This is a genomic window from Agrobacterium tumefaciens (assembly GCA_025559845.1).
Taxonomy (GTDB): domain Bacteria; phylum Pseudomonadota; class Alphaproteobacteria; order Rhizobiales; family Rhizobiaceae; genus Agrobacterium.
Window position 1 is genome coordinate 2088833 of the sequence record CP048470.1, and the last position, 115343, is coordinate 2204175.

A 115343-nucleotide genomic window follows, 5' to 3' on the forward strand; every position below is an offset into this window, starting at 1 on the left:
GAATGGCCGCTGTCGCGCAAGTTCGGCTGCGTGCCTCAGATGGCCGTTGACGTACTGGTTTATGCTCACCAGCTTGGGCTTGAATCCTACGGCGTTTCCTTCCACGTCGGTTCGCAGATGATGAACCTCGACGCGTGGGATGCTGCACTGGCCGATGCAAAGCGCGTATTCGCATCGCTTTCCAAGCAGGGTATTCACCTGCAGATGGTCAACATGGGTGGTGGTTTCCCAACCAAGTACCTTCGCGACGTTCCGGCGGCAGAGGAATACGGTCAGGCAATCGACACCGCGTTGCGCAAGCACTTCGGTAACCAGATCCCGAAGACGATCATCGAGCCGGGCCGCGGCATGGTGGGCAATGCGGGTGTGATCAAGGCAGAAGTTGTTCTTGTGTCGCGTAAATCCGACAATGACAACCATCGCTGGGTGTTCCTGGACATCGGTAAGTTCGGTGGTCTGGCTGAAACCATGGACGAAGCTATTCGCTACCCGATCCGCACCGAGCGCGATCAGGACGCGATGGAGCCTTGCGTTCTTGCCGGTCCGACCTGCGACAGCGCCGACGTGCTCTATGAGAAGAACATGTATCCGCTGCCGGTGTCTCTGAGCATCGGTGACGAGGTTCTGATCGAAGGTACGGGCGCTTATACGACCACCTACTCGGCGGTCGCATTCAACGGCTTCGAGCCGCTGAAAGCCTACGTCATCTAACCCGGGCGCCGCCTGCTGAAGGGCGGCGTTTCGACCAAGCTTCCGTTCCGGCCTTGCCGATTGTGCTGTTGCGCAAATCCCTGCTTGCTGCGCCTCTTCCAGCCGAGGAAAGCGCGTTGGCGGGCCGGAACGGCTCCACCTTTTGTTCCAGGGCCGCGTGTGGGCGGTTTTGTCTTGGGAGGGCCGGGCATGGCCGCTCTTTTGAATTCTGTACGCGCATTTTTCACGCCGCAGACGTTCCACGTCGAAGCAGAGAATCCGGGCGATGTTGTTGCTCGCGAAAGCCTGCTTGATCGCGCAATGGGTGCCGGCCGGCGTCGCAAGTCGTCCGAAAAACTTCGCGTAGGTCGTGTACCTGCCGAGGGGCTCGCCCTTGTTGCCCGCGATCAGGACGGTCACGTCATCGGAACCGTTCGTCTCTGGAATGTCGAGGCCGGCATTTCTCGTGAGGGCCGTCCTGTTGATGCGCTCCTCCTTGGTCCGCTCGCTGTCGATTCTGCCTATGAGGGCAAGGGCATCGGTTCTGCACTGATGCGCGCTGTAGTCGCCGAGGCTGCGAGACGTGGTCATGGCGCAATCCTGCTGGTCGGCGACGCCCCTTATTATGAGCGTTTCGGTTTCTTTGCCGAGAAGACGCAGCACCTTATCATGCCAGGTCCATTCGAGCGTCATCGTTTTCTGGCGCTGGAACTGAAGGCCGGTTGGCTGGACGGTGCGGCGGGTATGCTGGTTGCAAGCGGTCGCAAGCTTTCTGCCTGAAAGCCGTCTGGTCGGCGACACTCTATATTTTGCTATGATCCTCCGGTCTGGCCGGAGGATTTTTTGTTTCTCCACCACGGTTTGTCAGTTGGGCTGAAATCCGGATTTTGTTCGGTACGGCTCCCCGTGTGGCCGCCAGATCAGCTTCGGCATTATGGTACCGACGCAGAAACGAGGCTTTCTATCGGGGCCCCTTGTTTTTCACGATTTGCAGGCATATACCCGCAATATGCCAAGCGATACCTGTCACTGCATATTGTTGCGCAAAGCCTCCCGTCGCATATCGTCCTATTATGACGAGGCGCTGGCGCCTCTGGGTGTCAACATCGGTCAGTTCAGCCTGTTGCGAAACATAAACCGTTTGGCGCCGGTTTCATTGACGGATCTTGCCGCGCGTGTCGAACTGGATCGATCTACGGTCGGACGCAATGCGAAAGTTCTGGAGCGTATGGGACTGGTGGCGATTGGGCATGGTGAGGATCAGCGTGAAGCAATGCTGACGATCACCGAGAAAGGGCATGCCGTTCTCACGGATGGTGGGCCGCTTTGGGATGGCGTGCAGGACGATATTGAAGCCCGGCTCGGACCGGAAAAGACACGGCAATTGCAAGAGCTGCTCGCGGCACTCTAATTCTTTAATTTAACGTGGGTATATGCCCGCAAATCCGCCTCGAAGGCGACAGGGAAAGGGACGAAGACCATGCTCTCCACGCGCCTTGCAGGCTGGATGGCCGCAAGAAATCTTCATTACGGATGGCTGGTCGCTGCGACCACGTTCCTGACTATGCTCGCTACCGCCGGAGCAATGGGGTCGGCCGGTGTCATGATCCAGCCGCTCCATCAGGAGTTTGGTTGGGACATTGCCGATATCTCTTCCGCGATGGCTGTAAGATTGGTGCTTTTCGGACTACTTGGGCCTTTCGCGGCTGCGTTCATGAACCACTTTGGCATCCGCCAGGTCGTCATGACGGCGCTTGCCCTGATTATGGGCGGGATTGTCCTGTCATTGCTCATGACTGAAGTCTGGCAGCTTCTTCTGCTTTGGGGCGTTGTGATTGGCGTTGGTACCGGGATGACGGCGCTGGTGCTGGGGGCAACTGTTGCAAGTCGCTGGTTTTCCAAGCGCCGGGGTCTCATTATTGGCCTCATGACGGCGAGCAATGCGACCGGGCAGCTTGTATTTCTGCCAATACTCGCAGCGCTGACGGAAGCCTATGGATGGCGAACAGCTTTGACGCTGACAGTGGCGGTTATTGCCGTGGCAATGCTTCTCGTGCTTCTGTTGATGAGCGATCACCCTGCCGATGTCGGGCTTCCGGCCTATGGTGAGACGACGGTGACGCAACCACCCAAGCAGGACCATAAGCTGCTCGAAACATTGATCTCACCCATTCTGACATTGAAGAGCGTTTCCGGGAATCCGGTCTTCTGGGTCCTGTTCGGCACCTTCTTTGTCTGCGGGCTCTCGACCAATGGTCTGATCCAGACCCACTGGATTTCAATCTGCGGCGACTTCGGGATGGCAGCAGTAACAGCGGCAGGCACGCTGGCAGTGATTGGCATCTTCGATTTCATCGGCACCGTATTTGCCGGTTGGCTATCCGACCGTTTCGACAATCGATACCTCCTCTTCTGGTTTTACGGTCTGCGGGGCCTGTCGCTGATCTATCTCTCATTTTCGGGTTTCAGCTTTGTGGAACTGTCAGTCTTTGCCGTCTTCTATGGTCTCGACTGGGTGGCGACTGTTCCACCGACCGTGAAGCTCGCCGCCGAAAATTTCGGACGCGAAAAGGCCGGTCTGGTTTTCGGTTGGGTATTTACCGGTCATCAGCTTGGCGCAGCAACGGCCGCTTTCGGTGCCGGCTTCTTCCGCAGCGATTTCGGCACCTACATGCCGGCGCTCCAGATTGCCGGGTTGATGTGCATCATCGCAGCAATTTCTGTCTTGCTTCTCAGAAAGCCCGGGCAAGCGACGCTTAGACCGCAGACGGCATAATCGATCGACAATTCTGGGCCCGCCTTGGGCGGGCCCTTGTTGTGGCGCCGAGAGACGAAACGTCAGAAGTCTTCCCACTCTTCGGTCCTGAGTGCGAGTGCAGAAGAATGCCGTGAAAACCCGGATTGTTGAGCACCCAATCGGGCCTTTGGGGCCGAGCGCACTTTGGGTGGCGCGGATGGATGTACAATGGGTTTGGAACCGGAGTTGGCCACGCCAAGCGTGAACTGCTGCAGAAGTCTGAACAGGGCGGAGGCTTCAGCGGCCAGACTGTGACCCGCTGCAGTTTGCTCTTCGACCATTGCAGCATTTTTCTGCGTGTTCTGGTCCACCGTGTTCACGGCTGTATTGATCTCGACCAGTGCGGTGGATTGTTCGCGGGATGCTTCGACGATAGCGCGCACATCACTGTCTATATCGTTGACCTGGTCGGTGATGAGGCCTAGCGCAGCGCCCGTTCTGGTAACGAGCGATACGCCATTTTCCACATGCTGACCGGATGTCTGAATAAGGGCCTTGATTTCCTTTGCTGCTTTAGCGGACCGCTGCGCCAGTTCGCGGACTTCTTGAGCCACCACAGCAAAGCCCTTGCCAGCCTCACCTGCACGGGCCGCTTCAACACCAGCGTTCAGAGCGAGAAGGTTGGTCTGGAAGGCGATTTCATCGATGACGCCGATGATGTTGGTGATTTCACGCGAAGAGGATTCGATTTGTGACATGGCGGCGATGGCGTCGCGAACGATGTTTCCGGAGCTTTCTGCGTCGTCTCGCGTGCGGGTAACGAGGTTACCTGCGCGTTCGGCACGAATGCTTGCCGATTTGACTGTTGTGGTGACCTCCTCGAGGGCAGCCGCCGTTTGCTCAATCGATGCCGCCTGCTGTTCAGTGCGCTTTGCAAGATCATCCGCGGCAAGCTGAACTTCGCTGGCACTGGCTGCAATGGCCTGCGCATTTGATGCGACTGTTTGCATCGCTCCCCGCAGCTTGGCGCTTGCACTGTTGAAGTCGCTGCGCAACCGCTCAAGCGAGGGAATGAAGGGCTTTTCAATCCTGCCGGAGAGATCACCATCCGCCAGACGAGTGAGGCATCCAGCCAGAGCCTCCACGTTTTCGACGCGTCCAGTGACATCAGTCGCGAACTTGACGATCTTGAAGACCGTGCCGTTCATGTCAAAGATGGGATTGTAAGATGCCTGAATATGGACCTCGCGGCCGCCTTTGCCGATGCGCATGAATTCGTCTGCCACAAACTCTCCAGCTGCCAGGCGTTTCCAGAAGCTATTGTAGGCATCAGATGCCACGTAGCTCTCATCACAGAACATCGAATGATGCCGTCCCTGAATCTCTGCGAGCGTGTATCCGAGTGCGGACAGGAAGTTTTCGTTGGCGACCAGTATTTCGCCTGTCGGCGAGAATTCAATGATTGCCTGCGCGCGCGAAAGCGCAAGCAGCTTTCCGGCATCCTCAGCCGCCTTGAGTTTCTGTGCGGTGATATCGGTTGCGATTTTCACAATCTTGACCGGTTTACCGCGGCGAAAAACCGGATTGTAAGATGCCTCGATCCAGACCTCTCTGCCACCTTTCCGATGCGCTTGTATTGACCCTGGTCGAACTTGCCTGCGGCCAGTTTATGCCAGAAAGAACTGTAAACGGCGGATTTTCCATAGGCGGGTTCAAGGAACATGCTGTGGTGGCGACCAACGATCTCGGAAAGCTGATATCCCAGTGTGCGACAGAAATTTTCGTTTGCTGTCATGATTTTGCCGGACAGATCGAATTCGATCGTGGCCTGCGATGCAGAGAGGGATTCCAGTATCGCTATTGCATTCGCGCCTCGACCGAGCATGCTCATTGCTTTCTCCTCCGAAGATAAAGTATCTTTGAAGGTAAGCTGAAATATTTATCAAATTGTTTATGCTTAATTCCAAGTTTATGTGTCGTTTGTGCGTTCTTTTGTTGCCTGCTGGTGCCTTGAGCGGTCATTAAGCTAAGTATATTAGAATATTATAATTCAATTTATATTATAAAAGCATTGGCCAATTTGGCTGTCTCTACTGTGGTCCGTGTTGCATGATTGCTACGTCTTTCAATGGTGCACGCCCCATGCGTGCGTTGTCGCCTTCGGTTTGATCCATCTCAAATATCCAGCGCTCATCCTGATCATAGTGGAGGCAACGGCTGCCGGGTCGAGATTCGTTGCCGGCAGTTCGGTCCGGGCTATCGCTCGGTGACGGATCAAGGAGATAAGAGATGTTTTATAATAATCGAAAAGCTGCCGCTCTATTGGCCGGTGTTGCCACCGTGCTTGTTTCCAGCACTGTAATGGCTGCAGACCTCGCCATACCGGGCGTCGCGCCGACGGCGGAGGAAGCTATTGAGTCAGCAAAGAGCCCCTGGATGTTGCGTGTGCGCGGACTGGGCGTCATTACCCATGACAGCGGCAGCGTCGATGGTGTTCCAGGGGCTGGGCTGTCCTATTCGGATACGGTCATTCCGGAGCTTGATGTAAGCTATTTCTTCACCGACAATATTGCAGCCGAACTCATTCTTGGGACCACCTACGCCAAAATAAACGGGGAGGGAGTGCTAGCAGGTACACCCGTCGGAAAGACGTGGCTCCTGCCGCCAACGGTCACACTACAATATCATTTCACCAATTTCGGCGCGTTCAAACCTTACGTCGGTGCCGGGATCAATTACTCTCTGTTCTATAACCAGTCCGAACAGCCCGGGTTCAGCAACCTCGATGTCAAAAACAAGTTCGCACCAGCTTTACAGGTCGGTTTCGACTACATGCTCGATGAGCATTGGGGCGTGAACTTCGATGTGAAGAAGCTGTTCCTCAAGACAGATTGGACGGCGGAGCTGAACGGCACACCCGTCAGCGGCAAGGCAAAACTGGACCCGTGGCTGATTGGCGCGGGTATTACCTACCGCTTCTGACGGATAAAGCGTCTTTGACGCCGATCATGTCATGTTGTATACGGACGGCCACGGGTGAGAGCCCCGGCCGTCCGCAGGCGTCCTCGCCATGGTGAAGCTCTTCATTCAAACTCGGTCATCCCATGTTTTGCATGTCACCGGTGGCAACGCGGGCCCCCTTCGAAAATCTGGCATGCAGTTGATGGAGAACCGTAATGAACGTTTCCAAACCACTTCCTGCGCTTGAAGGCCTGAAAGAACAAGCAAGGAGGCTGCGCGCGGCGCTTGAAGGGCAGGGTCAGACAATTTCCCACTCGAAGGCGCTGGAACTGATTGCCGCTCAATATGGCTTTCGCGACTGGAACACCCTTCACGCGACAGCCGGCAATCGCCCTGCCTTCAATCCCTACATTTTGGGATCGCGCGTGGAAGGACACTATCTAGGCAGGCCGTTCGTGGCGTCGGTACTGGGAGTGCAGTCGCTCGGTGGCGATCCCGAACGTTATCGACTAACGTTACATTTCGACGATCCGGTCGATGTGGTGAGTTTCGAAAGCTTCTCTGCTTATCGCCAGCGCGTGCATTGTAATGTCGATGCCTCTGGTAGAACCCTTGAAAAAACTTCCAATGGCCGTCCACAGCTTGAACTGGTCTGGTAACAGGCGTTCGTACTCTTATGCTCGGCTTTTGAGCCGAGCATATGTTCCTAGGCTTGCTCTTGTGGTTAGGAGAAGGGAGAGTTTGCCCTTCAGAAAGTACCAGTAAAGCGAGAGGTCACGGCAGAGCCTCTATAGGAAAGTTCTTCATCTTCCTCGCCGTGCAGCAAACGGTCGAATTCAAACTCCAGCTTGCTGCTTTTTCCGGTTTCGAGCGACAGAGTCGCCACAAGGCGCCGTTCGTTGACGTCGTAATCGTAATAGATCCAGTCTTTGTGGACCTGGCGCAAGGCAAGATCGAAGCCGACTTTTTCTGTGAGCTTGCTTTTCATCACGAACTGCCAGCGACGATGGAATTCGCCAATCGGATCGTCCGGGTCGAACAAAGCATAATCTTGCGAAAAGCCAACGCCAAAAGCCAGGCGGTCATTTGCTTTCCATTCCGCTTCTGCTCGCAGATATGGGCGCGTATGTTTGATCGCGTCGCTGATCTCATCTCCTTCAATTGTCGTCAGTCCGCCTTCTGCAAGGATCGCAAGACGATCTGCAAGTTTATAGCCATAGGCTAGTGAGCCACGCAGAGTGCTGGCCTCGAACCGTTCATATTTTTCCTGCTGACCTTGCGGCACGATGATACGATCGTAGGCAACGGTCACGCCTCCTTCGCCTCCTGCCAGCGGGCGGATATGTTCCGCCTTCAAGGACAGAAGCGCTTCGTTCGCCTCCAGGCGAGTGGGCATGAAATAGGCCGGTCTGAAACGCGCAGTGCCTTTCATCAGGCTGGTGATCCCGGCTGTCAGCGTATTTTTTCCGCCAAAAACCAGTAATCCGACGCTCGACGTGGCTTCCAGCTTGTGATCCAGTTGTCGATAGCCGATATCCTGCTCTGGCAGATGCAGAAAGATGTCGCCCGCATCACTGCGCGTGCCGCGAAGCTCCAGGGCCCATTCCAGTTTTTCCGTCAACCGCTTGGTAAGTCCCAACGTTACAGTGCTGTTGTGTTCATTGGCAAAGCTGTAGCGGGGGACGCGGACCTCTTCATGATCAAGCGAATATTTTAGTTCTGCGCCTTCCAGGTCGATCTTACCATTCATGCCCAAGCCCGCCCGCAGAGAAATTGCCTTCAGGCCGTTGGTGTCGCCAAAATAGTTCGTATCGTAGGTGGCGCCGCTCGCATAGGTAAACTCCGGGCCTTCACCGTGCGCAGCAGATGCGACGGCAAGGCCGAGAGCAAATGTTACATATCCCCCCAGTCGCATCTGTATCTCCGGTCGCTAATTGAGAAATATCTTATATTTAGATGGTTAATAAAGTGCTCGACGTTGCATTGGTCTTGTATTGCGCCCGCAATGCGTCATTGGGCGTAAGGAAATAGTCTTATGTTTTGTGGAGCTGAGTAAAAAACTATTAAAATTGCAAGTATTAGTGTTAATCGTTTATTGTAATATTAGGCGTTGCTTGAATTAGCGCTCTCTAAATATACAGTCAAATCACGCCAGACGGCGTTGATCAAACTCAAGAGGAGAGAGAAATGATTGTTAAGTTTGCTTGTGTTGCTGCCGCTCTTACTGTCGCTTCCGTTGGCCAGGCCCAGGCCGGCGGCCTTCTGGGTGTTCTGTCCGGAAACAGCAACAAGAACAGTGCGCTCATCGTTGTGTCGCCGAGCATCGATCTCGGTGTGAACGGTATCCTGTCCAACAACGGGATTTTGAACGGCAACAAGACCGGCATCCTCAATGGTGTCCTGAACGGCAACAAGACCTCCGTCGATGTCATTGACAACAAGGACAACGGCCGGAAGAAGAACCGCCACTAAGAAGCGGTAAAACAACGAAAACTGAGGGAAGGCTGACGCCCCCTTGAGGGTGGTGACAAATTCCGGGTCGCTCCATAGGCCGCAGGAATGAACCCGCGCCCGTTCCCCCCCGTATTCTGCCGAGGGGCCAGCACGATCATGTCCCTGATCGCAATAACATTTTGGCCCGCGCAACCGCGCGGTTGCTGGATGCCGGATCAACCATGGGCCTGACCCGCGGACCGGTGTAAAGGGCAGGGCCTGTCCTGTCATCACTCTCAAGGGGGCTTCGGCCCCCTTCTTTCTTTGGGGGAGGCCTGCTCTTGCTGATTGTCGAACGATGCCCGCAGGCTTGAATAATACATGATTATGATGTGAAGGTGCGTCATCACGCTGCAACCTTCAGTCGATTCCCATGAATGAGAGAAAGGTTATGCCTGACGGCTTTGATCGTCAGGCCTACATGATTGCGTTGCTGGTCTTTGTTGCTGGCGGCACAAACGCGACTATCGTTCCTCTCATCGGTTTCTATATTATTCAGGTGCTCGGGCATCCTCCCGCGACAGTTGGTCTCTACAGCGTTGTGGCAATGATCGCGTCGATCGCCGCCAGCCGTTTTTACGGTGAGCGGGTGGATGCCGGTATCAGAATACGCCCGCTTCTACTTGTCTCCATTACCGGCGCGATGCTTGCGGCTGTTGCTGCGATCTTCGGGCACCTTTTGCTTCTTGTCGCTGTCACGGCGCCTTCTATGGGACTTGCCAATGCCGCGACGACGCTCGTGTTTAGCTATGGTCGCTATCACGGCCGGCTCAAAGCTCTTGATGCAGGCGCTTACAACGCCTTCTTGCGGATGATGGTGTCGCTGGCCTGGATGCTGTTTCCGGCCATCGCTTATCTGATCGTCGACGTTGCAGGTGCGAAAGCCGTGTTCATCAATGCCATCGTCATGGCGACGATCTGGGGCGGACTGGCGCTGGCGTTCATTCCACACGATCAGACCTGTCCAATGGACCGGCAAAACGATGCCGATGACGGCGGTGGCCGAAACATGCCGTTGCTTCTGGCTGCGGCGGCGAACTTGTGCATGTCCTTTGCCCATTCTCTTTGCGCTTCTGCCTTGCCAATCTTCCTGGTGCGCGAGGTCGGGCTCCCGGACTACGCGCCTGGCTTGTCTCTCAGTGTGAAGTGCGCGATGGAGGTTTTGCTTATTCTGCTGGCGCCAAGGATCATGCGCTTGGTAAGCGTTCGCGTCATACTCGCTGGTGCCGGTGTCGTGGCAATCATTGCATTTAACGTCATTGCCTCAGTACAGACATTGCCGGCAATGATATTTGGCGCGGCCATGGAGGGTGCCTATTACGGTCTTTTCGCAGGTACGTCTCTGACGTTCATTCAGGGATTTGCGCGTGGTCGAATGGCGCGGGCAACGGCGCTCTATATGAACTCGATTTTTTTGGCAAGCCTTTTCGCAGTGCCCCTGATGGGGATCATTGCACAATATGCAAGCTTCGGCGTCGCAATCCGACTTGCTTCTTTGGGCGCTGCTTCGGCTCTGCTCATGCTTTTCCTGACCAGACGTCAGACGAGCACCTAGCAGCCCGCTTGATAAAAACGTCTCAGGCGGAAAAGATATTTTTTCCAGAAGGTTGTGGAAACGTTTTGATGTGCGGCCGGGCTTTTTTAGCCCGGCAGTTTACGCCGAAATATCGATGACACCGCAGTCACCAGCTTCAGAGGCGAAGGAAAGAAGCTTGCCTGTGGCGCTCCAGTCCATCGAGGTGATCGCCCCCTTGCCTGGGCGACGAAGCAGCGCTTCCTTGCCGTCAGCAACACGTACGCCAAGGATCATGCCATCGATAAACCCGATGGCGAGCACTTCTTCCGCCGGGTGAAAGGCGACCGTGGTGACCATGATGTTGGCGCGCGTGCCGAGTTCCAGAGGTGCTTTGCCCATCGGACCGTCTTTGCCGGAAAAGGGCCAGACGATTGCGGCTGGCGCACCTGATGAGGCAAGCCACTTACCCTTTGGCGACCAGGACACCGATTTGACCTTTGAAGGGTAACCGGTCATGCGCATGTGGCGAGCTTCCATGCCGCCCTTGGTGGCTTCCATCTTCCAGCCATGCAGGGCATTTTCCTGCATAGTGGTGACGAGAAATTTTCCATCCGGAGAGAAAGTCACGCCGGTATGCGCACCCTTCCACTCGAGATCAACGGGGTCTCCTGCCGTTGCCACCCAGTGTAGTGTCACGCCATTATACCGAGCAACGGCAATGCGCATCCCCTTCGGGGCGAAGGCTATGGCTTCGACAGTGCGCTCTTCCTTGAATTCTTTGACCGTACCATCCGACAGACGTACGAAACTCGACTTTCCGACACCATATGCGACCGCTTTCTGGGGACCGCCAGCGATCACGCTGATCCACTTGCGCGGAACATTTGCCAATTCACTGAGGGAACCGTCGTGGCCGATACGCAGAACGCGTCCATCTTCACCGCCTGAAAGCAGGGTGGCACTGTAGGGATCGCGAATGCATGTCAGAAGACCCTGATGTGCCTCCGTAACCTTTTCGCCGCCATCCAACCGGTGGATGGTCCCTGCAGCGGTGGCGAAGAGAGGAATGTCGCCGAGAAAATGGGTCGAGACCACATGGCCTTCGATATCAAGCGGGGCAACAGTCGGCATCGATGATCGGTCTTTCATGTGTTAAGTGGAGGCCTCCGCGGCCCCGGGATTGCTGGCACAGTTCTATGTCGGTTAGCGCTTGCAGTCGACCCGTTTAATGTCTTCGATCATTTCTGTGTTGAGTTTGGACCCAATGAAATCAAATAAATGACTGAAAACATTTTTGGATAAAAGCAGGCGTTGACGATGCCGCCCCAGGCACAAGCGAGGGGCAGCAAAGGTAGAATTAGGCCGTCACTTCGCAGGCGCGGAAGCTCTTTTCCAGCTTTTCGCGATCGAGATTACGTCCAATGAAGACAAGCCGCGTCTCACGCTTTTCGCTTTCCTTCCATGGGCGCTGATGGTCACCTTCGATGATCATATGAACACCCTGCACGACGTAGCGTTCGGCATCACCCTTGAAAGCAATAATGCCCTTCAGGCGCAGGATGTTCGGACCATCGGTTTGGGTCACTTTTTGAATCCAGGGGAAAAAGCGTTCTGGATTCATCTCGCCGCCTCGCAGCGAGATGGACTGCACCGTGACGTCATGGATTGGCGAGACCGCACCATGGTGATGATGGTGGTGATCATGCCCATGATCGTGACCGTGGTCATGATGGTGATGATCATGGTCGTGATCGTGATGATGGTCGCAGTCCGGACCGCAGACATGATCGTCATGGCCATGTTCGAGGAAATGCGGGTCGTTTTCGAGCGCACGTTCCAGATTAAAGGCGCCCTGGTTCAGAACGCGGGCAAGATCAACGCCGGAGCGCGTGGTCTTGTAAATGCGGGCTGACGGATTGATGGCGCGCACGATATCCTCGATGCGAGCAATCTCTTCTGGCGTCACGAGGTCGGTCTTGTTGATGACAACCACGTCGGCAAAGGCAATCTGATCCTCTGCTTCGCGACTATCCTTCAGACGCAGTGGCAAGTGCTTTGCGTCCACCAGCGCGACAACAGCGTCCAGTTCTGTCTTGGCCCGCACATCGTCATCCATGAAGAAGGTCTGCGCAACGGGAACCGGATCGGCAAGCCCGGTTGTTTCCACGATGATGCCGTCAAAACGGCCGGGACGGCGCATCAGGCCCTCTACAACACGGATCAAGTCGCCACGAACCGTGCAGCAGACGCAACCGTTGTTCATTTCATAAATTTCTTCATCGGACTCAACGATCAGGTCGTTGTCGATGCCGATCTCGCCGAACTCATTGACGATAACAGCATATTTCTTTCCGTGGTTTTCGGAGAGGATGCGGTTGAGAAGTGTCGTCTTGCCTGCGCCGAGATATCCCGTCAGCACTGTAACTGGAATGGGCTTGGCTGTTGCTGTTTCGGTCATGGAAACCTCGCGTCAAAACAGGCCCGGAGATGCCGGGCGGAAAGTGTTGCCGTCCATATAGGCGCGTCATCGGAGCAGTTCAAAGAGATTCTGATGAAGTTTTTCAAATCCTGTTATGAAATAACGTTATATCAAAAGCGTGGACGTCTTCGAGGAGCGCGGTAAGTCCTCCGACAGCATGGGAAATCAGGCTTTCCCCTTTTTGTGCGGTGGCTGCTGCGGCGTTTCCCGCAACGCCGTCGTCGTTCAGGTCCCGCATCATCCAGCCAAACGCGTGCGGCCCGTAGGCGCGAAGATGCTTGAAATCTCTCGAAAAGTCAGCCTGGCGAGATGCGAAGGCGCGGGCCTTCGACATGTCCACTTTGTCGGGGTGGAGCGCCAGCATTACGGAGGTTTCGATGTCGCCACCATGAATGTCGAACGCCTTGTCTTCAGGTGTGATGGTATCTGGCGGCACACCGAAGCGCGTCCAGCTTGTTGCCACGGCCAACATGCCGAAACGCACACGAGCTTCTGTCGCCACGATGGTCATGAGCGGCGAGTTACCACCATGGGCATTCAGCATGACGAACTTGCGAACACCCTTGTCGTATTCCGATTTGACAATCGTGAGCCAGCGCTCGACTGCCTCGTCATAACGCAGTGTTTTTGTACCCGGAACGTCCATGTGTTCCACGGAATAGCCCACCGGTTCCACCGGCAGAAACGAGGCCGGGAAATTTAGGGGCAAGTTTGCTTTCAGGCGCGCAACAATACCTTCTGCAATCAGGGTGTCTGTTTCAAACGGCAGATGCGGACCGTGCTGCTCGTGCGCGCCGAGTGGAAGAACTGATATCGCTGATGTTGCGGGAAGATGCCGGTCTGTTACGTTTTCGTCGTGATATTGCGTGTATGAGTTTGGCATCTGGCGATCCGCGCGTGCATTCGTTAAGGATTTCCAGCAACATATATCGGTTCCGCCATTCGACAAAAGGCATCTCCGGCATGAGCAAGGACAAAAGCGGCCAGAAAGACAAGAGCGCCAAGAAGGACAAGGGCAGCAAAAAGTCTCGTGATGGCAAAAAGAAAGACGAACACTTCAATCCGGAAGAACTCGCGCAATCCATTACGCAAGCGGCGCGCTCCATGCGCACGGCATTGAGCCATAGCCTTTCCGAAAGCGGGCTCTATGCGGGACAGGACGGCGTGATTCTCGCGCTTGCTCAGGAAGGGAGCCTAACTCCGGGACAGATTGCGCAGAAGCTTGGCGTGAAGGCTCCGACCATGACACGTACGATTGGCCGCATGGAGGCGCAGGGCTTTGTCGAGCGCAGTGGCGACGACGGTGACGGCCGCGTAACTTTGGTGAAGCTGACGGAAAACGGCCTGAAAAGCGTGGAGCATATCAACGCGTCCATTGCGTTGTGTGGTGCAAAGGCAGTCGAGGGGCTTTCTGGCAAGGAAATTAAAGCCATCGTCAAGCTCATGCGGACAATCGATGCCAATCTCCAGACCGCTGACGAAGCAAAGTCTCGCGATTGAAATTTTAAATTACAATTATTTGCTGGCGGCTTTTTTCTTAAACAGGTTGCGGCTTTTGTTTAAATTGTTTAATCACGATTTAAATCGGTAACATCCGTGGCCGACGTCTGATGGGAGGGGTGCCGTGGCCCAAAAGGTCAAACTGTCGACGATTGCCGAAAGTCTAGGTCTTTCGACTGCAACCATTTCTCTTGCTCTCCGCGACAGTCCGCTGGTCGCCTCCGATACGCGGGAAAAGATCAAGGAGCAGGCGAGGGCGCTCGGATATATCTATAACCGGCGCGCCGCCAGCCTCCGGACATCGCGGTCCGGTATCGTCGGTGTCGTCTTCCATGATGTGATGAACCCGTTCTATGGCGAAATCCTGAAAGCCATCGAAAGCGAACTGGATCGCAGCCGCCAGACCTTCATTCTTTCCAACCATTACGACTCGGTCGAAAAGCAGCGGACATTCATTGAGACGCTGCTACAGCTTGGCTCTGACGGCATCATCATGTCGCCTGCTATTGGCACGCCAATCGAGGATATGACGCTGGCCGAGGAGAACGGCATGCCGGCCATCCTCGTCGCTCGTTCTATGGAAGGCGTGGACATGCCGACCTACCGCGGTGACGACAGCTACGGTATCTCGTTGGCCACCAACCACCTGATCAGCCTTGGCCATCGCGTTATAGCCATGGTGGGTGGTACCGATCAGACCTCCACCGGTCGCGATCGTTATCAGGGTTACGTCAATGCGTTGCGCAAGGCAGGCATAGAGGTCGATCCGAACCTTCGTATTCCGGGTCCGCGCTCCAAGCAGGGCGGGTTTGAGGCGGCGCTCAACTTTCTGTCCCTGCCGCAGAAGCCAACAGCTGCCGTTTGCTGGAACGATCTGGTCGCGATTGGTCTCATGAACGGTATTTCCCGTGCCGGACTTGTGCCCGGTGTCGACGTTTCGGTTACGGGGTACGACGACCTTGAGGAGGCGGCCATTGCGACGCCGGCATTGACCACCGTGTCCAACGGTCAGGCCGAAGTGGGACGCCTGGCAGCGCGTGCATTGCTCGACAGGCTGGCAGGCAGCCATGAACCCGATGGTGTCCATCTCATCAAGCCTGAGATGCGCATTCGTCAGTCCACAGGGCCGGTTCGCCCGCGCACGTGAAATCCTATCCCTGCTATCTGTCTTTCTCTTTGATGTTAAATGGCGTGAAAAACGCTGTTTAACCCATTGGATTTTCGTATGGACCTTTTCATTGCCGCCAAGCTTTGAAAAGATCACTGACGATATCTTTGGAATCAGGAGGAATATCAGGACATGTCAGAAAAGAAGGCCGTCGTTCTCGTTCCGGGCAAGATCAATCCGCGCGTTCTTGAGCGCCTCAACGGCAATGTCGAGATTATTGCCGTGCCTGCGGGGGCTGATCCGGTGTTGCCGGAGGGTGCGGCCGACCGCGTGAACGCAGTTGCGGTTTCGGGTGTGGTCAATGCAAAATGGATCGATGCTCTGCCGAAGCTTGAGATCATCGCCAATTTCGGGGTCGGTTACGATGGCGTTGACGCCAAACACGCGGCCAAGCGAGGCATTGTTGTAACCAACACACCCGATGTGTTGAACGATGAGGTAGCGGATACGACGATTGCGCTGCTGATCAATACTGTGCGTCGTCTCTACCAGGCTGAAACATGGCTGCGCGATGGAAAGTGGGTTGGTGAGGGGCCATTTGCGCTGTCACCTTTCTCGCTGAGAGGCCGCAAGGTTGGTTTGTTTGGCATGGGGCGCATCGGTCAGGAAATCGCCAAGCGCCTTGAGCCCTTCAAGGTGGAGATCGGGTATCACACACGCAGCAAACGTGATGGCCTTTCCTACACCTATTATGGTTCGCTGAAGGAAATGGCCGAAACGGTCGATATTCTGATCTGCATCGTGCCGGGCACGCCTGAAACCCATAAGGCAATCAATGCCGATATTCTGAAGGCTCTCGGCCCACAGGGTGTCTTCGTGAACGTTGGACGCGGCTCCAGCGTCGATGAGGATGCGCTGTTGAAGGCGTTGCAGGACGGGACGCTTGGTGCTGCAGGTCTGGATGTGTTTTACGCAGAGCCAAAGGTGCCGGACGCATTCCTGTCGCTGCCGAATGTTTCACTTCTGCCACATGTTGCTTCGGCATCGATACCAACGCGCAACGCAATGGCCGATCTTGTGGTCGACAACATTCTCGGCTGGTTCAAGGATGGCAAAGTGCTGACGCCGGTGCCGGAAACGCCTGTCAAAGCCTGAGGTTCGTGCCAAAAGTCTTGCACCCCGGCATTGAGTCGGGGTGCATTGCAATCATGTGACCTTGAGCAGACGGGATGCTCTCACTTTACGCACGTGCCGTGAGACTGACGCTGGTTTGGCTTGCCAGTCGACTGAAATCAGGCCTTGCTGGCCTGGTACGTGCGTACCGCCTTGCCAAATGCCTCGAACAGCGCACGAGACGGGGCGTCAGTTTCAGCCCAATATTCCGGATGCCACTGCACGCCAACAGCAAAGCCTCGCGCATCGATAACGGAAACGGCCTCGATAGTGCCGTCCTCTGCCGTTGCTTCCACCTGCAGGCGCGGTGCGGTCTCAGCGATTGCCTGGCGATGCAGTGAGTTGATCTGGATTTCACCCGACATGCCGAGATGCTGCGCGATGCAGGAGCCCTCACGAACATGAACAGGCTGGCGGATGGCGAAAGAAACATCGCGATCTTCGTGCTCAGGTTTGCGGTGATCCCAGACGCCAGGCTGTTCCTGGATCTCTGAGGCAAGCGTGCCACCGAGTGCGACGTTCAATTCCTGTATTCCGCGACAGATGGCGAGCATTGGTATGCCGCGTTCGATAGCGCGCTGGATAAGCGGCAGACTGGTAGCATCGCGGGCCGGATCGAACGGACCATCACCCTCCGTTGCATCCTTGCCGTAAAGCGACGGATGAACGTTGGTGGCCGAACCCGAAACCAGCAATCCGTCGACGCGATCGAGAATGGCGTCGACATCGTTGCCGTCCTCGAAGGCCGGAATGATGAAAGACATGACGCCTGCCACCTTGAGTGCGGCAGAGACGTACTGGTTCTGCGCCGCATGCCAGTCGGCTCCGGTGAAGTGTCGGATATCGGCAGGAACAGCGATAATGGGTTTCGACATGATGGCTCCGGGAGGGAAATATTCTTGTCTTGTGCGACTGGCGAAGAGCCAAGTCAAGCTGCCCGACGGCCTACGCGGTTAAGATGTATTGGTCTAAAGTATAAGGGTTGTGGCCAATATTTTCGTTGCACATAAAATGTGACGTTGTCTGCCGGATATTTCTTCAAAAAGCGCGGTTTTTCTATGATTTATTCCCCGTGACACCGCTTGTCAGCCATGCGGCAGCGTGTACCATCAACCTAATGCCGAAGCAGCGAGGGGATTTAAACTGCCGGCAGGGTTCGTATCTGGGAGGATATAGATGGATCGCCGTTCCTTTATTAAAAAAGGTGCGCTTGCAGGAGCCGCGACGGCTCTGGCCGCGCCCGCAATTGCACAGCAGAATACCAAGATCACCTGGCGTTTGACGTCGTCGTTTCCAAAGTCGCTCGACACGATCTATGGCGGCGCAGAAGACATCGCGAAACATGTTGCTGCGGCAACGGACGGCAATTTCACGATCCAGACCTTTGCTGCAGGTGAGATCGTCCCCGGTTTGCAGGCTGCGGATGCGGTGTCATCCGGCACGGTGGAAATGTGCCATACCTGCTCATACTATTACGTCGGCAAGGACCCGACTTTCGCGATCGGTACGGCAATTCCGTTTGGTCTGAATGCCCGCCTGACGAACTCCTGGTTCTACGAAGGCAACGGCAACAAGCTCCTCAACGAGTTTTACGCCAAGCACAATCTCTACGGTATGATTTCCGGCAACACCGGCGCACAGATGGGTGGCTGGTTCCGAAAGGAAATCAATACGGTCGATGACTTCAAGGGCGTCAAGATGCGCATTGCTGGCCTGGCCGGCAAGGTGGTGGAAAAGCTCGGCGTCGTGCCACAGCAAATCGCTGGCGGTGATATCTATCCGGCGCTGGAAAAGGGCACGATCGATGCCGCCGAGTGGGTTGGTCCCTATGACGACTACAAGCTCGGTTTCTACAAGGTCGCGAAGTACTACTATTATCCTGCCTTCTGGGAGGGCGGCCCGGTCATTCATTCCTTCGTCAATCTCGACAAGTGGAACAGCCTGCCGAAGAACTACCAGACGGTGCTGCAGGATGCATGTGCCTTTGCCAACACCAATATGATGGCGAAATACGACGCCAAGAACCCGATTGCGGTCAAGCAACTCGTGGGCGAGGGTGCGGTTCTAAGACCATTCAGCCAGGAAATCCTCGAGGCCTGCTACAAGGCTGCACAGGAGGTCTATGCCAACATCTCGTCCTCCAATGCGGACTTCAAGAAAATCTACGAGGATCAGGTGGCCTTCAAGCGAGAGGGTTACCTCTGGATGCAGCTGTCGGAATATACGTTCGATACGTTCATGATGATCCAGCAGCGTAACGGCAAGCTTTGATTTCTCGGTAACGGCGGACCGAGCAAGAGCCCCGAAGATCAAGGTCTTCGGGGTTTTTGTTGTGCCCTGAACAGTGTTGCCCGTTTAGGACAGAAAAACGGCGGGGAATGCCCCCCGCCGTCTGCATGCATTGACTTGCTTAGTCAGGCAGTCTTTACGGTCCGATCTTCGGCGGCTGGCTAAGATCCGTTTGCGGGTTCTGTACCGGTTGTTGCGGCTGTGCGGGCACAGCCGGGCTCGGCTGCGGTCCGCCAAGGTTGAGCGGCGGCAAGCCGAGAGCTGGTGGTGCAGACGGTGCCGGCTGGCCGCCCGAAGGGCCGCCAAGGTTAAGTGGCGGAAGTCCCATTTGCGGCGCCTGCGGCGATGATCCACCACCCAGCGGCGGGAGGCTCAGTCCGCCCGGTCCACCCGGGATTTCGATTTTGACATCGTCAGGATTTACCGTTGGGTGGCCACTCTTGTAGACCATGACCAGGCCCGGAAATGCGATGACGACCAGGATCATTACGAACTGGATGACGATGTAAGGGAAAACGCCCTTGTATATCTCCATCGTCTTGACGCCTGGCATGGTTCGACCAGTCACCTTGTCGACCCAGTTGGAATTTGGGGCGATGGAGCGAAGGAAGAATAGCGAGAAGCCGAATGGAGGTGTCAAGAACGAGGTTTGCAGGTTGATGCCGAGAATGATCCCGAACCAGACAAGGTCAATGCCAAGCTTTTCCGCCACGGGCGCCAGCAGCGGCACCATGATGAAGGCAATTTCGAAGAAGTCCAGGAAGCAACCGAGGATGAAAATGATGATCGTGACGACAATCAGGAAGCCATACTCTCCGCCTGGCAGGGCAAGAAGCAGTTCTTCAATCCAGACGTTTCCGTTGATGCCGTAAAAAGTCAGGCCAAAGACGCGGGCACCGATGAGGATCATCATGACGAAGGCAGAAAGCTTCGTCGTGGCATCCAAAGCGTTCTTGATCGTCGCAATGGAAAGGCGGCCCTTAGCAAGAGCAAGGAGCAACGCGCCAGTCGCACCCATAGCTCCACCTTCAGTCGGGGTAGCAATGCCCAGGAAGATCGTTCCAAGCACCAGAAAAATCAGTGCCAGCGGTGGTACGAGAACAATGATGACCTGCTCGGCGAGGCGCGAGATCAGTTTGACATTTGTTGAGGCGTTGAAAAGTGCGACAAGGTAGACGGCAATCACCGCAAAGGCGAGGGCTGCCACAAGTTGCCATTCCGGGCTGGCGATGCCGGCGAACAACACGTGCATGCCGAGGAAATAAAGTGCGACCGAAATCGCGATCATCACCAGAAGGGAAGTGACACCATTGCCGAGTGTCCGCGCTTCAGGTGGAAGTGCAGGAACAAGCGCGGGTTTGAAGATCGAGATGGCGAAGATGTAAGCGCAATAGGTCGCCACGATCAAAAGGGCGGGGTAAAGTGCGCCGACATACATGTCGCCAACAGAACGGCCGAGCTGGTCAGCCATGACGATGAGCACCAGCGATGGAGGAACGATCTGCGCCAGAGTTCCCGAAGCCGCAATCGTGCCAGCGACGAGTGGACGATTATAGCCGTAACGCATCATGATTGGCAAAGATATCAGGCCCATTGCCATGACGGACGCTGCGACGACACCAGTTGTGGCGCCGAGCAAAGCGCCGACAAGAATGACCGCATAGGCAAGGCCGCCACGAATTGGGCCGAACAGCTGTCCGATGGTATCCAGAAGGTCTTCGGCCATGCGCGACCGTTCCAGGATGATACCCATGAAGGTAAAGAACGGGATCGACAGCAGTGTGTCGTTATACATGATCCCGTAGATGCGTTCTGGATGCGATTGTAGAAGCGGCCAGAAAAGCCTGATTTCCGGTGAAATCCACGACAGTTCCACGCCCAAAGCAAAATAGATGAGACCGCCTGCGGCCAGCGTGAAGGCAACGGGGTAGCCCAGCAGCAGCATGAGCATCACGCTGCTGAACATCACGAGCGGAAGATTGTGTGCAATAAGGTCAATCATGTCAGTTCCCCGCTGTACCCGTGGTTTCTGATTCAGCCGCGTCCTCACGCGGGTCTTCGATGTAGCCTGCGATCACAGCGTAACGCTTGATGATCTCAGAAAACGCCTGAAGCAGAAGCAGGGCGAACCCCAGGAGAACGACGAGCTTGGCCGGCCAGATGATCAGACCACCAGCATTGGAGGACATTTCGCCAGAGTTGAAGGACGTCCAGAACCATGGCCATGCCAGGTAGGTCATCAAAGCGGCAAAGGGGACGAGGAAGATAATGTGAAGCACGAAGTCCACGATGTCGCGGGTGCGTTTCGACCATGTGGAGGAGAGAACATCGATCCTGACATGTTCGTTTTTCAGAAGTGCATAGGCTGCGGCCATCATGAACACGGTGCCATAAAGGTACCATTGCACCTCAAGCCAGGCATTCGACGACACGTCGAATACTTTTCTGACAACCGCGTTTGTGGCGCTGATCAAAACAGCCGCAAGAAGCAGCCAAGACACAGATTTCCCAATGACCGTCGTGACCGTGTCAACAGCCCGACTGAATCCCAGTAAAAACTTCACTTTCCCCTCCTCAAGGACCAAATCCAGGGTCCGAAATGTCGCGCTCATCCTTTTGCGGCAATCTTGGCCTGTCGACGGTAAGCGCGGTATTTTTCTTGTTGCAGGTGCTTATTCAGTCGTTACCAAAAAAGCAATCTCAAGTGGCGGCCACACCTCCCAGACCACCACGTAAGCCATGCCTGCAAGGCATTATCGTGCACTGGTTTTCTGTTTCGCGCTACGGCATTGACCTGCTGCAATGCATTAAATTTTACTTTTCCACGGCCAATGAAACCCTTCTGCAGCCGAGGGCGGTGGATTGCACTTTTGCCGACGTTCGTGTTACCTCTGGTGCCGGAGAATTCGGCTGATCGGGGATCGCCGGGAGGGAGCGTCATTATCCGTTGGAGAAGGCGTTATCGAGGGAAATGGTAGAGGGAAAGAAACACATGAGCGAACACCACACGGGTCCTGTCGAAGTTGGCGCACCAATGGATTACGCGCAGCACGAAAAGACCTATTCCGGTTTTCTCGCGCTGACGAAGTACGGCACGATGCTGTTGTGTGTCCTGATGCTTGCCATGGTGGCGGGTTTCTTCACCACAGCAGGTTTCCTCGGTGGTCTGGTGGTCTTTCTCGTGCTTTCTGTCGCTGGCTTCGTTCTGCTGCGTTGATAGCCAGTCGCGACCGTGACGCGCGCGCCTCTTAGAAGACGACGCGGTTGTCTTCCATGCGCAGGAGCTGTTTCATGCGATTGGTTGTGTTTCTCGTGGCCTTGTTTGCAATCTTGGCCCAAGCCGTACATGCACGTGATTTCTCTGAGGGGGAGCGTTCCGCTCTGAAAGATCGGGTCTCCCATTTTGAGGCCGCGCTGAAGGGGAATGACTTCGACACGGTCGGCGAGACGATACCGCCGAAAATCCTGGAATCCATCGCAGCGGGTGCAGGTGTAACCGTTCCGACGCTTCGTGGTGCCCTGAAAACGCAAATGCAGATGACGCTCGCATCTGTCAAACTCGTTGAGTTTGACATGGACACCGGCACTGCCCGATTCGAGCAGACAACGGACGGAACGCCTTATGCATTGATCCCGACAAGAACATTGATGGAAACGGATGGGCAAAAAATCGAGGCGAAGTCACACACACTCGCCCTGATCGAAGACGGCAACTGGTATCTGTTGCGCGTCACCGACCAACAGCAGGTGGCAATTTTACGCAAGGTCTATCCAGCTTTCGCAAGTGTCCAATTCCCGGAAGGGTCCGTAGAGCCCGTGAAGTAAATCGGCCCACGTGAATGACGCGTGGACCCCGATATCCTCTCCGGGGTTCCGTCGTCAGGAGAAGCGACCTGCCCGGAAGGGATCTATGGAAATCGACGGTTCCTCGCCGTTGGCAATCTGCGTGACAAGGCGGGCGGTTGCCGCTGATTGCGTCAGCCCCAGATGGCCGTGACCGAACGCATAGATGACTGAGGGCGCATTCCGTGCCGGACCAATGACCGGCAGACAGTCAGGCAAAGACGGGCGGAAGCCCATCCATTGTTTGCCACCTTCCGTTTTCAGACCCGGCAGGAACCGGCCTGCCTTTTTCAGCATCGCTTCCGAACGTTTGAAATTTGGCTTCAACTCGAGGCCGCCAAGTTCCACAGCGCCGCCGACGCGAATGCCAGAGGAGAGCGGGGTCACGACAAAACCGTGATCGTTGAAATAGAGCTGGCGGGTAAGGTTGAACGATCCTGCAGGCAGAGTGGTATTGTAACCGCGCTCAGTTTCAAGCGGTACGACATTCCCAAGTGTCGCAGCCAGCGGGCGCGACCACGCGCCACCAGCGATGACAACCTTGTCGGCGTCGATCTTGTCGCCGTTATCGAGTGTTACGATGGTGCTTTCCCCGACCGCATCAATGCGTTTTGCTTCGCCCTTGCGCAGTGTGGCGCCACGGCTGACGACAAGATCGTATATTGCCCGAGTAAAATCTCGGGGATCGGACACTTGAAGGCCATCCGGCGAGAACATCGCATGCCGGAATTGGGGAGCAAGACCCGGTTGCAGTGTCTCGATTTCGTCTCGACCGACCCGCTGAAAGTCAAAGCCGGCCTTGTGCTTCTCGTCCCAATCCTTGCTGGCAGCATTAAAGCTTGTCTCGCTGTCATAGAGATCGAGCGTACCGGTCTTTGCAATGAAGGCGGCAAGCTCGGGCATGGTTGCAACATGCGCCATTTCAGCAGCGGCAAGCAGATTGATGTCGCGCAGCGTTCTCAGACAATGGCGAAATGCTGGCTCGGAACTGGCGCGCCAGAATCGCCACAACCACGGAGCAATCCGGTGCGCGTAGGCAGGCGGCACGCTCAAAGGACCGAGCGGATCAATCAGCCATCGCGGTGCCTTTTTTATGATTCCGGGGGCAGGGATGGGAATGATTTCCGGGAATGCGAGAATACCGGCATTGCCTGCACTCGCGCCGCCAGCGATCTCACCGCGTTCAAGAAAGACGATCTGCCGTCCGGCGTTTTGCAAATAAAGCGCCGACATCGAACCAATGATGCCGGTGCCGACCACCAGCACATCGCATTTGAGGGTTTTGGCCATCGATGCTCCTGCAAGACAAAATCTTTCAAGAGCGCCATAACAACGAATGCTGCCCTATTGGAAGGTCACATCTTGTTGCAAAGGCAGAAATATCAGCACTGTGGCAAATAAGCGAAGGTATGTACCTCGCGATGTAATGCTTATGTTTAATAGCTATTTAACGGTGTCTCAATAGTGTCTCGCCAAGGCACGACGATGCGTCCGAATGCCTCTTCTGGTTGGGGACCCAAAGATTATGACACGCTTTTCCAAATTCGGTCTGGACGCTTCGTCGGTGCTCGAAGCCCTTAGCCGGTCGCAGGCGATCATCGAATTCGATCTCAGTGGAAACATTCTGACGGCGAACGAAAATTTCTGCAAAGCGGTAGGATATCGACGCGAGGATATTATCGGTCGTCATCATAGCCTGTTCGTGCTGCCGGAAGAGGCATCGTCTCCCGCCTACAAGGCTTTTTGGGCAAAGCTTTCGCGTGGTGAGTACGATCAGGGCCAGTATTGCCGCCGGACAAAGGGCGGAGAGGAAATCTGGATCGAGGCGTCCTACAACCCGGTTTTTCGTTTCGGAAAGCCATACAAGGTTGTGAAAATTGCTACCGACATTACCGCAATCAAGCATAGAGCCGCTGAGGATGGTGGCAAGCTTGCTGCTCTTTCGCGCGCGCAGGCCATGATCGAATTTACGCCCGACGGCACAATCCTTGGTGCAAACGAGAATTTCCTCGCAGCGCTCGGCTATACGGCCGATGAGATTGTCGGCAAGCATCATGCAATGTTCTGTGAGCAGGATTATACTCGTTCGCCCGACTATCGCGTATTCTGGGAAGAGCTTCGTGGCGGAAAATTCTCGACCGGGCAATTCATGCGACTTGCAAAGGGCAACAGACGCATTTTTATTCAGGCGTCGTACAACCCGATCTTTGACGACAGGGGCAGGGTGTTCAAGGTCGTGAAGTTTGCGTTGGATGTGACGGATCGTATGCATGCGGTCGAAGAGCTTGGTGCGGCATTGGCCCGCCTTTCGGAGTGCAACATCCGTGTGACCTTGGACAATCCGTTTGTTGGTGAGTTCGAAACACTGCGACGCAACTTCAACAAGTCGATCGGTGAATTTCAGAAGACGCTGGTGAACGTTCTGGGTCAGACCGGTGATCTCAGCAAGAGCAGCCAGGAAGTGCGCGAGGCTTCTGAAAACCTTGCGGCGCGATCCCGCGAGCAAGCATTGGCACTGGAAGAGACCTCTGCGGCCCTTGGCGAAATTACCTCAAGCGTGCGCACTTCGACCGAGAATACCAGAGAAACACGTAAACTCGTGCAAAGCGCGCGTACATCGACAGCAACCTCTACTGAGGTTGTCGGACAGACCGTGAATGCCATGCAACGGATCGAGACGGCATCGCGCGAGATCAGTCAGATCATCGGAGTGATCGACGAGATTGCGTTCCAGACCAATCTTCTCGCACTCAATGCCGGGGTGGAGGCCGCACGTGCGGGTGAGGCGGGCAAGGGGTTTGCTGTCGTCGCACAGGAGGTGCGCGAATTGGCACAACGGTCTGCTACCGCCGCCAAGGAAATCAAGGTGCTCATCAACAATTCCGGAACGGAAGTGCTTGAAGGCGTGCGACTGGTGGGGGCTACCGGCGAGGCCTTGAAGGAGATCGATGCGCTGGTGCGACAGATCGACGGCAATGTCGACAAGATCGCCAAGGCTGCTGACGAACAAACTCTCGGCATCGGCGATATTGGCAAAGCGGTCGATCGCCTCGATCGTATGACCCAGGAAAACGCAGCCATGAGCGCGCGAACAACTCTCATCAGCAATACGCTTGCCCAGGGTGCGGAAGCACTCTCCCAGCTTGTCAGCCTCTTCAAGCTTAATCGCCGCGCGGTTCAGCGCGATGACGGGTCTTCTATTCCAAGCAAATTTTCGCGTGCTGCAGCGACCAAGATTGACCGGACCGCAGCGTAACAGGTCAGTCCTTTTACTATCTCTTGCCTGCACGAACATTCAAGAGTGCGAACACGTCACCCGTTACGTTGTTGCTCCAACCAAGGAGCAACAACGACATGCACGCTACAGGACAGGCACATCGCGCAATCAGTTTTGCTGACAAGACTGCCAAACTCACAGAGTATTGGCAGCCGCGTGTTATCGCCGAGATGAACGACTACCAGTTTAAAGTTGTTCGTATCGAAGGCGACTTTATCTGGCATGATCATCCTGAAACGGATGAGACTTTTATCGTTTTGCAAGGGTGTCTGAGGATCGATTTTCGCGATGGTGCGGTAACCGTTGGCCCCGGCGAAATGTTTGTCGTACCTCGGGGCGTCGAGCACAAGCCCTATGCTGGAAACGAAGTGCAACTCCTCCTGATCGAGCCCCGTGGGGTGCTGAATACGGGCCACGCAGGCGGTGATCGCACGGCACAAAATGATCTCTGGATATAGTGCTTTTCCGAGGCCTCTCGGGCGCGTCAGCGCATCATGAAGCCGATCACCAGGGCATTGGCGATGTCGATGAAAAATGCCGAGACAAGCGGGAGAATGATAAAGGCCGTTGGTGCCGGGCCATAGGCTTTTGTCACTGCGGTCATGTTGGCGATTGCTGTCGGGGTTGCGCCGAGACTGATGCCACTGAAGCCAGCCGACAGCACCGCCGCCTGATAGTCCCGGCCCATAAAACGAAACACGATGAAGATCATATATAACACAGCCACAATCGTCTGGATGCCGAGGACGATGATCAGTGCCAGTCCAAGACCTCCAAGCGTCCACAACTGCATGCTCATCAACGACATTGCCAGAAAAACACTCAGCGAGAGATCTGAAATCAAAGCCAGTGACCGTGAACGGGCGGGCCAGTACATCTGCGGAAGCAGTCGCGGCACTGTGTTTGTCATGACAATGCCCACGAGAAGGCAGACCACGAAAAGCGGCAATTTCACAGCGGTTTCCGAAAGTACCTCGTCAAGTGCGGTGCCCACGAGAATTGCGACGTTGAGGATCAGGACCGTTCGCAACAGATTGACATAGTTGATGGTCGACGCCTGTTCAGTGGCCGGAGAAGAGGGCAATCCGATGCTTGGCAGTTCGGCGGTCTCCCCCTTCAACTGATAGCGGTTTATCAGGATACGGGCGACAGGACCGCCAACCAGACTTGCAATGACAAGGCCGAGCGTCGCGGATGCAATGCCGATCTCAAGTGCGTTGCCCAGGCCGAAACGGTTGGTAATCAGAGGTGCCCAGGCAATCGTTGTCCCGTGCCCACCGATCAACGACACTGATCCAAGTAATGGTGCAATTCCGTCCGGTAAACCAAGCAACGCCGCGCTGCCAAGAGAGACGGCGTTCTGAATGACCAAATAGCATAAAGTCAGGATAAGCAGCACGACCAGTGGGCGGCCACCGGCCTTCAAGTCGGCGAGACGTGCGTTCAGGCCAATGCCGGTGAAAAAATAGAGCAGCAGCATATCTCGCGCATCGAGATCGAAAATGATTTCGATATTGAAGAACCGGTAAGCGATTAGTGTGGAGAGTGCAGCAACCAGCCCCCCGGAGACAGCTTCCGGGATGTTCCAGCGATTGAGGGGCGCAATGATCGCGTTAAGACCTGACCCCATGAAAAAGACGACGATCGCAATGGTGAAGGTCAGGAAACCCGGCGTCTCGAACGTCGTCATCAAAAGCGCTCCATCTGGTGGCGGTTTGCCCTGCAATGCAGCAAACCTCACCCATGGAAGTTGACGTGTATCGAGACGGTTGTCATCCTGAAATATCAGCGGGAAGTTGTTATTTCTCGAACGGTACCTCGATTGGGTACCCGCTGTTTTCAACGGCTGCGAGACGTGAAAATTGCAAGCAGCGCTACCGATTGCGGAGCGCTACCGACGACGTGTTAAAAGGCCGCAGTCAGAGTGCGGCCTTTTAGAGCGTGCGGTAAGCCTAAGCTTCCAACGACGGGCGTGTGATACCAAGATGGTCGCGCAGGGTCGAGCCTTCATATTCCGTGCGGAACAGGCCACGTTCCTGCAGCAATGGCACGACCTGGCTGTTGAATTCCTCGAGGCCTGCAGGGAAATAGGGCGGCATGACGTTGAAGCCGTCGGCTGCACCGTTCTCAAACCACTCCTGCATACGGTCTGCAACATCCTTGGCCGTGCCCATGACGATGTGGTGGCCTCGGCCTGCGGCAACACGCAAGGCGAGTTCCCTGATCGTCAATTTCTCGCGCTTGGCAAGTTCGGTCAGGAGTTCGGCGCGACTGCGAAGCTGATCGGAAAGCGGCAGGTCCGGTAGAGGGCCGTCAAGATCATACTCGGTCAAACTGTGACCGATACGTTCCTCAAGCAGCGGCATCGCGCTCTTGATATCAGTCCAGCGATTGAGTTCCTTGAGCTTGTCTGCCGCCTCTTCGAAAGTTCTGCCAATGATCGGCATGAAGCCCGGCATGACAGCGACGCTCGATGGAGCGCGGCCGAACTTCTCAACCCGTCCCTTCAGGCTGGTGTAAAATGCCTGCGCTTCAGAAAGCGCCTGCTGTGCAGTGAAGACGATGTCGGCAGTACGGGCAGCAAGATCCTGCCCCGGTCCGGAGGAGCCTGCCTGAATGAGGACGGGGTGCCCTTGTGGTGAGCGTGGAATGTTCAACGGTCCTTTGACCGTGAAGTATTTACCCTCGTGGTTGAGCACATGAACCTTGTCGGGATCGACATAACGACCGCTCTCTTTGTCCTTGATGAAGGCGTCATCATCCCAACTGTCCCAGAGACCGCGGACCACATTCACGAACTCTTCAGCGACCGCATAACGCTCGTCATGCTCCGGATGACCTTTGGAAAAGTTCGCCGCTGTGCGGGCGTAAGACGTGGTGACGATGTTCCATGCGGCGCGGCCGTGGCTCAAATGATCAATCGAAGCGAAAGCGCGGGCGAGATGATATGGCTCGCCGTACGTGGTGGACGCGGTCGCTGCAAGACCAATCTTGTCCGTGACCATCGAAAGCGCAGCAAGGAGTGTCAGTGGTTCGAAACGGGCTATCATGGATGGGTGAGCGTCAACGCCACTGGTGAGGCCATCCGCCAGAAACACCATGTCGAATTTTGCTGCCTCGGCCATCCGCGTGACGCGACCGAGCAGGTCGAAATTCTCGCTGCCAGCTTCTGCAGCCGGATGACGCCAGCCGGAAACATGGTGGCCGGCACCTTGCAAAAATAGGCCGAGATGCATCTGTCTTTTACGGGACGCGTTGGTCATGGAATCATGCCTTCATTTCGATTGTGTTGTCTGGGCGAGAAGCGCTTCAAGCGCCCGTAGATCCGCAGCGGTGCTCATGGATCTAATCAGCGCCGGTATTTTTGCAAACTTTTCGCTTCCACCGGTCGCGTCGATGAATTTGTCGGTCGGGTCTGAAATGCTCGGCAGACCGTCGATACGTCGAGAAAGCACCGTTCCGTCTGTTCTAGTCACGTCGATGACCACAAAACGGGTTGTCGGATCAGGTGAAAGGCGACGAGCGGTACCATCGTGGCTGCGGCTGACCTTCGCGGACAGATCAACGAGATCGCTTCTTACTGGGCGTTCGTCAAAATGGCTGATCAGAAGTGCGCCGTCGATCAGTGCCGCTGCAAATACATATTCAGCGCTGAAGCGGGCGTCGATGCCGGTCGATGGGATAGCGGAACCAATTAGCGCCGCATCGCCGCCTGGAGGGAAGGTAATGTTGACGGCTTTGACCTCTTCGGGCGCCAGACCGCTTTCGTTACGAAGCAAGAGCGCACCAACCGCGACCGGGTGGCTTGCCGTGCAGCAGGGAAACGCTTTGAGCGTCAGGCCTGGTGTTATGATTTGCCAAGGGGCGCCCCAGCCTTGCAGTACACGATCGGGCTGCTCAGCACCAAATGCAAAGGCCGAATAAAAGCCGATTGGATTTTCCAGGAAATCCGGTGCGCCCTGAAATCCCGCTCTGGCAAGCCGCGCTGCGGTCAGACCAGCCCGTGACGCTAACCCGGCATGGAGCGGCTTGGCGTCAAACCCGAATTGCAGGCGTAACCCAGCCGATTGCGTGGCCGCGAGACCGAGTGCGGTTGCGGTGGTTGACGTGTCGAATTTAAGGAGATGGGCGATGGCTGCTGCTGTGCCGATGGTGCCGAGCGTGGCAGTAGCATGGAAGCCGTTTTCATAGTGTTTTGTGCCAAGTGACAGTCCGAGCCGCGCCATCGCTTCCAGCCCGACAATGTAGGCGGCAATAAAGGCATCCGCGCTTGCTTCTTCCTCAATTGCGACAGCAAGCAGGGCAGGGATGATCGCAACGGTGGGATGGCCGCGCACACTGCCATGCACATCATCATAATCAAGCACGTGGCCAGAATGGCCGTTAATAAGGGCAGCGGTAAAGGCATCTGTACGGAGATTGCTGCCGATAATAGCCGACGAGCCCGAAGTGCCAGGTGTAAAGGTGTCAATCAGGATTTGAGTGCTTCGGTCTGCCGCGCCACCGAGGACACAAGCAAAAAAATCGATGAGCGCGGTGCGTGCAATTGCGATCGCCTGCAGTTCCTTCTGTGGATCGGAAGCGACAATCGTGTGCGCAAGACGGAGCGTCAGCTTTTCCAGGTCGGCCATGGCATCAGATCCCTTCGCCGTCGCTGACCCTCGCGATCTGTCCGCCCAGACCCTTTACGAAAGCGTTGATGCGTGGATTGGTCGACTTGTAGAAGATGTGCTCCGGTGTACCCTGATCGACGATGAGCCCATTTTCGGTGAAGACGATCTTGTCGCTGATTTCTTCGGCGAAGCGCATCTCGTGGGTGACAAGAATGCTGGTCATGCCATCGTTGACGAGGTCGCGAATGACCGAGAGAACTTCACCCACTGTTTCAGGATCAAGCGCCGATGTGACTTCATCGAAGAGTACGAGTTCGGGCCGCATGGCCAAGGCCCGGGCAATCGCCACACGCTGCTGCTGGCCACCGGAAAGCTGGCCGGGGTAGGCGTCAACCTTCTGCGACAACCGTACTTTTTCCAGCAACTCGCGGGCGTGACGCTCTGCGTCTGCTTTCGGAGTTCCGAGAATTTTGATCGGCGCGATCGTAATGTTTTCCATTACCGTCAGGTGCGGAAACAGATTGAACTGCTGGAATACGATGCCGATACGCTTGCGCAAAGCGATGCGCTCGGCTTCGGTTTTCAAAAGATCGACACGGGTGCCGCCGACGCTGATCTTGCCCGACTGCGGGATCAACAATCCGTTGATACAGCGCAAAATCGTTGATTTGCCCGAGCCCGATGGTCCGATGATCGATACGGCATCGCCCTTGTTCACCGAAAGATCGATGCCTTTCAGGACCTGATTGTCACCGAAGGACAGGTGTACACCTTCCAGTTCAACAAGTGCGCTTGTCCCGGAGGCGAGGGCGTTGGTTTCTGTTACGGATGCGGACATGGCAATTTCCAATCAGCGGGAAGCGAAGCGTCGTTCGAGACGCTGCGTGAAACGGGACACCGGATAGCAGAACAGGAAGAATGCCATCAGGACGGTGAGGTAGACGACCACAGTGAAGTCATTGCGCTGTACGGCGGTGCTTGCATCTGTCGCAGCATGAAGGAGTTCATGCACGCCAACGAGGGACGCGAGTGCCGTGCCCATGGTGATCGACGCGTAAAGATTCATCCACGGCGGCAACGAGCGTTTCACGCATTGCGGAAGGATGATCCAACGAAGTGTCTGGTTACGGGAAAAACCAAGACCTTGTGCAGCTTCCCATTGAGCGGTCGGGATGGATTGAATCGCACCGCGGGTGATTTCGGCGATGTGGGCACTTGCCGGGATCGCAAGACCAACCACCGCCTTGATCCAGTCGGGGAAGGGAATGTAGTTGCCGAAAATGACCAGTTCGAAAGGGAAGATGTACGTTGCCGCGAAGATCAACACCAGATGCGGCGCGTTACGGAAGATCTGCACATAGGTGAGCGCTGGTGCCCGTACGATTTTGTAGGGTGCAAGCTCCATGATGCCGAGCATGACCCCGATGAATGTGCCAATCGCGATCGCAAGAATACTGATCAGCACGTTCATCATGAAGCCGGTGGCGAGATAGGGGAGCCACTGCAGCAGCACCTGTCCGAGCGAGGGGTCGAGGATCAGCCACAGGACGACAGCGATGATGACGCCGGATACCAAAAGCGTCCCGAACGGCAGCTTTTTGCCGCCTGGATGTTGTGAGACGACTGCGCTCATTGGCCAAATCCCGGAACTGCAAGGCGACGTTCAAGCCATAGGCCAGCTCTAGCGACGATCAGATTGATAACGCTGAAGAAGATCAGAATGACCAACATCAACTCGACGACGTTGTCCCGCTGGGTCCAGATCAGAATAGACGCGTAGGTGATTTCACCAACGGCAATTGCCGAGCCGACCGTGGTCAACTTCACCAGATTGACAAGGTTGTTGATGATCGATGGCAATGCCGTGCGGATTGCCAGAGGAAACTCGACGTAGCGCAGGATCTCCAGCGAACTGAAGCCGATGGCTCGCGCTGCCTCGATGGTGGTGGCTGGAACAGCTTCGATACCGCCACGCAATGCTTCCGCGTGGAAGGCCGCGATGTGAAGGCCTGTGATGGCAACAACCCAGAAGAATGGTGTCAGAGGGTTGTTTTGGGCACCTCCAAGCGCGTTGGAAATCAGCATGTTCAAGACGAGAAAGCCACACATCAGTTGTACGAGCGTGGGCGTGTTTCTTGTCAGTTCCACATAGGCGCGAACCGGCGCGGCAAGCCATGGCCTGCCGGAAGTCAGCATCGCTGCGAAAATGAAGCCGAAAACAAGACTGAGTGGCAATGTGACTGCGACAAGGATCAACGTCATCTTCATGCCGCTGAGCCAAATCTGAAGCTCGTAACCACTGTTCAGAAAGTCGTAGTTGAGGCCGATCTTGGCCGCCAGTTCTATGAAGCGCGCAATAAAGGCGTCCTGCATCGCAAATCCAATGATGTTGTCGCGGTTGCCGCTACAAAGCATAAACGAACGGCCGGGGAAACCTGCCGTTCGTCACGTTGAAGATAAAACATCACACTTTCCTGCTGACATCTCCTGGCTGCATGCCGAGGGATGGGAAGGTGGAGTGCTGCTCGCTTACTGAGCGGCAGAAAGTTTCTTCTGCTGTTCTTCCATGTAGCCAATGCTCGGAAGTCGGTTCGACTTTGCGAATTCGATCATCTTCCCGGAAGCATGCAAGTCCTTGACGATCTTGTCGAGTGCCGCCTGTGTGTCGCTTTCGCCCTTGCGCAGCCAGATAACCGAATCTGATGGGATAAGGTCGGTGGGGATCAGAATCCCGTAGTCCTTCCACTCGTCAGCGCGGTCCTGAAGCATCAGGCTGATCGTGCCATTGACGTGAACGGAGACATCGCAGTTGCCACCCTTCAATGCTAGGAGCGATTCAGGCTGGCTCGGTAGTGCCTTGACCTCTGCGCCGTATTCTTCGATGAGCGGCTGGGTGTAGTTGGAGCCCTGCGATACGCAAGCGATCTTGCCCTTCAGGTCCGACCAGTCCTTGATGCCGGAATCCTTGCGCCCGATCGCTGCGCCACCCTGACGGTCGTAAGGTGTTGGTACATAGTCGAGTGTCTTGGCGCGTTCTTCCGTGTACTGCATGTTTGCAATGAGGATATCGACCTTGCCCTGCTGCAGAAACTGCACGCGGTTGGGCGGGGTTACAGTCTCAGTGACAAGCTCGACACCGAGACCGGCCGCAAGCGCCTTGGCGACATCGATGTTGAGGCCTTTTTGCTCCTGGGTTTTCGGATCAATGAAACCGAAGGGAGCGCCGGACAGGATCACACCGACGGTCAGCTTGCCGCGTCCCTTGATGCGGTCAAGGGTTGCATCAGCGTGGGCGGCGGTGGCCATGGAAGCGATAATGACGCCACCAGCGACGAGTTGCGCGGCAAATTTGGAGAAAGTGAAGGCCATGGGTATTTCCTTTTGCGTGTCGTTGGAAACTACATGACAGTCCCTGCGAGAGCGAGAATTGGCATTGCGCAAAAAATGACCGGGATAAAATTACGTTCCAATAAAATTCTTGGACCGAAAAAATATCCTAATTTTTGTAAATCGTAGAATCTTGTTCTTCAATTTGGAGATGAGCCTGCTCTTGCAGGAAGCCAAAATGCGTCATGGATCAGCTATGATCTCTGACCAAGCCAGAAGCAAGGGCGGCATTTGCGAAATTCTGGATGGAGGTAAGGCGCGGTCGACCTTCCAGTGACCGCGCCCCCCTCGGGCTGTTTTAGCGACCGGCGTTGTACGCAGCAATTGCCGCCATGTTGACGATATCGCTGTCCTTCGCGCCCATGGCTGTGATCTGGACGGACTTGTCTAGGCCAACGAGAAGCGGACCGATGACCGTTGCGCCACCCAACTCCTGCAGCATCTTGGTGGAGATCGATGCGGAGTGAATGGCAGGCATGACCAGAACGTTGGCGGCGCCAGAAAGGCGGGCGAAGGGGTACTGGCTTTGCATGCGATGGTGGTTCAGCGCCACATCAGCGGACATTTCACCGTCCACCTCGAAGTTCACGTTGCGCTTGTCGAGGATCTTCACCGCTTCGCGGACCTTGTCGGAGCGTTCACCAGTCGGCTGGCCAAAGGTGGAGTAGGCAAGCATCGCCACACGTGGCTCGTACCCGAAACGGCGAGCAAGACCGGCTGCTTCTTCGGCAATATCGGCGAGATCTTCGGCTGACGGCATGTCGTGGACAGCCGTGTCGGCTACGAAGACCGTGCGGTTGCGCGACACGACGAGTGACACGCCGATGACGCGGTGACCGGGCTTGGTGTTGATGCAGCGACGAATGTCTTCCAGTGCCGTCGAGTAGTTGCGGGTGACACCGGTCACAACTGCGTCCGCATCGCCCATCGCGACCATGCAGGCCGCGAAATGGTTGCGGTCGTTGTGAATGAGGCGCTGTACGTCGCGCAAGAGGAAGCCGCCGCGTTGCAGACGGGCATAGAGATAGTCGATGTAGGCATCAACGCGCGTGGAAAGGCGCGCATTGGTGATCTCGATATTGGCACGATCAAGGTCGATGCCCGCCTTCTCGGCATTTGCTTTAATGATGTCGTCACGACCGAGAAGAATGGCCGTACCAAGTCCCTGCGCGGTAAATGAGATCGCCGCGCGCATGACCTGTTCTTCTTCCGCCTCTGCGAAAACCACGCGCTTTGGCGAACGGCGTACGCGCTCGTAGAGCCGTTGGGTTGTCGATGCCATTGGGTCGCGGCGGGCGGACAGCTCACGCGCATAAGCGTCGAGATCCGGCAATTCACGGCGCGCCACACCTGTTTCAATCGCGGCCTTTGCGACGGCAACTGGGATGGCCGAGATCAGCCGCGGATCGAACGGAACCGGGATGATGTATTGCGAGCCGAAACGCGGGCGATTGCCCTGATAGGCTGCTGCCACGTCGTCGGGCACGTCTTCACGTGCCAGATCGGCAAGTGCCTGCGCGGCTGCGATCTTCATGGCGTCGTTGATCTGGCTGGCGCGAACATCGAGTGCGCCACGGAAGATGTAAGGGAAACCAAGAACGTTGTTGACCTGGTTCGGATAGTCGGAGCGACCGGTCGCCATGATCGCGTCGTCGCGAATGCGCGCAACCTCTTCCGGCGTAATTTCCGGATCTGGGTTGGCCATGGCGAAAATGATCGGCTTCGGTGCCATCGAACGGATCATCTCTTCAGTGAAGGCGCCCTTTTGCGAAAGCCCGAACACGACGTCGGCACCCTTCATAGCTTCCACCAGCGTGCGATTGTCAGTCTTGACCGCATGCGCCGACTTCCACTGGTTCATGCCTTCCGTGCGGCCCTGATAGATTACGCCCTTGGTGTCGCAAAGCGTGATGTTTTCGGGGTTGAAGCCCATGGCCTTGATGAGGTCCATACAGGCGATGGCGGCAGCGCCAGCCCCGTTGCAGACAAGCTTTGTTGTCTTGAAGTCGCGACCTGTCAGTTCAATGGCATTGATCAGACCGGCTGCAGCGATGATGGCGGTACCATGCTGGTCGTCATGGAAAACGGGAATGTCCATCAGCTCGCGCAGACGGCTTTCAATGATGAAACATTCCGGTGCCTTGATATCTTCGAGGTTGATCCCTCCAAAGGACGGGCCGAGATAACGCACACAGTTGATGAATTCGTCGGCGTTTTCGGTGTCGACCTCAAGGTCGATGGAATCGACGTCGGCGAACCGCTTGAACAGAACTGATTTGCCCTCCATGACAGGCTTGGAAGCCAATGCGCCGAGGTTGCCTAGACCGAGGATAGCCGTGCCGTTTGAAATGACTGCAACCATGTTGCCGCGCGTCGTATAGTCATAGGCGGTTGCGGGGTTTTCGGCGATCGCTTTGACGGGGACGGCAACACCAGGCGAATAGGCCAACGAAAGGTCACGCTGGGTTGCCATTGGCTTGGTGGGAGTGATCTCCAGTTTGCCCGGTCTGCCGATTGCATGGAAATCCAGTGCTTCCTGATCGGTGACCGATGTTCTGTTGCTTGCTGGCTTCGTCGTGTCGGACATGAGAGGTGCTTGCTTTCTGTCAATCGTTCAAAATGTTTGCAGTTGTTATTGTATTTTTTGCACGCCTGCCAAGTCTTGAATGTTGTTCACTGCAGCAAAAGTGTCGAGGACGATTTTTCCGTGCGATTCAATCGATTAAGTCGACAAGTTGGCAATTCACATATCCCGCGCCATGCTGAGAAAAGATTGCAAGTGCTTTCCCGGAACGCCACGCCTGACGAGAATGACGCTTTCCGAAACAGTGTCCAGATTGGTGAAAGGAACACCGGTCACGCCCCTTGTGGCGCGGACGGTCTTTTCCGGGAGGATGGCGATGCCAGCGCCTGCTTCAACGAGCGCGAGAATGGTGTTCACATTTGCAATCCGCATGCCGATATCTGGTTCTAGCCCCCTGTCAATGAAGAGCGAAAGCGCACTGTGGCTGAGACCGACACCTGTCTCATCGACAGGTAACAGAAGTTTTTCCTGGCAGATTTCCTCGATCGACAAGGTACGCCGAGATGCCAGTTCATGTCGTTCGCTGAGCGCAACACAAAGCCTTGATCCATCGAACGCAACTGCGCGCAAGGTCTGCGGTAGCTGCGGTAATGGCGCCCTCACAAATGCGACGTCTGTCTGGCGGGTCGCGACATCCTTGATGAGTTGATCCATGGTGGTGCCCGGCATGAGTTCCAGCTTGGTGCTCACGTTCGCACCGATGAATTTTGCGATCAGAGCAGGCAGTTTCTGATCGGCCATGACGCTGGTGCCGAAACCGATCCGCACAATTCCGAATTCACCGCGTCTGATCTGGTCCGCCTTCTCTTGAGCCACTTTGGTGCGGGCGAGTATTTCTTCCGCCTCAACGAGCATGGCTTGCCCAGCAGGTGTCAGTTCGACGCCGCGATTGATCCGGCGAAACAGTGGGAAACCCAGGCTTTCTTCGAGTTGCCTGATCCTTTGGGTGACGGCGGGCTGCGCGATACCAAGCTGGGCGGCTGCTGCCCGGAAATTCCTTGTTCGGGCGGCTTCCACGAAAATCGTGAGTTGACGCGTATCCATCGCTGAAAAGCCTACGTATTTTTTGATATTATGATATAAGGTTAGCTTATCAAACTTGCTTGCATCGTGCATTGTCATAGTGTCGCACGCGACGTTATACCGCGACCAGAGTTTTGATCGCACTTGCCCATCGGGGCTGCACCGCGATTGAAACCGGGAGGATTTGTTCTAGCGCTTGCGGCTGCCCGCCAGGGTCGTCGTGGGGTTTTGCATTGAATGGTCAACCATGAAGTTCACTACGGATTTCCTCCTACCCAAACCTCCGCGTTCAGCAATACCGCCATTATGCCGTCTTTGTCGTCCCATCGGGGCCGACTGTCCCTGTTGTGCGGGACATTGAACTATTATCGGGCGTCGCCTTACAGGCAGCCCTCAAAAACTGGACATTAAATCAATGAGCCATCCACAAGTCTCCACGTCACTTCCAGCCAGATTGTGGCTGTTTGTGCTCGGGGCCGTCATTCTTCTGGCGGGCCTGTTCTTTGCTGTCGGAGGAGGCAAGCTTGCCACTCTCGGCGGCAGCCTCTACTTCGTCATCGCGGGCGTTGCGCTCGTCATTTCCGGCTTGCTCGTGATCCTGCGCAAGCCTGCTGGAGCGTTACTGTTTGGTCTTACCGTCGTTCTGACGGTCATCTGGGCAATCTGGGAAGTCGGTCTCGATTTCTGGCCTCTGATCTCTCGCCTTCTGGCGATTGGCGTCGGAGCGGCGGTTGTTGCGGCATCCTTTCCGCTACTGCGTCGTGCGGTCGGCAAAACACCGGCCTACGGTGTTTCGTTTGCGGTGGCCGCGGTCATGGCACTTGTCTCAGGTGCGGGTTTCGCCGGTATGTTTGTCGCTCACCCGACCGTCAGTTTCAGCGGTGAAGCCGCCGCGCTGACGCCGGTCTCGCCTGCGACAGAGCAGAAGAACTGGGAGCATTACGGTAATACTGCAGGTGGTAGCCGGTTCGTGGCGCTTGATGACATCACGCGCGACAATATCAAGAATCTGGAGGTTGCCTGGACCTATCACACCGGTGACACACCGATCAGCCCCGGTGCGAACGGGGCAGAAGATCAGCAGACCCCGCTGCAGGTGGGCGACACGGTGTTCCTGTGCACTCCCCATAACAATGTCATCGCTCTCGACGCAGACACCGGCACTGAAAAGTGGAAGACCGAAATCAACGCGAAATCATCCGTCTGGATGCGTTGCCGCGGCCTTGCCTATTTCGATGCCACACAGCCGCTCAAGCAGCCAACTGCGCCAGGCTCTACGCCTGTTACACCTGCTGTCGTTGCCGACGGTGCACTTTGCCAGCGCCGCATTTTGATGAACACCATCAATGCAGAACTGATCGCGCTGGATGCCGACACGGGTGCATATTGCCCCGATTTCGGTACGAATGGCCGTGTTGATCTGACGATTGGTCTTGGTGATGCGCCCGATCCGCAATATGTGTTGACGTCGGCTCCAACGCTTGCCGGCACAACGGTCGTCGTCGGCGGGCGTATCGCCGACAACGTTCAGGTGGATATGCCTGGTGGTGTCATGCGCGGGTTCGATGTCATAACTGGGCAGTTGCGCTGGGCTTTCGATCCAGGCAATCCTGATATCACGCTTCTGCCGCCTCCCGGCCAGACATACACGCGTTCCACTCCTAACGTCTGGGCAGCGATGTCCTACGATCCGGACATGAACACTGTCTACATGCCGGTCGGCAGCCCATCGGTCGATCTTTACGGCGCGACACGCACCCCGCTCGACCATAAATATGGCGCGTCCATGCTAGCACTTGATGCCACCACCGGCCGTGAAAAGTGGGTCTACCAGACGGTTCATAATGATCTCTGGGACTTCGATGTGCCGATGCAACCGAGCTTCATCGATTTTCCGAAGGCAGACGGGACCACGGTTCCGGCTCTTGTCTTCGGGACAAAGGCGGGTCAGCTCTACGTGCTGGACCGTGCTACGGGTCAACCTTTGACCCAAGTCGATAATGTGCCGGTCAAGGCGGCAAACATCCCCAATGAGCCTTATTCGCCGACCCAGCCGCGTTCCGTCGGTATGCCGCAAATTGGTGCGCAGACGCTCACTGAAGCCGACATGTGGGGCGCTACACCGTTCGATCAGCTTCTTTGCCGCATTGCCTTCAAGGGCATGCGTTATGAAGGGCTCTATACGGCTCCAGGCACCGATGTGTCGCTCAGCTTCCCGGGTTCGCTCGGCGGTATGAACTGGGGCGGACTTTCGACTGATCCGACCACGAATACGATCTTCGTGAACGATATGCGCCTTGGTCTTTGGATTCAGATGAAGGAAGCCGCACCGAGCAACGTCACTGCAAGTGGCGGCGAAAGCGTCAACACCGGCATGGGCCTTGTGCCAATGAAGGGTACGCCTTACGCGGTTGACAAGAACCGGTTCCTCTCGGCGCTCGGCATCCCATGCCAGGCTCCGCCATATGGTACGATGACTGCCATCGACATGAAAACGCAGAAGATCAAGTGGCAGGTTCCCGTCGGCACAGTCGAAGACACTGGTCCGTTCGGCATCAAGATGGGTCTTCCGCTCCCGATCGGCATGCCAACCCTCGGCGGCACATTGGCGACCCAGGGCGGCCTGGTCTTTATCGCCGGTACGCAGGACTATTATCTGCGGGCTTTCGATACTGCTACTGGCAAGGAAGTCTGGAAGGCACGCCTTCCGGTCGGTAGCCAGGGCGGTCCAATGAGCTACAAGTCTCCGAAAACCGGCAAGCAGTATGTCGTGATTTCGGCAGGTGGTGCCCGCCAGTCACCGGATCGTGGTGACTATGTGATCGCATACGCTTTGCCGAATTGATCGGCTGGCCGACGAGAGAAACAAACCCCGGATCTTTTGATCCGGGGTTTTTCTTTTTTGAGCTGGCATCCACGGATTTTGAATGGCCGAGAAAAATGGAACCACGCGGAACATGCCGCGTTCGCAGAAAGGGTCGACCTCATATCTGGGAATGTCGCCGCCGTTCACCATGCTTTCACAAGCCTTATTTATGAGCTTGTGCTGGCCTGCCCGTAAACGGATGATGGCGATATTTCAGGAACTGTATATTCTCCGGCCCGCCGGGAAATCGATTTGGCATACGGAAAGGTAAAATTGTGACATCACAGGTACGAAAGATCACGCCGGTTCTTCTAGCAGGGGGAGCGGGTTCGCGGCTTTGGCCAGTGTCACGCGATCAGTTGCCAAAACAGTTCCAGCCGTTGGTCGGTGATCTTTCCACCTATCAGCAGACCTTGCAGCGCGTATCCGACCCCGCATTGTACGCGGGCCCGCTGGTTGTCACCAATGAGGATTTCCGTTTTTTTGCCCGTCGTCAGGCAGAAGAAATTGGGCTGTCGGCGACTGTGGTGCTCGAGCCTGCGCGTCGTGACAGTGCTGCCGCAATGGCCGCTGCCGCTGTCCTTGCTGAGCGGCGCGAGCCAGGCTCTCTGGTTCTGGCACTGGCCGCTGACCATGTGGTGCTGGATGCCGACAAGTTTTCCGACGCTGTCAAACTCGGTGCCAAGGCAGCCGATCAGGGTTCTATCGTCGTATTCGGGCTTGTGCCAACCGAGCCTAGAACCTCATATGGCTACATCAAGCCGGGTGAAGCGATTGACGGCGAAAAGGATCTGAGCGCCGTTGATGCTTTTGTTGAAAAACCCGATGTGAGGACCGCGATCTCTTACCTCGAAAAAGGGTATCTGTGGAACTCCGGCAACTTCCTGTTCCGCTCCGATGTGATGATTGCCGAACTCAAGACCTACGCGCCGGAAATCCTGGCCGCGGTGACCAAAGCCGTCGATCAGCATGAGAGCGATCTCGGTTTCGTGCGCCTTCATCAGGAAAGCTTCGAGGCATCTCCGAAAAACTCGATTGACTATGCTGTGATCGAGAAGACCCAACATATGGCGGTCGTGCACGGCCATTTCCGCTGGTCGGATATCGGGAGCTGGGACGCGATCTGGGAAATCGCCGACAAACGCGACAATGGCAACGCCGTGGAAGGCGACGGTGTCTTCATCGATTCCGAGGGCTGCCTCATCCACTCCACAAGTCTTCTGACCACAGTCGTCGGTGCCAAGGATCTTGTGGTGGTGGCAACCAAGGATGCGGTCCTGGTCGTGCCGAAAAACAAGGTGCAGGATGTGAAAGGGCTGGTGGAAACGCTAAAGGATAGCGGTCACGCCCCCCGCACTCAGACGCACAAGCGCGTGCATCGCCCTTGGGGATCGCTGGAGCACATGGATGTCGGCCAGCGTTACCGCGTCGGGCATATCAAGGTTGAGCCGGGCCACCGCATTTCGTTCCAGAAGCACTATCATCGCTCCGAACACTGGATTGTGGTCAAGGGCACTGCAACGGTAACGATTGGCGAAGAAACGAAGCTGCTGACCGAAAACGAGTCGGTGTACATTCCGATCGGCCAGCCTCACCGCCTTGCCAATGAGGGTCAGATCCCACTTGAACTGATCGAAATCCAGACTGGCGCCTATATCGGTGAAGACGACGTCGTTCGCATCGAGGACGATTACAGACGCCCCTGATGGTTAGCAGCCCAGCAGCGAAACGGGTGCGATCAGGCGTCGTGAGGCCCTACACGGGGATCGGTGAAATTCCTGAAAATTTCGATCCTCGCCCAAGGGCGAGGACCGCATGCCTTGGAGGCCGGGGCCTTCGAGGCCGATAAAGGATTAGATCTGATTTCGGGATTGCAAAGCCGTGAATGCGTAAAATAACTTATTATTATCAGTTGCTTGTGGCATCTCTCGCTGCCGTGGCCAGATTCGTCTTTTAGGCTGTTGCACATTCAAAAATCTTCGCATACGTTTTCACTGCAACGTTTCAGTGAGGGAGGAGACTCATGCGCATGCGTGCAATTTCTATGGCTTTTGCGGCCAGTGTTATGATTCCGGCCGGGATGGCCGGTGCTACCGATTTGGAAGTAACCCATTGGTGGACATCGGGCGGTGAGGCCGCTGCGGTTGCCGAACTCGCCAAAGCTTTTGATGCAACCGGCAACAAGTGGGTGGACGGTGCCATCGCCGGTTCCGGCGGCACGGCTCGTCCGATCATGATCAGCCGTATCACCGGCGGTGACCCGATGGGCGCCACGCAATTCAATCATGGCCGCCAGGCAGAGGAACTTGTTCAAGCAGGGTTGATGCGCGATCTGACAGATGTTGCTGAAAAGGGGAAGTGGAAAGACGTCATCAAGCCCGCAAGCTTGCTCGATAGCTGCACCATCGACGGCAAGATCTACTGCGCGCCTGTGAATATCCATTCGTGGCAATGGCTGTGGCTTTCCAACGAAGCCTTCAAGAAGGCCGGCGTCGAAGTTCCAAAGAACTGGACAGAGTTCGTCGCAGCGGCGCCCGCGCTGAAAAAGGCCGGCATACAGCCGCTGGCACTCGGCGGTCAGGCGTGGCAGGCGAACGGTTTGTTCGACACTTTGACGATCTCGATTGGTGGAAAGGATCTCTACCAGAAAGTCTATGCTGACAAGGATTCAGAAGCAGCGGCAGGTCCAGAGATGGCCAAGATTTTCGCCGCAGCCGTTGAAGCGCGCGATATGGCCAAAGGCACGAACGTTCAAGACTGGAACCAGGCTACCAACATGGTCATTACCGGAAAAGCCGGCGGCCAGGTCATGGGTGACTGGGCGCAGGGGGAATTCCAGCTTGCCAATCAAAAAGCCGGTACAGACTATAGCTGCCTTCCTGGTCTCGGGCTCAACGAATATCTGACGACAGGCGGCGATGCCTTCTACTTCCCGGTGTTGAAGGATGAAGCGAAATCAAAGGCCCAGGATGTTCTGGCCGAAGTCATCGTTGATCCGAAGACACAGGTCGCCTTCAATCTGAAAAAAGGATCACTGCCGATACGCGGCGACGTGGACCTTAATGCGGCCAACGACTGCATGAAAAAGGGACTTGCTATTCTCGCCAAGGGCAACGCTCTCACCAGTACCGACCAGCTGATTTCTGCCGACACGCAGAAACAGAAGGAAGATCTGATGGCGGAATTCTTTGCGAGTTCATCCATGACCGCCGAGGATGCGCAAAAGCGTTTTGCTGACATCATCGGTTCGGCGGACTGATCGATACCGCTGGCGCGGGGGTTGGCTTACCTGCCCCCGTAACTCCCACCCTGCCGATGGCGCTCGTTCGCGCTAAGCAGGGCGACACGCGAGCGGGCAGGTTTCCTGCCCTCCGCGATGGAACGCTCATGCCGCTTTTGTCCTGTGAATGTAACCGTTTACACAATGCGCATGAATTCAAGCTGTTACGGCGCTTTTCGTATGTTCCATGGAATGTGCAGCGCTGTCGTGTTCGAGGAGGAGAGAACCATGGCGGGTCAAGCGCATTCCGGCCGCCCCAACCAGCTTTTTCGCAATCTTAATTCGAAGATTGCCTCCATTCCCATGATCCTGACGGCTGTCGTGATCTTCCTTGGCGGAACGATCTGGACAGTCGTTTACTCCTTCACCAATTCGAAACTGCTGCCGCGCGCGACATTCATCGGTTTTGAACAGTATGAACGCCTGTGGGCGGCGCCGCGGTGGATTGTGTCCATCCAGAACCTTGCGATCTACGGCATTCTTTCGCTGATTTTCAGCCTGGTGATCGGATTTGTCCTCGCCGCACTGATGGACCAGAAAATCCGCTTCGAAAACACATTCCGAACCATCTTCCTCTATCCCTTCGCACTGTCGTTCATTGTGACGGGCCTGGTATGGCAGTGGCTGTTGAACCCAGAATTTGGCATTCAGTCGGTGGTCCGATCACTCGGCTGGGAAAGCTTCACCTTCGATCCCCTCTACAACTCCCAGATTGTCATTTACGGCATCTTGATTGCCGCCTTGTGGCAGGGGACGGGGCTGGTGATGTGCCTCATGCTCGCTGGTCTTCGTGGCATCGATGAGGACATCTGGAAGGCTGCACGCGTCGACGGCATTCCCATGTGGAGAACCTATATCCAGATCATCATTCCCATGATGCGGCCGGTTTTCATCACGACGCTTGTCATTATCGCCAGTGGCATCGTCAAGGTCTACGATCTGGTCGTGGCGCAGACGAGCGGGGGGCCAGGCATCGCGTCTGAGGTGCCCGCGAAATACGTCTACGACTACATGTTCCAGGCGCAGAACCTCGGGCAGGGCTTTGCCGCCTCGACCATGATGCTTTTGACGGTGGCTATCATCATCATTCCGTGGGCCTACCTTGAATTTGGAGGCAAAAAACGTGGCTAATATCAGCACATTGAACACGGTTGCCGCAGGCGTCGACCCGGTCGCAAAACAACTGTCCGGGCCTCGGGGAAAAAAACCGAGAAAGAGGCTCTCGCGCCGTAATATCATCCTCTATGGCACACTCTTCGTCGCCGCCGCTTATTACCTCTTGCCGCTTTATGTAATGGTCGTCACGTCCCTGAAGGGCATGCCGGAAATACGCATTGGCAACATCTTTGCTCCACCTGTGGAGATCACGTTTGAACCCTGGGTCAAAGCCTGGGCAAATGCCTGCACCGGCTTGAACTGTGATGGGCTATCGCGTGGCTTCTGGAACTCCGTACGCATTCTTGTTCCGTCTGTGGTGGTGTCCATCGTCATCGCCTCTGTCAGCGGTTACGCGATGGCAAACTGGAAGTTCAAGGGTTCGGAACTGTTCTTTTCCATTCTCATCATCGGCGCGTTCATCCCTTACCAGGTGATGATCTATCCGATTGTTATCGTCCTGCGGGAACTCGGTGTTTATGGCACTTTGACCGGCCTCGTCATCGTACACACGATCTTCGGCATGCCGATCTTGACGTTGCTGTTTCGAAACTACTTTGCGTCATTACCGGAGGAGTTGTTCAAGGCGGCGCGCATAGACGGTGCGAATTTCTGGCAGATCTATTTCCGCATCATGCTGCCAATGTCATTGCCTATTTTCGTAGTGGCGATGATCCTGCAGGTGACGGGTATCTGGAACGACTTCCTGTTCGGGGTCGTCTTTACCAGGCCTGAATATTACCCGATGACCGTGCAGCTCAATAACATCGTCAACTCCGTGCAGGGCGTGAAGGAATACAACGTCAACATGGCGGCCACACTCCTGACCGGAGCAGTTCCCCTGATCGTCTATTTCCTTTCCGGCCGGCTTTTTGTCCGCGGTATTGCCGCCGGCGCAGTCAAAGGTTGAGCATATGAACAAAAGCGTTTCCATTCGCGATCTTTCCCTGTCCTTCGGCGCAGTCAGCGTGTTGAAAGACCTCAATCTCGACATCTATGACGGCGAGTTCCTTGTGCTTCTGGGCTCTTCAGGCTGCGGAAAATCGACATTGCTCAATTGCATAGCGGGACTTCTGGAGCCGACGGACGGACAGATTTTCATCAAGGACCGTAACGTTACATGGGAGGAACCAAAGGATCGCGGTATCGGAATGGTTTTCCAGTCCTATGCGCTTTATCCCCAGATGACGGTTGAAAAAAATCTGTCATTCGGTTTGCAGGTCGCCAAGGTACCAAAAGAGGAGATCGACCGGCGCGTCGCGCGTGCGGCGGGCATCTTGCAGATTGAGCCCCTCCTGAAGCGCAAGCCGGCCGAGCTTTCCGGAGGGCAACGCCAACGTGTTGCAATCGGCCGGGCTCTCGTGCGCGATGTCGATGTGTTTCTGTTCGATGAGCCGCTCTCCAATCTTGATGCCAAGCTTCGCTCGGAACTGCGTGTTGAAATCAAGCGTCTGCATCAGTCGCTGAAGAACACCATGATCTACGTCACTCACGATCAGATCGAGGCGCTCACGCTGGCAGATCGAATCGCGATCATGAAAAGCGGCGTCATCCAGCAACTCGCCGATCCGGTCACGATCTACAACAAACCAAGAAACCTTTTCGTGGCGGGTTTCATCGGTTCGCCCTCGATGAACTTTCTTCGCGGCGAGCTGGCCGAGAAAGACGGAAAGACTGTTTTTGTTACCAATGGCGTGAGTTTTTCGCTGGATGGCTACACGGCCGAACAGCCGCTTGTTCCAGGCAGCGCAGTTGTCCTCGGCGTCCGTCCAGAGCACGTGCGCGTGGACGCCGATATCACCGGTGGTGAAGTGCACGACGCGGTGGTCGATATCGAGGAGCCGATGGGAGCAGACAACCTCATCTGGCTCAAACACGCCGGGCACACGCTGTCAGTACGCGTTGGCGGCCACAGGCGTTTTTCTCCCGGCACCAAAGTACGCCTGGCCTTCGACATGGCGATGGCCTCGCTGTTTGACGCCGAAAGTGAAGAGCGGCTCTGACGAAACAAATCCTCACCAATCCCATAGTCCCAAGACAAACATCTCATGGAGGAGACAATGACTGAACTTGGCTTCCAGCTTTACAGCGCTCGTAACTTTTTACCTTTTTCAAATATATTCAAGAAATTGGCTGAGGCTGGTTACAAACAGGTGGAGGGATACGGTGCCATGTACGCCTCACTGGATGAGGCGGATCTGAAAGCACTTCGCGAGGAACTAGACGCGAATGGTCTTTCGATGCCAACAGGACATTTTGGTCTGGACCTCTTGGAAGGCGATCCCAAAAAAGCTCTCAACATCGCAAAGGTTCTCGGTGTGGAGGCAATCTATTGCCCCTACCTGATGCCGGACCAGCGGCCGGCCGACGCGGCTGGATGGTTCGCGTTTGGTAAGCGCTTGCAGGAGGTCGGAAAGCCTTTCGTTGATGCGGGGCTTACGTTTGGATGGCACAACCACGATTTCGAGTTCAAGACGCTCACAGACGGTTCCACGCCGCAGGAACAGATTCTTGCTGGTGGTCCTGACCTCAAGTGGGAAGCAGATATCGCCTGGATCGTGCGTGGTGACGCCGATCCGTTTTCCTGGATTGAAAGCTACGGAAAACGGATCACCGCTGTTCACGTCAAGGATATCGCTCCCAAGGGTGAAAATACCGATGAAGATGGCTGGGCGGATGTCGGTCATGGTACGCTGGATTGGAAGGGCTTGATTGATGCCCTGAAGAGCAAAAGTGCCACGCAAAACTTCGTCGTTGAACACGATAATCCCAAAGATATCGATCGACTGATCAGCCGTTCGATCGCTTCTTTCAAATCCTACTGATGACCATTCTTTTGGAGTAACCAACATGGCCAGAGAACTTGGCGTCGGCATCATCGGATGCGGCAATATCTCTACCACCTATTTTTCACTGGCACCGCTCTTCAAGGGCCTGAAGGTGCTGGCTTGCGCTGACCTCAACCGGAATGCCGCCGAATTGAAAGCGGAAGAATATGGTGTGAAGGCACAGTCCATAGAGGAACTGCTTTCCAACAGCGAGATCGACGTGGTGGTGAACCTCACCATTCCCGCTGCGCATTTCTCCGTTTCAAAAGCCGCGCTGGAAGCAGGCAAGCACGTCTATTCGGAAAAACCACTGGTTCTTTCGATGGAAGAAGGAGAAGAGCTTCGCCGTATCGCGAGAGAGAAGAAGCTCTCCGTCGGTTGCGCACCGGATACTTTCCTTGGCGGCGCGCACCAGCTCGCCCGCAAGTACGTCGATGAGGGCAAGGTTGGGCGCATTACCTCCGGCACCTGCCACGTCATGAGCCCCGGTATGGAAATGTGGCATCCCAATCCGGGTTTCTTTTTTCTGAAGGGTGGTGGGCCGATCCTCGATCTCGGTCCTTACTACATCGCCAACCTCATCAATTTGATTGGTCCGGTAAAACGTGTTGGCGCCTTGACGACGATGGCCAATCCAACTCGTACCGTCACCAGCCAACCGCTGAACGGTCAGGTCATCCCGGTTGAGACGCCGACCAATATCCATGCCCTGCTGGAATTCGTGAATGGCGCAACCATCACGCTTTCGGCGAGTTGGGATGTCTGGTCACACCGTCACGCGAATATGGAGCTTTACGGTACCGAGGGCTCGATTTATGTGCCCGACCCGAATTTCTTTGGCGGTATTGTTGAGGCCAGCGGTCGCGACAAGGATATACAGCCGCTTGAGAACTGGGCGCACCCCTTTGGCGTCTCCAATCAGGAAAGTCCGAACGGCCCGCGTGCCAACTACCGCACTGCTGGTCTCGCCGATATGGCGCAGGCGCTGATCGAGGGACGCGATGCCCGTTGCTCGCTCGACCGTTCATTGCATGGGATCGATGTCATGACGTCAATCCTCAGGTCTGGCGAGGAGGGACGTTTCATCGAAATGTCAACGACATGCACGCAGCCTGCCGCACTTGGTATCGAGGAGGCCCAGGCACTGCTGCGCTAAGTCGAAGACAGGCGGCGAGGGCAACTTTGCCGCTTGACGTCTTAAAGTCTGCCAGGCAAGAACGCCGCTCTTACAATCGAGTTATGAGGAACGAAAAAGGCCCGGCGCACTGCCAGCGAGCCGGGCCTTGCCGCAAGCGACCGTTTCAGGATCGGGCGGCGATCCGGCGGTCGTTGCTTTTTGTGTGGCTGCTACAGACCCAGCCAGTGTGGGATTGTTTTAAGCAGCCAAATGAGGAACACGACGGGTGCGACCCCAACCGCTGCGACAATAGCCGCCAATGCCACAAGAATGACGAGGCCGAGATTCTTGCCGACACGCTGGCGCTTGGTAGCGAGTGCACTAGTCACGATCTGACACGCTCACGAGGCCGTGGATCGTCAGTGCGACATAAAGGCTGCCAGAAAGCGCCATGAGCGCTGCTACGCCGACGGTTGTCAGATCGCCGGCCAAACTCATCAAAATGTCAGCCGCCTTCATTCGGTCCGACCCCTTCGTTCATCATGTTGAGCTTGTTCTAGATCGGGTCCGTTGCCGCCCTATGTCCCGATTGTTTCGAGTTGTTGCTGCGATACAGAAAAATCGTGATGCAACCGACATAGCCGAAAAGACTTCCCTTGACGGACGCTTTGCGCTAAAAGCCGCGCCGTTATCCGGTCGCAGCCCACCCGGTCAAAACAAGGGATCTCAAATTATGAAGACTATCGTCATCTGCTCAGGCGGATTGGACTCTGTTTCGCTTGCGCATAAGATTGCCGCGGAACACGAACTCATTGCTCTCGTGTCCTTCGACTATGGTCAAAGGCACAAAAAGGAACTGGACTTCGCGGCCGCCTGTGCGGGGCGTCTTCGCGTTCCGCATCACATCATCGACATTCGCACCATCGGGGCGCATCTGACTGGTTCGGCACTGACCGATGACGTGGACGTGCCGGACGGTCACTATGCCGAAGAAACCATGCGTTCAACCGTCGTGCCGAACCGCAATGCGATCATGCTGACCATTGCCTTCGGGCTAGCTGCAGCTCAGCATGCCGATGCTGTGGCCATTGCCGTTCACGGCGGCGACCACTTTATCTATCCCGATTGTCGTCCCGGCTTCATTGACAGCTTCAATGCCATGCAGGCGCATGCGCTGGAAGGTTATGCCAGCGTCGAGCTTTTCGCACCATACGTGACGGTCTCGAAGGCTGCGATCGTGACGGATGGAACGAAATACGGCACGCCGTTCGGCGAGACCTGGTCCTGTTACAAGGGAGGGCTTCGACACTGCGGTCGGTGTGGCACCTGTGTCGAGCGGCGTGAGGCATTTCATCTGGCCGGCGTAACTGATCCGACCGATTACGAAGACCCTGATTTTTGGGTGTCGGCAACGCATGCTTATGCGGCTCAGGAGGTGCGATAGTGTTTCGTATCACCAAGGAGTTTCATTTCTCGGCATCACATCAGCTCAAAAGCCTCCCTGCCGAACATCAATGCGCGCGTCTTCACGGGCACAACTACGTCGTGGAGGTTGAGCTTGCCGGTGCGGAGCTAAATGAGCACGGCTTTGTTCGGGACTATCACGAGCTTTCTCCGCTAAAGCATTATATCGACGATCATTTTGACCATCGTCACCTGAACGATGTGTTGGGTCACGACCGCGTAACAGCAGAATGTCTGGCAAAGCACTTTTACGAATGGTGCAAGGAGCGGCTGCCGGAAACCAGTGCCGTACGCGTCAGTGAGACAGCAAAGACATGGGCGGAATACCGGCCATGAGCCTGGCCGCCACGAAAACCGCGACCAAGGAAACGACGATCCGCATCAGTGAAATCTTCGGCCCAACGATACAGGGCGAGGGCTTGCTGATTGGTGTGCCGACCGTATTTGTTCGCACCGGTGGCTGCGATTATCGCTGCTCCTGGTGCGATACGCTGCATGCCGTTGATAGCGAGTATCGCGATACGTGGGCGCCCATGTCGGTTGACGCGATCTGGTGCGAGGTGAGACGGCTTTCTGGCGGTGTACCCCTGACGGTCTCGCTTTCTGGCGGCAATCCGGCCATTCAACCGTTCGCAGAACTCCTTACGAGGGGACATGCGGACGGGTATCGTTTCGCGCTAGAAACGCAAGGCAGTGTCGCGAAGAACTGGTTCGGTGCTCTCGACTATCTGGTGCTCAGTCCCAAGCCGCCTTCGAGCGGTATGGAAACGGACTGGAATGCATTTGAGCAATGTCTCGTCGCAGCCGGTAAGCATCCACAGCTGGCTTTGAAGATCGTTGTTTTCGATGATGCGGATTACGCTTATGCGAAAGATGCCGCCGCCCGCTTTCCGCATCTCCCAATCTATCTGCAACCTGGTAACCACACCCCACCACCACCTGACGATGACAACGCTCGCGTCGATATCGATGGTGTGATGGACCGAATGTTGTGGCTGGTGGACAAGGTCTCGGCCGATCGTTGGTTTGCAGCCCGCGTGTTGCCGCAGCTCCATGTGCTTTTGTGGGGAAACAAAAGGGGCGTGTGAGCAGCGCCACGTACCTTCTCCCTTTTGGTGAGGAGGTAGAGGCAGCAGAATGAGGGGGTGAGACGAGCAATAAAATCGCCGCTCTCCCCCTCATCACTTTCATTAAACGGTCGTCTTATCGCATGGGAGCGATCGAGGTGGCGATGTCGCTTCGCCACCCGTTCACAACCTATGCCGAAACGGCTAGCTCCCGGCGTTCTCGATCTGCAATGATGGAAAGGTCGAGAACCTTTTGCAAATTCGCTGCATGGCGGAAATTCGGGTCAGCCGGGCCGCCGTCCATCACTGCCTTTGCGAACTTTTCGTAGTTTGTCGACACTGGATCGACCTCGACAGTCGTCCAGATCGCCTTCTCGACATCCTCTCCAAGGCAGGTTCGCAGGCTGGAATATTCCGGCGTATGAATGACTTCGATCGCGCCCTTGTCGCCGTGGACTCGCAGACGAAGTTCATTCAGGTGGCCGGTTGCCCAGCGGCTGGCATGAATGACGCCCATCGCGCCATTTTCCAGCTCCGCAGTCATGGTGAAGCTGTCATTGGCATCGAGGTCGTAGACCCCGATCTTGTTGCCTTCATATTTGTCGAAGGTTTTCAGACGCGTGAAAATCCGCTCCACATCGCTGCCGGCGCCGTAGGATGCGAAGTCGAGAATATGAATGCCAACATCGCCAAGAACGCCGTTGGAGCCATGTTTGGTCGAAAGCCGCCACAGCCATTTGCTCTCCGTCATCCAGTCGCCCCACGCTTTGGAAACCAGCCAGCTCTGGAGATAGGAGGCCTCAAGGTGCCGCACCTTGCCGATCTGGCCCGAAAGCACCATCTGCCGTGCCGCCTGCAATGGGGCGACATTGCGGTATGTGAGATTGACCATTGCGACGAGGCCGGCTTTTTCCGCCGCATCGGCCATTTCAGCGGCTTTGGCGTAGTTTTCCGCCAACGGCTTTTCGCAAAAGACGTGTTTGCCGGCTGCCAAAAGCTTGAGGCTGGTCGGATGGTGGATGCTGTCGGGTGTGACGTTTGCCGCCGCATCGAATTCACCCCACGCAATCGCATCGTCAAGCGATGTGAAGGTAAGCGGAATATTGTGGCGAGCCGCGAAGGCTCGCACAATCACGTCATCCACATCCACGGCTGCGACCAGTTCGACGCCGGGGATTTCAGAGAAATACGTGGCATGGTTATTGGCCATGCCGCCAGTTCCGAGAATAAGAAGTCTCATGGCTGATTACCTGTAACCTGCTTCGCCTGCCTTGTGCAGCTTGGGACCGCGTTCTTCAATCGGTTCCAGCGCCTGTTCGACTGGGACGTTGGGGGCGTTGTGAATGCTCGTCAGTGCACCGGCCGGATTATAAGCCCATTTCACCGAATTGCTGATGACCTTCTGTACGTTCGCATCGTGATAGGTCGGGTAGGTCTCGTGGCCGGGACGGAAATAGAAGATGTTGCCAGCGCCGCGACGCCAGGTGAGACCCGAACGGAACACTTCACCGCCCTGGAACCAGGAGATGAAGACGGTTTCGAGCGGCTCCGGCACGGAGAACTGTTCGCCATACATTTCTTCGTTTTCAAGTTCGAAGTGCTCTGGAAGGCCTGCGGCAATCGGATGGCGGGGATTGATTGTCCACAACCGCTCGCGTTCACCTGCCTCGCGCCACTTCAAGGCGCAGGGGGTGCCCATCAGCCGCTTGAACGGTTTTGAGAAGTGACCGGAATGCAGCACGATGAGGCCCATCCCTTCCCAAACCCGTTTCGCGACACGTTCGACAATTTCGTCCTGAACAGCGCCATGATCCTTGTGGCCCCACCACACAAGAACATCGGTCTTGTCGAGGCGATCCGGCGATAGGCCGTGTTCGGGTTCCTGAAGAGTAGCTGTCGTGGCATTGATGCCGTCGACCGTGTTCAGCGCGTCGGCGATGGTGTTGTGCATGCCGTTTGGATAGATCGAACGCACCGTCTCATTGATGTGCTCGTGGATGTTTTCGCCCCATACAACCGTGTTGATGGTCATCTTCATGCTCCTTGCTAATAGCCGGTACTTGGGTGTTTCCGGCGAATGGATTGGATCAGGCTGCGCCGCGGCTCAGGTTGCGGCTGAGCGCGCGCCCCTCGGTATCGAAACGGTGGATATTGTCTGCGGTCGGTGCAATGACGATACGCTCGCCCGTCTTGCGACTGGAAACGCCTTCTTCGCGCACGACAATGGGTTCCGAAGCGCCGATCTCGACATAGATATAGCTGTCCGACCCCAGCATTTCTGAATGAACGATCTCACCGGCCCAGCCATTTTCACCGGCCGAAATGGTAATGTGCTCGGGGCGTATGCCAATCGTTTTTGCGCCTTCTGCGTCGGCATACTTGCCGGTCAGGAAATTCATTTTCGGTGAGCCGATGAAGCCGGCTACAAACGTGTTGACCGGGTTTTCGTATAGCTCGAGTGGCGTGCCAATCTGCTCGACACGACCATCTCGCAGCACGCAGATCCGGTCCGCGAGTGTCATGGCCTCCACCTGGTCGTGGGTGACGTAAATCATTGTCGTGCCATGCATGGAGCGATGCAGCTTGGCAATTTCGAGCCGGGTTGCAACGCGCAACGCGGCATCGAGGTTGGACAGCGGCTCATCGAACAGAAACACCTTGGGATCACGCACGATGGCGCGACCGATTGCGACGCGCTGGCGCTGGCCACCGGAAAGCTGTTTTGGCAGACGATCGAGATAGGGCGTCAGCTGCAGCATTTCAGCAGCTGCTTCAACGCGTTTTCGACGCTGGTCCTTATCCGCACCCGCCAGCTTCATTCCAAACGCCATGTTTTCGAACACGGTCATGTGCGGGTAGAGGGCGTAGGATTGAAAGACCATGGCAACGCCGCGTTTCGCGGGCGGCAGGCGGTTGACTGCCTCGCCATCGAACGAGAGCGTGCCGCCAGATATCTCTTCAAGACCACAGATGAGGCGCAACAATGTCGACTTGCCGCAGCCGGATGGTCCAACGAAGACCATGAATTCGCCGGAGCGGATATCCATGTCGATGCCCTTGATGACATCGAAGGCCCCGAAAGATTTACGAAGATCGCGCAGTTGGATTTTGGTCATGGTTAAACTCCTAGCCTTTGACGCCACCGGCGGTGAGGCCGGAAATGATGCGTCGCTGGAAGATCAGGACGAGGACGACGAGCGGGGCAGTGACAATGACGGACGCTGCCATGATCGATCCCCAGGGGATTTCGAACTGCGAGCCTCCCGACAGGAGCGCAATCGCCACGGGTACCGTGCGCTGCTCGTTCGATGACGTGAAGGTGAGCGCGAAAAGGAACTCGTTCCATGCCGCGATGAAGGCAAGCAATCCGGTGGTCACAAGAGCAGGCCACATCAGGGGCATGAAGACCTGTGTAATGATGACCCAGGGCGTTGCTCCATCAACGATGGCCGCTTCCTCGATCTCGATTGGCAGATCGCGCATGAATGTTGTCAGTACCCAGACTGTAAAGGGCAAGGTGAAGATCATGTACGAGAAGATCAGAGCCAACGGTGTGTTGAAGATACCGGCCCAACGGATGAGTTCGAAGAGGCCTGCAAGAACAGCGATCTGCGGAAACATCGAGACAGACAGGATGGTCAGAAGCAGAAGTGCACGGCCGCGAAAGCGAACGCGGGCAAGTGCATAGGATGCCGTAACGGCCAGAAACAGCGACACGACGACGACAGAGGACGCGATCATCAGCGAGTTGCCGAGATTGCGCAGGAAACTCCCGTTGCCCAGCACGAAACTATAGTTGGCAAAGGAGAAGTCCCGCGGCCAGTAATTGATCTGGAAGAGTGCTGTTCCGGATTTGAGGCTCGTCAGGATGGCGTAGTAGAACGGGAAGACGGAGATGACGATAATGACCGCAACCAGGGCATAGAAGGCTGACGTCTTGAGAATATTGGGAAAGGTCATCGCGCCGCTCCATCTGTGTTGACGCGCCCGAGCCACATATAAACAACCGTGATCGAGGCGATGATCAGGAACAGCATCGTGGATGCTGCAGCGCCGTAGGCGAACTTGTCGAAATCGAACAGGTTTTCGCGCGCCAGCACCGACATCGTGCGGGTCTGAGCATTGTTTGGCGTCAGAATATAGATGAGGTCGAAGACGCGCAGGGCATCCAGCATGCGGAAGATCACGGCGACCATCAGAGCGGGCCGGATCATCGGCAGAGTGACTCGGAAGAAGACCTTAACCGGATGGATGCCATCGACCTTGGCGGCCTCGTACATATCCTTGGGCACCATTTGAAGGCCGGCGAGAATAAGCAGCGCCATGAATGGTGTCGTTTTCCAGACGTCGACGATCAAGACCGCAATCATGGCCGTATCAGGATTGGCCGTCCAGGCGATCTTGTTTGAGATCAGGCCGAGATTGAGGAACAGGTCGTTGAGGATACCGAACTGGTCGTTCAGCATCCACGCCCACATCTGAGCGGAAACGATGGTCGGAATAGCCCACGGCACGAGGATTGCAGCGCGGACAATACCTCGCCCTTTGAACTCGGCATTGAGAACGAGGGCAACGACCAGGCCGAGGACTGTTTCTATGCTGACGGAGACAATCGTGAATTTTAGCGTGTTAAGAACAGCGCCCCACCAAGCTGGGTCTGCCAACAGGCCACGGTAGACCGTGCGGCCGCTGCCAAGCGTTATCCAGGAAAGATAATTCTTGAACCCGACGAATTGTGCGCCGGAAAGATTGGTGAGTGATGCATCAGTCAGGCTGAACCAGATGGTTCGTACAAGCGGCCAGCCGGCGACGAGGGCAAGGACGAAAAGCGTTGGGGCGAGGAACAGCCAAGCGGATCGGAGGCGTTCCGATTGAAGGTCGGAGCCTGATGCTTTGGTGGATGTTGCACCCGGTCTTTCAAGGGCGATATCATTCATGGGGATGTCTCACGGTTGGGGCATCTGAAGCGGACATGTCCAGTCCGCTCCAGATGCGAGCCGGATTACCAGCCGTTGCCTTTGAGGTCGGTCAGCTCGACCTCGAGGAGCTCGAGATTGTCGGCTGCGGAGCCATTGCCGGACAGCGTGTTATGAACGGCACCCCAGAATTTGGCGGACACCTCGTTATACTTTACCTTTGCAGCAGCCGATGGGCGCGGAACTGCGGTCTGGAAGATCGGTTTCCACGTTGGCATGAAAGGCTGTGCCTCGGCGACATCCTTGTCATCATAGAGCGAGGCGATCGTCGGCATGTTGGAAAGCTGAACCGCACGCTTCTTCTGTGTTTCCTTGGATGCCAGGAATTTCACGAGTTGGATCGCGGCTTCCTGATCGTCTGAATATTTTGAGACGGCAAGGTTCCAGCCGCCGAGTGTCGAGGCAGGATCCGCACCTGCTTCGCCAGCCGGTAGTGGTGTTACGCCGAACTTGCCCTTGATGGCGCTGTCATCGCCATTGCCGAGTGCATAAGCATAAGGCCAATTGCGCATGAAGACGGAATTTCCGGTTTGCCACACGCCGCGAGCTTCTTCTTCCTTGTAGGCGAGAACGCCCTGTGGCGCGATGGAGCCGACCCAACCCTTGACGGTTTCGATGGCCGCCGCCGCCTTTTCGTTGTTGATGGAAATGTCGCCGTTGGCTTCGATAATATGGCCGCCGCCAGCGGATGCGATCCATTCAAGTGCGTTACAGGTCAGACCTTCATAGGCGCTGCCCTGAAAGACAAAACCCCAGAGATCCTTCTGACCGGCGGCGCGTTCTTTTTCCTGAATTTCCTTGGCGGTCTCGCTGAGTTCCACCCATGTTTTCGGTGGCTGCTTGCCGTATTTTTCGAGCAGATCCTTGCGGTAGAACAGTGCTGGAGCATCGGTGAACATCGGCATTGCAACAAGTTTGCCGTCAACAGTCTGCGAAGCGACGATCGATGGGAAGTGGTCGGCGATCACGTCTTTTGTTGCTGCAGAGAGATCGACAAACTGGTCGGAAAGCTGTGGCGCCCACACCACGTCTGTCTGATAGACGTCCACGTCCTTGTTGCCTGCCGCGAGCCAAAGCCGGTACTGGCTGAACTGTTCGCTGGAAGACGATGGCATGGTGACAAGATTGACCTTGTGGCCGGTTTCCTTTTCGAAAGCGGCAATGCGTTCCTTGAAAAACGCGACATTCTTGCCGGTCGAGTTAGCCGCAATCGACAGTTCTGCTGCCTGTGCGGAAACCGCGGCAGACAAGACGCTACCGCACAGCAATAAGGTTTTGATTGAAATATTCATTGTCAAACTCCTCCGTTTGCGCATCCAACCTTCCTCAAAATTGAAAGCGCTTTTGACTGTGCAGAGGCTGTCAAAAGCGAACCTTTCTGTCAATACCCTATATTAATGGCGGAAAATCAGGCGAATTAGTGTGATTAATTTAGGCGTTTGCCAATTCACATGACCAACTGTAAGGTTTCAGGTGATGAAAATTGAAAACGATTTCAAATTTTGTCGGCTTGAAAATTCTGCGGCCACAACGCATGCAGAGAGAAACTGGCAAATCAGATGAAGCTCAAGGAATTCGCAGAAAAGGTGGGTCTTTCTCCCACCACCGTCAGCAGGGCGCTGGGTGGCTATCCGGAGGTGCGTGAAGAGACGCGCCAGCGGGTGGCCGAGGCTGCGCGCAAATATGGCTACAGACCCAATGCGAATGCGGTTCGACTTGCCACCGGCAGAGCAGGCGCCATCGGTGTCGTGATGGGGCGATCAGGCGGCGGGCACTTCTTTTCTGAATTTATGGGTGGGATGGCGACCCGGCTGGAGCGGGAAGAAACGGATATTCTCGTCAGCGTCACCGTGGACAACAATCTCGATGAAGAGCAGGCGATTTTCAGCCGTCTGGCCGCGAGCGGCCGTGTCGACGGCATCATCGTACATTCACCTCGCCCCGAAGACGAACGTATCGCGCTCCTGCATCGGTTAGGTGTACCGTTTATCGTTCATGGCCGCTCCAAGACGCCATTTGCCCATGCGTGGCTCGATATCGACAATTATGAAGTAACCTATCGTCCGACGATCCATTTCCTGGAGCGCGGGCACAGGCGCATAGCCCTCATCAATGGACCGACAGGGCGTACCTTCGTGAAGGATCGCGAACAGGGTTTCATTGATGCGCTCGAAACCCATGGCATTTCGCCTGATCCGCGCTTCATGTTGAGCGAGCAATTCAGCGAGGATACGGCCTTCCGCTTCGCTCGCTCGCTCCTGGAGCAGTCGCCACGCCCAACGGCCTTCGTGGCAGGTGCGATGATGACGGCGCAAGGCGTCTATCGTGCGGCGAGCCATCTCGGCCTGGTCATCGGTAAAGATGTCTCCGTCATCGCCCATGATGACGTTTTCCCCTACCTTACTCCCGAGAGCATGATGCCGCCGCTTTCCACGACGCGCTCTCCCATGCGTATGGCCGGTATTCGCGTGACAGACCTTTTGTTGCAGATCATTGGCGGGAGGCCGGTGAGCGAGGTGCAGGAGCTCTGGCCCGTGGAGCTCATCTTACGGGAATCGGTCGGCCCTGCGTGAGGTTTTGAAGATAGTTCACTGATTCCATTCTATTTTGTGAACGCTCAGTGAAAGATGTTCGCGGTTGGCCCACTATACGCAAGGGTCGTCTTGTGTATAATCAAAACATGTCCGGCGTATTGAACCAAAACCAGGGCAAGCGCGTTTGGGAGACGCGTCGAAGGAGGGTAATGCATGTTCGAGTTCTTGAAATCGCAACCGCAAAACGTGATCGATGATGTCGAGGCGACCGGCACCTATGCCGATGCTCTGCTGAATGTGCCTCAGCCCGAGATTTCTCGTTCAACGGCGCGTGAGCAAGGTCACGAAGCCCATCAGCGTGATTACCGCGAAGACCGCGACGTTTCGCGCAGTGCTCTCGGTTTTGCCTGACTGTGCAATATGATTTTCCCTAAATAGTTTGGAACGCACGGGCGTGTACGCCGTTTGCCTTTTGTCCGAAATGATTTGATGGACGGCGCAGACAGACCGGAAGGACCTGTCCGGCAATTGACCGGCAAGCAAATCCGTTAAGCGCCGTCCATAAATCGAGAACAGGAGGTGGGCCAATGCCGATCGTTCCCGTCGAACCTTATCCCGATGTGCCGATGCCGGTACCGCCTCAACCCGAATTTCCTCCCATCGACGAACCGGAGCCAGATAGACTCCCGGATGAGGCACCTAACCCAAACCCGGATGAAAACGACGATCCGCCACGCGTCCTGTGAGGCGTTCGGTTTTAGTTTCGGTTCGTTTATGTGTCGTCGAAGCGCTTGCTTACAAATTTCGATCCGGCAAGTCCGAAACGCCAGGGATAATCCTGTGCACGACTGATTCCGATCCGTCGACCAATTGCCAAAGACGCCTGTTGTCCGGGCAATCTGATCAGGAATGGTGATTTATCAAGTGGAGCGCCATCGAGTTCAGCCGTAATCCCCAGCGACTGACAAAGCCTGCCCGGTCCGGAGCAGAGCAGTTTCTCGTTATCTGTGCCCCGGCGCAGTTTCATCATATCAATGCCAGTTTTCGGTTGGATCGCACGCAGGAGCACTGCGGATCCGGGAGCGCAGACAACATTCGCACACCAGTGAATGCCATAGGAACGGTAGACGTAAAGATGACCAGCAGAACCGAACATTGCCTTGTTGCGCGGCGTTTCACCCTTGAAGCTGTGTGATGCCGGGTCATCGGGCGTGTAGGCTTCCGTTTCCACGATAATACCGCCTACGCCACCGACCCTGAATTCTGCACCTATCAAGGCACGAGCAACATCGACCGCGTCGCGTTGAAAGGTGCTTTTTTCCAGTCCGTGGAGCGGGAGGTTCATCTAGAGTGACTCGCGGTGCTGTCTACATTGTCATACAGGAGGCGATGCCATCTTGCCTTTCGCACGCTTTGTAAAATGGGACGGCCAGATTGTCTTGGTTGAATTCATCGCGGTGGCGGCGAAAGGGTAGTCACATGTCGCTAGCCGACATCCACATATGCAGTCGTCTTGCTCGTCGGTGCTTACGGAATTCACAAAATCCGCAGCCTCCTCTGATGCGTTCCAGATGTACCTCAGTTCGCGAGGTGCTGGAAACCGCGAATTTTCAGAAGAGGCGTTGAGTATTCCTGCACGCGACCCTGTTGCTAACGTCTGTTGCTCGTGTGACAGGCGGAATTGAGAGCCTTGTCAGCGGCTGATGGAAATTACCCCTTTCCTGCTGCTCACAGCCTTGTGTCCCTATGATTAATGAAACGGTAACGGCTATTCACGAAGCTTTGTCCGTGCGGATGGTTGCCGCTATATGGCCACCTTCGCTAGTTAAGCGTCAACTAAATCAGGCTGGACGTCATGAGAATCAAGGTATTGCCGAGGACCGCTTCAACGGACCTTTGGCATAAAGTAAAGACGGGACTACGGGTGGCCGCGATCGTTGCGATCGGTGGCGGCCTTGCTGCGTGCACCTCTATGGGGCTCGAGAGCGTGAAGAAGGACCCTCCTAAGCTATCCTCAAAGATGTTGGCTCAGATGTCGGCCAAAAGCATGCGACCTGAGAGCCCGGTTCTTGTTCGGATCTTCAAGCAGGAAAGCGAACTGGAGGTCTGGAAGGTCGACAAGACAGGCAGCTACGCGCTTCTTAAGACCTATCCAATGTGTCGTTGGTCAGGAAAACTTGGGCCCAAAATGGCATCCGGCGACCGTCAGGCGCCCGAGGGTTTCTATCATGTGTCCGCCGGCATGCTGAACCCGAATTCTCAGTATTACGTTTCTTTCAATCTTGGTTATCCGAACAGGCTTGAATCCGCACTCGGTTATACCGGAGAAGCACTGATGGTTCACGGTGCCTGCTCCTCGTCTGGCTGTTATGCGATGACCGACGCCCAGGTTGGTGAAATCTACGCTGTTGTCGCAAAGGCACTCCAGGGTGGCCAGGATCGTTTTCAGGTCCAGGCCTATCCCTTCCGGATGTCGGCAAAAAACATGGCAGCACATCGGAGCGATCCGAACATGCCGTTCTGGCGGACGCTGAAAGACGGTTACGATTATTTTGAGGTAACGCGCCGGCAGCCGAAGGTTTCGGTCTGTGGACGTCGTTACGTTTTTAACAGTGAGTTCGCCGATGGCGAGCCTGCCGATCCGCTGGCGGCGTGCCCGCCCACCGTCAACCAGCCGGATGCGGCTGTGGCGTCGAAACTTGCGGACGAACAGCAGAAACTTGCCGCTGCGATGAGCGAGGGAACTTCCATCCCGGTTAACGCTTATGTCGATGGCGGCATGCATCCAAGCTTCCGGGCCATTTTGAAAACCAGTGGCGCCAAGTCCATGGCGGCGAAGGTTTCTGGCACGAAGTACCCGATCAGTCGCCCAGAGGCGGCGCTGGCAGATCCTTTTGCCAGTGTAAGATGACGTAGAGGTTTTTCAATTGAACGACACGACGACAACCCGGCGGGGTTTCTTGCTTGGTGCAGGCGGATTGGCGCTGGCCGGTCTTGCTGGCTGCAACACAACCGCGCGCGAGACCGCACGCCCTGCGCCACCGGCAGAAGATCCGATGTTTGCGCAGATGTACGGTCCGAAGCCTGACGAGCAGTTTCCGCTGCCCGAAATTCCCTATCAGAAGATTCCGCGACGTTTTCTGCGGCAGATGGTTGCCAACCCGACCGGAGAACGGCCCGGCGTAATTGTTGTCGATGTTGCGAACCACTTCCTGTATCTGACATACGAAGACAATCAGGCTATGCGATATGGCGTCGGTCTCGGACGGGCTGGTTTCGAGTGGTCAGGCCGCGGGGTGATCCAATACAAGCGGCAATGGCCACGTTGGACGCCGCCAGATGAAATGATTGCCCGCCAGCCCGAACTGGAACCTTATAGCTCGCGAAATGGCGGGATGGAGCCGGGGTTGAAGAACCCGCTCGGTGCGCGCGCACTTTACATCTTCAAAGACGGCAAGGACACGATCTATCGTCTGCATGGATCACCGGAATGGTGGACAATCGGAAAGTCGGTTTCGTCCGGCTGCGTTCGATTGCTGAACCAGGATATCATCGATCTCTATAATCGTGTTCCGGATGGTACGCCGATTGTCGTGACGTCGCTGTCGCCGGCGCAGCAGGGCGTGCCGATCGGTCCGGCCGGCGTTCCCGTGAGCGGAGAAAGCTACCCGGTCTCGCAATATGGCGGCGGCGTTGTGGGCGATGGGTTGCCCCAGCCGGTCAGCTCTTACTGACGATCTAAATCATGAAACAACAAAGGCCGCGCTGCCATCCAGGGAGCGCGGCCTTTGTTTTATGTGGGTCTTACTGGGCCCGTTTCAGGGCATCTCCAAGGATCGAGACGATGTCGTCGAAGTGAGATTTATCCGCAATCAATGGTGGTGAAAGTGCGATGATGTCTCCGGTAACGCGGATAAGGAGGCCTCGCTCGAAGCAATCCACGAAGACGTCGTAGGCACGGGCGCCTGCAGCGCCGTCTCGCGACTGGAGTTCGATGCCTGCGATAAAGCCGATGGTGCGGATATCGATGACGTTTGGAAGCCCCTTGAACGAATGGATGGCGTCGTGCCAAGCGTCCTGCAGCTCTGCAGCGCGTGTAAACAGGCCCTCGTCGCGATAGATATCAAGGGTCGCGATGCCGGCTGCGCAGGCGACAGGATGGCCGGAATAGGTATAGCCATGGAAAAGCTCGATGGCGTTGTCCGGGCCATGCATGAGGGCATCATGGACTTTGCGGCTGGTGAAGACGGCACCCATCGGGATCGCGCCATTGGTCAATCCCTTGGCTGTGGTGACGATATCGGGCGTCACGCCAAAGTAATTGCTGGCGAAAGACGTGCCCATGCGGCCGAAACCAGTGATGACCTCATCGAAGATCAGGAGAATGCCGTGTTTGTCGCAGATGGCCCGCAGGCGCTCCAGATAACCTTTAGGCGGAACGAGAACACCGGTTGATCCGGCGACCGGCTCGACGATGCAGGCAGCGATGGTTTCCGCGCCATGCAAGCCGACGAGGCGCTCCAGATCATCTGCCAGATCCGCGCCGTGTTCGGGTTGGCCCTTGATGAAGCTGTTCCTGACCGGATCGTGGGTGTGGCGAAGATGATCTGCCGGTATCTGCGGGAAGACGCGACGGTTGTTGACGAGGCCACCAACGGAAATGCCGCCAAAGCCGACGCCGTGGTAACCGCGCTCACGGCCGATCAGGCGTGTGCGCGTGCCTTGCCCGATGGCGCGCTGGTAAGCGATCGCGATCTTCAGAGCTGTATCAACGGATTCCGAGCCTGAGCCGGTGTAGAAGACCCGGTCGAGTTTGGCGCCGTCGGGGCCAGGAGCAATTTCCGCCAGCCTTTCTGCAAACTCAAACGCTATCGGATGCCCCATCTGGAAGGAAGGGGCATAATCCATCGTTGAAAGCTGGTGCTTAACGGCATTTGCAATCTGCTGGCGGCCGTGGCCGGCATTGACGCACCAAAGACCTGCTGTTCCGTCGAGAACCTGCCGGCCGTCATTGCTGGTGTAGTACATGCCCTCAGCACTCGTCAGAAGGCGCGGATTGGCCTTGAACTGTCGATTGGCGGTGAATGGCATCCAGTAGCTATCGAGGGAAATGGAATTGGATCGGTTCGGGTTATCCATGCGGGTCTCCTGTTCGCTGACGACGATTGAAAGCTATTTTTCAGTCTGAACAAGCCCTTTTCTCTCGCCTGCCAAGCTATTGAAAAGGCTATGGGCGTGCTAGAGAGTTTGCGATATTTCGAACAATACAAACAGGGATACGGTCATGGAAGTCGATATCGGCGGACGGCTTCGTCATTTGCGGATGCGTCATAACATCTCCCAGCGCGAGTTGGCCCGACGAGCCGGCGTGACCAATTCAACCATTTCGCTGATTGAATCGAACACCTCCAACCCTTCGGTCGGCGCGCTAAAGCGCATCCTTGATGGTATCCCTATCGGCCTTGCCGAGTTTTTCGCCTTCGAGCCGGAAACAAGCCGCAAAGCATTCTATCGAGCAGACGAACTCGTTGAAATTGGTAAGGGGCCAATCTCCTTTCGCCAGGTCGGCGACAATGTCTTTGGGCGAAGCCTGCAAATTCTCAAGGAATGTTACCAGCCCGGTGCCGACACCGGAAAGGTGCCGCTGATCCATGATGGCGAGGAGGGGGGCATTATTCTTTCCGGACGGCTGGAAGTGACGGTCGATGAAGAGAGGCGGATATTGGGGCCGGGAGACGCTTATTATTTTGAAAGTCGACGACCGCACCGCTTCCGCTGTGTCGGGCCGGTGCCGTGCGAGGTTATCAGTGCTTGCACACCTCCCACATTCTGAATGTCGATTCTCTGCATAACTCGGTTCGATTGCCTGTTTCAGTCTCTCTCGAAAACGCAGTTCTCTGAAATGTGCGGAATTCTCTCGAAATTTTGAGTGGCAAAAAACATAGTTTTGCCGTATTTGAGCCACTTTTCCGACCGCTTTCCAACTTCTCCATCGCTTTTTCTTGGTTGATGAACATTTTCCCAAGAGATCAGCACGGCCGATATATCAAATTTTATATGCATTGCCGCAATCATGTTGCGATGCAAAAAAAATTAAACGCCGGTTATATTGTAGATGTTCTGCAGGATTTTGCTTTGGTTCATTAAGTTACAAGAAACATATAAGAAAAACTCGGGAAAAGAGAAAAGCAGTATACATGATATCGCGCCAGCCATGCTCTGAAGTCATGGCAGTGAGCACATTTGTTTCTTTTTTATGCAACCATTAATACTGCCCAAAAGTCGTTCGTAGGGCGTTGCAAGAAATCGCATAGACGACGATGCGCAAACTGCCTTACAAAAAATTCAAAAGCATCAAATTCCGAACACAGACTTGTTATCTCCTTTGGGAGACAAAGACGCGCCTTAGGGCACCGACCATCGCAAAACATAAATGGAGTTTTCTCTATGAAGTCCGCGACACGATCGGCTGGTTCAGCACTCAGCAACTCCGAAGATTTCGATGTCAGTTTTCCTATCGGGGGGATCGCAAAACGAAGTTTCGACGTAACGTCGGCCTTGCTTGCGCTTCTCATATTCAGCCCGATCTTCCTTTTGATCGCAGCTCTCGTGAAAATGTCCGATCGCGGCCCGGTGTTTTATGGACACCGCCGTATCGGCCATAACGGTCGCTATTTCCATTGCCTGAAATTCAGGACGATGGTGATGAATGGCGATGACATGATGCGTCAGTATCTCGCGGCCAATCCAGAAGCTGCCGAGGAATGGCGTACAACGCGCAAGCTCAAGAACGATCCCCGTGTGACGGTGGTCGGAACGGTGTTGCGCAAGCTCAGCCTTGATGAACTGCCGCAGCTCATCAATATCATCCGTGGCGAAATGAGTGTCGTTGGTCCGCGACCCGTCGTAGACGAGGAACTGACCTATTACGAATCTGCCGCTTCCTATTACCTCAGCACCCGTCCAGGCCTTACCGGCCTGTGGCAGATCAGCGGTCGTAACGACGTCTCCTACAAGACCCGCGTCGCATTCGATACGCAATATGTCCAGAACTGGTCGATGATGCGTGATGTCTCCATCATCGTGAAGACCATTCCTGCCGTCTGCCTTTCTCGCGGAAGCTACTAAATCCGATAGTCTATTGCCGTTGCCGTTCTTTGTTGTGCCACGCATCCTGCTCGAAACCTTTGGGTTTTCAGGATGCGTTTCGGGTCCTGCCGTTGCTGAACGGATCTGAAGGCGAAAATCATGTTGACCGCTCCGGCGGGTTTTAGCGACCGGTTCTGCCCGGTCGCCCTATCGGTTGATCGCCGGCATGGCGATCCGAAAACAGGGAGTTTCCCGATGAACGGCTTTTTCGCCGCTACCAACCGTCCGTTTGCCGCACTTGTGCTCGCAGCTTCAGTCGCACTCACGGCACCGCTCTCCGCAATGGCGGAGGGGCAGGGCCACTACAAGCTCGGGACGGCCGATAAGCTTCGGATTCGTGTCGCCGAGTGGCAGCCTGCTGACGGCAGCATCCGCAACTGGGATGTCATCAACGGCGACTATTCCGTGGGCCCCTCCGGCACACTCTCACTGCCATTCATAGGCCAACTTGAGGTTGGCGGAAAAACGCCTGCAGAAGTTGGCGAGGCGATCGGCGCGCAGCTGCAGAGCAAGTTCGCCCTGCGCAACCTTCCCTCGGCTTCGGTCGAGATTGCCCAGTTTCGTCCGGTCTTCCTTGCCGGAGATGTCCAGACACCGGGTGAATACCCATACGCACCAAACCTCAGCGTCTTGAAGGCTGTCAGCCTTGCAGGTGGTCTGCGCCGCTCTGATGCAGGACAGCGCTTTGCGCGCGACTTCATTAACGCGCGCGGTGACGCAGCGGTATACGACAACCAGCGTGCACGCCTGCTGGCGCGTCAGGCGCGACTGATTGCGGAGGTCAAAGGCGACGAGTCCATCGCAAAAACCCCAGAGATGGAAAAGATTTCCGACATCGATGCGCTACTGGCAAGCGAAGGCGCGCTGATGAAATCGCGCACCGAACGCTATACGTTGCAGATGAAGGCGTTGACGGATCTGCGCAATCTTCTCGAAAGCGAAGTGGAATCGCTTCAGAAGAAAACCGAGACCCAGAACCGCCAGCTTCAGCTTGCCAATGAGGATCGTGACCGGGTGAACCGTCTGAACGAGCAGGGCCTCGCGTTGTCGCAACGCCGTATTTCGGCAGAGGAACGGGCTGCGGAAGTGGAATCCAACCTTCTCGACATCGACACTGCCGCCTTGCGTGCCAAGCAGGATATCAACAAGGCGACGCAGGACGAGATCAACCTGCGCAACGATTGGGAGGCCCAGCGCTCGAAGGAGTTGCAGGACACCGAAGCTGAGCTGGAAAAGCTGAACCTGCAACTGACGACAAGCCGTGAGCTCATGTCTGAAGCGCTCGCACAGTCCGCAGAGGCGATCAAATTCGACCCGTCGGGCAAAGCCGCCAACATCACATACGTCATCGTTCGTGATGAAGGTGGCAAGCCGAAGGAGCTGAAGGTCGATGAAAATGCGATGCTGCAGCCGGGCGATGTCATCAAGGTCGCATCCGAAATCCTGATGCAGTGAGGCGCGAATGCGGATTGCCAAATCGGCACTGATCGATCCTGAGAAGAACGAAATCTATGGAATGGCGGCAATTGCGCTGTCGTTCTTCGTTTTTGCCTATTCGTCGCGTTTCGGGCAGATCTCGATCCTGGCCTATTATGGCGTCTGGTTTCCGCTGGTGGTGGTGAACTACCGGCAGGTCCTTGGAAACTATGTCCGCTATCTCTGGATATTTGCGTTCGGTATTCTGGCAATGCTGTCGACCTTTTGGTCGGACGCGGCGTCCGTGACGATGCGTGCATCTATTCAGTACCTCACACATATCGTCTGCGCGCTGATTGCCATGCGGCTTATCTCGATCCAGACGCTGACGCGTGGTGCTTTGATCGGTATTACGGTCGTATTGCTCTATTCTTTGCTGTTCGGCATTTATCTCTTTGATGCATTGGACGGGACGTACAGCTTCGTCGGTGCCTTTTCCTCCAAGAACCAGCTCGGTTTTTATGCATCGCTCGGCGTCATATTCGCTGTCGCGTCAGTTGTCGTTCTGAGGCAGAAGGGCATTTGGTTGCCGGTTGCTGGGGTGACCGGGCTACTGTCCGCCTACAGTTTGCTTGCATCGCAATCCGCAACCTCGGTCATTACCACGGCTGCTGTCGTGGGTCTGATTATAGGATTTCTGCCACTCGGTATGCTCTCGCCCGCCAACCGCAGAGGAATATTCCTCGCACTTGGTGGTCTCGGTGCATTGCTGGTCGTCGCATCGCTGCAATTTGGTCTTCTCGATGCTATTCTCGGTGTGTTTGGCAAAGATACCACTCTCACGGGACGTACCTATCTTTGGCAGCAAGGGATCGAGGCTGCGCACCGTGCGCCGATCTTCGGTGTGGGTTATCAGGGCTTCTGGGTCGCCGGTTTTGCCGATGCCGAGCGTTTGTGGAATGACTTCTTCATCACAGGTCGCAGCGGGTTTCACTTTCACAACACCTATATCGAGGTTGTTGTCGAGAACGGTCTTGTCGGAATGCTCTTGCTCGGTATCGTCCTTTACGGAACGCTACTAGGGCACCTTCGCTCTGTTCTGCTGCGGGAGAATGATCCGCAGGGGCTGGTCTTTTTTGCGGTCTGTTCGTTGTTCGTCGTGCGCTCCTTCGTGGAGATCGATATCATCTTTCCGTACCAGATCGGATCGTTCCTGCTGTTCTTCGCCGCTGGCAAGCTTAGCCTTCCGGCGAGAAAGGTGCAGGGGAGCGCGCGTTTGCCAGCCTTTCGCAACGCTTCCTCTGTCCGTTATTCCGGCCTCGGGGAGGAGAACGGTCAGCCAAGGTAGTGGGACAGGGGGAGTTGCTGCACCCGGACGGATGAATAGCGCATCGTTGTCGAGCTTAGAGATAGTCCGCTGATACATGCGGGCTTGCATGGATGAAGGTCCACATCTCCTTGCTTATGGCGACGATACCGGCGATCGATTTCTCCAGTTGCTCGATTTCCTTTTCGTCCATCTGCTCCACCTTCCCGTAACGGACCTGGCTGTCGTCCTCGACAAGTCGCATCAATTGGGTACTGGAAATTTCGCCCTTTTCATCAAAAGAGTAGATGCAGTGGTTATATTTGTTGCGGGTCTTCGCTTCTTTTTTCAGGCTGGCGATGATGGAGAGGATGGTCTTCCGGTCCGTTGCTGAGGTGGACGGCAGTTTTGCCAGTCGCTCGATGAGATCCATGCGTGCACGTGTCGTGTTCAACGTCAGGAAAACCACAATGGCTGCTTCCTTTTCGACCTTGAGAAGGTGGACGATCAGGTAGATCATCAGGCTCTCAGTATTGGTCCAGACATAATTCAGTCTGCCCACCATCAGCAATACATCCGACATTGCCGCCATTATGGTCTCCCATGCTCGCAGTAACTAGATGTGTATTATACGCGGTCGCTGGTGGAAATGACAGTATATCCAAGGTGTCTTTAAAGCATTTTGAAAAACAACGTCCTCCTCGGGCTGGGGCCGAGGAGGACGGAGAGAGGGGTGTCGCGGCACTGCCAGGAGCCTATTCGCGCCCTCCCTGACTTTCTATCTTTCCTTGAACGCACGGGACATGCTGTCCGATACCGGTTTGACCAGATACTCGAAGAAGGTGCGTTCGGAAGTCTGGATAAGCACGTCGGCGGGCATGCCGGGCACAGGGTGGAAGTTATGCACCTTGGCAATTTCCTCATCGGGAATTTGCACCCGCACGATGTAAACATCCTTCACCTGAAGGCCCGCGTTTTCCTCGATACTGTCGGCCGATACATAAAAGACCTTGCCATTTAATACGGGTGTCGTCCGGCGATTGAGAGCTGAAAGGCGGACTGCTGCGGTCTGTCCTTCGTGCAACTGATCAATCGACGTACGCAATACTTGTGCCTCAAGGATCAATGGCACGTGGGCCGGCAAAATCTCCATGATCGGCTTGCCAGTGGTGATGACGCCGCCCGGTGTATGGTAGTAGGAGCGGATCACTGTGCCATTGACGGGAGAGCGAATAACCGTGCGTTCCAGAACTTTCGCGGCCTCACGGACTTGCTCGCGCACGCTATCAAGATCGGCTTCGGCGGTCTCAAGCGCATCAAGTGCCGCCTGTTTGTTGGCGTTGATGGCAATGATCTCTTCCTGCTTGAACTTGGCTACTTCCGCCTCGCTTTGGTTCATTTCGCCGGTCAACCGTGCGATGTCGCCCATAGCATCGGCGATGGCACGTTCCAGTGCAAGCATATCGGTCTTTCTGATAACACCATCCTTCGCAAGCCTCTCTTTGGAATCGCGTTCTTGGGTCAAAAGCGCGAGTTGGCGATCAAAGGACTGCTTCTGACCATCATATCCCGAATAGCGAAACTCGAGCGACCTGATGTTTTTGTCGATCAGGTTCAATTGCTCTTCTAGCTTCACCTGCTTGCTATGGAACACCACGTTCTGGCTTTGGATGATGGCATTGATGTCGGGGTCGCTCGCTTCCTTCATGACAATATCGGGGATCTTGAAGGTTTTCTCGCCCTGAGCCTCGGCGCGCAGACGGGTGACGATTGTTTCGAGGCGCAGACGGCGCAACTGCAGCATGCGTTCATTGGCGAGTGCAGTGGTTTTGTCGAGGGTCAGGAGTACATCGCCTTCCTTGACAGTTTCACCTTCGTTCACCAGCATTTCTTTGATGATCCCACCTTCGAGGTGCTGGACAATCTTATTGTTGCCGGTCGCGACAAAACTTCCCTGAGCGATGATCGCCGAGGCTAGCGGTGCGGTGCCAGCCCAGTAGCCGAAGCCGCCGAACGAGGCGAGAAGCACGGCAAGGCCAATTGAACTGTGCAACCGTATTGACCGTGGTACTTCGCTGTACCACTCGATCTGACCTTGTTCTCTTGTCTCAACGATCGTTTTTTTCTTCCTGAACATAGGTGATCCTCAACCCTCGATCTGCTGGGATGGTTTTTCCTGGCGGCCATTGCCAGACAGTGCTTTCAGAACATCCATGCGTTCGCCAAACATGGCGACAGTCCCGTCTTTCAGTACCATGATCTTGTCGACGCATTGCAGAAGAGCAGGGCGCTGTGTGATTGTGACAGTAGTAATTCCCTGTTTTTTGGCGTGGAGCAGTGCTTTTGCCAGGGCCTGCTCGCCATGTGTATCAAGGTTGGAATTCGGTTCGTCGAGAACGACAAATTTAGGGTCGCCAAAAAAGGCGCGAGCAAGCGCGATGCGTTGTTTCTGACCACCGGACAGCGGTGCACCATCGGCGGCGACGACCGTTTCATAACCCTGCGGGAAACCGGCGATCAACTCATGGACGTCTGCAAGGACCGCGGCCTCATAAATCTGCCGGTCTTCAACATCGTCACGCATCCGGCAGATATTGGCTTTGATGGTACCAGGGAAAAGCTGCACATCCTGAGGCAGGTAGCCGATGCTTTCGCCGAATTGGCGTTGATCCCAGTTGCGAAGATCCATGAGATCAAGTCGCACGTTGCCTGAGGTCGGCAAGATGGAACCGACGAGCATCTTGCCGAGCGTCGTCTTGCCTGAGCCGGAATTACCGATGATGGCGAGCGACTCTCCCTTTTTCAAAGAGAACGAAATACCGTTTAGGATGACTTTCTTTTGGGGCGGTGGCACGAACAGAACGCGCTCCACATCAAGCCGTCCCTCAGGATTAGGCAGACGCAGGCGAGGGAAGTTGAGCGGTGAGTTGAGAAGAAGCTGCTTAATGCGACCGTAGGCGGCAGCCGATTTGTTGAACTGGTGCCAGCCCTCGATTGCACCTTCGATTGGTGCAAGTGCACGACCTGATATAATCGAGGCCGCAATCACCATGCCGCCCGTCAGTTCGCCAGAAAGCGAAAGGTGCGCACCCCATCCGAGCAATGACACCTGCGTAATCATGCGGGCGGCCTTGGATACGCCGGAGAACATGATGTTCCGATCCTGCGCGGCAACATGCGACTTTAAGGAACCGGCCGTTTCGCGTCCCCACATCTTCACAGCTTCCGGGATCATCGCAAGCGCATTGATGATCTGAGAATTGCGCGACATGGAATCCAGGTGGAAATTGGCACGGCTAAGATAACCATTGGCTTCAGCAAATGGACGTGCGGTAAAGCGCTGGTTTAGCCAGGCAATCAAGAAGAGCACTGCACAGCAGGCCATGATAATGATGCCAAGATGCGGATGCACGAGATAGACGACCACAACGAAGAGCGGCATCAACGGCGCGTCAAGAAAGGCGATCAGGGTCCCAGACGTAAGGAACGCGCGCAGTTGCTGCAGGTCCTGGAGGGTCTGATAATCCTTCCCGCTGCCGTGCAGTGAGGCGCGGGCCGCAGCCGACAGGATCGGCGCACCGAGCTGGACCTCCAGTTCTACAGCGGTGCGCATGAGAATAAAGCGCCGGACCGCGTCCATGAACGCTTGGAGTAGAACTGCGCCGATAACGGCGACGGTCAGCATGATAAGCGTGTCCATCGAACGGCTCGTCAACACGCGGTCGGAAATCTGGAAAAGATAAAGCGGAATCGCCAGCAACAGTACGTTGATTGCAACGGTGAACAGCATCACGATCACCATGTTGCGTCGTACCGCAGCGATGCCCTTGGCGAGGCTCAACGCGAAATTGACTGGTTCACTGCGTTTATGGAAACCGCTCCGGTTATCGCCGCCACCGCCGCCGCCACCGCCTCGGTCTTCCGGCTCTTTCCCGTTTCCACCACCGCCGGAAACCGGTCTACGCTCATTCTCGCGGATCGGACCGTCATTGTTGTCAATGGTTTTAGCGAAAGGCAGGTCTGGCGTGGTTTTGAGAGTTGTCCCATCGACCTTTGCCTGCGGTTCCTCAACTTGAGGCGCTGGTGGAGGTTCGATGATGGGTGCAGGGGCTATAGGAATATTTCGTGCTTCAGTCGGTGGAACACGTGTGGATGTCGTTTCAGGAACTGGCGTTTCGGAATTTTTTTCAGCGCTCGAAAGTTGGCGCAGATTTTCAACCGCATCGTTGATTGCCGAAATGCAGGCTTCTGTCAGCTTGCTGTCGTCGGCATCTGGGTCCAGCGGCCGACCCACGGCAATGGTTTTTCTTGAAAGATGATCCATTTTTTCCCGGTTCCCTGAGCTTTTTTCTTTGAGTTTCCGTTTTTTCCCGGAATACGTCTTTCACCTCTATCGTTTCGATTCAGGCGGTTACTGACTGCATGACATCAGCGGGATGCGCATTCGACCATGAGAGGTCGTGCCCTACATTGATGACGCCATCGGACTCATCGGCCGCTGTCGCTGGGTCGTCGTGCAGGAATGCGATGACCTCGTTTGCCAACTGTGTGGTCGGGTGCGGCTGCGACGTATCGTTTTCGATAATGCCACCCTGGATGAGGATCGCGTCGGAATAGACGGTGCCAGCAACATAAGTTGTGTTGCCAAAGCTGTCGTAATCGATGATCTGCGCAATATTGACGACGGCGTTGCTGCCGGTATCGATATGGACAGTGGCGTCCTGATTGTTCTGCAGAACGCTAGCTGCCGCTTGCGTCACATCGTCGGAATCTCCGAGAACACTGACCTGCTTGATGAAGCTGACATCGTATAGGTTGCCGGTGATATAGAGGACATTGAGACCCTGGTATCCCGCGAAATTAGCATCATGCGCCAGACCTTCTGGCATGTTGGGGTCGCGCTCATTGATGGCATTGACTGTCTGGACAATATAATCGGGCATCGTCTCGAAACGGCCATCACTGCCAACATTGTGGATCGATGCGTCATTCCAGACGAGATTGTTGCCGGATTGAACGGTTGCACCATCGGGCGCGTCGCTGTTTGCTCGAACCCAGTCATTGTCATAGAGCACGGCGATCTGTGAGATGATGTTCATATCCAGCACATGGCCGCCAACGATGATCAAATCGTACTGCATGCCGATGCCAAGGAAGTTGGCGATGTTAAGCGCGGCGTTTCCACCCGTCAGTAGGCTGACGCTGGACCCCGACGTCGTAATCGTCATCGTGTCGTTGTCGCTAACAAACTGATATTGCTCAGTCCAATGCACGAAGGACACGTCTCCTTCCAGAACACTGACACGCCATGACGTGGGGAAAATCGGTGGCGCGCCCGTTTCCTGGCTGGTGTCTGCTGTGTTTTCGGCTCCTGGATAGACGCTTCGTTCGAAGGCAGCGATGTTGAACGCCGCTGTCGCTGCCTGATCCTCGGAGTGAGAGAAGACGGAGGCGACTGTATCCCGATCGCTATAGATAAAGGCTTGGGTGATTGCATCGATCTGGTGGTAATCGCCCATGACGGCAGTTACCGACGTCATCACCCCGGTGTTGATCACGGTTGCGATGTTGGCGACGATGTTTGCGCCGGCAGCCACGTCCAGGCTGTTGCCTGCCAGGTCATCCTGATGAAGCGAAACGTCGCTCTTCTCCGGCTCTTCTGGCGGCTTCGCGATGCCGCGATCAGGCATCCAGTCATCGAGAGACGGCTTTTCGTCTACTAGCTCGCCGTTGATGTACGTGCCGCTGATGCTGTTTCCCGCCAGCACGAAGTCGTGGTCCGCACCGGTGCCAAGCGAAGTCACATCGTTATCGCGTGCATTGTCGATGTAATCATGCGCTGTTTTGGCGAGCGACTGCAGAGCTTCGTAGGTGTCGGTGCGCTGGAAATTCGCAAAAGGAGTGAACACGGATGCTTCGTTGTAAAACTCGACAGTTCGTTCCGTGACGAATGTGGTGTCGCGGCCCACATTGGGGCCGCCCGTCATGTTCAGGTAGTCGTCATCCTGAAGAATGTTGATCTGCGAGATATGCGCTATGACGGATCCGGGACCGCTATAGACGACAAGTTCCTGTTCTTGATCGAAGGAAAGGCGACCGGGAAAGCGGAAGTGTGCCGCTGAGATATCAACCGGGATCGCATCGGCGAGCTTTTGCACGTCGTGTTCGACCATGCGGGCAAAGTGGGGGCGCACGTAATCGAGGTCATAGTGGCCGGAGCGATACTTGACGCCGGGATCGTAGTCGGCAAGAGCCAGGTCGTAGTCCCGGTCAGGAACTGCGTGGACCTCTGAAATCGGCAGCTTGTCCATATCCACCGCTGCAGGGCCCTCGGCGTATTTGGTCCTCAAACGCGCCTCTTCCATCTCCATGTCAAAAAGACCGATGAAGTGGGCAATCATGTCTGAAATTTTGTCGATTTGCATGGCGGGTCCCTCCCTGACCGCTGCGGTCGGGACCGTGGGCGAGCGCATCTAGCTGTCTCATGGGTGGAGACGCAATTTCGATGGCAGGCACCCGGTCGTCAAAACCGCAAACTGCACCGGCGTCCGCCGGTGCAGTTCTTTCGTGACGAGATGGATATCAGGAGTGGTCTTCGCCGACGTCCGAGATATGCGAGTTACCGCCAGTGATGGTGACATCAACTGCGTTGGAGAGCATGTTGGCGCCCTGTACCAGTTCCAGATGGAAGCCGGAGTTTGCCAGGATCGCCGAGGCGTCTGCGGTGCTTGTGCCCGAAACGTCGTCGCCTGCCTTGAGGTCCCAACCCTTGCCGTCCATATCCACGCCTTCAGCACCATGAGCTTCAGCAGCGTTCGCGCTGAGGTGGTTTTCGGCGCCGCCATTATCCATCTTGATATCCCAGGCCTTGTCCTGGTCTGCCAGATGATTGGCCTGTACAAGGCTGAAGCCCGTGTCGTTGCCGTCGCCGGTCAACGCGCTGTTCAGGATATTGTCAACATTGAGGGTGAAGGAGAAGTCGTCACCGAGGTTGAAGGTAAGATCGCCACCTGCGACACCGAGATTGCCGACGTCCTTGACATGATCGATGTTACCGAAGTCGTCATCCGACTTGTAGAAGCTGTCTGCAGAAGACGAGTTGTAGCTACCAGTCGTGGTTTCGGTTTTGGTCGTCGTGTCGTCATCGGAATAGGAGAAAGTTTTGGTATCCGTTTCCGTGGTCGTCTTGATGTTCGTGTCGTTGTCGCTGTACGACTTAGAGTCATAGCTCCAGTCGTAATCGCTCTTGATATCGGTGCTGGTTTTCACCGTGGTGTCGTTGTCGTTCACCGTCTTGGTGTCGTTATCGTAGCTGTTCTCGCGGTTGTCGCCATTGCCGATTGCAACATCAATCTTGGCGTCAACATCAACTTTGGTTTCAGTGCTGTTGTCACTGTTGTCGCTGTTGTCGCTATAGTCGTTGTTGCGATTTTCGCCGTTGGCCACGCCGACATTGCTGTCGTCAACCTTGGCGTCGTTTGTCGACGTGTTCGCGAAGCCTTCGGACAGCGCGCCAATTTTGGTGATGTCGTCGCCCGCAGGCTGTGGATTGTAACCCATTTCAAGTTCCTCCGAGAAAAAAAGTTCGGAGCAGCTTTCGAAATCCCTCTCATCTTAAATGGGATTTTTATCGCGCTTACTCCGTTGTTGCACAATTATGCAGACATACGCGGTACGGTTTATCTGCGGTTTGGCATTCGCCCCTTGAGGGGTTCTCTGTCGTTGTATGCATGTGCACCACTCAGAACTCAGGCGCACAAATCCGTTCCAAGCTTTGCAAAAAAGCCGGGCGGCATTCTTTATTTTTTCAGTGTCATCTTTGGTGAAAGGAACCGGTGGCATCAAACACACGTTAGTACCGGAGAGCCTTTTCATCAGTCGCTGTTCGTTGGCGACGGTCAGACTGTGGCCCAGAAAAAGCGTGGTTCCTAGATATCAATTCGGGCTAAACTGAACGTGCCAGCTACTCCCGGCGCGTGTTCGTCAAGCGGATCGAGGGCCTCGAATTTCCTTAAAATCAAAAAATATATGCGCCTATGTCCCGGGAAACGGGGACTTTTGGTTCTTATGGTTTATTTTAGCGGGTATGCGCCTGATATCCCGTTTCGGAACATATATGTATGTTCACATGCAAAATCGTATCAACCTGTGGTTTTGTTTGTGAGGAAACTAAAACCTTTGATGCGGCTTTTCTAATATATTTGTGGGGTGAATTCTTGCGCGGTGCGCGCTATTATCGCCGTGTAACCAATTTTGTACGCTGTTTGAAATAAATAACCCGTTTGGGCCATTTATTTACACTGCTTTTCGTATTAGCCTAATTAACAGGTAATTAATGATAGTTGACACGAAATTATAGGGGATGGGGGTCTCCAGGTTTCACCGACTGGCGAGCACGCAAGGTAAACAAAATAAAAAGAAGAAAGTCACGCGTTAAAGCTTAAGGGAGGCGTTAATGTTCATGGGATCGTCAAACTTCGCAGCAGCAAAACAGAGCAATGTAACCACGGCAATAAGTGGAACTGTTCTGGTCATCGCGGACGCGGATCTATTTTCCGAGTGCCTAGCTGAGGCTCTGGGCAAAAAGTTCCCCGCTTATGCGGTGGTGAGCGTTGGCTCATCAACTGAAATTCGCGACAACTATGGTTCTGAAGTCCGTCTGGTTTTGCCCTATCGCATATCAGGTGGCCGTCTTCAGGCCGTTCTCGAAGAGGTGAGGGATAAACACCCTGACGCACCAATAGCGTTGGTGGTCGAAACCATCGAAAAATTCGAAGATCACCTCAAGCAACTTGTGAGCACGCGGATTATAGATGGCGTGCTTCCCCTCAATCTCCGGCTCGATGTGTTCATGGCGGCTGTGGATCTTCTCATGAAGGGCGGGGAACACTTTCCCGCAGCTCTCCTTGGCAGGCTGACACCTTATTCTCATGCGGTGCATGGAGGTGGGGTTAAATCAAGTGCGGTGATCGCCAATCGTGCGGACGCACTCGCAGTCAGCAAAAGCGAAGTTGCTGCGCTGACAACGCGCGAAGTTCAAATTCTCGATCTCTTGTGCAAGGGAACGCAGAACAAGATCATCGCAGATCGGCTTCACTTGTCTGAAAACACCGTCAAGGTTCACGTTCGCAACATATATAAGAAGATGAACGTGCGAAACCGGACGGAGGCCGCTTCAAGATTCTTCAACAAGGACGACGGAAACAATTCCGGCGGTGGCTGGCGGAACTGAAGCCGTAAGCCTGTGCAACAATGGATGCAAAGGGGCAAACGACGTCAGGGACGCAGGAAGCAACGTGACTTTTGCCCGAAACCGCTCGGAGAGCATATATATGGTGAGGAGCCGGAGTAGACTGTTCGCGCCGTTTTGGGGGCCGTGCTGCCATCGGCGACCAAAACAACGTTGGCTTTTCCCGACTTCTGATAACCGTAGGATTTCTTCGCAGGCTCCACCTTGGCATTGATCGTTGAAGTATCTGCCGATGCGGTCTTGAAAACGTTATCTTCAACGAGTGAACACGAAGCTGTTCCAATTGCGGTCGCAAGCAGTGCGCAGGCCGCCAGTACGGGATAACGGCGCACCGTCTTTCCGGCATGGGAATAAGACTTTTCATTCATCATGCTTGTCCCCTGAAGTTCAGCATGTTTCAGATCTCTACCGGCTGTTGCCTTGCGGCATTTTTGATGCCATTCGGCGAACAGTTTAACCCCGACCGGTGGAGGTAAGCTCATGCTATTGCTTAATAAGAAAGGCATAATGGAGGCATAGTTAAAAAGGATTAAATGAAAGACGGAATCGAGGTGTTATTCGAATAATCAATTGTAATATTCTGGAAAAATTTCGTTGACGGTTCGATCAGTCCGCATATCATCAAAGTTGAACTCTACCGAATGCCGAGAAATATTCCCTCACAAGAAGTAAAAATCGAGGGGTTATATTCTGGGATATCACGCAATCTAAGGTTTGAAAAAGAAACGAGATGAATCAGTACGCTGATTCATCATGGGGAGGAGTGTGTGTAATGCGTAATTTCGTTCCCAACAACCACGATAACGGTGCCACCATCTATTCCGATTGGCGTCCTGGACAACGGGTTCTCGTCAATGGTGGCGCCGGTTTTCTGGGTTCCCATCTTTGCGAGCGCCTTTTGAGCTCAGGCCATGAAGTCATCTGTCTCGATGATTTTTCCACCGGTCGGGAGGCAAACGTCGAGCATCTGCAATCAAACAAACGATTTCTGCTCGTCAAGCACGACGTGCGTCAACCCTATGATATCGATGTTTCGCTGATTTTCAATTTTGCTTCGCCGGCTTCACCGCCAGACTATCAGCGTGATCCAGTTGGCACATTGCTGACGAATGTGCTGGGTGCTGTAAATGTCCTGGAAGTTGCCCGCCGTTGCGGCGCGACGGTCGTACAGTCCTCGACGTCTGAGGTCTACGGCGATCCCTTGGTCAATCCACAGCCGGAGACCTACTTCGGCAATGTCAACACGATAGGTCCGCGTGCCTGCTATGACGAGGGCAAGCGTAGCGCAGAAACGCTGTTTTTCGACTATCATCGTTTTCATGGTGTCGACATCAAGGTTGGGCGTATCTTCAACACCTATGGCCCACGCATGCGTCCGGACGATGGGCGTGTGGTTTCAAATTTCATCGTCCAGGCTTTGAAGGGTGACGACATCACCATCTATGGCGACGGCCGCCAGACACGGTCTTTCTGCTATGTGGATGATCTCATCGATGGCTTCCTGCGCTTTTCGACGAAGTCGAAGGACTGCACGGGTCCGATCAATCTTGGTAATCCCACGGAAATTCCTGTGCGGGAGCTGGCAGATATCGTCATCCGCATGACGAATTCCCGGTCGAAGATCGTCCACCTAGCCGCAGCAATCGACGATCCGCAACAGCGTCGCCCAGACATCTCGCGTGCCAATGAGCAACTGAGATGGCAGCCACGCGTGCCACTCGAAGTCGGCCTCGAAAGGACCATTGTCTATTTCGATGCCTTGCTGACCGGCAAGAAGATGGCGGAGGCTGTATGACATGGCCCGCACCATCCTCGTCACGGGCGGGGCCGGATTTATAGGCAGCCACATCTGCAAGGCGTTGGCGCAATCCGGCTTCAAGCCGATCGCTTATGATAATCTTACGACCGGCCACGCGGACTCTGTTCGCTGGGGACCACTGATCGAGGCAGATATCCTCGACCGAAGCATGTTGAAAGCCGTGTTTCGTGAGTTTGCCCCGGCTTTCGTTATCCACTGTGCCGCCAATGCCTATGTCGGCGAGTCTGTCGAAAACCCGCGCAAGTATTATCACAACAATGTCGCGGGCAGTCTGTCACTTTTGGATGCCTGCCTCGAGCAGGATATTCGCGGACTGGTGTTTTCGTCGAGCTGTGCCACTTACGGTGTGCCGCAGCAGCTTCCTATCCGAGAGGAGATGGCGCAAATACCGGTCAACCCTTACGGACGCACAAAGCTGATTTTCGAGATGGCCTTGGACGACTATGCCGCTGCATACGGATTGCGGTTCGTTGCCCTTCGTTACTTCAACGCTGCGGGTGCAGATCCGGACGGTGAACTTTGCGAACGCCATGAACCGGAAACACACCTTATTCCCCGCGCTCTGATGGCAGCAGCGAGTCGGCTCCCGCAGCTCGATGTTTTCGGGACCGACTATGACACGAGCGACGGCACCTGCATTCGTGACTATATTCACGTCAGCGATCTCGCCGATGCTCATGTCGCAGCCGTCCAGTACCTCATGGATGGCGGAGAGACTTTGCGCGTCAATCTTGGTTCTGGGCACGGAACATCGATCAACGACATCGTCACGGCGATCCATCGCGTCACGGGACAGGAGGTGCCGATCCATTATGGGGCGAGACGCGCAGGTGATCCGCCCGCCTTGTTCGCTGATATCGAGAGGGCAAAGGAAGCGCTGGGTTTCGAACCCAAACGTTCTGACATCGACACCATCATCCGGACTGCCGGTCCGGGCTTCGGTCTGGAGGTGCTGTCATGATAAGGCGCATAGATCCTGCAGACATCCGCCCGCGTCGCGCGGTCGCCCGGGCCCTGACCGTTCCGGTTTTCACCGGATGGAACCGGACTGCTTACTGGCTGGGCATTGGTGGATGGATGGTAACGCTTGCCTATTTCTGGAGCTGGTGGCTCGATAGGGACATGGTGACGGAGTGGCCTTATTATACAGTCGTCACCGTGACGCTGATCTGGGTCACACTGCTTCCATCCTATTTCATATTCATCTTCCTCAACGCCCGCGTTGTCGATCCTGAGTTGTCTGTACCGTTGGGGCGGATTGCCATGGTCGTTACCAAGGCGCCCTCCGAGCCGTTTCAAGTGGTACGGAAGACGCTTTTGGCGATGCTCGAGCAGAAGGGCGTCGACTTTGATGTCTGGCTGGCGGATGAAGACCCGAGCGCCGAAACCGTGAAATGGTGTGGTGCGCATGGGGTTTTCGTATCGAGCAGAAAGGGCGTTACCAAATACCATCGCAAGTCCTGGCCTCGCCGCACACGCTGCAAGGAAGGCAATCTCGCCTATTTTTACGATCACTATGGTTACGAACGTTACGACTTTGTCGCACAGTTCGATGCCGACCATGTGCCGGAACCGACCTATCTGCTTGAGATCATGCGCCCGTTCACCGATGCGGCGGTTGGGTATGTGTCGGCCCCCAGTATTTGTGATGCCAATGCGGCTGAAAGCTGGGCAGCACGCGGCAGGCTTTTTGCCGAAGCAAGCCTGCATGGCGCTCTTCAGGTCGGCTATAACAATGGCTGGGCGCCATTGTGCATCGGCTCTCATTATGCCGTTCGCACCAGAGCATTGAAAGAAGTTGGAGGATTGGGGCCGGAGCTTGCCGAAGATCACTCCACCACGCTTTTGATGAATGCCGGTGGTTGGCGTGGCGTCCATGCTGTCAATGCCATTGCCCACGGAGATGGACCTGCGACTTTCGCGGACCTTATTGTCCAGGAATTTCAGTGGTCGCGCAGTTTGATGACCATCCTCTTGCAGTATTCAAAACAATACGTATCGAAGCTGCCGTGGAAACTGAAATTTCAATTCCTCTTTTCGCAACTTTGGTACCCGTTGTTTTCCGGGTTCATGGCCCTGATGTTCGCCTTGCCGGTTGTTGCTCTCATCAGCGGGCGGGTGCTGGTCAATGTAACATATCCGGCTTTCCTGGCGCATTTTCTGCCTATGTCGATGTTCATGATCCTCTTTGCATTTTTCTGGCGCTCTACGGGTGCATTCCGTCCGTATGATGCAAAGCTGTTTAGCTGGGAGGCAATGGTCTTCCTGTTTTTGCGCTGGCCCTGGTCGCTGCTGGGCGTAATTGCGGCGATCCGCGATACAATCCGCGGCAGTTTCGTGGATTTCCGGATCACACCGAAAGGTACGGGCGAAAAGCCACCGCTGCCCATTCGGGTGATCGCGCCCTACCTGGCCCTGGCGGCGATCACCCTTGCTGCGATGGTCGCGGCACCTCGTGAAGGTCAGGCGCAGGGCTTCTTCGTCTTTGCCGCTATCAATGTGGCGATCTACGCCGGGCTATCCGTGTTTTTGCTGGTCCGGCACGCCATGGAAAATGGTCTGCCGAGGCAAAACGCCTTGAAGGGCGAATTTGTCGCCGCTGCCTGTTCAATACTGCTGGTGGCTGCAGGTGTTGCGGAACTGCGGCCACACGCGATCGGCGGACTGGAAGCTTTGTCTCACGGACAATCTTTCGTTTCCTTCACCGAAACCCGGTTCACTGTGGCTGGTGCGGGTGTCGAGGGGGCGAGATCTGTTCGATTGAGATTGCAGATCAATCTGCCGGGGATGGCGCAACGGCTTGAAACTCAGGCCGAACCGACCCCGCCATCACCAACAAGTGCAATTCAGGAAATTATGCTGGCCGACAATAGTGTCGGGCAATAGAAGGAGGAGGCTGTGATGAAAACAACAATAAGCAAGTGCGGATTCTCCGCTTTCGTACTGTGTCTTGCGGTGATCGCGCCAAACGCTGTCCACGCCGCAGGCGGCACGAAGACGCCGAAACCGCTGCGGACCAGCGAAGTCGTTGGCATGTACTTCGACAAGACCTGGAAATGGGACAGCGGTGGTGGCCGCTTCATTGCCGATGGCCGAAAGTTCATCGCCGCAACGCAAGAAAAAGGCCAGAAATCTATCGGCCAGGGCAGATGGACCGTTGATTCAAAAGGTACGCTCTGCATGCGCGCCACCTGGAAAAGCGGTGCTGGCAAGGGCAAGGCCGATACATGTTTCGACCATGGTCGCATCGGCAAGGTGATCTATCAACGCAAACAGGGAGGCCCGTGGTATGTGTTCCGTCACGACCCTCCGCGCCCCACTGACGAATATTCGAAACTCGTTCGAAGGGACGACGTTACCGCGCAGGTTGCCGCCTATGGTCAGGCGATGACCGCGACGAAGTAGGGAGAAGTGTCATGCAAATAACAAGAAGAAAACTTCTGTTCGCAGGTGGCGCTGCTGCAGCATTCACAGCCGGCATGTATCCCGTACTCAAGCTGGATGCTCAGGGCGTTGCGCCAATGACGGCAACAGGTATGAACACAATTGCCGACAAACGGCCGGTTCTGCGCCCAGACCAGATACGCTTCGGGGCCTATGATCCGCACGGTGACTTCACCAACCAGACCGGTGTTGTGACCGAGGCGCTGTTCCTGCCATGGGAAGACGTAGACCTCGACAGCCTGAAGCTCGCCGATGCCTATGCTATGGAGCGAAAGCGCAACGTGCTGATCACGGTTGAACCATGGTCCTGGGACGTCAACTGGCGACTGAGCTCCGACGAGTTGCGGCGCAAGGTGCTCAGGGGTGACTACGATCAGAACATGCAGGCGATCGCGGCGCGCATGGCCGAAATGAAGAGCCCGCTTGTTCTTCGGTGGGGACAGGAAATGGAGGATACGTCTGGACGGTTCTCTTGGTCAGGCTGGAATCCGCAAGACTACATCACCGCATACCGACGTATGGTCGACATCGCCCGCAAGGCGGTGCCGGGCGTCAGGGCCATGTGGTCGCCGAAAGGGATGGAGGGCTTGCGGGCCTATTACCCTGGAGACAACTACACCGATCTGGTTGGCCTGTCTGTGTTTGGTCTCGAGGGTTACGACAAGATCGAGTATGGCGGACCACAGAAGTTTGCCGATCTTCTTCGCAAGGGTTACGGGCTTGTCGAAACCTTCAATAAGTCGATCTGGGTCGCCGAGTTGGGCTATGAGGGTAGCGACCTCTACGTTCGCCCGTGGATGAATGACGTAACGTTGAAGCAGGCCGATTTTCCGAAACTTGAGCAGGTCGTCTACTTCAATGACAAGGAAGTGCATCCGTGGCCGCACAATCTCGGCAGGCCGGAATGGCGTGTGGTTCGCCCACCGCGCGTCAACTGATCATTGCAGTTTCGGCGCCCCTTAGAGCAAAAAACCGTGCATCCGCAGGGATGCACGGTGCTCTATGTCTTTAACGCTACCCATCGTGATTTCCAACAATCTCGTCCGGTTTCCCGGCTGATCGGTAGTGATTTAGGGTCAAGTCCCCAATATTGATTGGCCCCGGGGGCGCCGCTTTTTATTAAACGCTGGCTGCGAGGACGTCTTCGGCCTCGTAGATGGCGCATGCGATATGATAGAAGGTGCTTGCCGGTGCCGGCTCGTCGATCATCGGCTTGTCGGCCGGCCACTTGTCGAACCACAACCCCTTGACCGGAGTGTCAAGGAAGGGCTGCAACGCGCCGATGGCACGAATGCCGGAGGCAAGGTAACGCTGGCGTTCTTCGCCCGTGGTGATGCTCGCAAGCCGCACGGCAGCCTTCAGCCACTCGGTCTGCGGCCACAGTCTTGCCAACCCGTCATGGACAGAGAAGTCGTCGTAGAGGCTCATGATCGCCACTTTGCGGCGTGCACAGATGCCATGATCCTCGCCGATGCCGAACATCCGCTTGGCCTTGGCGATCACCTCGCCATTGTCGCGCAGGCTACCCCAGCGCACCAGAAGCCATGCCCATTCGAACTGGTGGCCCGGTTCCATGATCCGGCCCTTGTCACCTGGGTAAGGTTTCCAGTCGTGATCGAAGAATTCGCGAAGCCCGCCATTGTCGGCATCGATGAAACGCTGCATGGCAAGATTGCCGATCTCGTCGGCCAGTTGCGACCAGGGACCGGTCGGGTCTTCGGCTTCCCAGGCAAGCATGGCCTCGAAGAGATGCATGTGGGGATTGGAGCACAACGGCGAGCGTGGCGGATTGGCTTCCTCAAAACCGGCGACCGGATGTTTGTAGTCGCGCTTCAGGATCGTCAGAATTTCGAGCGCGCGAGCGCGCATCTCATCGCGTCGATCGGGAATTGCCGCCGATGCCTGTGCGGCCGCAAACAGCGCAAAGGCCTGATTATAGAGATCGAAGCTAGGATCGATGAGTTTACCCGTCTGGTCGGCAAGGTTGCCATAGAGGCCGTTGTCGAGGCGATAGACCGCGTCAAACCAGGAAAGACCATGGCTGAGCGCCTGCTGCCATGGGCCATTCCAGCCTTTTTGTCCGGCAGCCGCGAAACAATAGGCCTGACGCGGCTGAACGCGTGCGCGCCTGTTGTCTGCAAATATCGGTTTCGCATCCTGACCGATACGCTCGTAAAAACCGCCATCCGGTTTGGCTGCGCCGACCTCCCACCACAAAGGCAGAGCATCGTCATCAAGCCATTTTCGCAACGCCTTGACCTCTGCGGCCAGCTCTTGCGCAAGACTGGGAAACTGGACTGTCATGGGTTCAACTCTCTGTTTTAAAAGTTAAATAAAGAAATCGGTCAATTAAAAATGGTTTAACTGTCGACAAGTAGACCATGGGGAATATTGCGCCGCAACCTGAAAATTTACCGATCGTCAATAGAGCCAACCGTCAGTCCGGCGGTTTGGTTCCATTCTCCTCAATGAAGATCAATCAAGACGATTCGAGTTTGGCGCATGGGATGTCCGAAATTGCAACTATAAATTTGATATTGCTAATTCTTTCCCCTCACGTATTTCGTAGAAATGGTCTGGTCAAGTTTGATTCGGTCTCCTTTTAACCTGGGCGACTTGGGGGGAATGAAGGGGAATAAGGCAGTGAGATTTTCTGCCTCGGCTCTAGTATTGTTCTCCATTGCTGCTCTTTCGGGCTGCAATACCCCTGCGGGCGTTCGGTCGTTCGGAGGCGCGCAGATGTTTTCGCCATCCGAGGCTCTTGTTTTCCCGCCGCCTGGAGGGCCTGAGATCGTAACCGTGATCGGTCGCACTTATTCCAACGCGGCCGAGCAGAAGATCATCCTTCGCTCGAGCGCCACGACCCCGGGCCAGAACTACATCAAGGCGGAATTTTTCGGGCCGCAGAAATCCGAGGATACGGGTGGCGACGCGCTCCGGTTCGCCGGCTTTAGGACGTCGTCATTGTCGCGCGAGATCCGCTCGGAATTCCCCGGGCTGAACATCGCCATGACTGCCTCTTATCTGCAAAACAGCTATGGTGCCTTTTCTTATGCGGCAGGAAGCGGTCGGGGCACCGATGTCTGCCTCTATGGCTGGCAAGACATACGTTCGCCGGAAAACATGCGGCAGGATTTCCGAAATCTCGGTCGCATAAAGGTGAGGTTGCGACTTTGTGAGCCGAATGCAAGCGTCGAGCATCTGTTGAGCGTGATGTATAATTACACGATCACGGGCGCTTATGCATCGCCAGGCTGGAACCCGTATGGAACGCCTCAGCGTGTCAATGAAGGGCTGGGACGTCCGGGAAATCCGGTCTACCCATTGAAAACCAATGACGTCCCGATGCGTCCGGGTGGGGAAGTAACCGCGACGGTGCCACCCGTGCGTCGTACGGTTGCCGTTAGTGCACCACCGAGAGCCGAAGTGCAACAACCACTGCCGCCGGTGTCTCAGGTCAGTATCCCGGCTCCAACAATAGCGGGTCCGCAGGGGCAGCCGTCAGGCATGGTGCCCGAACGGTCCAGGCCAAGCGGAAGCCAACAGCCTTCACAGCAGATGTTCATTCCTTCCCCGTCCTGCCCTCCCGGTTCGGGAGGTTCGGGATGTGGACAGCCTTGACTATTTTGATTGAGAACGCGCAGGCAAACATCAAAACAAAACCGGGCAAAGATGCCGGTTATGGAAACCGACGGAAAGTCTCTGGATGAACAAGGCCATTACGATCGTTGTCTGGTTGCTTGTTTCGGTTTGCGTACTGGCCATCATTACGATGCCGGTCAGCCTGCAAACCCATCTCGTGGCGACGGCTATTTCGCTGGCGCTCCTTGCGACGATAAAATCGTTCAACGGTCAGGGCGCCTGGCGGCTGATCGCGCTGGGGTTCGGCACCGCGGTCGTTTTGCGTTATGTTTACTGGCGCACCACCAGCACCTTGCCGCCCGTCAATCAGCTTGAGAACTTCATCCCAGGCTTCCTGCTTTACCTCGCTGAAATGTATAGCGTGGTCATGCTGGGTCTCAGTCTTGTCATTGTGTCGATGCCCTTGCCGTCACGCAAGACGCGTCCCGGTTCGGTCGATTACCGCCCAACTGTTGATGTGTTCGTGCCAAGCTACAACGAGGATGCCGAACTTCTGGCCAATACGCTGGCTGCCGCCAAGAACATGGACTATCCGGCTGACAAGTTCACGGTCTGGCTCCTGGACGACGGCGGTACGGTTCAGAAGCGCAATGCAACTAGCATTCCCGATGCGCAGGCAGCACAGCGCCGCCACGACGAATTGAAGAAGCTTTGCGAGGATCTCGACGTTCGTTATCTTACCCGTGAACGTAACGTCCATGCCAAAGCCGGTAATCTGAACAACGGGCTCGAGCACTCGACGGGTGAGTTGATCACCGTGTTCGATGCCGACCATGCGCCCGCAAGGGACTTTCTGCTGGAGACGGTTGGCTATTTCGAGGAAGACCCGCGTCTGTTTCTCGTGCAGACGCCGCATTTCTTCGTCAATCCCGATCCGATCGAGCGAAATCTTCGCACCTTCGAGACGATGCCGAGCGAAAACGAGATGTTCTACGGCATCATCCAGCGTGGGCTCGACAAATGGAACGGCGCATTCTTCTGCGGCTCTGCCGCCGTGTTGCGCCGTGAAGCGCTTCAGGATACCGACGGATTCAGTGGCGTCAGCATCACCGAAGATTGCGAGACGGCGCTCGCACTCCACTCCCGTAAGTGGAACAGCGTTTATGTCGACAAGCCGCTGATTGCCGGTTTGCAACCGGCGACTTTCGCAAGCTTCATTGGCCAGCGCAGCCGGTGGGCACAGGGTATGATGCAGATCCTGATCTTCCGCCAGCCGCTGTTACGGCGTGGCCTCTCGCTGACGCAGCGCTTGTGCTACATGTCCTCGACGCTCTTTTGGCTTTTCCCTTTTCCGCGGACGATCTTTCTGTTCGCACCACTTTTCTACCTTTTCTTCGACCTCCAGATTTTCGTGGCGTCCGGCGGCGAGTTTCTGGCCTATACCGCGGCCTATATGCTCGTAAACCTGATGATGCAGAACTACCTCTACGGCAGTTTCCGCTGGCCATGGATTTCTGAGCTGTACGAGTATGTTCAGACGGTGCATTTGCTGCCCGCTGTTGTCTCTGTGATTTTCAACCCCGGCAAGCCAACCTTCAAGGTCACTGCCAAGGACGAATCCATCGCGACTGCAAGATTGTCGGAAATCAGCCGTCCCTTCTTTGTGATCTTTGGCGTTCTGGTGATTGCCATGCTCTTTGCGATCTGGCGTATCTATAGCGAGCCCTACAAGGCTGACGTTACGCTGGTCGTCGGTGGCTGGAACCTCCTCAATCTCATCTTTGCCGGATGCGCGCTTGGCGTCGTATCCGAGCGTGGCGAAAAGTCGGCCTCCCGGCGTATCACCGTCAAGCGCCGTTGCGAGATCCAGCTTGGTGACGACGAGCGCTGGATACCCGCCTCTGTCGAAAACGTTTCAGTTCACGGCATGCTGGTCAATCTTTTCGAAAGTGGCCTCAGACCGATCGAGAAGGGGACGGCAGGTGTTATCCGCGTGAAGCCGCACAGCGAGGGTGTTCCCGAAACGATGCCAATCAACATCGTTCGTAGCACAAAGGGCGATGGTTTCGTTTCCATTGGCTGCACGTTCTCGCCACAACGGGCAATCGATCACCGGCTTATCGCAGATCTCATTTTCGCCAACTCGGAACAGTGGAGCGAGTTTCAGCGGGTTCGCCGCAAAAATCCCGGTCTAATTCGCGGCACCGCGATCTTCCTGGCAATTGCGCTCTTCCAGACGCAGCGCGGCCTGTATTACCTGGTGCGGGCCATGAAACCGGAAACCCCAGCGCCAGCTCCAGCAAAATCAGCCGGAGCGTCGAAATGATCAGACGGTACCTCTCCGCGGGATTGTTCTGGAGCCTCATTGCAAGCTGTGCTTTTGCGCAGTCGTCCCCGTTTGACATGTCACCTGAAAGGCCTGCAGGTTCTTCGCCCGCGCCCGTTCCTTCGCGTCCACCTTCTCCGGTTCAGCCCCCGATCGCAGTGCCGCCAGTCGTCCAACCCGTGGCCCCCCAGCCGGTCCAGCCACCGCAGGTTCGGTCGCAATCTCCATTGCCCGCACCCATTCCACCGGCGGTATCGACCCCCGCCACGGTAAAGGTTGAGCAAGGCGGAGACACTCGCCGCTATGTCTTGCCCTACGAAAAGCTTACGCTGTCGGGCGAGATGGATCAGCGGCAGTGGAGTTTTTATCTGACACCGGAGCAGGTGAACGCTGCGGTTTCACTGAACATCGGTTACCAGAACGCCGTCGTGGTTGCGCCGGAAAGCTCTACGCTTCAGCTCAGCTTGAACAACGTGCCGCTTGAAGCCGTTAAGATAGAGGCCCCAGATGTCGAGGGAACTGTTTCTCTAAAAATCCCTCAAGGCGTTTTGCAGACGGGTGCGAATATCCTGACGCTCGGAGCCGAACAACGACATCGAACCGATTGCACCATCCAGTCAACTTACGATCTCTGGACCGAGATCGATCCTGCAAAAACCTACATCGACTTTAATTCCAACGTCTCAGGCCGATTTACAAACCTTGACGATATTCAGGCGACGGGCCTGGACGAGAATGCGGCGACATCGATCGAGATCGTTGCTCCGGGCCTGGCAAACCCGGCCTTTGCGAGTTCGCTTTTGAGGCTTTCGCAGGCGCTGGCGTTAAGAACGCAGATGCCAAACCAGAATATTCGGATCGTGTCGACGTTGCCGCTGGAGCGAAAGGCCGGAACGCTTGTCGTTCTGGTTGGCACTGCACGCGAACTTGCGGCTATTAGCAAAAACCTGCCTCCAGAGGCGTTCACAGCAGCCTTCGCGGACTTTGAGAACGGCGTCGTCGATAATCTCTCTCCTTTGCTCGTTTCGGGTCCGACACTTCAGGCGGTCGATTCAGCCATCGAAACCCTTTTCACGCCGATGGTGCGTGCTCCAGGAACACAACGCGCGACACTTGCGACAAAAGCCTGGCATGCTCCGGATGTTCCTCTTGTCCTGTCTGATCGGCGCATCCCGCTTTCTGAACTCGGGCTGCAAAGCAGCGAGTTCGCCGGTCGCCGCTTCCGGACAGACTTCTATATCGGGATGCCGGCTGACTTTTATGCTTCCGCCTACGGAGAAGCATCGTTGCTGCTGGACGCTGCCTACTCCTCGAAGGTGCTTCCGGGCAGCCATATCGACATTTACGTCAATGGCAATATCGCCTCGACCGTGCCGATTTCCAACAATGGCGGCGGGATTTTCAGGCATTTGCCGATCAAGGTGACGATGCGGCATTTTCAGCCCGGACCGAACCGGGTCACCCTTGAGGCTGTCCTTATGACGGCTGAGGATCAGGCTTGTGCGCCTGGTGCGACGACCAGTCCAACCCCGCGTTTTGCGTTGTTTGATACCTCCGAAATGCATATTCCAGATTATGCGCGCGTTGGGCGCAAGCCAGATCTGGCGGCGATGGCCGGTACTGGCAGGCCTTATCCGAGAGGCGAGGACCCGGTTGCTGTTTCCCTCGATCGCTTCGAGGCCGATACCATGTCGGCGGCGGCAACGCTGGTCAGTCGAATTGCAGTTGCCTCCGGACGACCGATGGAAATTGAGACCGTGGCGTCTCCGATGGTGATCGGTGACCGTGACGCGTTATTTGTCGGCATGATCTCTCAACTTCCGCAGGCTCTGATAAGTCAGTTCAACTTAGCGCCAACAAGTCAGGTGGCGTGGAAAACCGGGACTACGGCACAGGCCCCAGCCCAAAACCAGAATGTCCTTTTCGACCAATGGCGTGAGCGCGTGGATGGAGGAATTTGGCAAGGGCAGGTGTCGTCCCTCGAAGAATGGCTGAAACGGAATTTCGATCTCAGTTCGGATACGTTGCGTTTCCTGCCATCGGCTGAACAGTCTTATTCGCCGCCGGACAATGTTTCGTTTATGCTGGCACAGGGGCTAAGCCCTTCGGGCGAGGGGGTCTGGACGCTGGCGACAGCCCCGACTGCCACCGAGCTTCGTGAAGGTGTCTCGGCCATGACACATGAGGATCGTTGGCGGCAGGTTTCGGGCCGTGTTGCCGCTTACGATGGAAATGCCGACAATATCGAGACGGTCGAGGTCGAGCGTCCTCATATGGATATCAGGCAGCCATTTTCGATCTGGAACTGGAGGCTTATTGCTGCCAACTGGCTTTCTTCAAACGTCTTCTCCTATTCGTTGGCCTTCATTGGCTTTGTAACGATCCTTGGGATCGCAACGTTCTCGATGTTGCGGCTGATGGGGCGAAAGCGATGATAAAGGTTTTGCTCGTCAGGCTGCTGATTGTGTTGCCGTTGTCCTTTTCGCTTTTTATGCCACTCACTGGAGTGGCCAGAGCTGCTTCGATAGATTCGCAGGCATGGGCTGCTTATAAGGGTGCCTTCCTCGATCCGGGTGGCCGCATTCTGGACACGGGAAATGGCAACATCAGCCATAGCGAAGGCCAGGGCTACGGCATGTGGCTCGCCGTTCTCGCAGACAACATGGCCGATTTCGAACTGATCTGGAGTTTCACACGCACAGAGCTTCTCGTCCGCAACGATGGTCTTGCCGCCTGGAAGTGGGATCCAAATGCCAAACCTCACGTCAGTGACATCAATAACGCGACGGATGGGGACATCCTGATTGCTTATGCTCTGGCGCTTGCCGCGGGCCAGTGGGACCGGCTTGATTACGCTCAGGCTTCTGCGGCTATTGCGTCAGCAATCCTGAAAAATGCGGTGGTACAATACGGCGGAAAAACCTTGCTCCTTCCCGCAGTCAGTGGTTTCGGGGCTGACGATCGTAGCGATGGACCTGTCGTCAATCCGTCCTATCTGATCTTTGAGGCTTTCCCCGTCCTAAACGTCGTCTCGCCCTCACCACTCTGGCAAGGGCTGACTGACGAAGGGTTGGCCCAGATCGACGCGTTCGCGTTCGGCCCGCGCAACCTCCCCGCGGACTGGGTCTCCGTGAAGACAAAACCGCAGCCCGCTAAGGCCTTTCCGGCTGAGTTCGGTTATAATGCCGTCCGTATCCCGCTTTATCTCGTGCGCGCGCAGCAAGGTTCTTCCGCGCTTCTGGCAAGGTTAGGCAAGGGAATGGCGTCTGACGGCGGGGTTGCGGGTACATTTGATTTGAAAAGCGGTGATGCAAAAGATGTGTTGGCCGACCCTGGCTATCGCATCATCGTGGGGCTCGCCGAGTGTGCGGCCAGTGGAAATCCCGTGGCTGAAGACATGAAGAACTTTAAGCCAACCCTTTATTATCCTTCGACATTGCATCTTCTGGCTTTGTCGTATCTGTCGACGAAAAACGGGGCGTGCCGATGAACAAACCCCTTTCGACTTCGGCTCTTATTCTCGCTCTGGTGGCGCTTTCCGCCTTCCATTGGCGTGACGAGATATTGGGCCGGGTTTCCGATGTGCACACGGGAGCGGTCAACGACGGCAATCGGGCGCAGCGTACGTCTTCCACGACGGCCAATCCGGCCGATATCAATTCATTCCTGAGGAGCCGTGAACTGGCGCAGGCAACGCCGCCGGTTACCGTTCCTGCAACGGCGCCCCAACAATCCCGACAGGGCGAGCGATCGCAACAGAATCCAGCCGAAGCCGTGACGGCTCAGAACGGTCAGGCCGCGCCATCAGGGCAAAATCCTGATGTCGATCTGAGCGCATTGCGCTACTTTGCGGCGAAAGGCGATACTCAACGATTGCAGGCTGAAATTGCGCGTCTGCGCATCCTCTATCCCAACTGGACACCACCGTCCGATCCTCTTGCCATCCCCGAAAACGGCGACGCGCAGCTTGATGCAATGTGGCAGCTCTATGCCAACGGCCGATATGCAGAGGTACGCAAGGCCATAGCGGATAGGCAGCAGGCAGAACCAGGCTGGCAGCCTCCGAGCAATCTGAGCGACATGCTGGCTCTTGCCGAAGCGCGGCAACGTCTTGTCAATGCATCCGATCTCAAGCAATACGCGGTTGTGGTGGATACGGCTGCTTCCAATCCAAGCCTGCTGACATGCGGAGAGGTCGATGTCCTCTGGCGTGTCGCCGAAGCCTTTGCCAGTACCGAGAGGACAGCCAGAGCACGCGACGCCTATCTCTACGTCTTGAACAATTGCACGACCGGCAGTGATCGTCTTGCGACGATCCAGAAGGCGTCGACCTTGCTGCCCATAGACATGATGGAAGACCTTCTCTCCACGGAGAAGGCCGGTGCAGACGGACAGCTCGAGTTCGAACCGGTCAAAAACGACCTTGCACGACAGTTCGTCGCGAAGGCAGGCGAGCCCGTGACGAAGGAGGAAACCGACACGAGGATGGCGAGTGCACCGGTCACCGTTCCGTCCGCCTATCTCATGCGGCTTGAGCGCCTTGCTGAAACTGACAAGTTGGCGAGTGACGCCCTGCTGCTTGGTTGGTACCAAATCCGCCAAAAGAATTTGCCGGAGGCAGAGAAATGGTTCCGTCGTGCGCGCGAAGAAGAAGATACGGCCTCTGCCTCACAGGGGCTCGCGCTCACCTTGATCGATCGCAATGAACCTCGCGAAGCAGAAGATGTCATGTATAAGTGGCGTGGGTCTTCGGATGATGCACATGCGACTTACCTGGCGGCAACCGCCAATCTCCTGGCGCTGGAACCTCCACTCGTTCTCCCTGCCGACGTCCTGCAACGTATCGCCGCTGAAACAATGGCAGAAAAAGACGCAGCGACTGCACAGCAATTTGGCTGGTATTCGCGTGCCTTCCGGCAGACGCCGCTCGCGCTGCAATGGTTCTCCACGGCGCTTGGCTGGAAACCGGATGACGAGCCTTCGGCATATGGTCTGGCACTCAGTTATCATGATCTGCGCAATCTTGCTGCACTCAGAAGCCTGCAGCAGCAGTGGGCAAGCCAGTCACAACGCATCGCCGATATCGGAACAGTACGGACAGTCGAGCCGTCCGTTCCGGTCTCTGTCGCCCCGTCACAGACGATGGTGCCTCAGACGCAGGTACCGGCACAGACGGTCGCTCATGGGGACGTACCCATTGCCTACAACCCACCCGCCGCCGGCCGGGTGACACAGGACGCACCGCGCAGGCAGGCGCGTGTTTCTGCGCAGGTTCCGCGTGCTCGCTCCTGCTCGGTTTATCCGGATCCGCAAAGACTTTCAGCCCAGCAGGCACTTGATCTCGGTTGGTGCCTGATGGAATCAAATAGACCGGCCGAGGCTTTGAAAGCGTTCGATTCCGCGATTGCCGGCGGACAATCCACGGTGCGCAGTGATGCAGCATACGGCCAGAGCCTCGCATATCTGCGCATGGGGCTGACCGACAACGCGGCGGTGTCTGCAACGAGGTCGACGCTGGATCACTCAAAGGCGGCCGAATTGCAGGTGGCAATTCTGGCAGAAAGGGCGCTCGCTGCATTTCAATCACGCCGTTACGCAGAAACGCTCCTCTTGCTTGACCAGCGCGCCAGACTTGTCGATGAGCGGAGCGACTTGATGGTGATACGTGGTTATTCCTACCTCGCCATGCGGCGTTACGCTGATGCGACCCAGATTTTCGAAAGTGTCGCGTCTACCGGCAACCAGGATGCAATCAAGGGACTAGCTGCGGTGCGTGCCGCAAATCCCAAGGGCGGTCCGCAGGGCGGCGGTTGATCGTGGTTGCGGAATGAATGGCGGCTTCTGCACTGGCAAAGCCTGCCAGGTTACTCACTGTCTATCGGTGAGGTTGCGGATCGTACGCATGAAAATGCGTGCACCAATCTCGATCAATTCGTCGGGAAAATCGTAGTCGGGATTGTGCAGGCTGGCTGAATTCATGCCCGCGCCGAGGAAAAACATGGCGGATGAAGATACTGATCGGAACCGCCCGAAATCCTCCGAGCCACGCATTGGCAATCCTTCTGTACCCCGAGTGATTTTCTCATCGTCCAGAGCCTGGATGAGGTGAGACACGGCGTCCGGAGCGTTGTCGCAATACAGGAATATGTCGTCGTAAGCCATTTCAAGTGAAAGGTTTTCGCTCGCCGCAACCTTGTGTGCCAACGCTTCTGCATCTGCACAAAGCGCCGCCATTCTGTCATCGGTCAAAGTCCGCAAGGTCACCCAGATTTCTGCGTCAGCCGGTGATATGCCAAAAGCTGCCTCGCCCATTGAAGCATGCGTGACAGTCACCATCGAAAAATCCGGCTGCGAGGGATGGCCTGAACCAAGTTCGGTCAGGGCCGGCATCAACTGCGATATAGCCCGCATCGGCGAGATGCCGTACTCCGGCATCGAGGCGTGTGCGGTCTTTCCCGACAATCTGATTTTAAGGCCTCTCGATGCGCAATTCACAGGTCCATCGATGAGGCTGACATGGCCGAGGGGCAGCCCCGGCAGATTGTGGAGCGAGAAAGAGAAGTCGGGTTTGATCTCGGAAAATCGGGGATCGGCGAGAACCGCTGCAGCGCCGGCCCCTGTTTCCTCTGCCGGTTGGAAAAGCAGGATTACCCGGCCTGTTTCAGGAGGGGTCCGTGAAAGGCCAAGAGCAAGGGCGGTCAGAATTGTCGAATGGCCGTCATGGCCACAAAGATGCCCGCGGCCGTTTATGGTGGAGCTATAGGCGACACCAGTCTTTTCCTCGATGGGCAGGGCATCGAGTTCGGAGCGGATCAGAATGGACGGGCCGGATCGTCCGCTATCGTAGACGGCCGCCACGCCGTGACCTCCAAGGTCAGCAAGAACTTGATCAGGCGCTGCTCTTTCCAGAAAACGGCGGATGCGGATCGCCGTTTCCTTTTCTCCTCCTGAAATTTCCGGGAAACGGTGCAGCTCGCGACGAAAGTCCACGAGATCGATCAAGTCCTTGTTCGTCAGAAACATAATAATGCCTTGCTGGTTTCCATGGCGTCACGACGACCCTAAGACGTGTCGTGCTACGATGGACCTTACAGGGCATTATTCTCAATGCAAAATCTTTGGCGCCTGCCAGCGCTTACCTGATCTCTTCGGTTTTTCCGCCATGGCAATCAACTCGGCTGGAACCGGCACAGCTTTTTTGCTGAGGTCCAGACGGGCAAGTGCTGCGCGCGCCTTCTCCGCATATTCGAGATTTGCGGCATCGTCGGAATGATAGTGTTGCAGGCGGTCGAGAATTTCGGCTCCCTCCATCGATCGTCCTGCAGCGATCAAGGCGATGGCGCACTTGTAAAGGGCCTCGCGGTGGAATGGTGCGCGATTGATGACCTGACGGAACGCTTCTGCCGCCTCGTTGTGATGGCTTTGGGCAAGACGCGTCTCTCCGATACGGAGCCACAACATGACTGGATCATCGCTGCTTGCGAGGAGCGATGTGAAAGCGATTTCCGCTTCGCGGAAATCGCCTCTGTCGAACATCAGCTTTGCCAAGCCAAATTGCGCCCCGCCATGGTCTGGTGTCGCGTGGAGTACCTGGGAAAAGGCGACACTTGCCTTCGCCTTGGCACCCGATTTGTAAAGCTTGAGGGCTTCCTCATAGACAAACCGTATGCTGCGTGGATGCAGTCGATCACCAAGGTTTTCACCCGAGCGCGTGCGGAAATGCGTGCAGGAAAGCTGGCGCTCCTCCGGGCCGAAGAAGTATTTGTAAGGTTCGTTGCCGCGCAGGAAATCGTAGGTCTTGAAACCCGCTTGTATGGCGCGACGAATGCAGTGGCCATGCAGCACAAGACCAGGGGAGGGTGTCTTCCACTCCTCATCACGTCCGGTGATATAGAAAAGGATGGACAGCTTTTGTCGATCGATGATGTTTGCAAGTGCGCCGAGCGGCCGATCGCCAACCCAAAGTACGGGTACTTCAAGGTTACCTCGGTGAAAACAGTCCATCAGCATCTGTCGCGTTGCGCCGATCAGAAGTTCAGTTCGTTCCTTACCTTTGTGCGGTGCCCAGCGAATTCGCCAGAAGTGGAACAGAATATCCATGTCTCGCTTGATGGTATCCGCTGTCGCAAAGGTAATCCTGTACTCGTCGTCACTCTCGATTTTTCGAAGGAAACGCCGCAGTTTCTGGCGTGTCTGGCTGCTCATGCTTGTGTCGAGATAGGCATCGAAGTCTTCGGGCAGCGTCACGACAGGGCAAATACTATTGTCGATATTGTAGGCGTTTTTCGGGGTGCTGTCGCGGAACATGACAAGCGGTCCCTGAAGCGCGTGGATCATTGCCTGCCGGCGCTCAGGCGGACCGGCGATGTAATCAAGTTTGAGGTCTGTCCAGTTTTGCTGCTTGAGATAGGAACAGAAACCGGCAACTGCATGATGCTCATATTCGGGATGGGTGATGAAACCAGCATAATCAGCCGCAGCGTTCCCGGCCATCACGATGGTGTCGTAATATCGACCCGTCTTTTTATCTGGTTCGGTCAGAACACGTAGTGGAAGAAATGCCACGTACGGGGAACCCTCCGGCCTCTCGCGGAGTGCCAGAATAAACCAGCGCTTGCGGCGCAACATGTAATCTTCCAGCCAGTACCAGGAGAGGAAGTGCTGGGCGTGTGGGTCCGCCATGAACACCTGATCCCAGTTTTCCCTGATGGCGTTGAAACCGCTTACGGTATCGATGATGTCGATGCGCACTGTCCCCTCCCAATACAAGTGACAAAATCGGGCACTTTCATTCTATGGGCAAACGGAGCGCCTCAAATATTCCGTTCGGATGAAAGAGGGGCATCAAATGGGATTAGCCCGCAGACTGATGATGTTGCCGCGACGTTGGAAAAACCGCTTGTCAGCCATTTTTGACGCTCTAACATGGCGGATGAATGCGGGTCCGAAGGAGCCGCGTGGCACAGGAGTCTTATATGGCCGTCCCCTACATGCTGCTTACCGGCGCCAGCCGGGGAATAGGGCACGCCACCGTCAAGCTCTTCCAGGAAAAAGGATGGCGAATTCTGACAGTCTCACGGCAGCCCTTTTCTGAGGAGTGCCGATGGCCGGCTGCGCGCGAGAGCCATATTCAGGCTGATCTGGAGGACCTGTCCGCGATCGATGATCTTGCAGATGCCGTGCGCTCGCGATTGCCTGATGGAAAGCTGGCGGCCCTTGTGAACAATGCCGGCATCTCGCCGAAGGGCGAAGGCGGTAGCCGCCTCGGCGTTATGTCTACCACCGCAGAAGTCTGGACAAGGGTTCTCAACGTCAATCTTGTTTCGACAGCACTTCTGGCGCGTGCGCTTTTGCCGGAACTTGAGGCGGCAAGGGGCTCGATCGTCAATGTTACGTCCATCGTCGGCTCAAAAGTACATCCCTTTGCCGGCGTTGCTTATGCGACGTCGAAGGCAGCGCTGGCGGCCCTGACGCGCGAACTGGCACACGAATTCGGTCCGCGCGGCGTGCGTGCAAACGCCATAGCACCGGGTGAGATCAATACCGCTATCCTGTCACCCGGGACTGCGGAATTGGTTGAGGCACAAGTGCCGATGGGGCGGCTTGGAACAACCACCGAGGTCGCCCAGACGATCTATTTCCTTTGTTCGGACCAATCGACCTACATCAATGGTGCCGAGATCCACATCAATGGCGGCCAGCACGTCTGACGCCTCATTTCACGTATCAATCAAGCTGCAATGGAGCTTTTACCGATGACAATCCTGCCGAATTCCGTCGAGGGACGCGATATCGCCTACCAGATGCATCCGAACGTCAATCTGCGGAAGTTCGAGAAGACGGGCGGCCTTGTCATTGAGAGTGGTGAGGGCATCTATGTCACCGACAACAATGGCAAGCGCTACATCGAGGCGATGGCGGGCCTTTGGTCTGTTGCACTCGGCTTTGGTGAAAAGCGTCTTGTCGAAGCTGCAACCAAGCAGATGCAGAAGCTCCCCTACTATCACACCTTTTCCTATAAGACCCATGGCCCTTCGGTCGATCTGGCGGAAATGCTGATCAAGCTCGCGCCTGTCCCTATGTCGAAGGTGCATTTCACCTCGTCCGGGTCTGAAGCAAACGATCTCGTTGCAAAGATGGTATGGTACCGGTCCAATGCGCTCGGCAACAAGGACAAGAAAAAGATCATCGGTCGCATCAAGGGTTATCACGGTGTCACCATCGCCTCGGCATCAATCACCGGGCTGCCGCGCAACCACGAGAGCTTCGATCTGCCACTGGACCGGATGTTGCATACCGCCTGCCCCTCCTATGTGCATTTTGGCAAGGATGGTGAGAGCGAGGCGGAGTTCACCGCACGCATCCTGAAAGAGCTGGAGGACCTGATCATCAGTGAAGGTCCGGAAACAATTGCCGCTTTCTGGGGGGAGCCGGTCATGGGCGCAGGCGGTGTTCTTGTGCCGCCTGAGGGGTACTGGGCGGGTGTGCAGGCAATCCTCAAGAAATACGACATCCTCCTTGTCGTTGACGAAGTCATTTGCGGGTTTGGACGCACCGGGAAAATGTTTGCCTGCGAAACTTACGGTATAAACCCGGATGTGCTTGTGGTTTCCAAGCAGATATCGTCGTCTTACATGCCGCTTTCGGCGATCATCATGAACGACAATTTCTATCAGCCGATTGCAGACGAGTCTGATCGCATCGGTTCCTTCGGTCACGGTTTCACGGCGTCCGGGCATCCGGTCGCGACGGCAGTCGGACTGGAAAACCTGAAGATCATTCAGGAGCGTGACCTGGTCGGTAACGTTGCTCGACTGGAGGGACTGTTCCTGGGCTACCTCAAGGCGCTCGCCGAGCATCCACTCGTCCATTCTTCACGTGGCGTTGGGCTGCTTGGTGCGCTTGAGATCAAGCCTTGGGAGGGGTTTAAGGCGGGAGATACGACGCTCGCCATCGCCGCTGCAATCGAATCGGAAGGAGTGATTACCCGGCCAATCGGTGAAGCCATCTGCTTCTGCCCGCCAATCATTATCACTGTGGAACAGCTTGATGAGTTGTTTGCCGGGGTCAAGCGCGGTCTTGACAAGATCGCGGCAGAACGTGGCTGACGGCTGCCCACAAAAGGACGCCCGCGTGGCGTTACATTCTGTGATGCCGGGTTAGCCCGGCATCCGCTCCAGAACGGACTAGGATACGTTCATTCAATCAGAGCTTGAGTGCGCTGAACTTCTGACTTTGGAACAAGACTATAGTCCCTGACTGGTCAGCCTCTGTAGGCGACAAGAACGGCCCCACAAGCAATCAGGATAACACCCAGCCAGTTCGGCAGGGACAGCTTTTCTCCGAGGAACAACACGGCGAAGACAGCGACAAACACGACGCTGAGTTTGTCGATCGGGGCTACCCGTGCCGCATCCCCGAGTTTCATCGCACGGAAATAGCATATCCATGACGCACCCGTCGCGAGACCTGACAATATCAGGAAAAGCCATGTCTTCGGCGAGATTTCGCTCGGCTGTTGCCAGTTTCCGGTAAGGTAAACCATCAGTCCTGCCGCGAGAAGAATGACCACTGTCCGGACAAGGGTTGCGAAATCAGAATTGACGTTTTCCACCCCGATTTTTGCAAAGACGGCGGTAAGTGCTGCAAAACCTGCTGATAACAGCGCCCAGAATTGCCACGAGATCAAGAGGTTTTTCACGTGGGTTCTCCGCTCTCTTAGGTCTATTTCGCGGGATTGGCATCTGGCAGAAAACTTTGCAAGAGCTCGATTATATTTCCCTCTCGCTAGCGTCTGTAAAGAGCGTGCTGCACAAAAATAATTCATGGTGAATTTATGTGCTTGACGACCGCGCAGATTCGGAATTCACTGAACCAATATCGAATTGGTTCGAACCATTGTCTGAAAATCCTGAAAATAGTCACTCAGAGAACTCAAACTACGCGTTGGAAAGATTACGCGAACTGATTGCTGTCAGTGCCTTTGGCCGTGACGGAAAATTACCGACGGAACGAACACTTTCTGAGCGCCTTGGTGTCGGTAGACGGGAAATTCGCCGTGCCTTTGAGGTTCTGGAGGCCGAAGGGCTCATCTGGCGCAAGCAAGGCGCAGGGACGTTTCTCGGGCAGCGACCGGACAGCTGGAGCGATCACGCAGCCAGTCTGGTCGCCGGAACCAATTTCATGGAAATCATGGAGGTGCGCCTGCGGCTGGAGCCGCAACTGGCACAACTTGCAGCCATGCGGGCCAAACCAGCTGACATCGGCAGGATGCGTGAAACCTGCGCCAAAATTTATGAGCGGACAGATGCCGACTGGCGGGAGCTCTGGGATGGCTCTTTGCATAGACTGATCGCCCAAAGCGCCGGCAACCAGCTTTTCCTGTCACTTTTTGATGTCGTCAATCGTGTTCGCCAGGACCCTGTCTGGCAGGCGGTCCGCGAAAGGGCGCGCCGCGCAGACAGGACGCTGAAGGAATCGCGTGATCAACATGCGGAGATTATCGATGCCATCGAGGCACGTGATCCTGCAAAGGCAGGCGAGGCGATGCGCAATCATTTGCTGACATTGCAGGAGCGTCTGATCCGGCAAACGTCGATGGATCATCTCGATCAGCCATTTTCAACCAAAGGAGATGTGTGAGCGCATGGCGACGGACGTTCAGTCCGCAAAAGCAAGAACCGGAAAGCCGGCAGCTTTGACGAAAAATCACCAGAGGAAGAACGATATGAAAAGACTTGCAAAATTTTCTGCCTATGCGCTGGCCACCGGACTGATGGCATCTTCGGCATTGTCAGCCGAGCTGCGCATCGGTCTGCAGGATGATGCGGATGTACTCGATCCCGCCCAGTCCCGCACCTTTGTCGGGCGCATTGTCTATACCAGCCTTTGCGACAAGCTGGTTGATCTCGACAACAATCTCTCGGTCATTCCGCAGCTGGCAACGGCATGGGCATGGGGCGACAATGGTGGCACCTTAACCATGGATTTGCGAAAGGGGGCTGTTTTCCACGACGGCACACCCTTCAACGCTGAAGCGGCAGTCTACAACATTGATCGTTACATGACCTTGCCGGAATCTCGGCGCAAGAGCGAGCTTGCTTCGGTCGCCAAGGTAGAGGCGACCGGCGAATACCAGATCAAGTTCACGCTGAAGAGCCCTGACGCAAGCCTCCTGGCCCAACTCTCCGACCGTGCCGGCATGATGATTTCGCCCACCGCAGGCAAGGAACTTGGTGCCAACTTCGGTTCAAAACCAGTTTGCTCGGGTCCGTTCAAATTCGTCGAGCGTATCCAGCAGGATCGCATTGTTCTGGAGAAATTTGCCGACTACTGGAACAAGGAGAACATCTTCCTCGACAAGGTGACGTTCCTGCCCATTCCAGACACGACCGTTCGCCTCGCAAACTTGCGCGCAGGCGACCTCGATATGGCCGAACGCATCTCAGCATCCGATGTCGCTTCCGTCAAGGAAGATGGAAAGCTCACCTATGGTGAAATCGTTGGTCCGGGCTACATGGCAATGTATGCGAACATCGGGAATGGACCGAAGGCCGATAATCCCTTTGGGAAGGACAAGCGGCTAAGACAGGCCTTCTCGCTTTCGATCGATCGCGAAGCGATCAATCAGGTGGTGTTTGAAGGCACAGCCATGGCTGGCAATCAGGCATGGCCGCCGACAAGCCCCTGGTACAACAAGGATGTTCCAGTTCCGGCACGCGATGTCGAAAAGGCCAAGTCGCTCATGAAGGAAGCCGGTTATGATCGCTTCGAAATTGAATTGCAGCATGCCAACAACACGACGCAGACGCAGATGATGCAGGTCATCCAGGCGATGGCGGCGGAAGCGGGTTTTGATGTGAAGTTGAAGGCAACGGAGTTTGCGACACTGCTTTCGGAGCAGACTGCCGGCAACTACGTTCTGTCGCGTTCTGACTGGTCGGGTCGTTCCGACCCTGATGGGAACATCCATCAGTTCGTAACATGCAAGGGCGGCATCAACGATACGAAATATTGCAATCCCGCGGTCGACAAGCTTTTGAACGAAGCACGTGCGTCGACAGACAATGGCGTGCGCAAGGAAAAATATGATGCCGCGACCAAGATCCTCGATGAAGATCTGCCCCTGATCTATCTCGGTCATCAGGCCTATCTTTACGCGACATCGAAATCCGTCACTGGATTCACGCCTTCGGCTGACGGGATGATCCGTCTGACCGGCGTGAAAAAAGGCTCCTAATTCGCTGACATGACGATCCGGCGCAGTTTTGACTGCGTCGGACGACCGGCTGCGGCCAAGGTTGGGCCACAAGGATCAGTTCCATGCATATCTACATCGGCAAGCGGCTTCTGGTAGCGATACCGACACTGCTCATCATCTCGATTTTTGTTTTTTCACTCCAGAAACTTCTGCCCGGGGACCCTATTTTGGCCATGGCGGGCGAAGAGCGCGATCCAGCGGTCATCGAACTGCTGCGTGAAAAATACCGAATGAACGATCCCGTTATCTATCAGTATTTCTACTGGCTCGGCTCCGTCGTACAGGGCGATTTCGGGATTTCTCTCAGAACAAACCAGCCGGTGCTTGAACTGATTGGGCAGAAATTGCCTGTAACCATCCAGCTTGCTGTGATGTCCATGTTTTTTGCGCTGGTGATCGGCGTGCCGATCGGCATCCTGGCCGCCGTGAAGCAGAACACCTGGATCGACTACGTATCCAACATTGTCGCTTTATCGGGGCTTTCGATCCCAAACTTCTGGCTCGGCATCATGCTGATCCTTCTGGTGTCGGTGCAGCTTGGCTGGTTGCCTGCATCCGGCTACGAGTCGATATTTGTCGACCCGGTCCGGTCGATCCAGACGATGATCATGCCGTCTTTCGTGCTGGGCAACGCTCTGGCCGCAACGCTGATGCGCCACACACGTTCCGCCATGCTTTCGGTCATGAAATCCGATTACATCCGTACAGCGCGCGCAAAGGGACTATCGAACTGGCAGGTCATTCTCAGCCACTCTTTCCGCAATGCTCTCCTACCGATCATTACGCTCTCTGCCCTTCTTTTCGGCGAATTGCTCGCAGGCGCGGTTCTTACGGAGCAGATATTCACGATCCCGGGGTTTGGAAAGCTCATCGTCGATGCTGTTTTTACGCGCGATTATGCGGTCGTTCAGGGTGTGGTGCTGTGTACTGCGATCGGCTTCATCTTGATGAACCTTCTGGCAGACGTCGTCACTGTTCTACTTAATCCGCGCATGAGGACCGCACTATGAACGCTTCCGCGCAGGCGATTGCCAATCCCGACAAAAAGCGCACTGAAAGCCGTGCCTGGAAGAAGATGAAGCGCAATAAAAGCGCTGTCGCAGGGCTGATCATCATTGCATTTTTTGCCCTCCTTGCCATATCCGCTCCGTTGCTGCCTCTGGCTGACCCTTACGCGACGAGCTGGAGTGCAATCCGCAAAGCGCCGTCTGCTGCTCACTGGATGGGAACCGATGATATCGGCCGCGACATACTTTCGCGCATGATCTGGGGCACACAGGCGTCTTTGATGGCGGGTGTCATTTCGGTCGCCATCGCGGTTGTGACCGGTGTACCATTCGGCCTTATCTCTGGTTATTTTGGCGGCTGGGTTGATCAGATTATTTCTCGAATTACCGAAGCTTTCCTCGCCATGCCGTTCCTTATCATGGCGATTGCTCTGGCAGCCTTCCTTGGGCCGAGCTTGACCAACGCCATGATCGCAATCGGGCTCTCTGCCATGCCGATCTTCATCAGGCTGACGCGTGCGCAGGTTCTGGCTGTCAAGACAGAAGACTATATCGAGGGAGCACGTTCAATCGGGCTTGGCCATGGCGACATCATGCTTCGATACATCCTTCCCAACATCGTTCCTCCGATCATCGTGCAGGCTACACTGACAGTTGCTACCGCGATCATTGCTGAAGCCAGCCTTTCTTTCCTTGGCCTGGGCCAACAAGCGCCTGCCGCGAGTTGGGGCTCCATGCTTAATGTTGCCAAGAATTTTCTCTCACAAGCACCCTGGATGGCCATGTGGCCAGGGGCTGCCATTTTCCTCGTGGTAATCGGTTTTAATCTGCTGGGCGATGGCCTGCGGGATGCCCTTGATCCACGTGAACATTGATATACCGAAGGACAGAAAGATGACCACATTCACAACCCGCCCCGAAATCCTCGGTACGTTTGGTGTCGTAACCTCCACCCACTGGATCGCTTCTGCGGTCGGTATGAGCATTCTTGAAAAAGGCGGCAACGCATTCGATGCGGCGGTGGCAACCGGTTTCGTGCTGCAGGTCCTTGAGCCGCACCTCAATGGCCCAGGCGGTGACATGCCCGCGATCATCTATTCCAAGAAAAAGGACAAGGTAGAGGTGATCTGCGCGCAGGGGCCGGCGCCTGCAGGCGCGACGATCGAGCACTACAAAAGCGAAGGTATTGATATCATCCCGGGGGATGGCCTGCTCTCGACAGTGATCCCTGGCGCGTTCGATGGCTGGATGCTGATGCTGCGAGACTACGGCACCATGACCGTTCGCGAGGTACTGGAACCTGCGATCCACTATCTCGAAAACGGCCATCCAATGCTTGCGCGGGTATCGGCCTCCATTGGTGGGCTGGCAGACTTCTTTGAAAAGGAATGGCCGACGTCCTACGAAACCTGGGTGCCGGGTGGCGTCGTCCCGCAACCGCTCTCCAACTTCAAAAATCCGGTTCTTGCCGAGACCTGGAAGCGTATCGTCAAGGAGGCCGAAGCAAAGTCGGGCCGTGAGGCAGGAATTGAGGCCGCACGCGATGCTTTTTACCGTGGTTTTGTGGCCGAAAAAATTGCCGCTTATCTTGCGACGGCTGAAGTGATGGACGCCAGCGGCACGCGGCACAAAGGGGTACTTAGCGCCGACGACATGGCGGGCTGGCAAGCGACAGTGGAAGAGCCGACGACGTACGATTATCATGGCTGGACGATCGCAAAAACAGGCCCATGGGGGCAGGGGCCGGTTCTGCTTCAATCTCTGGCACTTTTGAAGGGGATCGATATTGCCAAAATGGACCCGGCCGGTCCTGACTTTGTCCACGCTGTGGTCGAGGCGATGAAGCTCTCATACGCGGATCGCGAGGTCTATTACGGTGATCCTGAGTTTGCGCAGGTTCCTGTCGAAACGCTCCTCTCGGACGCCTACAACGACGAGCGCCGCAAGCTTATCACTGACAAGGCGTCTATGGAGCTGAGGCCAGGCGTGCTTCCGGGGATGGAGCAGCAGCGCGATCTCACTATGGAAATGCTGAACGCGATGGCAGGCACCGGTGCGGTCTATGAGCCCACGATGTCGCATTTGACGGAAAAGCGTGGAGATACCGTGCATATCGATGTGATCGATCGGGAGGGCAACATGGTTTCGGTCACGCCATCGGGTGGCTGGTTGCAGTCCTCGCCGATCGTGCCAGGTCTTGGCTTCTGCCTCAATTCTCGCGCACAGATGTTCTGGCTGAAACCGGGACTTCCGACATCGCTTGCACCGGGAAAGCGGCCGCGCACGACGTTGACGCCTTCGCTTGCCCTTTTTGAGGGGCGCCCGACACTCGCATTCGGCACGCCGGGTGGTGACCAGCAGGACCAGTGGCAGCTTTCGTTCTTCCTGCGTTACGCGCATTTCGGCCTCAACCTTCAGGAAGCCATTGACTTGCCGCTGTTCCATACCAGTCACTTCCCCGGCTCGTTCTACCCGCGCACCCGGCAGCCCGGAAATGTGATGATCGAAAAGAGCATCGGGGAAGATGCGTTGCATGCGTTACGCAAGCGTGGCCACGATGTTTCCGTTGCCGATTCCTGGACCGTTGGCCGTCTGACAGCGGCACGGCGCGATGCCGACGGTCTCCTGAGGGCCGCCGCGACGCCACGCCTCATGCAAGCCTATGCCGTTGGGAGGTAAGATATGAAGAAAAGCCAAACGCGATCGGCTGCAACCGTTCTTTCTGTCCGCAATCTGACGACGTCCTTCCGCGTCGACGGCGAATGGAAAAGCGTAGTGCGCAATCTGTCCTTCGACGTGAAGGCTGGGGAAACTGTTGCGATTGTCGGTGAAAGCGGCTCGGGAAAAAGTGTTACGTCGCTATCGGTCATGCGGCTTCTCGATCCACGAAACAGTCGCATCGAAGGCGCGGTAGAGCTGAATGGCAGGGAAATCCTGTCTCTTTCAGAGGCCGAGATGCGCGATGTGCGAGGCAACGACGTCGCGATGATCTTTCAGGAGCCAATGACGTCGCTCAATCCTGTCTTCACGATAGGCCGGCAGATTTCTGAGGTTCTGGTTCGACACAAGGGCATGGACAAGGCGCAGGCAAAAGCAGAAACGATCAGGCTCCTGGAGAAGGTGCGCATTCCAAATGCTGCAGGAAGGTTCGAGGAGTATCCTCACCAGTTTTCCGGTGGTATGCGCCAACGTGTCATGATCGCCATGGCGCTCGCGTCGCGGCCGAAGCTCCTGATTGCCGACGAGCCGACGACAGCACTGGATGTAACGATCCAGGGTCAGATTCTCGATCTCATCAAGCAACTGCAGGAAGAGGAAGGTATGGCTGTCCTCTTCATTACCCATGATATGGGCGTTGTCGCGGAAATTGCCGACCGGACGATCGTGATGTTTAGGGGCGACCAGGTGGAGACAGGCGATACGGCCGATATTTTTCATCGCGGAAAGCACCCATATACCCGCGCCCTGCTTGCGGCTGTACCAAAGCTTGGCTCCATGGATGGTCAGCTATTGCCATTGAGGTTCCCCAAGGTGGACATGGCAAGCGGCGTTGTCAGTCAGAGCGCAGGACTTCCCGATACGGTGGAGGGTGGAAAAACGCCGGTTCTTCAGGTCCGTAATCTGGTTACCCGTTTTTCGATCCGCTCTGGTCTGTTCGGTCGTGTAACGGGTGCTGTGCATGCAGTGGAAAACGTCAGCTTTGATCTCTTTCAGGGAGAAACGCTGTCTCTGGTGGGTGAATCCGGTTGCGGTAAATCTACCACCGGCAGGTCGATCACGCGGCTCGTCGAACCGCGTTCTGGTGATATTTCCCTGGACGGTTACGACGTGCTCAAGCTCGATCAGGCAAGTTTGAGGGCGATGCGCCGCAGCGTGCAAATGATCTTTCAAGACCCGTTTTCGAGCCTCAATCCACGCATGACTGTAGGAGCCGCCGTTGCCGAACCGATGGTGAAGCACCGCATCGCGTCGTCTTCAGAGGCACGCAAGAAGACCGCAGATCTTCTTGAGCGGGTGGGTCTTTCGTCCACGATGATGGACCGCTACCCACATGAATTTTCGGGTGGCCAACGTCAGCGCGTCGCCATTGCGCGTGCCCTGGCGTTGAACCCCAAGGTGATTGTCGCCGATGAGAGCGTCTCGGCGCTCGACGTCTCGATCAAGGCGCAGGTCTGTAATCTGCTGATGGATCTCCAGGAACAGTTCAAGATCGCCTTCCTGTTTATCAGCCACGACATGGCCGTCGTCGAACGGGTAAGTCATCGCGTCGCGGTCATGTATCTTGGAGAAATCGTCGAGATCGGTCCGCGCGCTGCAATCTTCGCCAATCCGCAGCATTCCTACACGAAAAAGCTGATGGCGGCGGTGCCTGTGCCCGATCCCGCCCGCCGTGGCATTCGTCGCAATGCCGCGATTGACGAACTGAAAAGTCCTGTGCGCCCAGTCGGTTACGTGCCTCCTGCACGACAGTACCGTGAAGTTTCGCCGGGACACATGGTATTGGCCTGATCCATGGACGTCTGAAGTAAAAAAGCCGGAACATCAAATCGATGCTCCGGCTTTCTAGTTTGCCTGCCCGGAAATCCGAAACAGGCGGGACCCTGGGAGGTCTTGTTCTTTTTATTCCGCGGGCTGTGCCGATGCCGGAACGGCATCCACATCCGCGATCCCGGATACGTTTTCCTCGCCGCTCAGAACGCGGGCGAGCTGCGCCTGATCGAGTTCACCTTCCCAGCGGGCAACGACGATGGTGGCGACTGCGTTGCCAACAAAGTTGGTGAGCGCGCGGCATTCAGACATGAAGCGGTCGATGCCGAGAATGAGTGCCATGCCGGCAACCGGAACGGAAGGAACCACGGACAGCGTAGCGGCGAGGGTAATGAAGCCTGCGCCGGTAATGCCTGCTGCGCCCTTGGAGCTCAGCATCGCTACGAGAAGCAGCAGGATCTGTTCACCAAAGGACAGGTCGATGCCCGTCGCTTGCGCGATGAAGAGTGCTGCAAGGGTCATGTAGATATTGGTGCCATCAAGGTTGAAGGAGTAACCGGTCGGGATGACAAGGCCGACGACAGAACGTTTGCAGCCTGCCTTTTCCATTTTGCTCATAAGGCCCGGAAGGGCAGCCTCGGACGACGATGTGCCGAGAACGAGAAGCAATTCTTCCTTGATGTAGCGGATAAGCGCCAGGATCGAGAAACCATTGTACCGGCAAACAGCACCAAGGACCACGAACACGAACAGGAAGGAAGTGACGTAGAATGTTCCGATCAGCATCGCCAGATTGGTAACGGACGAAATGCCGTATTTGCCGATGGTGAACGCCATGGCGCCGAATGCACCGATCGGGGCAGCCTTCATCAGGATCGCGACAAGCTTGAAAATCGGATACATCAGGGCGTGCATGAAGTCGACGACCGGCTGACCTTTCTCGCCGACGATACCGAGTGCGATGCCGAACAGAACCGAGAAGAACAGAACCTGAAGAATGTCACCACTTGCGAACGCACCAACGATGGTGGTCGGGATGATGTTCATGAGGAAGCCCGTGATGGTCTGTTCATGTGCCTTGTCGGCATAGGTCGCAACGGCCTTGGCATCCAGCGTTGCCGGATCAATGTTCATGCCGGCGCCAGGTTGGACCGTATTGGCCACGATGAGACCGACGATCAGCGCGAGCGTGGAGAAGACAAGGAAGTAGATCATCGCCTTGCCGGCGACGCGACCAACTTTCTTCATGTCATTCATGCCGGCGATGCCGGTCGCCACGGTCAGGAAGATGACCGGCGCAATGATCATCTTGACCAGGCGGATGAAGCCATCCCCGAGTGGCTTCAGCTCTTCGCCGAAAGCCGGGTAGAAATGGCCAAGTGCAATGCCGGCTATAATGGCAACCAGAACCTGGAAATACAGGTGCTTGTAAAAAGGCTGCTTGGCGTGGCCTGCGGCCACGGCTGTCGTATCGATCATGTCTGTTCCTCCTCGGCTTAACCCTGCCCTGATTGGCCTCCCGGGTTTGCCGCGACGTTGACGGCTCGAAGCCGATTGAGGAGTCATGAGCAATATGCATGCCAGATCTGCGAAATCGCCATAACGGCCTGATTTAAAATATTATTTTTTTTGGAGGCGTATTTAGGTAAATACTACTCAGTATAGAATTCCGGACATGGCGACTTGTATTATGTGCGGAAATCCACACAATGTTGGGATGAACAAGACGCAAACACAGGGATCGCAATCAAGGCGACGCGCACAATGGTTGGCGCTGGCGGGTTTGTGGTTGCTTGCTAGTCTCGGGATATTGTTGGCAGCCGATGAATTGGCGCGATCGCGGGCCATGAAGACGGCCGCATCCGAAGCATCGACGGATGCGGAGCTCAAAATAGCTCTCCTGAATGTGGCGCTGGAGCGACCGCGTGCCATTCCGTTGGTTTTGTCGGGTGATCCGGATCTTGCCAGCGCCCTGGACGGCGGCGGAGCTGCAGCGGTCGATCGCCTGAACCGCAAGCTTGAAGGGCTGATTGAGGGAACGCAGTCGTCCGTCATCTATGTGACCGGCCCGGATGGCCTTACCATTGCATCGAGCAATTGGCGTTTGCCGGAAAGTTTCGTTGGCTCCGTTTACGCGTTCCGCGAATATTTCCAGGGTGCCATGAAAAATGGCATGTCCGAACACTACGCGCTTGGCAATGTCAGCCGCAGGCCGGGCCTTTACATTTCCCGACGCATCGACGCGGCGAACGGGCGGGCTCTGGGCGTTGTCATTGCCAAGGTTGAATTCAATCGGCTTGAAACGGACTGGAACATCGGCGGTAAACCGGTCTACGTCGTTGACCGGGACGGTGTTGTGCTGATGACAAGTGTACCGAACTGGCGTTTCAAAACCATCGCGTCGATAAGCGAGAGCCGTCGAAGGGAGATTTCTGAAAGCTTGCAGTTCGGTAGCGAAACGCTGTCGCTGATGCCACTGCGTAAAATCAGAACCGCATTCGACAACTTGCCACTGTTTCATGTTGACAATCCCGTCAAGGAACGGGGTGACTATCTGAGGCTGGAAATGCCGGTGCCTACGACGGCATGGACGCTTCACTATCTCCAACCGGTAGCCCCCGCAATTGCAGCAGCGGTTCGTGAAGGGAGGGTCATTGCCGTCGCAACACTGATGCCGCTTATGGCGCTCTCCGCATTGTGGTTGTGGCGCCGGCAGAAATCGTTGAGGGAAAAAGAAGAGGAGCAGCACGCTCGCGCTGACCTCGAGCTGAAGGTTCAGGAGCGCACGCGCGATCTAACGAAGACCCGCGACCACCTGCAAGCAGAAATCGCCCTCCATGAGAAGACAACCGGTGAACTGCGAAGCGTACAGCACGAATTGGTGCAGGCAAACCGGCTGTCTATTCTTGGGCAGGTGGCTGCGGGGGTGGCACATGAAATCAACCAGCCGGTCGCGACAATCCGTGCCTTCGCAGACAATGCCCGCACTCTCCTGAAACGGGATCGCATGGCTGAAGCCACCGAAAATCTCGAAAACATTGCGTCATTGACGGAGCGTATCGGGACCATAACCGGAGACCTCAAAATCCTTGCGCGCAAGGGCCGCACAGCCGCCGAACCGGTCAGCTTGAGGCTCGTGATCGAAGGCGCAGTGATGTTGCTGCGCAGTCGCTTTTCCGGCCGGATGGACGCCCTTGATATCGTCCTGCCCGATCCGGCCCTGACGGTCCTTGGCAGTCGTATCCGCCTGGAGCAGATCCTCATCAATCTTCTGCAGAATGCTCTGGAAGCGACTGAAAGCATTGATAATGCTCGAGTTGACGTACGTGTCGCCGAGCAAGGGGACATGGTTGTCCTGAGCATTGCTGACAATGGCACCGGCATCCCCGAGGACATCCGCAAGCAACTTTTTTCACCCTTCAACACGTCGAAGGAAAGTGGCCTTGGTCTTGGACTGGTTATTTCCAACGATATAGCCTCCGATTATGGAGGACATATCAGTGTTGAAAGCGGCCTTAGCGGCACCTGTTTTTCCGTTTTTCTGAAGCGAGCGTGACATCATGGCCAGTGGAACCATCTTTCTCGTCGACGACGATTCCCAACTGCGCAAAGCGATGGTGCAGACGTTGGAGCTTGACGGCCTTGCGGTCAGCGCATTTCCGCGAGCCGAACAGGCACTGGACGCTTTGCGGGAGGATTTCGACGGGATCATCATTACCGATGTCCGCATGCCTGGCATGACAGGGCTCGAATTTTTCGAAAAGGTTCGCAGGATTGATGCCGATCTCCCGGTCATTCTGATAACAGGACATGGCGACGTGCCCATGGCTGTCGATGCGCTCCATAACGGCGCCTATGATTTCATTGCAAAGCCATTTCCGGCAGAGCGTATGGTTGAGAGTGCCCGTCGCGCGCTGGAAAAACGACGGCTTGTTCTGGAAAACCGCTCATTGCGTCGTGCAGCCGCTCAGGCGGAGGACGATTTGCCGCTCATCGGGCAGACGCCTGCCATGGAGCGGTTGCGTCTGACACTTCGACACATTGCCGACACCGATGTCGATGTGCTGGTTGCGGGCGAAACTGGCAGCGGCAAGGAAGTGGTGGCAACAGCGCTTCATCGCTGGAGTAAAAGGCGCTCCAAGGGCAATTTCGTCGCGCTCAACTGCGGCGCGCTCCCCGAAACTGTTATTGAAAGCGAGCTTTTCGGTCATGAGGCGGGTGCTTTCACCGGTGCCCAGAAAAAGCGTGTAGGACGTATCGAACATTCCAGCGGCGGTACCCTCTTCCTTGACGAGATCGAGAGCATGCCCCCCGCCGTGCAGGTGAAAATGCTGCGCGTGCTGGAAATGCGAGAGGTGTCGCCGCTCGGGTCCAATGACGAAAGGCCGATCGATATCCGCGTTGTGGCTGCAGCGAAGATTGATCTTGGCGATCCGGAACAGCGCGGTACCTTTCGCGAGGACCTCTATTATCGTCTGAATGTTGTCACACTCTCAATCCCGCCTTTGCGCGAACGAAGACCGGATATCCCGCTACTCTTTTCCCATTTCGTCGCAAAGGCCGCCAATCGTTTCAACGTCGCCGTTCCACAGATCGGATCGGCTGTGTCGCGTTATCTCAACGAACATGATTGGCCAGGAAATGTGCGCGAACTCGGCCATTTTGCCGAAAGGGTGGTTCTCGGCCTGGAGACGGGCATGACAAGCCAGGTTGATGTGCCGTTTACGGAAAAGTCCTCAGCAACGTTGCCGGAGCGGATGGATGAGCTCGAGGCTCGTCTGATCCGCGAAACTCTGGAGCGGGCGAACGGCGATGTTGCCGAGACGATCGCTGCCCTAGGTATCGCCCGTAAGACTTTTTACGACAAGCTCCAACGGCACGGCATCAGTCGGACAGACTACGTGAAAAATACCACCGCATGAAAAGAGCCGCCAACATTGCTGCTGACGGCTCATTTGAATTCAGTGTGGTCGTGGTCGTTACTCAGCCCGCGACACAGAAGTGGCTCTGGCCGTCATAACCGACATAGGTGCCGGTGCGGGAGTTGAAGCTCCTGTAACGCTGCGAGCAGTAGTCATACCAGGCGTTCGTCCATGGTTCGATCGTGCGGTAGACCGGACGCTGGCCATAGACGGGACGGTTGTCGTAAACGGGTTGGGCGCGATAGGCCGGCTGGGGCTGAGGGCGGTAATAACGATAGTCGGGTTCCTCGTAGCTGTCATAGACCGGCTGAGGTGCTGCGTAGCGGCGAACCGGAGGATCGACATAAACCGGTTCGTCGTAGACCGGACCACGGTTAGAAAGGGCAGAGCCGACCGCAACGCCTGCGGCAAGCCCGAGAACGCCGCCCAGAACGGCTGCATCGCGACGATCACGGCGATCCCAGTCATTGGCAGAGGCGCTGCTGAAAGGGACGATGGTTGCTGCGGCGACCGCAATGGCGAGAACGGTTTTTGCTGCGAAGGACGACATTTTGTTTTCCATCCAGATGGCAGATCGCTGCCTGTTTCAATTCGATGGTTAAGAAATAATGTCTGCCGGCTGAATGTTCGCTGAACGAATTGTGGCGCTACTGAGGCGTTGTTTTCGACGGGTTTCAGCCCAGTTCGAGGGACGTTACGCCGTATAGGCCCTCTGTAGAAATAGTTGGTGGCGTCCCTTTGTACATGCGGGCGGTCACAAAACCACGGCTCATGCCGCAACTATCCAGATAGGCTGCAAAGTCGGTGGCTGGCTCCGGCACGTCGATATGAATGACCGCATCACCAGCCTCCGTCGCCAGTCTATGGAGGATTGTTATGGCATCCTCCAGCCGATCGGCAAAAAGTGGCCCGATCTTGAAACCTTCAACGCACTTTCGCAAAACACCGTATGCGCTTATCTGACCTTCGCTCCGAACGACAGCCGTGACGTGCGGCGCCTTTATCCATTCGAGGAGGAAGCCCTTGCGATCAGCAGGAAAGAAATGGCGGTCAAAAGCGATCAACTCAGGGATCATATCGGCACTGAGGTCCATGGTGTTCATTTGCGGTGCCGCCTTTAGTCCGCCGCTCCAGCGCCAGGTACGGTAGGTTGGCATAAACCCCATCGTGGCATAGTTCGCCTGCTGTTCGGGTACGCCGTCCAGGCCAACCACATGGCCGTGTAGGCGTGCCATTCCAGCATCCCACACCCGCTTCCCAAGCCCCTTGCCGCGCATGTCGGGTCTGCAGATGTAGAGGCCGATAAAGCCGAAAGTATCGGTATAGGAAATTGCCGAGATGGCGGCTGCAAGTTCGCCATCGACAATGCAGCCGATAAATCCCTCAGGGTCGAAGGCGAAAAAGCGTTCCGCGT

At 55.8% G+C, this 115343-nt stretch carries 95 protein-coding genes and 1 pseudogene (2 of these 96 running past the window's edge); 57 read left to right on the forward strand and 39 right to left on the reverse strand.

The features are described from left to right. The 4 genes from FY156_25955 to FY156_25970 form a co-directional block, all read left to right on the forward strand. Positions 1-711, forward strand: partial view of a type III PLP-dependent enzyme gene (locus FY156_25955; protein ID UXS04886.1) — the 3' portion only. Its footprint begins 423 nt before the window's first position; the window shows 711 of its 1134 coding nt (coding positions 424-1134); its start codon lies beyond the left edge, outside the window; the stop codon is at positions 709-711. A 189-nt stretch (positions 712-900) separates the two neighbouring features. Next, the gene (locus FY156_25960) at positions 901-1470 is read left to right on the forward strand and encodes an N-acetyltransferase (protein UXS04887.1); all 570 of its coding nucleotides are present in this window, start codon (positions 901-903) and stop codon (positions 1468-1470) included. A 229-nt stretch (positions 1471-1699) separates the two neighbouring features. After that, complete coding sequence (locus tag FY156_25965; GenBank protein UXS04888.1) at positions 1700-2101, forward strand: winged helix-turn-helix transcriptional regulator; 402 nt, start codon at positions 1700-1702, stop codon at positions 2099-2101. A 69-nt stretch (positions 2102-2170) separates the two neighbouring features. Beyond that, positions 2171-3466 (forward strand): MFS transporter, encoded by a 1296-nt coding sequence (locus tag FY156_25970; GenBank protein ID UXS04889.1) that lies wholly within the window; start codon positions 2171-2173, stop codon positions 3464-3466. Between the two features lie 62 nt (positions 3467-3528). Here FY156_25970 and FY156_25975 read toward each other — a convergent pair. Next, positions 3529-5318, reverse strand: a pseudogene (locus FY156_25975) (PAS domain S-box protein). Between the two features lie 398 nt (positions 5319-5716). Here FY156_25975 and FY156_25980 point away from each other — a divergent pair. Further along, on the forward strand, positions 5717-6409 hold the full coding sequence (locus FY156_25980; protein ID UXS04890.1) for an OmpW family protein: 693 nt from the start codon (positions 5717-5719) through the stop codon (positions 6407-6409). A gap of 194 nt (positions 6410-6603) precedes the next feature. Next, positions 6604-7047, forward strand: a complete 444-nt coding sequence (locus tag FY156_25985) for a hypothetical protein (protein ID UXS04891.1) — start codon at positions 6604-6606, stop codon at positions 7045-7047. Positions 7048-7136: 89 nt separating this feature from the next. On the opposite strand, the gene FY156_25990 is transcribed toward FY156_25985, so the two are convergent. Then, on the reverse strand, positions 7137-8303 hold the full coding sequence (locus tag FY156_25990) for a hypothetical protein (GenBank protein ID UXS04892.1): 1167 nt from the start codon (positions 8301-8303) through the stop codon (positions 7137-7139). A 272-nt stretch (positions 8304-8575) separates the two neighbouring features. Here FY156_25990 and FY156_25995 point away from each other — a divergent pair, with 272 nt between their 5' ends. Beyond that, complete coding sequence (locus FY156_25995) at positions 8576-8860, forward strand: hypothetical protein (protein UXS04893.1); 285 nt, start codon at positions 8576-8578, stop codon at positions 8858-8860. A gap of 412 nt (positions 8861-9272) precedes the next feature. Beyond that, the gene (locus FY156_26000) at positions 9273-10436 is read left to right on the forward strand and encodes an MFS transporter (GenBank protein UXS04894.1); all 1164 of its coding nucleotides are present in this window, start codon (positions 9273-9275) and stop codon (positions 10434-10436) included. 99 nt (positions 10437-10535) lie between these two features. Here FY156_26000 and FY156_26005 read toward each other — a convergent pair whose 3' ends face one another. The 3 genes from FY156_26005 to FY156_26015 form a co-directional block, all read right to left on the reverse strand. Continuing rightward, positions 10536-11528 carry a WD40 repeat domain-containing protein gene (locus FY156_26005; GenBank protein ID UXS05256.1) on the reverse strand — a complete coding sequence of 331 codons (993 nt, stop codon included), beginning with the start codon at positions 11526-11528 and terminating at the stop codon, positions 10536-10538. A gap of 226 nt (positions 11529-11754) precedes the next feature. Continuing rightward, complete coding sequence (locus FY156_26010; protein ID UXS04895.1) at positions 11755-12855, reverse strand: GTP-binding protein; 1101 nt, start codon at positions 12853-12855, stop codon at positions 11755-11757. A 103-nt stretch (positions 12856-12958) separates the two neighbouring features. After that, positions 12959-13759 carry a creatininase family protein gene (locus FY156_26015; protein UXS04896.1) on the reverse strand — a complete coding sequence of 267 codons (801 nt, stop codon included), beginning with the start codon at positions 13757-13759 and terminating at the stop codon, positions 12959-12961. Positions 13760-13839: 80 nt separating this feature from the next. Between FY156_26015 and FY156_26020 the strand changes: the two genes are divergently transcribed. The 3 genes from FY156_26020 to FY156_26030 all read left to right on the forward strand — a co-directional run bounded on the left by FY156_26020 (position 13840) and on the right by FY156_26030 (position 16639). Continuing rightward, positions 13840-14376 (forward strand): MarR family transcriptional regulator, encoded by a 537-nt coding sequence (locus tag FY156_26020; protein ID UXS04897.1) that lies wholly within the window; start codon positions 13840-13842, stop codon positions 14374-14376. A gap of 124 nt (positions 14377-14500) precedes the next feature. Further along, complete coding sequence (locus FY156_26025; GenBank protein UXS04898.1) at positions 14501-15523, forward strand: LacI family transcriptional regulator; 1023 nt, start codon at positions 14501-14503, stop codon at positions 15521-15523. Positions 15524-15676: 153 nt separating this feature from the next. Continuing rightward, complete coding sequence (locus tag FY156_26030) at positions 15677-16639, forward strand: 2-hydroxyacid dehydrogenase (GenBank protein UXS04899.1); 963 nt, start codon at positions 15677-15679, stop codon at positions 16637-16639. A gap of 137 nt (positions 16640-16776) precedes the next feature. Here FY156_26030 and FY156_26035 read toward each other — a convergent pair whose 3' ends face one another. Continuing rightward, positions 16777-17532: a gamma-glutamyl-gamma-aminobutyrate hydrolase family protein gene (locus FY156_26035; GenBank protein ID UXS04900.1), complete on the reverse strand. Its 756-nt coding sequence runs from the start codon at positions 17530-17532 to the stop codon at positions 16777-16779. A gap of 301 nt (positions 17533-17833) precedes the next feature. Between FY156_26035 and FY156_26040 the strand changes: the two genes are divergently transcribed. Beyond that, the gene (locus FY156_26040) at positions 17834-18928 is read left to right on the forward strand and encodes a TRAP transporter substrate-binding protein (protein ID UXS04901.1); all 1095 of its coding nucleotides are present in this window, start codon (positions 17834-17836) and stop codon (positions 18926-18928) included. A 154-nt stretch (positions 18929-19082) separates the two neighbouring features. Here the strand turns inward: FY156_26040 and FY156_26045 are convergent, their stop codons facing one another. Then, on the reverse strand, positions 19083-20948 hold the full coding sequence (locus FY156_26045; GenBank protein ID UXS04902.1) for a TRAP transporter large permease subunit: 1866 nt from the start codon (positions 20946-20948) through the stop codon (positions 19083-19085). Between the two features lies 1 nt (position 20949). Then, positions 20950-21447 (reverse strand): TRAP transporter small permease subunit, encoded by a 498-nt coding sequence (locus tag FY156_26050; protein UXS05257.1) that lies wholly within the window; start codon positions 21445-21447, stop codon positions 20950-20952. A 98-nt stretch (positions 21448-21545) separates the two neighbouring features. Between FY156_26050 and FY156_26055 the strand changes: the two genes are divergently transcribed. The 3 genes from FY156_26055 (at position 21546) to FY156_26065 (ending at position 22771) form a co-directional block, all read left to right on the forward strand. Then, positions 21546-21860, forward strand: a complete 315-nt coding sequence (locus tag FY156_26055) for a hypothetical protein (protein UXS04903.1) — start codon at positions 21546-21548, stop codon at positions 21858-21860. Between the two features lie 78 nt (positions 21861-21938). Next, positions 21939-22163: an aa3-type cytochrome c oxidase subunit IV gene (locus FY156_26060; GenBank protein ID UXS04904.1), complete on the forward strand. Its 225-nt coding sequence runs from the start codon at positions 21939-21941 to the stop codon at positions 22161-22163. A 74-nt stretch (positions 22164-22237) separates the two neighbouring features. Then, positions 22238-22771: a hypothetical protein gene (locus tag FY156_26065; protein ID UXS04905.1), complete on the forward strand. Its 534-nt coding sequence runs from the start codon at positions 22238-22240 to the stop codon at positions 22769-22771. Between the two features lie 54 nt (positions 22772-22825). Here the strand turns inward: FY156_26065 and FY156_26070 are convergent, their stop codons facing one another. After that, complete coding sequence (locus FY156_26070; GenBank protein UXS04906.1) at positions 22826-24079, reverse strand: FAD-binding oxidoreductase; 1254 nt, start codon at positions 24077-24079, stop codon at positions 22826-22828. A 235-nt stretch (positions 24080-24314) separates the two neighbouring features. Here FY156_26070 and FY156_26075 point away from each other — a divergent pair, with 235 nt between their 5' ends. After that, positions 24315-26045 (forward strand): PAS domain S-box protein, encoded by a 1731-nt coding sequence (locus FY156_26075; GenBank protein UXS04907.1) that lies wholly within the window; start codon positions 24315-24317, stop codon positions 26043-26045. A gap of 98 nt (positions 26046-26143) precedes the next feature. Then, positions 26144-26524, forward strand: a complete 381-nt coding sequence (locus FY156_26080; GenBank protein UXS04908.1) for a cupin domain-containing protein — start codon at positions 26144-26146, stop codon at positions 26522-26524. Between the two features lie 26 nt (positions 26525-26550). On the opposite strand, the gene gltS is transcribed toward FY156_26080, so the two are convergent. The 9 genes from gltS to FY156_26125 all read right to left on the reverse strand — a co-directional run bounded on the left by gltS (position 26551) and on the right by FY156_26125 (position 37694). Continuing rightward, entirely contained in the window at positions 26551-27756 is a 1206-nt protein-coding gene (gene gltS, locus FY156_26085) for a sodium/glutamate symporter (GenBank protein UXS04909.1), read from the reverse strand. A gap of 262 nt (positions 27757-28018) precedes the next feature. Next, complete coding sequence (locus tag FY156_26090; protein UXS04910.1) at positions 28019-29329, reverse strand: LLM class flavin-dependent oxidoreductase; 1311 nt, start codon at positions 29327-29329, stop codon at positions 28019-28021. A 12-nt stretch (positions 29330-29341) separates the two neighbouring features. Continuing rightward, positions 29342-30697 carry an MmgE/PrpD family protein gene (locus FY156_26095; protein UXS04911.1) on the reverse strand — a complete coding sequence of 452 codons (1356 nt, stop codon included), beginning with the start codon at positions 30695-30697 and terminating at the stop codon, positions 29342-29344. Between the two features lie 4 nt (positions 30698-30701). Continuing rightward, positions 30702-31517, reverse strand: a complete 816-nt coding sequence (locus tag FY156_26100) for an amino acid ABC transporter ATP-binding protein (GenBank protein UXS04912.1) — start codon at positions 31515-31517, stop codon at positions 30702-30704. 12 nt (positions 31518-31529) lie between these two features. Further along, positions 31530-32312: an amino acid ABC transporter permease gene (locus FY156_26105; protein UXS04913.1), complete on the reverse strand. Its 783-nt coding sequence runs from the start codon at positions 32310-32312 to the stop codon at positions 31530-31532. Continuing rightward, complete coding sequence (locus FY156_26110) at positions 32309-33052, reverse strand: amino acid ABC transporter permease (GenBank protein ID UXS04914.1); 744 nt, start codon at positions 33050-33052, stop codon at positions 32309-32311. Before FY156_26110 ends, FY156_26105 begins: the two co-directional genes overlap by 4 nt. A gap of 156 nt (positions 33053-33208) precedes the next feature. Continuing rightward, positions 33209-34048 carry a transporter substrate-binding domain-containing protein gene (locus FY156_26115; protein ID UXS04915.1) on the reverse strand — a complete coding sequence of 280 codons (840 nt, stop codon included), beginning with the start codon at positions 34046-34048 and terminating at the stop codon, positions 33209-33211. 316 nt (positions 34049-34364) lie between these two features. Beyond that, positions 34365-36653, reverse strand: coding sequence for an NADP-dependent malic enzyme (locus tag FY156_26120; protein ID UXS04916.1), 2289 nt, complete (start codon positions 36651-36653; stop codon positions 34365-34367). 156 nt (positions 36654-36809) lie between these two features. Next, positions 36810-37694, reverse strand: coding sequence for a LysR family transcriptional regulator (locus FY156_26125; protein ID UXS04917.1), 885 nt, complete (start codon positions 37692-37694; stop codon positions 36810-36812). A 394-nt stretch (positions 37695-38088) separates the two neighbouring features. On the opposite strand from FY156_26125, the gene FY156_26130 reads away from it, so the two are divergent. From FY156_26130 to queE, 11 genes are all read left to right on the forward strand, one after another. Beyond that, a complete protein-coding gene (locus FY156_26130) occupies positions 38089-40518 on the forward strand; it encodes a glucose/quinate/shikimate family membrane-bound PQQ-dependent dehydrogenase (protein ID UXS04918.1) in 2430 nt (809 codons plus the stop codon). Between the two features lie 296 nt (positions 40519-40814). Beyond that, positions 40815-42245: a mannose-1-phosphate guanylyltransferase/mannose-6-phosphate isomerase gene (locus FY156_26135; protein UXS04919.1), complete on the forward strand. Its 1431-nt coding sequence runs from the start codon at positions 40815-40817 to the stop codon at positions 42243-42245. A gap of 317 nt (positions 42246-42562) precedes the next feature. Beyond that, entirely contained in the window at positions 42563-43798 is a 1236-nt protein-coding gene (locus FY156_26140) for a carbohydrate ABC transporter substrate-binding protein (GenBank protein ID UXS04920.1), read from the forward strand. 249 nt (positions 43799-44047) lie between these two features. Then, a complete protein-coding gene (locus FY156_26145; protein UXS04921.1) occupies positions 44048-44950 on the forward strand; it encodes a sugar ABC transporter permease in 903 nt (300 codons plus the stop codon). Then, entirely contained in the window at positions 44943-45884 is a 942-nt protein-coding gene (locus FY156_26150) for a carbohydrate ABC transporter permease (protein ID UXS04922.1), read from the forward strand. The genes FY156_26145 and FY156_26150 overlap by 8 nt, the downstream gene beginning before the upstream one ends. 4 nt (positions 45885-45888) lie before the next feature. Beyond that, positions 45889-46977 carry an ABC transporter ATP-binding protein gene (locus tag FY156_26155; GenBank protein ID UXS04923.1) on the forward strand — a complete coding sequence of 363 codons (1089 nt, stop codon included), beginning with the start codon at positions 45889-45891 and terminating at the stop codon, positions 46975-46977. Positions 46978-47034: 57 nt separating this feature from the next. Next, positions 47035-47799 (forward strand): sugar phosphate isomerase/epimerase, encoded by a 765-nt coding sequence (locus FY156_26160; GenBank protein UXS04924.1) that lies wholly within the window; start codon positions 47035-47037, stop codon positions 47797-47799. 25 nt (positions 47800-47824) lie between these two features. Beyond that, positions 47825-48958, forward strand: a complete 1134-nt coding sequence (locus FY156_26165) for a Gfo/Idh/MocA family oxidoreductase (GenBank protein UXS04925.1) — start codon at positions 47825-47827, stop codon at positions 48956-48958. Between the two features lie 694 nt (positions 48959-49652). Next, positions 49653-50363 (forward strand): 7-cyano-7-deazaguanine synthase QueC, encoded by a 711-nt coding sequence (gene queC, locus FY156_26170; protein ID UXS04926.1) that lies wholly within the window; start codon positions 49653-49655, stop codon positions 50361-50363. Next, a complete protein-coding gene (gene queD / locus FY156_26175; protein ID UXS04927.1) occupies positions 50363-50719 on the forward strand; it encodes a 6-carboxytetrahydropterin synthase QueD in 357 nt (118 codons plus the stop codon). The genes queC and queD overlap by 1 nt, the downstream gene beginning before the upstream one ends. Beyond that, positions 50716-51471, forward strand: a complete 756-nt coding sequence (gene queE / locus FY156_26180; protein UXS04928.1) for a 7-carboxy-7-deazaguanine synthase QueE — start codon at positions 50716-50718, stop codon at positions 51469-51471. The genes queD and queE overlap by 4 nt, the downstream gene beginning before the upstream one ends. A 169-nt stretch (positions 51472-51640) precedes the next feature. Here the strand turns inward: queE and FY156_26185 are convergent, their stop codons facing one another. The 6 genes from FY156_26185 to FY156_26210 all read right to left on the reverse strand — a co-directional run bounded on the left by FY156_26185 (position 51641) and on the right by FY156_26210 (position 57718). Further along, positions 51641-52690: a Gfo/Idh/MocA family oxidoreductase gene (locus FY156_26185; protein ID UXS04929.1), complete on the reverse strand. Its 1050-nt coding sequence runs from the start codon at positions 52688-52690 to the stop codon at positions 51641-51643. A 6-nt stretch (positions 52691-52696) separates the two neighbouring features. Next, positions 52697-53482, reverse strand: coding sequence for a trehalose utilization protein ThuA (locus FY156_26190; GenBank protein ID UXS04930.1), 786 nt, complete (start codon positions 53480-53482; stop codon positions 52697-52699). A 55-nt stretch (positions 53483-53537) separates the two neighbouring features. Next, positions 53538-54566, reverse strand: coding sequence for an ABC transporter ATP-binding protein (locus FY156_26195; GenBank protein ID UXS04931.1), 1029 nt, complete (start codon positions 54564-54566; stop codon positions 53538-53540). Positions 54567-54576: 10 nt separating this feature from the next. Continuing rightward, a complete protein-coding gene (locus FY156_26200) occupies positions 54577-55410 on the reverse strand; it encodes a carbohydrate ABC transporter permease (protein ID UXS04932.1) in 834 nt (277 codons plus the stop codon). Then, positions 55407-56387 (reverse strand): sugar ABC transporter permease, encoded by a 981-nt coding sequence (locus FY156_26205; GenBank protein ID UXS04933.1) that lies wholly within the window; start codon positions 56385-56387, stop codon positions 55407-55409. Before FY156_26205 ends, FY156_26200 begins: the two co-directional genes overlap by 4 nt. A 65-nt stretch (positions 56388-56452) precedes the next feature. Then, positions 56453-57718, reverse strand: a complete 1266-nt coding sequence (locus FY156_26210; protein ID UXS04934.1) for an ABC transporter substrate-binding protein — start codon at positions 57716-57718, stop codon at positions 56453-56455. A 267-nt stretch (positions 57719-57985) separates the two neighbouring features. Here FY156_26210 and FY156_26215 point away from each other — a divergent pair, with 267 nt between their 5' ends. Together FY156_26215 and FY156_26220 are read left to right on the forward strand one after the other, a co-directional pair. Further along, positions 57986-58999: a LacI family transcriptional regulator gene (locus FY156_26215; protein ID UXS04935.1), complete on the forward strand. Its 1014-nt coding sequence runs from the start codon at positions 57986-57988 to the stop codon at positions 58997-58999. Between the two features lie 174 nt (positions 59000-59173). Continuing rightward, positions 59174-59371 (forward strand): hypothetical protein, encoded by a 198-nt coding sequence (locus tag FY156_26220; protein ID UXS04936.1) that lies wholly within the window; start codon positions 59174-59176, stop codon positions 59369-59371. A 361-nt stretch (positions 59372-59732) separates the two neighbouring features. On the opposite strand, the gene FY156_26225 is transcribed toward FY156_26220, so the two are convergent. Then, on the reverse strand, positions 59733-60305 hold the full coding sequence (locus FY156_26225; protein ID UXS04937.1) for a DNA-3-methyladenine glycosylase: 573 nt from the start codon (positions 60303-60305) through the stop codon (positions 59733-59735). Between the two features lie 579 nt (positions 60306-60884). Here FY156_26225 and FY156_26230 point away from each other — a divergent pair. Beyond that, a complete protein-coding gene (locus FY156_26230; GenBank protein ID UXS04938.1) occupies positions 60885-61871 on the forward strand; it encodes a murein L,D-transpeptidase in 987 nt (328 codons plus the stop codon). A gap of 16 nt (positions 61872-61887) precedes the next feature. Next, positions 61888-62694, forward strand: a complete 807-nt coding sequence (locus FY156_26235) for a L,D-transpeptidase (GenBank protein ID UXS04939.1) — start codon at positions 61888-61890, stop codon at positions 62692-62694. A 70-nt stretch (positions 62695-62764) separates the two neighbouring features. Here FY156_26235 and FY156_26240 read toward each other — a convergent pair whose 3' ends face one another. After that, the gene (locus FY156_26240; GenBank protein ID UXS04940.1) at positions 62765-64099 is read right to left on the reverse strand and encodes an aspartate aminotransferase family protein; all 1335 of its coding nucleotides are present in this window, start codon (positions 64097-64099) and stop codon (positions 62765-62767) included. Positions 64100-64244: 145 nt separating this feature from the next. On the opposite strand from FY156_26240, the gene FY156_26245 reads away from it, so the two are divergent. From FY156_26245 to FY156_26260, 4 genes are all read left to right on the forward strand, one after another. Continuing rightward, a complete protein-coding gene (locus FY156_26245; GenBank protein ID UXS04941.1) occupies positions 64245-64793 on the forward strand; it encodes a cupin domain-containing protein in 549 nt (182 codons plus the stop codon). Positions 64794-65407: 614 nt separating this feature from the next. Then, complete coding sequence (locus FY156_26250; GenBank protein ID UXS04942.1) at positions 65408-66088, forward strand: sugar transferase; 681 nt, start codon at positions 65408-65410, stop codon at positions 66086-66088. A 216-nt stretch (positions 66089-66304) separates the two neighbouring features. Next, positions 66305-67564: a sugar ABC transporter substrate-binding protein gene (locus tag FY156_26255; protein ID UXS05258.1), complete on the forward strand. Its 1260-nt coding sequence runs from the start codon at positions 66305-66307 to the stop codon at positions 67562-67564. Between the two features lie 7 nt (positions 67565-67571). Beyond that, positions 67572-68873, forward strand: a complete 1302-nt coding sequence (locus tag FY156_26260) for an O-antigen ligase family protein (GenBank protein UXS04943.1) — start codon at positions 67572-67574, stop codon at positions 68871-68873. Positions 68874-68928: 55 nt separating this feature from the next. On the opposite strand, the gene FY156_26265 is transcribed toward FY156_26260, so the two are convergent. The 5 genes from FY156_26265 to FY156_26285 all read right to left on the reverse strand — a co-directional run bounded on the left by FY156_26265 (position 68929) and on the right by FY156_26285 (position 76391). After that, entirely contained in the window at positions 68929-69423 is a 495-nt protein-coding gene (locus FY156_26265; GenBank protein UXS04944.1) for a hypothetical protein, read from the reverse strand. A 186-nt stretch (positions 69424-69609) separates the two neighbouring features. Beyond that, positions 69610-70968, reverse strand: a complete 1359-nt coding sequence (locus tag FY156_26270; GenBank protein UXS04945.1) for an HlyD family type I secretion periplasmic adaptor subunit — start codon at positions 70966-70968, stop codon at positions 69610-69612. A 9-nt stretch (positions 70969-70977) separates the two neighbouring features. Beyond that, on the reverse strand, positions 70978-73155 hold the full coding sequence (locus FY156_26275) for a type I secretion system permease/ATPase (GenBank protein UXS04946.1): 2178 nt from the start codon (positions 73153-73155) through the stop codon (positions 70978-70980). 79 nt (positions 73156-73234) lie between these two features. Continuing rightward, a complete protein-coding gene (locus tag FY156_26280) occupies positions 73235-75256 on the reverse strand; it encodes a hypothetical protein (protein ID UXS04947.1) in 2022 nt (673 codons plus the stop codon). Positions 75257-75413: 157 nt separating this feature from the next. Next, on the reverse strand, positions 75414-76391 hold the full coding sequence (locus FY156_26285) for a fibrinogen-binding protein (protein ID UXS04948.1): 978 nt from the start codon (positions 76389-76391) through the stop codon (positions 75414-75416). 895 nt (positions 76392-77286) lie between these two features. Here FY156_26285 and FY156_26290 point away from each other — a divergent pair. Then, positions 77287-78063 carry a response regulator transcription factor gene (locus FY156_26290; GenBank protein ID UXS04949.1) on the forward strand — a complete coding sequence of 259 codons (777 nt, stop codon included), beginning with the start codon at positions 77287-77289 and terminating at the stop codon, positions 78061-78063. A gap of 44 nt (positions 78064-78107) precedes the next feature. Here FY156_26290 and FY156_26295 read toward each other — a convergent pair whose 3' ends face one another. Continuing rightward, entirely contained in the window at positions 78108-78452 is a 345-nt protein-coding gene (locus tag FY156_26295; protein UXS04950.1) for a hypothetical protein, read from the reverse strand. A 401-nt stretch (positions 78453-78853) separates the two neighbouring features. Here FY156_26295 and FY156_26300 point away from each other — a divergent pair, with 401 nt between their 5' ends. From FY156_26300 to FY156_26320, 5 genes are read left to right on the forward strand one after another with little or no spacing between them, the layout of a single operon-like run. Then, positions 78854-79876 (forward strand): SDR family oxidoreductase, encoded by a 1023-nt coding sequence (locus tag FY156_26300; GenBank protein UXS04951.1) that lies wholly within the window; start codon positions 78854-78856, stop codon positions 79874-79876. A 1-nt stretch (position 79877) separates the two neighbouring features. Next, the gene (gene galE / locus FY156_26305; protein ID UXS04952.1) at positions 79878-80861 is read left to right on the forward strand and encodes a UDP-glucose 4-epimerase GalE; all 984 of its coding nucleotides are present in this window, start codon (positions 79878-79880) and stop codon (positions 80859-80861) included. Beyond that, positions 80858-82786: a glycosyltransferase gene (locus FY156_26310; GenBank protein UXS04953.1), complete on the forward strand. Its 1929-nt coding sequence runs from the start codon at positions 80858-80860 to the stop codon at positions 82784-82786. Before galE ends, FY156_26310 begins: the two co-directional genes overlap by 4 nt. Before the next feature lie 15 nt (positions 82787-82801). Then, positions 82802-83305 (forward strand): DUF995 domain-containing protein, encoded by a 504-nt coding sequence (locus tag FY156_26315; GenBank protein UXS04954.1) that lies wholly within the window; start codon positions 82802-82804, stop codon positions 83303-83305. Between the two features lie 11 nt (positions 83306-83316). Further along, the gene (locus FY156_26320) at positions 83317-84282 is read left to right on the forward strand and encodes a glycosyl hydrolase family 5 (protein UXS04955.1); all 966 of its coding nucleotides are present in this window, start codon (positions 83317-83319) and stop codon (positions 84280-84282) included. A gap of 181 nt (positions 84283-84463) precedes the next feature. Here FY156_26320 and FY156_26325 read toward each other — a convergent pair whose 3' ends face one another. After that, positions 84464-85648: an AGE family epimerase/isomerase gene (locus FY156_26325; GenBank protein ID UXS04956.1), complete on the reverse strand. Its 1185-nt coding sequence runs from the start codon at positions 85646-85648 to the stop codon at positions 84464-84466. A 435-nt stretch (positions 85649-86083) separates the two neighbouring features. Here FY156_26325 and bcsN point away from each other — a divergent pair, with 435 nt between their 5' ends. From bcsN to FY156_26350, 5 genes are all read left to right on the forward strand, one after another. Continuing rightward, a complete protein-coding gene (bcsN, locus tag FY156_26330; GenBank protein UXS04957.1) occupies positions 86084-86965 on the forward strand; it encodes a cellulose biosynthesis protein BcsN in 882 nt (293 codons plus the stop codon). A gap of 85 nt (positions 86966-87050) precedes the next feature. Beyond that, positions 87051-89252, forward strand: coding sequence for a UDP-forming cellulose synthase catalytic subunit (gene bcsA, locus FY156_26335; protein UXS04958.1), 2202 nt, complete (start codon positions 87051-87053; stop codon positions 89250-89252). Next, positions 89249-91687 carry a cellulose biosynthesis cyclic di-GMP-binding regulatory protein BcsB gene (locus tag FY156_26340; protein UXS04959.1) on the forward strand — a complete coding sequence of 813 codons (2439 nt, stop codon included), beginning with the start codon at positions 89249-89251 and terminating at the stop codon, positions 91685-91687. Before bcsA ends, FY156_26340 begins: the two co-directional genes overlap by 4 nt. Beyond that, positions 91684-92742, forward strand: coding sequence for an endoglucanase (locus tag FY156_26345; protein ID UXS04960.1), 1059 nt, complete (start codon positions 91684-91686; stop codon positions 92740-92742). Before FY156_26340 ends, FY156_26345 begins: the two co-directional genes overlap by 4 nt. Beyond that, the gene (locus FY156_26350; GenBank protein ID UXS04961.1) at positions 92739-95066 is read left to right on the forward strand and encodes a cellulose synthase; all 2328 of its coding nucleotides are present in this window, start codon (positions 92739-92741) and stop codon (positions 95064-95066) included. Before FY156_26345 ends, FY156_26350 begins: the two co-directional genes overlap by 4 nt. 54 nt (positions 95067-95120) lie before the next feature. Here the strand turns inward: FY156_26350 and FY156_26355 are convergent, their stop codons facing one another. Both FY156_26355 and FY156_26360 read right to left on the reverse strand, forming a co-directional pair. Continuing rightward, on the reverse strand, positions 95121-96275 hold the full coding sequence (locus FY156_26355) for an amidohydrolase (GenBank protein ID UXS04962.1): 1155 nt from the start codon (positions 96273-96275) through the stop codon (positions 95121-95123). Between the two features lie 81 nt (positions 96276-96356). Further along, on the reverse strand, positions 96357-98003 hold the full coding sequence (locus FY156_26360; protein ID UXS04963.1) for a GNAT family N-acetyltransferase: 1647 nt from the start codon (positions 98001-98003) through the stop codon (positions 96357-96359). Positions 98004-98227: 224 nt separating this feature from the next. On the opposite strand from FY156_26360, the gene FY156_26365 reads away from it, so the two are divergent. Then, positions 98228-98962 carry an SDR family oxidoreductase gene (locus tag FY156_26365; protein ID UXS04964.1) on the forward strand — a complete coding sequence of 245 codons (735 nt, stop codon included), beginning with the start codon at positions 98228-98230 and terminating at the stop codon, positions 98960-98962. A gap of 45 nt (positions 98963-99007) precedes the next feature. Further along, on the forward strand, positions 99008-100360 hold the full coding sequence (locus FY156_26370; protein UXS04965.1) for an aspartate aminotransferase family protein: 1353 nt from the start codon (positions 99008-99010) through the stop codon (positions 100358-100360). Between the two features lie 155 nt (positions 100361-100515). Here the strand turns inward: FY156_26370 and FY156_26375 are convergent, their stop codons facing one another. Further along, entirely contained in the window at positions 100516-100953 is a 438-nt protein-coding gene (locus tag FY156_26375) for an EamA family transporter (GenBank protein ID UXS04966.1), read from the reverse strand. A gap of 197 nt (positions 100954-101150) precedes the next feature. On the opposite strand from FY156_26375, the gene FY156_26380 reads away from it, so the two are divergent. The 6 genes from FY156_26380 (at position 101151) to FY156_26405 (ending at position 109028) form a co-directional block, all read left to right on the forward strand. Further along, on the forward strand, positions 101151-101894 hold the full coding sequence (locus FY156_26380; GenBank protein ID UXS04967.1) for a FadR family transcriptional regulator: 744 nt from the start codon (positions 101151-101153) through the stop codon (positions 101892-101894). 85 nt (positions 101895-101979) lie between these two features. After that, on the forward strand, positions 101980-103491 hold the full coding sequence (locus FY156_26385; protein ID UXS04968.1) for an ABC transporter substrate-binding protein: 1512 nt from the start codon (positions 101980-101982) through the stop codon (positions 103489-103491). Between the two features lie 83 nt (positions 103492-103574). Further along, positions 103575-104522 (forward strand): ABC transporter permease, encoded by a 948-nt coding sequence (locus tag FY156_26390; GenBank protein ID UXS04969.1) that lies wholly within the window; start codon positions 103575-103577, stop codon positions 104520-104522. Beyond that, complete coding sequence (locus FY156_26395; GenBank protein UXS04970.1) at positions 104519-105394, forward strand: ABC transporter permease; 876 nt, start codon at positions 104519-104521, stop codon at positions 105392-105394. Before FY156_26390 ends, FY156_26395 begins: the two co-directional genes overlap by 4 nt. A 19-nt stretch (positions 105395-105413) precedes the next feature. Next, entirely contained in the window at positions 105414-107198 is a 1785-nt protein-coding gene (locus tag FY156_26400) for a gamma-glutamyltransferase family protein (GenBank protein ID UXS04971.1), read from the forward strand. A gap of 3 nt (positions 107199-107201) precedes the next feature. Continuing rightward, a complete protein-coding gene (locus tag FY156_26405) occupies positions 107202-109028 on the forward strand; it encodes an ABC transporter ATP-binding protein (GenBank protein UXS04972.1) in 1827 nt (608 codons plus the stop codon). 111 nt (positions 109029-109139) lie between these two features. Here the strand turns inward: FY156_26405 and FY156_26410 are convergent, their stop codons facing one another. Next, a complete protein-coding gene (locus FY156_26410; GenBank protein ID UXS04973.1) occupies positions 109140-110486 on the reverse strand; it encodes a dicarboxylate/amino acid:cation symporter in 1347 nt (448 codons plus the stop codon). 238 nt (positions 110487-110724) lie between these two features. Here FY156_26410 and FY156_26415 point away from each other — a divergent pair, with 238 nt between their 5' ends. Continuing rightward, the gene (locus FY156_26415; protein UXS04974.1) at positions 110725-112563 is read left to right on the forward strand and encodes a sensor histidine kinase; all 1839 of its coding nucleotides are present in this window, start codon (positions 110725-110727) and stop codon (positions 112561-112563) included. A gap of 1 nt (position 112564) precedes the next feature. Further along, positions 112565-113929, forward strand: a complete 1365-nt coding sequence (locus tag FY156_26420; protein ID UXS05259.1) for a sigma-54-dependent Fis family transcriptional regulator — start codon at positions 112565-112567, stop codon at positions 113927-113929. Positions 113930-113990: 61 nt separating this feature from the next. On the opposite strand, the gene FY156_26425 is transcribed toward FY156_26420, so the two are convergent. Next, entirely contained in the window at positions 113991-114479 is a 489-nt protein-coding gene (locus FY156_26425; protein ID UXS04975.1) for a BA14K family protein, read from the reverse strand. A 124-nt stretch (positions 114480-114603) separates the two neighbouring features. Beyond that, positions 114604-115343 carry the 3' portion of a GNAT family N-acetyltransferase gene (locus FY156_26430; protein UXS04976.1) on the reverse strand. It continues 91 nt past the right edge of the window, so the window shows 740 of its 831 coding nt (coding positions 92-831); the start codon falls outside the window, past its right edge; it ends in the stop codon at positions 114604-114606.

Excerpts from the sequence above, each read along its gene's own strand:
- FY156_26065 (UXS04905.1), top strand. The coding sequence starts at position 22,238 with ATGCGATTGGTTGTGTTTCTCGTGGCCTTGTTTGCAATCTTGGCCCAA.
- FY156_25995 (UXS04893.1), top strand. The coding sequence starts at position 8,576 with ATGATTGTTAAGTTTGCTTGTGTTGCTGCCGCTCTTACTGTCGCTTCC.
- FY156_26120 (UXS04916.1), bottom strand. The coding sequence starts at position 36,653 with ATGTCCGACACGACGAAGCCAGCAAGCAACAGAACATCGGTCACCGAT.
- FY156_25985 (UXS04891.1), top strand. The coding sequence starts at position 6,604 with ATGAACGTTTCCAAACCACTTCCTGCGCTTGAAGGCCTGAAAGAACAA.
- FY156_26030 (UXS04899.1), top strand. The coding sequence starts at position 15,677 with ATGTCAGAAAAGAAGGCCGTCGTTCTCGTTCCGGGCAAGATCAATCCG.
- FY156_26410 (UXS04973.1), bottom strand. The coding sequence starts at position 110,486 with ATGATCGATACGACAGCCGTGGCCGCAGGCCACGCCAAGCAGCCTTTT.
- FY156_26290 (UXS04949.1), top strand. The coding sequence starts at position 77,287 with ATGTTCATGGGATCGTCAAACTTCGCAGCAGCAAAACAGAGCAATGTA.
- queC (UXS04926.1), top strand. The coding sequence starts at position 49,653 with ATGAAGACTATCGTCATCTGCTCAGGCGGATTGGACTCTGTTTCGCTT.
- FY156_25965 (UXS04888.1), top strand. The coding sequence starts at position 1,700 with ATGCCAAGCGATACCTGTCACTGCATATTGTTGCGCAAAGCCTCCCGT.
- FY156_26245 (UXS04941.1), top strand. The coding sequence starts at position 64,245 with ATGGAAGTCGATATCGGCGGACGGCTTCGTCATTTGCGGATGCGTCAT.
- FY156_26080 (UXS04908.1), top strand. The coding sequence starts at position 26,144 with ATGCACGCTACAGGACAGGCACATCGCGCAATCAGTTTTGCTGACAAG.
- FY156_26060 (UXS04904.1), top strand. The coding sequence starts at position 21,939 with ATGAGCGAACACCACACGGGTCCTGTCGAAGTTGGCGCACCAATGGAT.
- FY156_26185 (UXS04929.1), bottom strand. The coding sequence starts at position 52,690 with ATGAGACTTCTTATTCTCGGAACTGGCGGCATGGCCAATAACCATGCC.
- FY156_26115 (UXS04915.1), bottom strand. The coding sequence starts at position 34,048 with ATGGCCTTCACTTTCTCCAAATTTGCCGCGCAACTCGTCGCTGGTGGC.
- FY156_26045 (UXS04902.1), bottom strand. The coding sequence starts at position 20,948 with ATGATTGACCTTATTGCACACAATCTTCCGCTCGTGATGTTCAGCAGC.
- FY156_26240 (UXS04940.1), bottom strand. The coding sequence starts at position 64,099 with ATGGATAACCCGAACCGATCCAATTCCATTTCCCTCGATAGCTACTGG.
- FY156_26275 (UXS04946.1), bottom strand. The coding sequence starts at position 73,155 with ATGGATCATCTTTCAAGAAAAACCATTGCCGTGGGTCGGCCGCTGGAC.
- FY156_26090 (UXS04910.1), bottom strand. The coding sequence starts at position 29,329 with ATGACCAACGCGTCCCGTAAAAGACAGATGCATCTCGGCCTATTTTTG.
- FY156_26160 (UXS04924.1), top strand. The coding sequence starts at position 47,035 with ATGACTGAACTTGGCTTCCAGCTTTACAGCGCTCGTAACTTTTTACCT.
- FY156_26125 (UXS04917.1), bottom strand. The coding sequence starts at position 37,694 with ATGGATACGCGTCAACTCACGATTTTCGTGGAAGCCGCCCGAACAAGG.
- FY156_26310 (UXS04953.1), top strand. The coding sequence starts at position 80,858 with ATGATAAGGCGCATAGATCCTGCAGACATCCGCCCGCGTCGCGCGGTC.
- FY156_25990 (UXS04892.1), bottom strand. The coding sequence starts at position 8,303 with ATGCGACTGGGGGGATATGTAACATTTGCTCTCGGCCTTGCCGTCGCA.
- FY156_26250 (UXS04942.1), top strand. The coding sequence starts at position 65,408 with ATGAAGTCCGCGACACGATCGGCTGGTTCAGCACTCAGCAACTCCGAA.
- FY156_26345 (UXS04960.1), top strand. The coding sequence starts at position 91,684 with ATGATAAAGGTTTTGCTCGTCAGGCTGCTGATTGTGTTGCCGTTGTCC.
- FY156_26070 (UXS04906.1), bottom strand. The coding sequence starts at position 24,079 with ATGGCCAAAACCCTCAAATGCGATGTGCTGGTGGTCGGCACCGGCATC.
- FY156_26225 (UXS04937.1), bottom strand. The coding sequence starts at position 60,305 with ATGAACCTCCCGCTCCACGGACTGGAAAAAAGCACCTTTCAACGCGAC.
- FY156_26015 (UXS04896.1), bottom strand. The coding sequence starts at position 13,759 with ATGCCAAACTCATACACGCAATATCACGACGAAAACGTAACAGACCGG.
- FY156_26100 (UXS04912.1), bottom strand. The coding sequence starts at position 31,517 with ATGTCCGCATCCGTAACAGAAACCAACGCCCTCGCCTCCGGGACAAGC.
- FY156_26095 (UXS04911.1), bottom strand. The coding sequence starts at position 30,697 with ATGGCCGACCTGGAAAAGCTGACGCTCCGTCTTGCGCACACGATTGTC.
- FY156_26260 (UXS04943.1), top strand. The coding sequence starts at position 67,572 with ATGCGGATTGCCAAATCGGCACTGATCGATCCTGAGAAGAACGAAATC.
- FY156_26200 (UXS04932.1), bottom strand. The coding sequence starts at position 55,410 with ATGACCTTTCCCAATATTCTCAAGACGTCAGCCTTCTATGCCCTGGTT.
- FY156_26040 (UXS04901.1), top strand. The coding sequence starts at position 17,834 with ATGGATCGCCGTTCCTTTATTAAAAAAGGTGCGCTTGCAGGAGCCGCG.
- FY156_26340 (UXS04959.1), top strand. The coding sequence starts at position 89,249 with ATGATCAGACGGTACCTCTCCGCGGGATTGTTCTGGAGCCTCATTGCA.
- FY156_26265 (UXS04944.1), bottom strand. The coding sequence starts at position 69,423 with ATGGCGGCAATGTCGGATGTATTGCTGATGGTGGGCAGACTGAATTAT.
- FY156_26255 (UXS05258.1), top strand. The coding sequence starts at position 66,305 with ATGAACGGCTTTTTCGCCGCTACCAACCGTCCGTTTGCCGCACTTGTG.
- FY156_26075 (UXS04907.1), top strand. The coding sequence starts at position 24,315 with ATGACACGCTTTTCCAAATTCGGTCTGGACGCTTCGTCGGTGCTCGAA.
- galE (UXS04952.1), top strand. The coding sequence starts at position 79,878 with ATGGCCCGCACCATCCTCGTCACGGGCGGGGCCGGATTTATAGGCAGC.
- FY156_26415 (UXS04974.1), top strand. The coding sequence starts at position 110,725 with ATGAACAAGACGCAAACACAGGGATCGCAATCAAGGCGACGCGCACAA.
- FY156_26220 (UXS04936.1), top strand. The coding sequence starts at position 59,174 with ATGTTCGAGTTCTTGAAATCGCAACCGCAAAACGTGATCGATGATGTC.
- FY156_25980 (UXS04890.1), top strand. The coding sequence starts at position 5,717 with ATGTTTTATAATAATCGAAAAGCTGCCGCTCTATTGGCCGGTGTTGCC.
- FY156_26300 (UXS04951.1), top strand. The coding sequence starts at position 78,854 with ATGCGTAATTTCGTTCCCAACAACCACGATAACGGTGCCACCATCTAT.
- FY156_26130 (UXS04918.1), top strand. The coding sequence starts at position 38,089 with ATGAGCCATCCACAAGTCTCCACGTCACTTCCAGCCAGATTGTGGCTG.
- FY156_26315 (UXS04954.1), top strand. The coding sequence starts at position 82,802 with ATGAAAACAACAATAAGCAAGTGCGGATTCTCCGCTTTCGTACTGTGT.
- FY156_26190 (UXS04930.1), bottom strand. The coding sequence starts at position 53,482 with ATGACCATCAACACGGTTGTATGGGGCGAAAACATCCACGAGCACATC.
- FY156_26010 (UXS04895.1), bottom strand. The coding sequence starts at position 12,855 with ATGACCGAAACAGCAACAGCCAAGCCCATTCCAGTTACAGTGCTGACG.
- FY156_26005 (UXS05256.1), bottom strand. The coding sequence starts at position 11,528 with ATGCCGACTGTTGCCCCGCTTGATATCGAAGGCCATGTGGTCTCGACC.
- FY156_26165 (UXS04925.1), top strand. The coding sequence starts at position 47,825 with ATGGCCAGAGAACTTGGCGTCGGCATCATCGGATGCGGCAATATCTCT.
- FY156_26355 (UXS04962.1), bottom strand. The coding sequence starts at position 96,275 with ATGTTTCTGACGAACAAGGACTTGATCGATCTCGTGGACTTTCGTCGC.
- FY156_26425 (UXS04975.1), bottom strand. The coding sequence starts at position 114,479 with ATGTCGTCCTTCGCAGCAAAAACCGTTCTCGCCATTGCGGTCGCCGCA.
- FY156_26370 (UXS04965.1), top strand. The coding sequence starts at position 99,008 with ATGACAATCCTGCCGAATTCCGTCGAGGGACGCGATATCGCCTACCAG.
- queE (UXS04928.1), top strand. The coding sequence starts at position 50,716 with ATGAGCCTGGCCGCCACGAAAACCGCGACCAAGGAAACGACGATCCGC.
- FY156_26215 (UXS04935.1), top strand. The coding sequence starts at position 57,986 with ATGAAGCTCAAGGAATTCGCAGAAAAGGTGGGTCTTTCTCCCACCACC.
- FY156_26110 (UXS04914.1), bottom strand. The coding sequence starts at position 33,052 with ATGCAGGACGCCTTTATTGCGCGCTTCATAGAACTGGCGGCCAAGATC.
- FY156_26320 (UXS04955.1), top strand. The coding sequence starts at position 83,317 with ATGCAAATAACAAGAAGAAAACTTCTGTTCGCAGGTGGCGCTGCTGCA.
- FY156_26145 (UXS04921.1), top strand. The coding sequence starts at position 44,048 with ATGGCGGGTCAAGCGCATTCCGGCCGCCCCAACCAGCTTTTTCGCAAT.
- FY156_26195 (UXS04931.1), bottom strand. The coding sequence starts at position 54,566 with ATGACCAAAATCCAACTGCGCGATCTTCGTAAATCTTTCGGGGCCTTC.
- FY156_26105 (UXS04913.1), bottom strand. The coding sequence starts at position 32,312 with ATGAGCGCAGTCGTCTCACAACATCCAGGCGGCAAAAAGCTGCCGTTC.
- FY156_26390 (UXS04969.1), top strand. The coding sequence starts at position 103,575 with ATGCATATCTACATCGGCAAGCGGCTTCTGGTAGCGATACCGACACTG.
- FY156_26405 (UXS04972.1), top strand. The coding sequence starts at position 107,202 with ATGAAGAAAAGCCAAACGCGATCGGCTGCAACCGTTCTTTCTGTCCGC.
- FY156_26295 (UXS04950.1), bottom strand. The coding sequence starts at position 78,452 with ATGATGAATGAAAAGTCTTATTCCCATGCCGGAAAGACGGTGCGCCGT.
- FY156_26000 (UXS04894.1), top strand. The coding sequence starts at position 9,273 with ATGCCTGACGGCTTTGATCGTCAGGCCTACATGATTGCGTTGCTGGTC.
- FY156_26140 (UXS04920.1), top strand. The coding sequence starts at position 42,563 with ATGCGCATGCGTGCAATTTCTATGGCTTTTGCGGCCAGTGTTATGATT.
- FY156_26385 (UXS04968.1), top strand. The coding sequence starts at position 101,980 with ATGAAAAGACTTGCAAAATTTTCTGCCTATGCGCTGGCCACCGGACTG.
- FY156_26280 (UXS04947.1), bottom strand. The coding sequence starts at position 75,256 with ATGCAAATCGACAAAATTTCAGACATGATTGCCCACTTCATCGGTCTT.
- FY156_25970 (UXS04889.1), top strand. The coding sequence starts at position 2,171 with ATGCTCTCCACGCGCCTTGCAGGCTGGATGGCCGCAAGAAATCTTCAT.
- FY156_26365 (UXS04964.1), top strand. The coding sequence starts at position 98,228 with ATGGCCGTCCCCTACATGCTGCTTACCGGCGCCAGCCGGGGAATAGGG.
- gltS (UXS04909.1), bottom strand. The coding sequence starts at position 27,756 with ATGACGACGTTCGAGACGCCGGGTTTCCTGACCTTCACCATTGCGATC.
- FY156_26400 (UXS04971.1), top strand. The coding sequence starts at position 105,414 with ATGACCACATTCACAACCCGCCCCGAAATCCTCGGTACGTTTGGTGTC.
- bcsN (UXS04957.1), top strand. The coding sequence starts at position 86,084 with ATGTTTTCGCCATCCGAGGCTCTTGTTTTCCCGCCGCCTGGAGGGCCT.
- FY156_26210 (UXS04934.1), bottom strand. The coding sequence starts at position 57,718 with ATGAATATTTCAATCAAAACCTTATTGCTGTGCGGTAGCGTCTTGTCT.
- FY156_26155 (UXS04923.1), top strand. The coding sequence starts at position 45,889 with ATGAACAAAAGCGTTTCCATTCGCGATCTTTCCCTGTCCTTCGGCGCA.
- FY156_26395 (UXS04970.1), top strand. The coding sequence starts at position 104,519 with ATGAACGCTTCCGCGCAGGCGATTGCCAATCCCGACAAAAAGCGCACT.
- FY156_26205 (UXS04933.1), bottom strand. The coding sequence starts at position 56,387 with ATGAATGATATCGCCCTTGAAAGACCGGGTGCAACATCCACCAAAGCA.
- FY156_26285 (UXS04948.1), bottom strand. The coding sequence starts at position 76,391 with ATGGGTTACAATCCACAGCCTGCGGGCGACGACATCACCAAAATTGGC.
- FY156_26350 (UXS04961.1), top strand. The coding sequence starts at position 92,739 with ATGAACAAACCCCTTTCGACTTCGGCTCTTATTCTCGCTCTGGTGGCG.
- FY156_26020 (UXS04897.1), top strand. The coding sequence starts at position 13,840 with ATGAGCAAGGACAAAAGCGGCCAGAAAGACAAGAGCGCCAAGAAGGAC.
- FY156_25960 (UXS04887.1), top strand. The coding sequence starts at position 901 with ATGGCCGCTCTTTTGAATTCTGTACGCGCATTTTTCACGCCGCAGACG.
- FY156_26035 (UXS04900.1), bottom strand. The coding sequence starts at position 17,532 with ATGTCGAAACCCATTATCGCTGTTCCTGCCGATATCCGACACTTCACC.
- FY156_26055 (UXS04903.1), top strand. The coding sequence starts at position 21,546 with ATGTCGCGCTCATCCTTTTGCGGCAATCTTGGCCTGTCGACGGTAAGC.
- FY156_26325 (UXS04956.1), bottom strand. The coding sequence starts at position 85,648 with ATGACAGTCCAGTTTCCCAGTCTTGCGCAAGAGCTGGCCGCAGAGGTC.
- FY156_26270 (UXS04945.1), bottom strand. The coding sequence starts at position 70,968 with ATGTTCAGGAAGAAAAAAACGATCGTTGAGACAAGAGAACAAGGTCAG.
- bcsA (UXS04958.1), top strand. The coding sequence starts at position 87,051 with ATGAACAAGGCCATTACGATCGTTGTCTGGTTGCTTGTTTCGGTTTGC.